Here is a 115,343-nt window from a genome sequence, read left to right as displayed (position 1 = left end):
AGCCGCCGGGCGACGAGCTCCACGTGCGGGCGCATCGCGTCGATCCGCTTCGGGGTCAGCGCCGGCGCCACGAGCTGCCGCAGGCGCTGGTGCTCGCGGCCCTCCGCCGTGGACATGGACTCGACGTCCACCCACGGCGACAGCCACTTGATCTCGCCGGGGGTGTAGCTGGGCACGTTCTTCTTGACGTTGCGGGAGACCCCGGGGTGGGTCAGCAGGCGCCGGACCACGTCGCCGCGGGTGATCGACCAGGCCAACATGCCTTCCGGCAGCTCGACGGCCACTGCGGGGCCGGCCGCACGGAACTCGTCGATCTGCGCGTACAGGCACTTGCCGCCGCGACTGTCGATCTGGGTGGTGGGGGCAGCGCTGAAGTCGACCATAGTGCGCCTCCTACGATGGTGAGGGAACGCAGAGAAAGGTAACTGTCGATCGGGAACTGTCGGGTAACCGCTTTCTCGCACCCGCCACGAATTCGCCTGGACAAAGGCGCAGATCATTGCGTCGTGCCGGCCTACCAACCTATCGTCCTACCACGACACGTGTCAGGGAGCGGCGATCCCGCCCTACTCACCGAATTCTGCGGCAACCCCATTTGTTAACGCGTGTGCGGAGGCACAAACATGGACAGGATTCGCCGGGTCGGCGTCGTCGGGTGCGGGGTCATGGGCGCCGGGATCGCCGAGACGTGCGCGAGGGCCGGCTTGGACGTGCTCGTCGCGGTGTCGCGGCCGGCTTCCCTCGTACCGGGCCGGGCGCGGCTGACCGCGTCGCTGGACCGCGCGGTGGGCCGGGGCAAGCTCAGCGAGGCGGATCGGGACGCGACGCTGGGTCGGGTGTCCTTCACCGCCGACCTGACGGACTTCGCCGACCGGCAGCTGGTGGTCGAGGCCGCCTCGGAGCAGGAGTCGATCAAGCTCGACGTGTTCGCCACCCTCGACAAGGTCGTCGAGGACGAGGACGCGATCCTCGGCTCGAACACGTCCTCACTGCCCATCGTGAAGCTCGGCGGCGTCACCGCCCGGCCCGAGCAGGTGGTGGGCATCCACTTCTTCAACCCCGCGCCGGTGCTCCCCCTCGTGGAGGTCGTCGGCTCGGTGCGTACGGACCCGCGGACCGTCGAGACCGTCGACGCGTTCGTCACCGAGGTGCTCGGCAAGCAGGTCGTCCGCGCCAAGGACCGCGCGGGCTTCGTGGTGAACGCGCTGCTGATCCCGTACCTGCTCTCCGCCGTGCGGATGGTGGAGTCCGGGATGGCGTCGGTGGCCGACATCGACAAGGCGATGACGCTCGGCTGCGCGCACCCGATGGGTCCGCTGCGCCTCGTCGACCTGATCGGGCTCGACATCGTGGCCGCGATCAGCGAGTCGCTGTACCGGGAGTTCCGGGAGCCGCACTACTCGCCGCCGCCGCTGCTCGCCCGCATGGTGGCCGGCGGCATGCTCGGCAAGAAGTGCGGCCGGGGCTTCTACGAGTACGGGCGATGAGCGCGTACGCCGCCGCAACGTCCCCCGCGGAGGTGGGCTGAACCATGGACCTCGTCGACCGTCTGCACCGCGTCGTCGCCGACGCGAAGTACCTGTCCCTGTCCACCGTCTCCCCCGACCGCCGGCCGTGGACGGCGGTGCTCCAGTACGCGTGGCTGCCCGACCCGCTGCGCTTCCTGTTCGGCTCCGCCACCCAGTCCCGGCACAGCAGGCACGTGGCGGCCCGCCCGACGGTGAGCGGGGCCCTCTTCGTCACCGGCGACGGCGGGCTCACCGAGGTCGACGGCGCCCAGTTCACCGGCACCTGCCGGGAGCTGACCGCCGACGAGGTACGCGCACACCACGCGACGTTCTACGACGCCCTGCTGCCGGACGACGCGAGCAGGGCGGAGTACACCCTGCCCGTGTCGGCGCTGCTGCCGCCGGCGGAGCACCGGATCTACCAGATCTCGGTGGACCGCGTGTGGCTCGTCGACACCAGCACCTGGATCGAGGACCGGATCGACCGCCGGATCGAGGTGGACCTGCCCTGAGCGGGGCGGGTCCACCCCGGTCCCGGGGTCACTCGGCCATCGTCGCCCAGAACACCGCCTCGTAGGCGTGCACCATCCGCGCCGCGCGCAGGGCCTCCACCGGGTCGTCGCCCGCCGCGAGGCCGGTCGACACCACCCCGGCCGCCTGCTCCAGCACCTCGTCCGGCGTCTCCGCGAAGTAGCGGAAGTGCGCGACCGCCTCGTCGGAGAACCCGTAGCGCGCCTGGAGGGCATCGGCCATCCGGGCGTAGAAGCCGCCCGACTCCTCGACGTTGACCAGCAGGGCCAGCGGGATCGCCGACCGCGGCCCGAACACGGCGGTCCGGACGATGAAGGAGGGGTACGCCTGGGCCAGCGGTCGCGGCTCGTGCGCCCGCAGCTCCTTCTCCCCCAGGCCCACCGCGGCGGCGAAGGCCGGCAGCAGGCCCAGCGCCTCCTCCTCGGCGCCCGCCATGGCCAGGAACAGCGGCTCGGGGAAGCGGGCCGCCAGGAACGCGAAGCTGCTCCGGTCGCTGGACACCAGGTGGTGCAGCTCGCCGGCCAGGGCGCGCAGCCGGTCGGCCGACACCTCACCGCGCTCCAGCAGCTCCAGGAACCGGTTGGGCGCCAGCTCCAGCGACCGCCGGCCCTGTGCCACCAGCTCTGCCACGTGCTCGTCCACTAGTCACCTCCGAATCGTGCGGTGCAGGTTCGGGCCGCTCGCCGGTCCCGGTACGGGCTCGGCGATCCACGGCCCCTCGATGGACGCGTCGAGCACGCCCTCTTCCAACCAGGTGAAGCTGCCGCCCAGCACCCGCCGGGCGACCGCGACGTCGTCGCCGTCGGTGTCGTCCCGCAGCCGCCGGCGCAGCTCCGCCACCCGCTGGCGGGACTGGCGGCAGAACGCGTCGGCCAGCTCGACCGCCGTGTCGCCGAGCGCCCTGGCGTACACGCAGGCGGCGGTCATCGCGTACAGCTCGGCGGCGATGTCCACGACGCGCCCGAGGAACAGCTGCCGCTCGGCGACCGCCTCGCCCCACCGCTCCCGGCCGTCGGCGAGGTGCCGGGCCATCTCGGCGCTCGTCGCGTCGGCGAACGACAGGTGCCCGGCCAGGTCGCCGAAGCCGGGCGGCGGCGTGAACGGCGTGGACCCCTCGGCCGGGCCCTCCTCGTCCGCCAGCGCGTCGGTCCCGACGAAGACGCGCAGCGCCTCGCTGGAGCCGTCGAAGATCCGGCCGATGCGCAGGTCCCGGAACAGCTGCTCGACGGGGACGCCGCGCTCACCGCGCGCGGCGGCCGACTCGGCGGTCTCGTACCCGCGGCCGCCCCGGATCTGCATCAGCTCGTCGACGATCCGCCACGCCTGCTCCGACGCGAACAGCTTCGCGAGCTCGGCCTCGGTGTGCGTGTCCAGCACGCCGGCGTCGGCGTGCCGGCCGGACACCTCGACCATGGCCTCCAGCGCGAAGGCGGTCGCCGCGATGTAGGCGATCTTGCTCGCCACCGCCTCGTGCTCGCCGATCGGCCGGTCCCACTGCACGCGTACGCCGGACCACTCGCGGGCGATCTTCAGGCTCCACTTGGCGGCGGCGGCGCAGACGGCGGGCATCGACAGCCGGCCGGTGTCCTGCGCGGCGAGCGCCACCTGGAGCCCCTGCCCCTCCGGCCCGATCCGGCGGCTCGCGGGCACCACGACCCGGTGCAGCCGGACGACCCCGTTCTCCAGGCCGCGCAGCCCCAGGAAGGAGCTGCGGTGCTCCACCGTGACCCCCGGCGCGTCGGCCTCCACCACGAACGCGGACATGCCTCCCGGGCCGCTCTCCGTGGGCGGGACCAGGGCCATCACCACGATCAGGTGGGCGATGGTGCCGTTGGTCGTCCACAGCTTCACCCCGTCGAGGCGGTAACCGCCGTCGTCGGTGGGGGTGGCGGTGGTCCGCATCCGGAAGGGGTCGTTGCCGATGTCGGGCTCGGTGAGGGCGAAGGCGGAGATCTCGCGTACGCACCTCGGCAGCAGCTCACGCTTCTGCGCGTCGGTGCCGAACAGCCGCAGCGGCTGGATGAGGCCGATCGCCTGGTGCGCGCCGAGCAGCTCACCGAGCGAGGAGTGCGCCGTGCTGACGATCATCAGCGCCCGGTGGTAGCAGACCCCCGACAGGCCAAGCCCGCCGTACTCCCTGGGGAGCTTGATGGCGAACGCGCCGAGGTCGCGCAGGCCGTCGACCACCTCGTCGGGGATCCGGTCCTCGCGCTCGATGAGCCGGCCGTCCACCTTGTCGGTGCAGAACGCGCGCAGCCGCGCGAGGAACGCCTCGGCGTCGGCGTCGAGCCCGGCGTCGGGCAGCGGGTCGAGCAGGTCGACCCGCAGCCTGCCGCGCAGGAGTTCGCTGCCGAAACTCGGTCTGGTCATCGTTGCCTCCCCGTTGCGCGGGTGGGTCTGGATCGGGACACGGGCCGGGCCACGTTCGACTCGCGTGAGCGGGTGCGCCCGTGGCCCGGTCCTCGACGTGGGTCAGCGCGCCGGCACGGCCTTGATCAGCGAGAGCGGGCCCGCGGCGCCGTGGCCGCAGGACTCGACGGTGAAGCCGGTCTCGGCGAGCAGGGACCGGAACTCGCTCTCGGTCCGCTCCCGGCCGCCGGCGGTCACCAGCATGTTGATGTCCGTGTAGAACATCACCGGGTTGTCGGTGTTCGCGGTGTCCGGCAGCACGGATCCGACGATCAGCAGCGTGGCGTCGGCGGGGATGTGGGCACGCACCGTGGCCAGCAGCTTCCGGGCGTTCTCGTCGTCCCAGTCCTGGAAGACGCTCTTGATGATGTACAGGTCGCCGCCCTCGGGGACCGACGAGAAGAAGTCGCCCGCCACGATCTCGCACCGGTCGGCGACACCGGCGGTGGCGAGCACGCCGGCGGCCTCGGCCACGCCCGCGGCGCTGTCGAAGCACACCCCCCGCAGGTGGGCGTGGGTGCCGAGGATCGCGGCGAGCAGCGTCCCGTCGCCGCCGCCGACATCCACGACGGTACGGACGCCGGAGTAGTCGTACCCGTCGGCGACGAGCTGGGCGGACGCCCTCGACTCCTGCCCCATCGCCACGTTGAACAGCGCGGACAGCTCGGGGTTCTCGGCGAGGTGCACGTAGGCGTTCTTGCCGTGCACGTGGTCGAAGGCGCACTCACCGGTCTCGATGGTGTGCCGCACCTGCTGCCAGGACGCGAACAGCGTGGGGTTGGTGAAGAACCGGGTGAACGCCCACAGCGTGTTCGGCGAGTCGGTGCGCAGCTGCTCGCCCACCTCGGTCAGCCGGAACTCGCCCGGCGCCGGCTCGACCAGCACGCCGATGGCCACGAGGGTCCGCAGCAGCCGGTGCAGCGACGGCGCGTGGGTGCCCGTCGCCTCGGCGAGCTGCGCGCTCGTGACCCGGCCGTCGTGGATGTGGTCGGCGAGCTTCAGCTCGGCGGCGAGCGCGAGCGACTGCGAGGCCATGTAGCCGCCGATGATCTCGATCAGGGCGGCACGGTTGCGGATCTTGGAGGCCAGGGTGGCCGGAACGGTGCTGGTCATGAGGCATGCCTTTCCGCGAGGGGGTGTCGAACCCACACGTTGGGCTCGACGTAGACGGCGTGGTCGTGGTCGACGTTCACCGCGACCGGGGTCAGGGCACCCGGCACGACGACCGGTCCGCTGGTGTCGAAGGGCAACCCGGTCCAGTCGCGCCACTGCGCGAGGCTGCCGGAGATCGTCATGGAGGCCGGGCAGACCTGGAGCACCTGCCCGCCCGCCCGGACGTGCACGCGCAGCCACGGGTCGGCCGGCAGCCCGTCGTCGCGGGTCCGGGCCGCGTACCCCGGCATCGGCTCGTGCGGCTCGGCGTGCTTGCCGCTGGGCCGGACCGGCCCGACGACGTCGCGGTAGCCGTGCCGGCGGGCGTTGTCCTTGACCGCCGCCAGGACGCGCCCCGACATGTTCCGGGCCTGCATGCCGGGCACCACGGCGATCTCCAGCGCGCACAGCGCGGTGAGGTCGCGGCCGGCGGAGGTGTCGAGCATGCTCATCCCCAGCACCGCGTCCCAACCGGTGTCGGGCAGGCTCGCCGGGTCACCGTCCCAGGCGAACGGCACGCCGGCCGCGCGGGCCACCACCTTGTCGTCGGATTCGACGACGACGAGCTGGTGCTCCGGGTACCGGTCGAAGGCCCAGCCGATCACCATCGGCTCGGGCGGGATGTACTCGGGCCACGAGGCCTCCATGTGGAGCATCGCGTCCCGCAGGTCCGGTCGCTCGGCGAGCGTCAACACGCGCACGGGGTCACCTCCCTCGGTCAGGCGGCCAGGCTGCGCGCGGGCAGCGGGTCCGCGGGCATGGCGCAGTGGTCGTCGGCGTGCCTGCGCAGCAGCGCCAGGTATTCGGTACGGGGCACCGCGACCGCGCCGATGAGCTTCGCGTGGTCGCCGTCGTGCTGGACGTCGACCGCCACGCCGCCGCTCTCCGCGACGCGCCGCACCAGGCACGCGACCGCGACCTTCGCGGCGCCGCTGCGCAGCGCGAACTGGGAGTCGGCGCTGAACACGCCACCGACCCGTACGCCGAACGTGCCGCCGACCAGCTCGTCGCCCTCCCACACCTCGACGCTGTGGGCGTGCCCCGCCACGTGCAGCTCGCGCAGCGCCGACACGAGCCGGTCGGTCAGCCACCGGGGCTCGCGGCCCACGCGGCAGTGCTGGACCACCCGGTCGAAGCAGACGTCGAGCGTCGTCGTCCACTCGACCTTGTTGCGCAGCTGCCGCCGCAGGCTGCGCTGGATGCGGGCCTGGTCGACGTGGATCACCGGGCGCGGGTCGGGCGAGCACCAGGCGACGGCGTACGGGTCCGCGCTCCCGGCGAGCACCGCGATCCGGCCGGCGGCGACGTCCGCCTCGTAGGTGAACTCGCTGACGATCTTCCGCTCCTCGGTGTCGGCCGGGAACGGGAACAGCCCGTGCCGGTAGGCGCCGAGGAGCGTCGTCGCGGACAGGTCGTCGCCGAACGCGACCGGGCCCTCGGTGGGGGCGTGGGTGAGGTCGAGCGTCTCCCAGCCCATCACGCGGCCCGCAGGAACTCGGTGCGGGTGAGGTAGCCGATGTAGCGGTCGAGCATCTCCGCGTCCACCGTCGGGATCTCGATGCCGCTGCCGCGCAACGCGTGCTCCACGTTGGTGCGGGAGAAGACGGGGAACGTCGTCTCCAGGTACATCTCCGCGACGCTCATCTGGCCCGTCGCGCAGCGGTCGATGAACAGCGGCGCGAAGGGGGTCATCGGATGGTCGGGCTGTTCGACCGCGACCCGCACCATCTCGTCGAGCCACTCGGCCCAGGTCACCTCGCGGATGTCGTGCCCGTGCGCCCGCAGGCGCTCGACCAGCACCGAGATGTTGACCTTCCCGGGGTTGGTGAGGTGGTAGACCTCGCCGTCGGGCCGGGACGCCCGGGCGATGTGCGCGACCGCGGCGGCGAACACGTCGACCGGCGTGTAGTCCAGCGGCAGCTCCGCGACGGGGGCGGTGCCGGTGTCCACCACGAACTTCTTCATCGCGCACATCTCCGTGGCGATGTTCCACGCGCCGTTGACCCGGTCGCCGGAGATGTCGGCGGCCCGGTAGATCGCCACCGGCAGCCCCTGCTCCGCCGCCCGGTGCAGCAGCGCCTCGGCCACCCACTTGCTCTCCACGTAGCCGACGGAGAGGTGGTCGGCGTACGCCAGCGGGGTGTCCTCGTCGACGTGCCGGACGCCGGCGGTGCCGAAGCCCGCGACGACGGCCATGGTCGACGTGTAGTGGACCGGGACGTTGCGGTGCCGGGCGGCCATCCGGATGATCTCGCGGGTGCCGTCGACGTTCGCCGGCCGCATGTGCGCGTACGGGTAGATGAAGTTGACGGCCCCGCCGGGGTGGTGGATGACGTCGACCGTGCGCGCCAGCTCGTCGAAGGCCGCCTCGGACAGGCCGAGCCCGGGTGCCGCGAGATCGCCGGGGACGGCGACGATCCGGCCCGCCGCCTGGTGACCGGCGAGGTCCTCGCCGAAGTAGTGCCGCGCGTTGGCCTGGATGCGGGCCAGGCCCTGCTTCGGCCCGTCGGCGCGCACGAGGCAGTGCACCACGGCGTCCGTGCTCGTCAGCAGCTCCCGCAGCAGGTAGATGCCCAGGAAGCCGGTGGCGCCGGTGAGGAACACGTGGCGGGGGTCCTGCCAGCGCGGCTCGTCGGACACGTCGCGCCGGACCTGCACGTCCAGCTCCGTCTCGGCGGCGAAGTCCACCCGCTTGCGGGTGTCGTCGCCAGCGAGCGTGCCTTCCCGGGCCTCGCGCACCGCCCGCGCCAGGCCGCGCGGCGTCGCGTCCTCCAGCAGCAGCCGGATCAGCGGACGTACCTGGGTGATGAGCACGCCGAAGGAGCCACGGATCTTCGCGAGCAGCTCGGCGGCGAGGATCGAGTTGCCGCCCTGCGCGAAGAAGTTGTCGTCCGGCAGCACCCGGGGCACGCCGAGCACCTGCCCCCACAGCCGGGTCACGCCGCGCTCCACGAGGTCGACGGGCGTGTCGTCCGCCGCCTCGGCAGCGACCGTCGCGGTGCCCGGCGCGGGCAGCGCGGCCAGGTCGACCTTGCCGTTGGTCTTCAGCGGCAGCTCGTCGAGTGCGACGAACGCCGTCGGCACCATGTAGTCGGGCAGGTGGCGGCTGACGAACTCGCGCAGCTCCGCGACGTCCAGGGGCCGTGGGCCGGTGTGGTACGCGGCCAGGCGCCGCTGGCCGTCGTGCTCGTACGTGGTGACGGCGACCGTGTCGACGCCCTCGTGCGCCGCCAGCGCCGCCTCGATCTCGCCGGGCTCCACCCGGAATCCACGGATCTTGACCTGCCGGTCGATGCGCCCGATCACCTCGAGGTTGCCCTCGGCGGTCCAGGCGCCCAGGTCACCGGTCCGGTACATCCGCGCGCCGGGCTCGGACGCGAACGGGTCCGCGCGGAAGCGGCCGGCGTCGTCCTCGGTCAGGTAGCCGCGCGCCACACCGCGACCGCCGATGTGGATCTCACCGCGCTCGCCGGGGCCGACCGGCCGGCCGTGCTCGTCGAGGACGTACACGACGGTGCCGGGCAGCGGCCGGCCGACGGGAGCCGCGCCGCGGGCGGGCAGCACGTCGGCGGTCAGGTCCATCAGGCAGGAGGTGATCGTGGTCTCGGTGAGCCCGTAGGCGTTGACCAGCCGTACCCCCGGCATCAGGTCCAGCGCCGTGCGGCAGTCCTCCGCGTTGACCGCCTCGCCACCCACGATCACCAGCCGGACCGGCAGGTCACCGGCCCCCGCGCCGGCCTCGGCGAGGAAGCGGCGCCAGTACGCGGGGGTCAGGTCCATCACGGTGACCCCGTGGTGGCGCAGCCGCTCCGGCAGCTCGCTGGGCGCCCAACTCAGCTCGGGCAGCACCAGCGTCGCCCCGCCCAGCAGCGCGACCGTGATCTGCTCGATGGAGGTGTCGAAGGAGAGCGCGCCGAACTGCAGCACCCGGTCGTCGGGGATGACGCCGTAGCGGCCGGCCAGCTCCCCGCACAGGTAGCTCAGCGAGTCGTGGTTGACCACGACGCCCTTCGGCGTACCCGTGGATCCCGACGTGTAGATGATGTAGGCGGCGTCCCCGCCGCCCTCCGCCACGGCCGGGGCGGTCGCGGCGCCGTCCGCGACGCTCGCGGTGAGCGCCCTGACCGGCAGGTCGGCGAAGCGCGCCAGGTCGCGCCCGTGGGTGACGACGGTGGTGCAGTCGGTCTCCTTCACGAACGCCTCGACCCGGCTGTCCGGCAGCCCCGGATCCACCGGCAGGTAGGCCGCGCCCGCCTTCCAGATGGCGAGCAGGCCGACGATGGCGTCGATGGAGCGTTCCAGGTGGACCATGACCACGGAGTCCGCGCCGACGCCCTCGTCGACGAGGTGGCGGGCCAGGCCGTTCGCCCGGCGCTCCAGGTCCGCGTAGCTGATGTGCGCGTCGCCCTGCACGACCGCGGTCCGGTCGGGCTGCGACGCCGCGCGGACGGCGATGAGTTCGTGGACACGCGGTTGCGTACGGATGTTCATGTTTTCCCTCGGGTGTGAGCACGGTCGTACCCGTGGATTTACCTGCCGCTGACCCAACGAAATTCGATACGGGCGACACTACTGCCTGCCGGCGGTTCCCCCGACTACCAGAATGAGCATGGAACCAGAATTGACACTACTCATCAGGGTAGTCCTTTAGGCGCGGTCCACCCTTCGTCGAATTCAACGTGGAGGACGCCGGAAATCGCTATGTGGCAGTGGTGCCCGGAAGGTCCGGACCGCCCGCTACGCCGCGGAGGAGACCGGCACGTGGCGGACGAGTTCCGCCCGCGAGGAGATGCCCAGCCGGCGGAACAGGCTACGCAGGTGGTAGTTGACCGTGTGCGGCGACAGCCGTACCCGGGTCGCGATCTGCCGGTTGGTCATGCCCTCGGCGACGAGCCGCGCGATGGCCCGCTCGACGCCGCTGAACGACTCCCACGCGCCACCGGTGTCCGGGCGGTGCTCGCGGGCGGCGGGCGTGGAGCGCAGCCCGATCCTGCGCCGCAGGTCGGCGGGGGCCACGGGCTCCGCCGACGGGTCGGCGGCGCGGGACGCACCGGTCACGGCCCGGCGCCGGCGCAGGCGGTCGCGGTCGGCGCGGAGCGCCTGCCGCACGGCGGGCGGCAGGGCGTCGAGCACCGCCCACCACACCAGTTCGTGCCGGAAGGCGAGGTCGTCGCCCACCCAGTCGAGCAGACCGGCGTCGAGCAGCGCATCCAGGTCCGGCAGCAGCTGGGCGGTGTTCCGCCGGGTCATCGCCGTCAGCTCCGCGAGCTGGCAGGACCGACCGAGCACGGCGGCCACCCGCAGCAGCTGCCACGCTCCGGTCGGCGCGCCGCGCAACGTGGCACGGACCAGCTCCTGGACCCGCTTCGGCGTCCGCGCCCGGCCGGGCCCGTCGGTGACGCCCTCGACGCGGATCCCCTCGCGCAGCGCGGCCAGCAGCAGCGGGTCCCCCGCCGCGGCGGCGACGAGCAGGCGCATGGCAGGATCCGCCACGACACCGGGCGGATCGGCGACGAGCCGACCCACGGTGTCCCCGGCCAGCGGGCGGCCCGCCTCGGCGAGCGCCCCGCCCCTCTGCGACAACTGCTCGTCCTCGTATGCCACGACGCAATCGTGCACGTGAATGTCTGCCGGTCTCAACATTGCCTTACCACCAGGTACGCCGAGCAATTACCCGCACGTGGGGGAAGCGACACCGCAGCGGCTTGCCGGCGGGTGACCCGGGATTGCTTCGATCAATGTAATGACGTCGCGAGAGAGGCGGGCAGTTGTGGAACCCGTTGTGGTCCAGGATTTCGTACCGGCGATCGACCTGTCGGGCCGCACCACCGCCGAGGGGCGCGCGGCCATCGCGGCAGCCATCGGCAAGGCGTGCGAGGGTTCGGGGTTCTTCACCGTCGTGGGGCACGGCGTGCCCCGGGAACTGGTGAACCGCATGTACACCACCACGAAGACCTTCTTCACCCGACCGGAGGAGGAGAAGGACCGGAGCGCGAACCGCGGCTCCGGGGTGTCGGGCCTGCGCCGCCCGGGCGGCCCGTACGAGGCGTTCGCCGCGCACGTGACGGGCGACCTGAGCGACGAGGAGCGCGCGCGGCTCGGCACGCACCCGGCCACCTGGAAGGCGGCGAACATCTGGCCGGACGACGACTTCAAGGCGGTCTGGTACGAGTACATCGCCGCCATGACCGAGCTGTCGGCGGACATCATGCGACTGTTCGCGCTCGCCCTCGGGCTGCCGGAGGACTTCTTCGACAGCAAGTTCGACGAGCACGTGTCCCTGATCATCGCCAACTACTACTACCCGACGCCCGACGACGGCGTGCTGCGGCGGGAGATGCACACCGACTGGGGCAGCCTGACGGTGCTCTACGTGGAGGACGAGCTGGGCGGGCTCCAGGTGCGGCGCGGCGACGACGACTGGCTGGACGTGCCCGCCATCCCCGGCAGCTTCGTGGTGAACATCGGCGACCTGATGGCGTTCTGGACCGGCGGCCGGTGGGCGTCGACCGTGCACCGGGTGGTCAACCCGGAGGGGACGGACGCGCCGTCGCGCGTCTCCATCCCCTTCTTCTACCTGCCCAACCACGACACCACCATCGAGCCCATGCGCCCGCTGGCCCAGGAGAGCGCCGAGGCCGGGCTCGACCGGGTGACCGTCGGCGAGTGGTTCTCGCACAAGATGCAGTCGACGTACCAGGCTTCCGCGTAGCCGACCCCGCGGCGCCCGCCGGACCGCCCCGCAGACGCGGTCCGTCGGGCGCCGCGCGGTGGGCGGGCCGGCGGGCGCTCCCGACGCGCGGAGCATCGGCGACGGGCGCTCCGCCGGGCGGCGGTCCGGTGTCAGAGGGAACGCACCGCACCCGGCACGGTGAACTCGATGGTCTCGCGGGCGACCTCGCGCTCCACCACCGTCACCGGCCCGCGCGCCCGCAGCGCCTCGACCACGCCCTCGACCAGGCGCGGCGGGGCGGACGCGCCCGCGGTGACCCCGACAGTGGTGACACCCGCCAGCCACTCCGGCAGGATCTCCGCCGCGTCCTCGATGAGGTGGGCCGGTCGACCGGCGCGGCGGGCCAGCTCGACGAGCCGTTGCGTGTTCGCCGAGTTGGTCGAGCCGACCACGAGCACGAGGTCGGACTCCTCGGCGACCGTACGCAACGCCGCCTGCCGGTTGGTCGAGGCGTAGCAGATGTCGGCCGAGGACGGCCCGCGCAGCGCGGGGAACCGCTGGCGCAGCACGTCGAGCACCTCGGCGGTCTCGTCCACGGCGAGCGTGGTCTGGGTCAGGTACGACACCCGGTCCGGGTCGGGCACCTGGACCGTGTGCGCGTCCTCCAGCGACTGCACGAGCAGCATCCGCTCCGGCGCCTCACCCAGGGTGCCCTCGGTCTCCTCGTGCCCCGCGTGCCCCACGAGCAGGACGGTGTCCCCACGGTCGGCGTACCGGCGCGCCTCCGTGTGCACCTTCGCCACCAGCGGACACGTCGCGTCGAACACCTCCAGGCCGAGCCGGTCGGCCTCGGCGCGCACCACGGGCGACACCCCGTGCGCCGAGAACACCACAGTCGCGCCGGCGGGCACCTCGGCGAGTTCCTCGACGAACACGGCGCCGCGCGACTCCAGGTCGGCGACGACGTGCGCGTTGTGGACGATCTGTTTGCGGACGTACACCGGGCTGCCCCGGCTGGCGAGCGCACGCTCGACGATCTCGATCGCACGCTCGACACCGGCGCAGAACGCACGCGGTGCCGCGAGCAGTACCGTTACGGACTCGGCTACGGACATCGCGCACTCCTTCCCACGCATCTCCGCAGTATCGAGCCGTGTCCTCGCAATCCGGTGGGGTTCCGATGGAGCACCAGCAACGACGCCCCGCGCCGGGACGCCCGCTATCCGTGCACCTGGTAGGCGGCGAGGACCGTCTCGGAGATGAGGCGGGGGGCGTCCGCCCGGTCCACCTTCCCGCTGGCCACGTCGGCGGCGGCGCCCTTCATGATGTGGTGCAGCACGCTGGTCAGCCAGCTGGCCGGCAGGTCGACCCGGAACACCCCCTCGTCCTGACCCCGGCGGATCAACTGGTCGACGCGTCGCGCCGGCTCGGCGTGCAGCTCGTGCACGCGTTCGGGCGGCAGCGACGCCTGCGCCGCCTCCAGCACGGCGCTCGACTGGGCGATCAGCAGCCAGCTCGACCGGATCAGCACGCGCAGGGCGTCCCGCGGGTCGCCGGTCAGGTCGAGGCCCGCCAGGAGTTCCTCCCCCTCGGCCAGCACCCGGGTCAGCGCGGCCTCGACCAGGGCGTCCCGGGACGGGAAGTGACCGTAGAGGGTCACCCGGCCCACCCGCGCCGCCTGCGCGATGTCGCTGACGCTGGCGTCGGGGTCGCGACTCAGGCAGCTCACCGCCGCCTCCAGGATCCTCTCCACGTTCTGCTGGGCGTCGGCCCGGCGGGTCGGCTTGGCGAGTGGGCGAGTCATGGAACTTCCCCTAAGTCGAACAGACGTGCATGAGTTAACGTGTCTCCGTAACTTGAACACTACCGTTCAACTTGGCGGAGGAGCCTGGCAGCCATGGCGGAACCTGTGACCGCAACCGAAACTCCCACACCCGCGAGTCCGCATCCGCAGCGCTGGCGGATCCTGGGCCTCGTCGGCATCGCCCAACTGATGCTGATCCTGGACGTCACCGTCGTCGCCATCGCCCTGCCGCACATGGGGTCGGACCTGGGGATGGATCGGGAAGCCCTCACGTGGGTGGTGAGTGGATACACCCTCACCTTCGGCGGCCTGCTGCTGCTCGGCGGGCGCGCCGCGGACCTGTTCGGCGCCCGGCGCCTCGTCCTCGCCGGGCTCCTGCTGTTCAGCGCCGCGTCCCTGACGGCGGGGCTGGCGACCAGCGGCCCCATGCTGCTGGGCGGTCGCGTCGGGCAGGGCCTCGCGGCGGCGCTCCTCTCCCCCGCCGCCCTGTCCCTGGTCGTCACGATCTTCGACGGCGACGAGCGCAACAAGGCGCTCGGCATCTGGTCGGCGCTCGGTGGCGGCGGCGCCGCCCTGGGCGTCCTCCTCGGCGGCCTGCTCACCGCCGGGCCGGGCTGGCCCTGGGTGTTCTTCGTCAACGTGCCGGTCGGGATCATCCTGCTGCTGGCCCTCCGGATGCAGCTCCCGCCCCAGGCGCCCACCGGCGCGACGGCCAAGCTCGACGTGCCCGGCGCGGTGCTGGTGACGGCCGCCACCGGATCGCTGATCTACGCGCTGATCCGCGCCGGCGACGTCGGCTGGGCCAACCCGACGATCCTGGCGCTGCTGCTGGCCGCCGTGCTCCTCTACGCCGCGTTCGTCGTCCGGCAGCGCCGCGCCGCGAGCCCGCTGATGGACGTACGGCTGCTGCTTCGCCGGCCGGTGGCGACCGGGGCGCTGCTGATCCTCGTCGCGACCGCGCTGATGATCACCGTCTTCTTCCTGGGCACGTTCTACCTCCAGAACCACCAGGGCTACGGCGCCCTGCGCACCGGGCTGCTCTTCCTGCCCGTGGCGATCACGACCATGCTCGGCGCGAACGCCGCCGGCCGCGTCATCGGCCGGATCGGGGCGCGCACCCTCGGCGTCCTCGGCCTGCTCGTCGCGGCGGCCGGCATGGCGGTCCCCGCCTTCGTCGACGGGACCCTGGCCCTCGTCGTCGGGGTGGCCGTCGCCGCCTCCGGCACGGGCGTCCTCTTCGTCGTGGCGTCCGCCGTCGCGCTCGGCCAGGTCGCGCCGCACGAGGCCGGCCTGGCGTCCGGCATCGTCAGCACCTTCCACGAGTTCGGCGCCTCGCTCGGCGCCGCCGTCGTGTCGAGCATGGCCGCGGCGAGCATCGCGGGCACCAGCACCGAAGGCTTCTCCTGCGGCTTCACCACCGGCGCCGTCATCGCCGTCGCCGCCGCCGTCCTGGCCTTCGTCATCACCCCCCGGCCGGCCCACTGAGCCCCGACCCGGTGGCCGGTGGGGGCCCGCCCACCGACCACCGGGTCGGACATCCTCCACCACGCCCCCGACAGGCGGGCGCGGGAACGGCCGGTGGGGGCCCGCCCACCGGCCGCCGGGTCGGACACCGGCACGCCCCGGGGACGCGCGGGCGCCGGCCCCACCGTCACGTCGACGGGCCGGCGCTCACCGGCGCACCCGCGGCGCGATAAAGGCGCCGAGGCTGTCGCCGTGGCACTGCTCCACGCTGGTGGTGCTGACCCGCAGCGACACCTGGGTCGAGTCGCTGATGTCCACCTTGACCGGGCGGGTCCTCCCGAGGCCGACCGTGGTGGTGAAGACCTCCTTGCGGTCGGAGAGCACGGTGAACCGCAGCGGCATGCCCTTCGGGGACTCGTCGGCGATGCCCACGGCCGCCTCGAGGACCCGGAACTGCCGGCTCACCACGAACGTGACCATGTAGTTGTCGTTCAACCAGCACGGAGACGCGGTCAGCACCGCCTCGTGCCGCTTGCCGGCGACGGTCAGCGGCTCCTGCTCCCAGCCCTCGAAGTCGTCCACCTCGCGCATCTCCGTCAGCGGAACCACGTCGGCCGAAGGCGACGGCGACGCGGTGACCGTGGGCGACTCGGCTGTCGGGGCGGGGTCGGTGGGCGCCGCCGGCGGGGTCGGCGAGGGCTGCCCGCTGGACGGAGCACCCTGGACCGGCGGCGCGGCACCGCCGCCGCCGGTGTCGCGGGTCAGCTCCAGCGCGACGGGAATGGCCGCCGCGACCACCGTGGCCACGGCCGCGATGACCGCGCCGGCGATCGCGGGATGGGACGAGCGACGCCGTCTCGGGACAGACACGCTTCGATTATGGCAACTCCGCGCACGCGCGCCGGGCCGCCGCCGGTCAGTGCCCGAGCCGGTCGAGGATCCTGGCCGCCACGTCGAGGGTGTTCCCCTCGGGCGCGGCGGAACAGCCGCCGATCGTCCCCCGCCAGCGCTCCTCGTGCGCGACGACGCGGGCGCGCAGGACGTCGACGTCCGGTGCCTGCCCCGTCGTCGCCGCCCGGGCCAGCCAGGTCGCCCACAGCTCCCACCGGGGCAGGTAGTAGTCCCGGACGAGCCCGGCCCAGTGCCGCCCGGAGTAGTCGTGCAGCCCGCTGGTCTGGTAGCCCCACACGGAGACCAGGCTGCGGGCGTCGCGCTCCATGACGTCGGCCTCGGCGGGCGAGCCGCCCCACGCGCGGGCGTCGTCGATCCACCGCCCGACGCGCGATTCGGACCGCGTGCCGGCGAGTTCGTCGAGGTCGAGCAGATCCGCCCGGAACCGGGCGAAGTGGTCCAGGACCCCGTCCCCGTCCCGCTCGGCGAAGGCCGCCAGCATCCCGCGGATGTGGATCCGGGATCCCTGCGCCAGCACGTGACCGACCAGCTCGACCACGTCCCGCTCGACCTGCTCCCGGACCCCCGCCTCCGGCGCCCGCCCGAGCAGCAGCCGGGCGGCCGAGGCGATCCGCGGCAGGGCGCCGAGGACCATCGGGTCGTTCTCGGCGTCGATGTTCGCCGACTGCCGCTGCGGCTCCGCGTCCTGCGGGACGAACTCGCCGGCCAGCCGCTGGGCGGCGAACGGCGCGTCGGCCGACCACGGCCGGGCGATGACGGGGGACGGGATGGACCGGGTACGCCCCGGCCCGTAGAGCGTGTCGGCCAGGAGCCGCCAGGCCCGGGCGAAGTCCTCGTGCCCGGACGCGTAGCGCTGCCGTGCGAACGACCGCAGCCAGTCGTCCAGTCGGGGCACGCCCCAGGTCAGGTCGGTGGCCAGCTCGTAGAAGACGCTGTTGTTCTCGACCGCCTCCGGTGCCAGCCCGACGCCCGCCAGCCGGGCGGGCCGCGTACGCCGCAGCTCGTCGACGTCGCGACGCAGCCCGTCCAGGTCGCCGAAGAGCGCGAAGCGGCCCCCGAAGTTGTGGATGGCGCACCACACCCAGCGCCGCCCGAACATGCCGTCGCGGCGCCACATGGGGGCGTGCTCACCCCACAGGTCCAGCAGGAGGAGCCGCTCGTCGGGCACGTCGGCCAGGAACGCGCGCACGCGTTCGGGCCGCCAGAAGTCGCGCTGGTAGTGGAACGGCCAGCCCTGGAGCACCCAGGTCGCCTCCGGGTCGCCGTCCGCCATCGCCCGGTAGACGGCCCGGCCGACCGACGCCAGGTAGTCGGGTTCCCCGGACGGCGGCACCGACTCGATGAACGGGTCGACGGCGTAGTGGTGGTCGGTGCCGAACAGCTCCCGCTGGATGCCCAGGAACTCCGCCGTCAACGACGCGAACCGCTCGCTGTCGGGGCCGAGGATCGGGGTACGCCAGCCCTGCCACTCGATCTCGCCGGCCGACGGGTCGGCCAGTTCCGGCGGCACGTGGCCCCCGAACATGGGCAGGACCGGCGTCATGCCCAGCGAGCGCTGCCGGTCGAGGATCCGCTGCGCCAGCTCGACGTGGCGGCTGATCCAGCGCGCCGGCAGCGGCCCGCCGAACGAGTTCGTGTTGCCCATGAACGTCCACGGGAAGTGCGCCGCGCTGCCGATCCACGCGTCGATCCGGGCCCGGTCGAGCCCGGCCCGCCGGAACATCTCCGCCAGCACCGCCTCGTGGCCGACCTGCATGAGCGGGTGGGTGACGCCGTGCAGCGCCATCCAGTCGATCTCCCGCTCCCAGCGGTCCCAGTCCCAGAACGCCGCCGAGTAGCCGTAGGTCACGGCGTTGAGGTGGTAGCGGACCGCGAACGGGCTGGTCAGCCGCGTCGGGGGCGCGTCCGGCCAGGGCGTCGGCCGGGGCGCGAGCCGGGGCTGTTCCCAGGTCACCTGACGGCCGGCGTACGCCTTCAGGTACTGCCCGAACGCGGCGGCCGCGGCCACCGGATCCGACCCGCGCAGCGTCAGGACGCCGTCGCGGCACTCGTATCCGGCGACGGCCGCGTCGTCGCCGGCGGGGATCCGCTCCACCCGCACGTCGTCGGCCGTGCCGGCGACGCGGGCCACGAGGGCACGGACCTCGTCCACCGTCACAGCTCCTCGACGGTGCGGTTCAGCCGGGACCGCTCGGCGGCGAAGGCGACGAGGTGGCTCTCCACGCTCTCCTCCAGGGAGCTGGGGGCCGCCTCGACGTCCTCGCCGGACAGCCAGCGCCGGACCCGCCCGGTGAAGTCGAGCATCAGCCCGGCGTCGCCGCCGCCGTGTCCGGAGAACGCCTCGATGACCTCGTCGACGACCCCCTGGCTGCCGGTGCCGACCTGGAACGTCTCGTCGGTCCGCCGTCCCTCCACGGTGGGCGGCGTATCGGTGAAGGTCGCCAGGCTGATCCGGCCCGAACGCATGTCCGCGGTGATCTGTCCGTGGCTGCCCATCAGCGTGAGCGTGCGGGTGTTCCACGCGGTGAACGCCGAGACCACCAGCGACGCCGTGACGCCGTTGCCGAAGCGCAGCGCCGCCGTCTGGTGGTCGACGACGTCGTTGTCCATCCGGTAGACGCACCGGCCGTAGTCGGTCAGCCGCAGGGCCCGCCGCCGGCCGGCCACGCTCGTGTCGTTCGTGACGACCGTGACGGGTGGCCCGTCGACGTCGGCGAGCTGGTCGACGTAGAGGCGCTCGGCGTTGTACGGGCAGGTGTCGGCGACGGCGCAGCCGTCGACGCAGCGCTCGGTCGACCCCTTCGGCGCGTGCTCGGCCCGGAAGTGGCGGCGTTCGCCGAACGAGGCCACCGTCGTGCAGGGCGACCCGACCAGCCACCGGAGGATGTCGATGTCGTGGCACGCCTTCGCCAGCAGCATCGGGCTGGACTGGTCGGTCCGGTGCCAGTTGCCGCGCACGTAGCTGTGCGCGAAGTGCCAGTACGCCACGTTCTCGATGTGCGAGATGCCCTGCAACTCGCCGATCCGGCCCTCGTCGAGCAGGCGGCGCAGGGTCTGGAAGAACGGGGTGTAGCGCAGCACGTGGGCGACGGTGACCGTGCCGGCGCTGCCGCGGGCCGCGACGGTCAGCCGGTGCAGTTCCTCGGCGGTCGGCGCGATGGGCTTCTCGAGCAGGACGTGGTGTCCCAGTTCGAGGGCCCGGAGGGTGGGATCGACGTGGTCCCGGTCCGGGGTGGCGACGATGACCGCGTCCCACGGTCCCCGTGTCGAGAGCGCCTGCTGCCAGCCGGTGAAGCGTCGGTCCGCCGGGACGGCGTGGGCGTCGCCCAGTCCGTCGCGGCGCTCCGCGTCGGGCTCGGCGACCGCGACGACCCGGGCCGCCTCGGGGTGCTCCAGGCACCATTGGGCGTACGCGTGCGCGCCGCGCCCTCCCGCGCCGAGCACGAGCAGTCGTACCGGTCCCGATCCCGGGGACACAGGGCCTGCCACGTCGATCATCCTTTCGGTGTTCACTTGTCCGCCCCGGAGGTCAGTCCGGTGACGATGTAGCGCTGGGCGAGGAAGAAGATGACGATGACCGGTACGGTCACCGCGATGGAGCCGGCCAGGAGCACGGTCACGGGCACCTGGAAGTCGGTGAGCTGGGCGAGGCCGAGCGGAGCCGTCCACCGGGACCGGTCCTGGACCAGGAACAACAGCGCGTAGAAGTACTCGTTCCAGGCGATCATGAAGACGTAGATCGCGGTCGCCACCACGCCGGGCAGCGCGATCGGCAGCACGACCTTGCGCAGCATCGTCGGCAGCGAGCACCCGTCGAGCAGGGCCGCCTCCTCGACGCTCTCCGGCAGGGCGAGGAAGTAGTTGCGCATCATGTAGAGCGCGACCGGGACGGTGGCGGCGACGTAGATGACGAGCAACCCGACGAGCGACCTGGTCAGCCCCAGCCGGCTCAGGATGACGAACTTCGGCACCGCGAGCACGATGCCCGGGAAGAGGTAGACGGCGAGGATGATGCCGCTGGTGAAGCGCCGGCCCCGGTAGCGCAGGCGGGCCACGGCGTACGCGCCGAAGATGCACGCGACGATCGACACCGCGACGGTGGCCAGGGCGACCAGCAGGGAGTTGACCACGAACCGGCCGAGCCCGAAGCCGCCCGCCGACTCGTCCTTCATCGCCGTGACGTAGCTGGACAGGTCGATCTCGGAGAGACCGGGGACGACGTCGAGGGGCTCCATCAGCACCGCGGAGTGGGGGCGCAGCGAGAGCAGCACCCCGTAGAGCACGGGTCCCACGGCGCAGACGAGCGCGACGGTGATGAGCGTCCACCGCAGGACGTTCACCGGGCGCGAGGGCCGCATCGCCGAACTCACAACGTCTCCTTCCGCCGGGAGAGCAGGACGTAGCCGGCCAGCAGCACGCAGAGGATCAGCGACATCAGCAGTCCGTACGCCGCCGCGCTGCCGATGTCGGACCGGGTCACCAGCTCGGTGTAGACCTTGATCGCCATGACCTGGGTGCCGCCGGCGCCCTCGGTCAGCAGGTAGACGTCGTTGAAGTTCTGGAACGACCAGATGAAGCGCAGCAGCATCAGCAGCAGGACCACCCCCCGCAACTGGGGAAGGATGATGTGGCGCAGGTTCTGCCAGCGGGAGGCCCCGTCCAGTGCCGCGGCCTCCTCGATCCCGCCCGGCACGTTCTGCAGCCGCGCGGTGACGAAGAGGAAGGCGAGCGGGAACGACTTCCAGATCTCGAAGGCGACGACGACGAGCAGCGACACCGGTACGGGCAGACCCGCCACTTCGGTCGAGGTGGTGCTGAGGAAGCCGATCGGGCTCTGCCAGCCGAGGTACTCCATGCCGATCGCGTTGACGATGCCGTACTGGGGGTTGAGCATCGTGCGCCAGATCATCGCCGCCGCGATGACCGGCAGCACGTACGGGATCAGCAGCAGCGCGCGGACGAGCCCGCGCCCCCGGAAGGGGCGGCGCAGGGCGAGGGCGAGGGCCATGCCGACGCCGATGGACCCGAGCGTGGTCAGGGTCGCGTAGGCGACGGTGGTCCAGAGCGCGCCCCAGAACGCGTCCGACCGCCAGGCGTCGGCGATGTTCTCGAAGGTCCACTCGATGGTGGACGGTGACAGCCGGGGAATGTCGATCAGCCGCGTGTCGGAGAACCCGAAGATGACGACCAGGACGAACGGGAGCAGGACGACCAGCGCGAGCAGCAGCAGGGTCGGACCGGTGAGGAGCTGGCCGTTGAGGTTCTCCCGCTGGGAGCGGCTGAGCCGCTCCCAGCGGGAGGACCGCACTGTCGGCGTGCTCACAGTTCGGCCTGGACCTTCTTGACCTCTTCGGCCATCGCCTTCGTGATGTCGGCCGGCGACTGCCCGCCGTAGAGCCGCTCGAGGAACTGCGCGAGCACGTTCTCGGCGGTGACCGCGCCGGCCAGCGGGGAGTCCTTCGTGCCCATGCCCCACAGGCTCACGGCGTTGACGCCCTCGCGGATCTGGGTGACCATCTCCGGGCCGTACAGCTCGGCGACGGAGCTCTTGGCCTCCGGGCCGACGCCCAGCTTGCCCCACGCGTCGAGGTACGCGTTCGGCTCGGCCTTGGTGCCGTTGCGCAGCGGGATCCGACCCTCGGTCGCCGAGGCGAGCGTGTCCGAGTAGCCGTCCTCCAGCATGAACTTGATGAACTCCTTCGCCCCGGCGGTGTTGGCGCCCTCGGGGATGCCGTAGCCGAGGGTCGCGCCGTACTGCGCCGGGTGGTTCCGGTCGAGCACGGTGATGAATCCGGAGTTCTTCGACAGGAACGCCGGGTCGGCCTTGCACTGCGGGCAGGTCGGCGGGTTCGCCGAGTCGAGGCCGGCCAGCTCGTCGAGGATGTGGGTCGAGAAGAGCAGCATCGAGGACTTGCCGGCGAGGTAGGCCGCCCGCGCGCTGGTCACGTCGAAGTCACCCTGGGCGCTGGAGTCGCGCAGGACCTTGAACTGCTCGGCCGCCTTGGTGCACTCCGGCGAGTCGATGGTGACCTTGCCGTCCTGCACGAGCTGGCAGCCCGCGCTCTGGAACATCGAGTAGATGGCCTCGGTCCCCGAGGCGGTGCCGGACTGGGTGCCCAGGGCGATTCCGGACACCCCGGTCGCCTTCATCGTGGTGGCGGCCTTCGCCACCTCCTCGAGGTTGGTCGGCACCGCGACGTTCGCCGCCTGGAGGAGGTCCTTGCGGTACACCAGCAGGTGCACCCAGCCGTCGCTCGGCACGGCGCCGACCTTGTCGTCCAGACTGAACGCCTTCAGGGCGTTCGCGTTGAACGTCTCGGCGCCGAGGTCCTTGACGACCTCCTCGGCGGCACCGGTGTTCAGCAGCCCCTGGGAACGCCAGGCGGCCGTGGTCGTGGAGCTGTGCAGCATCACGTCGGGCACGTCCCCGGAGGCGGCGCCCGTCGCCAGGGCCTGCTTCTGGTCGGCCTCGCTGAGCGGCACGACCTTCACGGCGATGCCGGTCTTCTCGGTGAACCGAGCCGCGACCTTCTCCTGCGCCGCGACCCGCTGCGGGGTCGTCTGCGGCGTCCAGAAGGTGATCTCCTTGGCCTTCTCCGCCTCCGACTCGGACCCGCCGCAGGCGGCGAGCATGGTGAGCGCGGTCGCGGCGGCGAGAGCCGCCGCCCACCGGCGCTTCGTCAGGTGGACCATGTGCTGTCTCTCCTCGATCTGCTTGGTGACGACGGTCAGGACCGCTCGACGGCCCCGCGCATGACGTGGCCCTGCGAGTTCGCCGGCGGGCGCACGCCGAGCAGGGCGCTGATGGTGGCGGCCACGTCGACCAGGCCGACGTTGCGCAGCGGGACGCCGCGGCGGATCCCGGCGCCGGAGAGCACCATCGGGACCTGCGCCTCCGGCAGGGCGCCGTGCGAGGCGCGGGGGGCGCCGTCGGCGAGCGTGGAGAGGTGGTACGGCTCGACCGGCTCCACCACGAGGTCGCCGAGCTTGTCGCTGGCCTTCAACCGGCGCAGGTCCTGCTGGTCGCGGACGGCCGCGATGCCCGGGATGCCCCGGATGATCCCGGCGATGCGGCGGGCGTTCTCCGGGGTGTCCGCCCGGCCCCGCAGGGTGATGTCGGCGGTACGCGGGGCGGGCACGACGACGATCTCGCTGGCCGGATCCGGTACGCCGCCCGAGCTGGCGACGACCTGGACCTTGAGGCCGGTCGCGGAGAGCCGGTCGAGCACCTCGGGCAGCAGCGGGACGGTCCACTCCCGGGCGCCGTGGTCGGCCGTGACGACGAACGCCGTCCGGTCCAGGACGCCGGCCTCGCGGGCGGCCTCGCGGACCCGCCCGATCTGGGCGTCCACGCGGGCCAGGGCGGCGGGCAGGTCGGGGTCGGAGAACCCGCCGTCGTGCAGTACGCCGTCGACGTCGTCGCAGTAGACGGTGATCAGGTCCGGGATCGCGGCCGGGTCGACCATGGTGCCGCCGGAGTTGACCGGTTCGCCGCGCAGCAGCGCGATCGCCTGGTCGGCGCGGGTCTCGCAGTTGCCGCCCGGCTGGGTGTACAGCGCGGCGGGGTCGCCGTACGTCGCGCCGTAGTTCTGCACCGCGTACCACTGGAGGTAGGCCGCGGTCCGGTCCTGCCGCTTCAGCGAGTGGGCGATCGTCTCCACGCCGGGCTCGATGTGGCGCTCCTGGGAGACACCGCGGTCGGTCTCCTGGTTGTAGTAGTAGCCGGTGTTGCGGTGCACGGCCGGGTACGCGCCGGTCGCGGTGGTCGTCCGCGACGAGTTGGAGTACGACGAGTACGACCCGTCGGCCACGCCGAAGGTGCCCTCCCCGATGAGCGCCCGGATGTTCGGCAGCTCGGCCAGTCCGGCGTAGCGCCCCATGAGGAAGCGCGGGTCGAACCCGTCGAAGTCGAACATGATCACGTGCTGCGCGGGCCGCGCGCCGTCCGCCGTCGCCGCCGGTGCCGACACCGCCGGGGTCGCCGGCAGTACGGCCGCCGCGAGCAGTACGACCGCGCCGGCCGCACCGGCCCTGACCGCGCTGGAACGCCTGATCGGATGCGCCACCCTTTGCCTCCTCGAACCGTCGGACCCGTGGGCGAGAGTCTGCCGGAGACACGAGGGAGATTGTCAAGATGCCAGTGTGAGATGCAAGATACGCGCATGCAAAACTTCTCGGCTGACGGGAATGGTCGATCCTTGGACGAACTCGACCGGCAGATCGTCGGCGCCCTGCTCGCCCATCCGCGGGCCACCCACGCGCAGATCGGCGAGGCGGTCTTCACCTCGGAGGCCACCGTCTCCCGCCGGGTCCCGCGACTCCTGCGCAGCGGTGCGGTGCGGATCATCGGGGTCATGGACGGCGAGGCGACCCGCCGGGCGCGATCGCTGTTCGTGCGGCTGCGCTGCCGTCCGGACGCCGCCGGCCGCTCCGCCGAACACCTGGCCCGGTGGCAGGAGTGCGGCTCCGTCAAGCTGCTCACGGGCAGCGTCGACTGCGTGGCCGAGGTCTCCTACACCTCCAACGAGCACCTGCTCCAGCTCATGTTCGAGCAACTGCCCGGCCTGGACGGTGTCCTGGCGATATGGAGCAACCAGGTCATCCGGAGGTTCTGCACGCCACACAACTGGAGCCCGAGCCTGCTGCCGGCCGACGTCGTCGACGAGCTACGGGCGCAGCGGACGGACCACTGGAACGAACAGACACCCGTCGAGACGCCGTCCCGGCTCAGCCGACTCGACGAGCTGATCATCGCCAGCCTCGCCACGGACGGTCGCCAGGGCTGGCAGCAGCTCGCCGAGCGGTGCGGCGCGAGCCCCGCCACCGTACGGCGGCGGGCCGAGGCGATGATGGCGGCGGGATTCCTGCGCATGCGGACCGTCGTCGAGCCCAGCCTCGTCGGGCTCGCGGTGAACGCCTTCGTCACCCTCAGCGTCAACCCCACGCAGCTCGGGCAGGCCGGCGAACTGCTCGCCGCACACCCCGCCGTACTCATGATCTCCGCGACGACCGGGGACCGGAACCTGTGCGGCGAGATCGCGCTGGAGAGCGACGCCGCGCTCTACGAGTTCCTGTCCGGCACCATCGGCCAACTCCCCGGCCTCCAGCACGCGGACGTGGCCGTCGCCCTGCGTTCCGTCAAGCGGGCGGGAATGATCCTGCCGCCCGCGCCCCCCGCAGGCGAGACGAACCGTCGCGGTGTGGCCGCCCCACCCAGGTGACCGGCCTGCTCGACCGCGGCGGAGGGTCACAGCTCACCGGGGTCGGCCCGGGCGGATCAGCGAGGTCGCCGGTGGGCCGCCCACAGGGCAGGTCGCCGGTGGCCCGCCCGCAGGGCAGGTCGCCGGTGGCCCGCCCGCAGGGCAGGTCGCCGGTGGCCCGCCCGCAGGGCAGGTCGCCGGTGGCCCGCCCGCAGGGCAGCGGGAACGCCTCGCGTGGGCTACGGGACGATCGGGAGCGCGTCGACGTCGCCTCCGGTCTGGGGCAGCCCGGCGGCCGCGGCGACGATCTGGACGGCGTCCTCCAGCGTGGTGGCCTCCGGGAGGACGAGTTCGTCGGGCCAGCCGAGGACGTCGTGGGCGGCGTACCAGCCGCTCATCTGCGCGGCGGTGAACTCGCCGGCCTGCGGGCGCGTCAGGTGCCGGCGCAGGGTCTCGGGCAGGGACACGTCGAGGTAGACGAACAGCGACCGTCCCCGGTGGCCGTCCCGCAGCGCCGTCAGGACGGCCCGGTGGCGGCTGGTGTGCAGGATGCCCTCCAGCACGACGTGGTAGCCGTGGTCGAGCGCGAACCGTACGGTCTGTTCGATCAACGCCGGGGCCACGCCGCCGGGCTTGTCGCGCTCGCGCAACACGATGCGGCGCAGGTAGTCCTGTTCGACCAGCGCACAGCCCCGGCCGTGCCGACGCCGCAACTCCCGGGCGATGCTGCTCTTGCCCGAGCCGGAGTTGCCCCGGACGCAGACGAGGATCGTCTCCGCGCTGCCGGTCGGGACGGCGTCGGCGTCGGCGTCGGCGTCCATGGTGCCCCCTCGCGGTCAGTCGGTGCGTACGGTCAGGCCCCGGGCGGCGACGACGCATAGAGCCATTGGCGATCTTGACAGTCTCGGCCTCGTTGGGACACCCTCTGGGCCAGATCGCGCCCGAAGGTCCGTGGCTCATGGGTTGCGGCTGCAAGGTCGATATTCCACATAGGTACATGGAGGCTCACTTGCGTCGGAATATCGCAGTCAGCATGGCTGCGCTTGTCGCCGTGCTCGGAATCCTGGTTCCTCAGGGGTCCGCGCTCGCCGGCAGTGGCGCGCCATTCAAGCTGCCCTACCGGGCTGGACACGCGTACACCATCACCCAGACCCCCGGGAGCGGCTACTCCCACAACGACGGCTACAACCGACATGCCGTCGACTTCGCCATGCCGCAGGGCACCCCGATCGTCGCCTCGGCCGCCGGCACCGTCCGCTACGAGGGATGGAGCAGCGGCGGAGGCATAATCGCGCTGATCGACCACGGCAACAATCGATGCTCCCAGTACGCCCACCTCAGCACCACCATCGTCGACAGAGGGCAATGGGTGGCGCAGGGGCAGCACATCGGCGCGTCCGGCGCCACCGGAAATGTGACCGGTCCACACCTGCACTGGAACGTCGTCTACTGCGACTCCCAGCTCAGCCGCGAGATCCCCAACACCGTGGAGAACGGCACCAACTATCCCACCGGCACCGCGCCCGTGAGCCAGAACTCCCTTTCCACCAACCTGCCCGGAGCTGATGGCGAACGGGTGTCCGACTTCAGTGGTGACGGTGCCGCCGATGTCTTGGGAGTCGCCGCCAACGGCGACTTCTGGTACTACCCGCACAACCTTTCCGGTCTCAGCAGCCCGGTGAAGATCGGTATCGGTTGGGCGGCCTTCAAGCACGTCATGGCCGCCGACTGGAGCGGTGACGGCGCCGCCGACGTCCTGGGAGTCGATTCCTCAGGAAGGCTGTTGTACTACCCGAACAACAGCTACAAACTGTCCGGCTACACGCAGATCGGGAATGGCTGGGCGGCCTTCAAGCACGTGATGGCCGCCGACTGGAGCGGCGACGGCGCCGCCGACGTCCTGGGAGTCGACGCCAGCGGAAACCTCTGGTACTACCCCCACAGCGGAGCCGGCCTCGGCAACCCCGTCAAGATCGGATACGGCTGGGCGGCCTTCAAGCACGTCATGGCCGCCGACTGGAGCGGCGACGGCGCCGCCGACGTCCTGGGAGTCGACGCCAGCGGAAACCTCTGGTACTACCCCCACAACGGAGCCGGCCTCGGCAACCCCGTCAAGATCGGATACGGCTGGGCGGCCTTCAAGCACGTCATGGCCGCCGACTGGAGCGGCGACGGCGCCGCCGACGTCCTGGGAGTCGACGCCAGCGGAAACCTCTGGTACTACCCCCACAACGGAGCCGGCCTCGGCAACCCCGTCAAAATCGGGAACGGCTGGGCGACCTTCGTACACGTCATGTGAGTAACGACCCACCAGGGCGGGTCGGCCCAGGCACCAGACCGGGTGCCCCGGCCGACCCGCCGGCCAAGGCGCCGAGCCGGGGACGGGCGAGGCGCAGGCATGGTCGTCGGCTTGGGCTCGTCCTGCGGCCCGTCGGGTCATGCAGGGGTCGACCCCTCTCTTGGCTTTCCTGAGCTGCGGCCCCTGCCTTGCAAAGATCAAAACTTCGGTCGGCCGGCGTTGGTGACTGTCGCTGGCCTGCTCGCCGTGTCGCTCTTCGTCGGCCCCGGACCGTGCTCGTCGGCCGGCTCGGCTGGTTGTACGAAAGGCTGTACAGCTACCGCCCGGCGTCCTCGTCTCGCAGCACTTGGACAGCGGCTATGACGTCCGTGACGGTGCGATCAGGTGGGATGAGTTCCGCCGGCCAGTCCTTCCCTCGGCTGACCCATAGGGTGGCAAGCCCTGCCGCACGGCCACCCTCGACATCAAGCACCGGGCTGTCACCGATCGCCCAGCCCCCGCCCCGCAGATCGAGACCGCACCCACGGGCCGCCGCCTCGAAGATCTCGCGTGCTGGCTTCCGGATGCCCACCTCCCCGGAAACTGCCCAGGCATCGACGCATCGGTCCAGTCCAGTACGCCTGATCTTGCCCAACTGGTTGTCCGCTTGGCCGTTGGTCACGATCGCGAGGGTCCAGCCATCGTCGCGCAGTAGCGTCAGCGCCCCAAGCACTTCCTCGGGGCAACTCACTAGTTCCGGCATCCGGCGTCGGTACTGCCCCCACGTGGTGTCCGCCGATGCCAGACCGAAGCGGTCCGTCACCTCGCCAAAGAACCAGTCGCGGGGCACGGAACCGTCCTGATCCGTAGCGATCAGCCAGGCCAACGCGCCGTCCGGCAGTCCGTGATCGGCGCAGAACTCAACCGCCCAACGCCGGAACGCTTCCGAACGGTCCACGAGCGTGTTGTCGAGATCGAGGAGCGCCAACCGCTGCATGGTCAGCAACCGTACCGGGCGGGTGAAGCCAAGCCTCCTCGTCCCGAATGTCGAGGTGCCGCTCCCCCACCCCGAGCGGTAGGTCGCGCAGGATCCGTGGACCGGGGCGGACTCGACGGAGATCAGCTACCTGTGCCGGACGGACCTCGGCCGGAGCTTCACCCGCGCCTGTCGGCCAGTTTGGCTGTACAGCCAACTTCTGCCCGTCCCGAAGCCCGCACGCAACGGAGTCGTGGCAGTTGCCGCCATAAAGTACCGTCCCAGCGGCAAACTACTGACAGTACGGGGGAACCCTTGACGAATTCCTTCAGTACCCGTCGCATGCTCGCCTGGACCGCTCCCGTGGCGCTGGCGCTGACCGCGCTCGCCCCGGCCCTGCCAGCCCAGGCCGCGCCGAAGCCCACGCCCACCGTCACCACCGGCCCGGTCGACAAGGACCTCAACGGCGACGGGGTGCCCGACCTGGTCGCTGTCGGCGGTCCGGGCACCGGTCTCGGCTCCGGCGTCTGGTCCGGGCTCGGCGTGAAGTCCCGCAAGACCGGCGTCGGCACCGGCCAAGTGCAAACCCCAGCTAGCAACATTGGCCTGCGCGGCACCGGCGTCACCGAATACAACGCCCCGACCGACTTTGACGGTGCCCAGGTCATCACCGGACGCTTCACCGGCGTCGACCGCCAGGACTTCCTGTACTACTTTCCGACCGGAAATTCCGCCGGCGTCGGCGGCGTCATCCGCGGCGCCGGGGACGGCACGATGAACAACCCGGTCAGCGGCAACCAGTTCACAATCGGATACGACAATTTGATCGATGCCAACGGCAACAGCCCTCTGCAGTTGGTGAACGCGTTCCAGGCTGATGGCGTCGACACCGGCATACCGGACCTGCTCGGCATCGCCGGTGACGCCACCAACGGCTACCGGCTCGGCTACCACCCCAACTACTTCGCGCCGGGCCTCTACTACGGCGTCACCGGCCTGACCAACCCCACGCCGACCGGCGGGACCGACTGGCAGAACTGGAGCCTCGCCAGCACCGAGACCGCCTCAGGGATCGCGCTCTTCCTGCGCAACGCCGGCACCGGTGACCTGTACCTGTGGACCGGAGTCACCATGGTCGACAACGGCGACGGCACCGGCACGCTGACCCACACCCAGTACCAGGTGGCGGCGAACTGGAACACCGGCGTCGCAATCACTACGCTGCAGGCCGCCGACATCAACGCCGACGGCACCCCGGACCTGTGGACCGTGCTGCCGAACGGCACCTACCGGGCGTACCTGATCTCCGGCCTGTCCAACAGCGGCACCGCGACGGTCATCGCCACCCGCGCCCAACGGCTTGCCTGACCTCCTGGGCTGCCCATCGGACCTCCCGACTGCAAATCGGAAGGTCGGCGGTTCGGCCCCGCCCCTGGCCACATAGCCTTTCGCCGGGCTAAAGAGATCCCCACCTGCGTTACCGCAGGTGGGGATCTCCTTGTACGCCCTCGCGTCCTATCGGTCGACATTGGCCGTGGTTGACCGCACTTGGCCCGTGATCGTTGCCGCCTATCGCACGTAGATCGCCGCGCTGCTCCAGAGGGCCGGATCGGGAAGGGGTCCTTGGGCGGGCCCGGGCGCTAACGTGCCGCGCAAGGCGCGCGGCCTGTCCGGCCACAGCTCTGGCATCCGAGATTGCGGCGAGGCCGCTCCCGGAAGGAGCGGCCCCGGAGTTCGGCGTTCAACCCGTTCGATCAGTCCAGGCGGCATCGAGGATCACCTGGTACGCGCTGATCCGCACGGGCGACAGCGTCAGTCGCTCGTGGGCGAGCAGCTCACCCGTCTTCGGGTCGAAGATCAGCAGAGACTGCGCGTCGTGTTCACGGTCGTCGAAGGTGACGGCGACCCCGTCCCGACCGGCGCGATCGGTCACCTGTCCCCGCCAGCGGAAGCCGGGCACGTCGGCGAGGACCCGCAGGATCTCCGCTCGGGCCGCACGCGGTATGACGAACTGCGCATAGAGAGTGCTGACTTCCTTGCTCGCGGCGCCCGGCCCGTACTCGACCTTGAGCAGTTCGCGCAGCCGCGACGGGTCGGCCGACGGTGGCGTGAGTTCCATGGGCGGCAGCGGGATCATGGTCGGAGCCGCCGTGGCGCCAACTGCGGGACGCGAGTCCAGGTTGCGTTGCCAGTAGTCGCGGGACTCCTGGTCGGGGTACTGCGGCTCCAACTGTGTGTTGATCTGGCTGCCGGTGCCGTCGGCGGCCTGCCAGACCTTCGTCTCGCCGGCGAAGGCGACCTGGTGACGGCCATCGGCGGAGGTCATCACCGGATCGCCCCACATCTTCGTGTGGTGGTACATGTAGCGCCCGCCGAGGTGGTCGTACTCCGCATCCTTGATCTTGCCCGCCAGCGCGCGCAGTTGCGGGCCAGCCTCCGGCGGGTCCGTATCGAACTGGTACGAGACCGGCACGAGCACCGATCCCGCGGTGCTCCCGGGCCCGCCTGGAACGTCCGGTGAGGGCCTGTCGAACGGCTGGAGAACGGCCACGGCACCGACCGCGACCGCCAGCGTCCCCGCCGTCAGAACCAGCCGGCGGGTCGGGCGTACGCGACGACGCCCGGCGACCATCTCGGTGGTGTCGGCGCGGTCGATCAGCTCGTGTGCCGAGACCAGCGGCGGCGCGACGGCGGCGGTCCGGGCCGGGTCGACCGGGCCGAGGAGGGCACGGGTGCGCTCTGCTCCGAACATCACAGTTCCTCTCGCGTGGTCGCCAACACGGGGCGGCGTCGGGCCTGAGCGTGCCGGTCCGACATCGCTTCGGCGAGGCGGCGGCGGGCGCGATGCAGGCGCACCGCCGCGGTCGCCCGAGTACAGCCAAGAACCTGGGCAGCCTCGGACACCGTCAACTCCTCCCAGCCGATCAGCCGGAGAATCTCCTGATCGAGTTCGCTGAGAAGGGTCAGCGCGGCCCGGACGTCGGCGACCCCGACGGTGGTGTCGGCACCCGACGAGCTGGCGACCCGTGCCAGGTCGGCACCAGTGATGGGCAGGACATCGGGGGCGCCCCGCCGCGACCGCCAGTGGTTCGCAAGGAGCCGCCGGGCCACCCCGTACAGCCAGGGCAGGCTGCGGTCCGGCACCTCGTTGCGACGACGCCAGGCGACGACGAAGACCTCCTGGGCGAGCTCCGCCGACGCGTCGGAGTCCGCGAGTCGGCGCAGGCCATACCTCACGACGTTCGCGTACTCGGCGACGTAGAGGCCGGTGAACCAGCCCTCGTCCCTCTTCTTCGGTGGACCCACCCGAACCCCCATTGCCTCGGCGACTCTCACCCTGGCTTGTGTCACGACAGGCCCGACGATTACCGGCGAGCTTCTCCCAGTCGTTACAAGGAACCCCGGTGACCACGATCGGACGCGGCGGCGTCTACCTCGATAGAGGACAAAGCCGCGCCGCTCCCGACCAGGAGGACGGCCGGACGGGCTGTGAGCGGTGTATGCGACGTACCGGTTTACTGCCCGCCCGGCCACGGGGACGTCGCGTCGCACGGTGAGACCGGTGCTCCGGAGGGCGAGGTGCAATCGAGCGCCTGGCCCGGTCACTGTAATCGTCGCCCGCTGGCAGGTCCCCTACTCCTGTATGGAGCACGGGTTAATCCGATGTGGAGTTTTGTACTAGCCTTCATGCCTGCGTTCGAGCGCCACATTCACGCGGAGCGCTCGATGAGTTACGGGCGACGTCCACGGGCTGAAGGAGCACACCGATGGTTCGAGCCAGATGACTATGGCGATCGGCGATCCTCCGGCTCCGGGCCAGCTCGTCACGGTACGCAACCGGCGGTGGATCGTCGCCGACGTGATCCGTAGCGACGTGACCAGCGGTGATCCGCATGTCTTCACCGGTCTGACGCCACACCTGGCCACCCTGGTCAGCATCGAGGACGACGCCCGCGACGAGGAGTTGCGGGTGGTCTGGGAGCTGGAGCCGGGCCGGCGGGTGCATGACAGCGCGACGCTGCCGGACCCTCGGCACGGGTTCGACGACCCCGGGCAGTTGGACGCGTTCCTGGACGCCGTGCGCTGGGGTGCCATCGCCTCGGCCGACCGGACCGCGTTGCAGGCTCCCTTCCGCTCCGGCATCGAAATCGAGGACTACCAGCTCGACCCGGTGGTCCGGGCGCTGTCGATGCCACGGACAAACTTGTTGATCGCCGATGACGTCGGTCTCGGCAAGACCATCGAGGCCGGGCTGGTGATGCAGGAGCTGATGCTCCGCCACCGGGCCCGCACCATGATGATCGTCTGCCCAGCCGGCCTGACACGGCAGTGGCGCGACGAGATGCGCGACAAGTTCGGCCTCGACTTCCGGATCGTCGACACGGCCCTGCTGCGGGAGTTGCGCCGCACCCGGGGCCTCTACACCAACCCGTGGACGCACTACCCACGGTTGATCGTCAGCGTGGACTGGTTGAAGCGGGAACGGCCGCTGCGGTTGCTCCGCGAGGTGCTGCCGGCGACGCCGCGCTATCCGCGCGCCTTCGACCTGCTGGTGGTGGACGAGGTGCACACCTGCGCGCCGTCCGGCCGGGGGCGGTACGCGGTGGATTCGCACCGCACGAAGGCGATCCGCGCCCTCGCCCCGCACTGCGAGCACCGGCTCTTCCTCTCCGCCACCCCGCACAACGGTTTCACCGAGTCGTTCACGGCGCTGCTGGAGCTCCTCGACGACCAGCGGTTCGCCCGCGGCGTCAAGCCGACCGACGAGCAGTTGGCCCGGGTGATGGTGCGACGGCTCAAGAGCGAGCTGCCGCCCAGGTGGGACGGCTCTCCCCGCTTCCCGGCACGGCACCTGGCCTATCTGGAGGTCGACTACCCGGATGCCGAGAGCCACGCCCACGAGCTGCTCAGCCGGTACGCGGCGAGCCGCCGGGCGAACGCCGACGGTCGGGCCGGCGAGATCGCTGCCGACTTCGTCACCACTCTGCTCAAGCGCCGGCTCTTCTCGTCGCCGAAGGCGTTCGCCGAGACCGTGGAGACCCACCTGGCGACGATGACCGCCCGGGAGCACGCCGCCTCCGGCGAGCCGGCGCGCGGGGCGGAACGGCTGGCCGGCGAGAAGGTCCTGCAACCGGTGATCGACCGGCTGGCCGAGACCGCCGAGGACGATGCCACCTACGGCAGCGCCGAGGCCGACGCCCTGACCGCCGTCCGGCACTACGCGGCCCCGCTGTCGGCCGAGGAGCGAGCGCTCCTCGGTGAGCTGCGCACCTGGGCCCGCTCGGCGCAGGACCGGCCGGACGCCAAACTCGCCGCGTTGCACCGCTGGCTGGATCCGATCGTGCGGCCCGACGGCGAGTGGCAGCCCGAGCGGGTGATCATCTTCACCGAGTACCGCGACACCCAGCGCTGGCTGCACGAGCGGCTCCTCAGCGCCGGCTACCCGCCGGAACGGATCGCCCTGCTCTACGGCGGCCAGGATCCCGACGAGCGCGAGCACGTCAAGAACGTCTTCACGGAGCACCCCGACCTCGACGACGTCCGGGTCCTACTCGCCACCGACGCCGCCAGCGAGGGCATCAACCTGCAACGGCACTGCCACCGGCTGCTGCACTGGGAGATCCCGTGGAACCCCAACCGCCTGGAGCAGCGCAACGGCCGGATCGACCGGCACGGCCAGCGCGCCGCCCGGGTGGAGGTGCTGCACTTCGTGCCCGCCGGCTGGCAGCACGTCGACTACACCACCGGTTCGCTGGAGGACGAGCTGGCGTTCCTGCGGCTGGCGGTGGAGAAGGTCGAGGCCATCCGCACCGATCTGGGCAGCGCGGGTGAGGTGATCGCCGCCCAGGTCGAGCAGAAGATGACCGGCAAGCGGACCGACTGGCAGGTCACCGACGTCGAGATCGACCGGCGGGCGAGCCGCGCCCGGCTTCGGGTGGAACGCGACCTGGCGCGGGACCTGCACCGGCTCACCGAGACGCTGAAGGGCAGCCGGGCGGAGCTGAACCTCACCCCGGGCACCGTGGAACGGGTGGTCCGCACCGGGCTGCGGCTGGCCCACCGCCGCGACCTGATCGACGCGGCGACCCCAGCGGACGCGTCGGGCCCCTGGTTCCGGCTGCCCGAGCTGCCCGGCGCGTGGGCGTCCGCCCGCAACGACGGGCTGCTGCATCCGGTCACTGGCCGGGAACGGCCGATCACCTTCGATCCGGACGCGGCGGCGGGGCGCACGGACGTGGTGCTGCTGCACCTCGGGCACCAACTGGTGCAGATGTGCCTGCGCCTGCTGCGGGCCGAGCTGTGGGCACAGGCCCGGGGTGAGGGCGGGTCCGCCGGCGCGAAGCTCAGCCGGGTCACCGCCCGAGTGGTGCCCGGCGACCTGCTGCGCACTCCGGCGCTCGTCGCGCACGGCCGCGTGGTGGTCACCGGCGCGGAGGGCACCCGGCTGCACGAGGAGATCGTCACCGCCGGTGGCCCGATCGAGGGCGGGAAACTCACCCGGGCCCGCCAGGAGGAACTGGAGGCCCTGCTGGCCGCCGCGACCGACCAGATCCCCGCCGAGCAGGTCCGGCAGAGCCTGACCGAGCTGTGGCCGGCGCTGGCCGGGCCGCTGGGTCGTGCCCTCGGCACCCGCGCCGACCAGCGCGCCCGCAGCCTGCACGGGCTGCTCGCCCGGCGCTGCGAGGAGGAGGTCACCGCGATCGGCGCCGTCCTGACCGAGCTGGAGACCTCGATCCGCAGCAAGCTCGCCGACGAGCCGCACTGGGAGCAGCCGACACTGTTCACCGTCGAGCGCGAGCAGTTGCACGCCGACCGGGACGCGCTGCGCACCCGGCTGCGCGACATCCCGGCGCAGCGCGAACGGGAGAGCGACGCGCTGCGCCGCCGCTACGCCGACCCGACGGCCCGCTGGTTCCCGGCCGCCGTCACCTTCCTGGTCCCCGCCTCCCTGGCCCGAGGTGCCCACTGATGCCCGCCATCCCCCGTCAAATGCGAGGCGCGTCCGGCCGTGCCGGCGCGAGCCGCCGCGCACCTCGGCCGCCCGTGCAGAAGGTCGACGAGCAGCACGCCGAGTGGCTGGGCCTGCTGCGCCCGGAAGGCCCGTTCCTGACGGTGCCGGTGCTCGTCGAGGCGCTGCCGCACGGGCTGGACACCGTGCCGGACGACGCGCGGAACCGGATCCGCCGGGGCTGGGCGGAGGTGCAGGAGGCACCGGACCTGCTCGGCCCGGCCTGGGTCGAGCTGATCCTCGGCGAGCTGCTGGGCTATCCGGCGAGCGCGCGTACCGATGACACGTTCGGGGTCGCCGGCAGCGGCGACTTCCGGCCGGACGCGGTGCTGTCCGGCCCGCAACCCGGCGGCGGCCGGGCCGCCCGGCTGCACGTGCACCGCCTGCCCTTCGACGCTTCGCCCACCGCCGCCCGGGGTGGCCGGCCGTCCCCGGTCGAGCAGGCCGCCCAGGTGTGCCGGGACACCGGCGTGCCGCTGGCGCTGGTGACCAACGGGCAGCACTGGGCGCTGGTACACGCCCGCCGGGGCGAGCCAACGGGGGTGGGTGTCTTCGACGCCGACCTCTGGCTGGAGGAACCGACGCTGCTGCGCGCCTTCGCGACGCTGCTCACCGCGTCCCGGGTGCTCATCCCACCGGCCGGCGCCGACGGGCGCCCGTCGGCCAGCCTCGCTGGCCTGTTCGCGCGCAGCGCGGAGGCGCTCACCCAGATCACCACCACCCTGGGCGACCAGGTCCGCCGGGCGGTGGAGCTCTTCGTCGGCGAGCTGGCCCGGCTGGACCGGGAGTCCGAGGGGCAACTGCTCGGCAAGGTCAGCGACCGGGAGATCTACCAGGGCGCGCTGACCGTGCTGATGCGCCTGGTCTTCCTGCTCTACGCCGAGGAGCAGCGGCTGCTGCCGGTGGCCGACCCGCTCTACGCGCAGGCGTACGCGGCGTCCACGCTGCACGGCCAGCTCGGCGCGGTCCGGGACCTGCATGGCGACGAGGTCGGCGACCGGCGCACCGCCGCCTGGCCCCGGCTGCTCGCCCTCTTCGCCGCCGTGTACGGCGGCTCCGAGCACCCCGACCTGCGCATCCCCGCCCATGGCGGGACCCTGTTCGATCCCGAACGGTTCCCCTGGCTGGTCGACGCGGCGGTCACCGACCGGGTGGTGCACGAGATGCTGGACGCCCTGCTGGTGCTGCGGCACCGCGGCAAAGCCGCCGAGCAGCTCAGCTACTCCAGCCTCGGCGTCGAGCAGCTCGGCCACGTCTACGAGGGTCTGCTGGAGTTCTCCTGCGCCCGGGTGCGGGAGCCGTACGTCGGGCTGCTCGGTAAGCGCGAGCCGGAGCTGCCGCTGGCCGAGCTGGAGGCGGCGGCCGCCCAGGGCGAGGCGGAGCTGCGGGTCTGGCTGGTCGCCCGCTGCGACCTCACCGCCCGGCAGGTGGAGAAGGCCAGGGCCGCGACGCCCGCGCCGCATCAGCTTGCCGCGCTGCATGCGGCCTGCGACAACGACGCCGACCTGACCGATCGGGTACGCCCGTACTGGGGGCTGCTCCGCGCCGACCTGCGCGACCTGCCCACGGTCTTCCCCGCCGGCTCGGTGCTCTTCACCCAGTTCGGCGACCGGCGCAACACCGGCACCCACTACACCCCCCGGGAGCTGGCCGAGGAGGTCGTCCGGCACACCCTCGCGCCGCTCTGCTTCTCCCCCGGCCCCGCCCAGGGCGTCGCCGACGAGGGGGTGTGGCGGGCGAAGAGCGCCGACGAGCTGCTGCGGCTGAAGGTGCTCGACCCGGCGATGGGCTCCGGCGCGTTCCTGGTGGCGGCCTGCCGCTACCTCGCCGAGGTGGTGGTGCGGGCCTGGCAACGCGACGGGCTTCCCGCCGAGCTGTCCGACCTGGCCAACGGCAACCCGGACCAGGAGGACCTGCTGCTCGCCGCCCGCCGCCTCGTCGCCGCCCGCTGCCTCTACGGGGTGGACCGCGACGACATGGCCGTGGAGCTGGCGAAACTCTCGCTGTGGCTGGTGACCCTGGCCAAAGGCAAGCCGTTCGGCTTCCTCGACCACGCGCTGCGCTGCGGCGACTCGCTGGTCGGGATCACCTCCCTCGACCAGCTCACCGCCTTCCACCTCGACCCGGAGGCGGGGCGCTTCCAGCACAGCCGCTTCTTCGGCGACCTGGTCGGCCGGCTGCACCGGACCGTCGACGAGATGACCGCCCTGCGCGAGTCGATCGGCGCGACGGTGGTCGAGGACACCCGGGACGCCGCCGACAAGAACGCCAAGCTCACCGAGGTCGAGCACCTGGGCCGGGACCTGCGGTTGGCCGCCGACGCGGTGGTCGGCGCGGCGCTCTCCACGGCCGTCCGCGTCCAGCGCCGCCCGTGGGACCCGGAGGACGACACCGACGACACCGAGCGGAAGTACGACGACCGCCTGCTCGACATCAGCGACGACGTGCACCGCCTGCTCGACGGGCCGTACGACGCGGAACTGGAGCAGCGAATCGAGATCACCGTCGCCGGCTGGCTACGCGGCTCCCGGCCGGAGCCGATCCGGCCGCTGCACTGGCCGCTGGAGTTCCCCGAGGTGGTCAACCGGGCCGGCTTCGACGCCGTCATCGGCAACCCACCGTTTATTCGCGGTACACGAATCGGGGAAGCCGTCGGGCCAGACGTTCGGGAATACCTGGTCGAGCGAGTCGGCCGGGGCCAGCGAGGCAGCGCTGACATCTGCTCCTATTTCCTATTGCGCAAGTTGAGCATTACCAACAAGGGCCGGGTTGGCATCATTGCCACCAACACGATCGCCCAAGGAAACACTCGCAGAGTCGGCCTTGATCAGGCCGTAGACATGGGCTGGACTATTTATCGGGCGAATAAGTCGCAACCGTGGCCGGGCACCGCCTCACTGGAGGTATCAATGCTCTGGGTCGGCCACACCACCGAGGGAGAAAAGTCGATCCTCGATGGGCAATCAGTAGCGGGCATCACTCCATCGCTAGATCCCCGCACCCGGGTCACCGGCAACCCATACCGCCTGACAGCTAACGCCAGACAAGCATTCCAGGGATCCAACATCCTAGGCAAGGGATTCTTTCTGCGACCGGAACAGGCTCAGGCATTAATCGCCAAAGACCCCCGCAATAAGGATGTCCTCTTTCCGTACCTCAATGGTGACGATCTCAACACATGGCCAGACTGCGCTGCACGTCGATGGGTAATAAATTTCCACAACTGGCCGTTGGAGCGTGCGCAAGAGTACCCCGATTGCTTCACCATCGTCGAACGGGAAGTCAAGCCTTTTCGGGAAAACAACAAGGATCGCAGACGTCGGGAGATTTGGTGGAGATTCACCAGGTCTGCCCCGGAACTGTACTCAGCCATCGAAGGACTCAACCAAGTCCTAGTTATTGCACAAACCAGCCGGACCCAAATTCCCGCACTTGTTGACAGTGGGCAGGTTTACGACCAAAAACTGGTCGTTTTTGCGAAAAACACGCCCGGGGACCTCGCCGTCCGAGCAAGCATCTTCCAGCACGCTTGGACTTTGCGCAACAGCTCAACAATGAAAGCCGATGCAGTGTATACAATCGCTGACTCGTGCGAGAAATTAGCTCTTCCATTTACAATCTCATCCCTCCATAAAGTCGGCGCAGAACTCGATTCATATCGCCGATCAGTCATGCTGGAGCAAGGAGTGGGCTTAACAGCGCTCTATGACTTAATCCACGACAAGCACGTGACTCACACGCACATCCAACGCTTGCGGGATATACACGTCGAGATCGACGAGGAGGTAGCTAAGGCGTACGGCTTCAACCTTGCGCTCAGACACGGGTTCCACAAGACTCGGCAGGGTATCCGGTTCACCATCGAACCCAGCACCCGAGTCGACATGCTGGACTTCCTTCTCCATCTTAATCACCAGCGCCACGAGGAGGAAAAAGCCCGAGGGCTGCATCCTGCCACTGGACACAAGGCGCGGAAGAAGACCAGAACCACCCCGCGCCCCAGATCCGCTAGAGCAGCTGATTCCGTGCCGCCTGCCTTGGACGGTGGCCTGTTCCCCCTTCCAGACGCCCTGTTCTGAACGGTGTCGGATGCCTGACATCGACCCCAGCCGTTCAGATGAATCTAGTTCGGGTTGCCGAGGCGATACCTTGCGTCGGTGACCCGAACATTTGATCTGTGGGGCCAGCGCGGCTGGTGTGCGCAGGAAGTCGCTGGCGAATCGCATTACGCCAAGAACATCCGCGCCCTGTTCGGGCGGGCGTTCGATCCGGACGGCGACAACGAGCTGACCGTGCCAGCTCAGCTCATTCCGGAGCCGACCAACCGATACGATCCGCACGCCGTGAAGGTGCACTGCTCCGGTAAACAGGTCGGCCATCTTCCGAAGGAGCAGGCCCGGGAGTTCTCGCCGGTTCTCACCGCACTGATCGATCAGGGCTGGACGCCTCAGGTGCAGGCCCGGGTCTGGGCACAGGAACGCGAGGACTGGGACGATCCACGTAAGCGGACGTTCTTTGCCTCCGTGCGGATCGACCTCGCCGAGCCGCACATGATCGTGCCGACGAACATGCCACCGTCGGAGCTACACACCGTGCTTCCCGCCGGCCGCTTCATCCAGGTGACCGCGAGGAGAAGCACATGTCGCACCTCGCGTCCCTGATCAGCCCGAGCGGGGAATCCTGGGTGTACGTGACCCTGCACGAGATCGAGGTGCAGCGGGCCCGGTCCACCCGCACCCTCGTCGAGGTCCGGATCAACGGCCTGGCCGCCGGCACCCTGAGCCCGGCCATGTCCACGGAGAATCTGCCGGTGATCGGTCACCTGAGGGACAAGGGTCTGACCACCGCTGCCCGTGCGGTATTGAAGGGCAACCGGGTCAAGGCCGATATCGCGGTCAACCTGGCCAAGGCGAGCGAACTGTCGGACGCCTGGCTGGATTCGCCACCCACCGCCCGGGGCACCAATCCTGCCGAGCGGGCGGAATCGTCAACGAGCCAGGAGATGGCGACGGCAGCGCGGTGGAGGTTCGTCGTGCCCCCGGAGTGGCCGCCGCCTCCGACGGGTTGGGTCCCGCCGCAGGGCTGGCGGCCCGATCCGTCGTGGCCCCCCGCACCGCAGGGGTGGCAGTTCTGGGTCCAGGAGTAAGGCGGGCGGCCGGCTCGCCGCGTCGGCCTTGAGGCCGGCCACGTCGCCTCAGCTCAGGAGCGACCGCCGTCCGTCTTGATGCCGCTGACGAAAGCGTCCCAGGCAGCAGCGTCGAAGCTCAGCACGCCGGCTGCGGGGGCCTTGGAGTCGCGTACGTCGACCTGCGGCCCCCGGTCGCGTACCTCGACGCACTGGCCGTTGCTGCCGGACCGGCTCGACTTGCGCCAGACGTTACGCTCCATGCTCGCTCAGCTCCCTGATGAACTTCATCGATTCGGCCGGCGACATGGCCAGCGTCCTCAGATTGTCGTACGCCGCCGACAGTCGCGCCAGGTCGCGGTTCGACTCAAGGAACAGCTCGCCGGCCAGGGTCTCGATGTAGCCCAGCGGCGGCTCGTCCTGTTCGAAGGTGAGCAGGGCGAAGCCGCTGCTGTCCGCCAGGTGTGCCCCGGCCTCGAAACGCAGCACCTGGATCGTGACGTTGGGCAGCCGGCTCAGCCCGACCAGATGGCCGAGCTGCTCGCGCAGGACGTCGGGGCCGCCGACCTCCGTCCGCACGGACGCCTCGGACAGGATGGCGTGCATCCGCAGCGGTGTCGGCTGCCGGCGCAGCACCTCCTGCCGGGTCATCCGGGCGTCGACCCGCTGCTTGATGCCGTCCGGGTCGGTCTCCCGGCCGATGACGTTGACCTCACGGGCGTACGTCTCGGTCTGAAGTAGACCGGGCACCAGCATCGGCTCGAAGTTCTTGAGCTCCACGGCCTCGGTCTCGTAGGCGATGTAGGTGGCGTACTTGCCGCCGATGCGCTGCCACCACCCGTCCTCGCGCAGGCCACGTGCCTGCTCCAGCAACGACTCCCCCGGCTCCTCGTCGATCTTGAGGCCGTACGCGACCAGCAGCTCCATCACGTCACCGACGCGGGGCCTGATCTCGCCGGACTCGATCCGGCTGATCCGTGACGACGAGCAGCGGACGAGGTCGGCCGCCCCTTCACCGGTCAGCCCTGCGGCTTCCCGGAGCTTGCGCAGCTCCCGACCGAGCCGGCGGGAGCGGGGAGTGGCGGGCATGAATCGAGGCATGTCCTGATTCTGCGCCAACATCACTTGATCGTTTGCCTTCGACTCACATGCGGCGTGTCGACAATCCACGCGTCGAATCTTGCTTCGCATCACTTGATGCGCAACTCTAGTTACTGCAAGCTACTGAACATCACCACACCGTGCACGGCTGGTCCGACCCAAGGTCACTACCGCCAGATCTACTGCGCTGCCCGAAAGCGAGGATCCTCGTGATGTCCGAAGTCGTGTCGATCGTGTTCGGTGGGCTGGTGCCGGGCTTCCTGCTCGGGTTGCTCGCCTTCCGGGTCAAGTCGCGGTGGTGTCCCCGCTGCGGAGAGACCACCGACGCCATCCCACCGGCGGGCCGGGGCCGGTGACCGGGCCAGTTCGACACCGCCGCGACGAGCTGCCGATCGGGCGGCGGATGGCCGAGCTGCGGGCCCGGCGGGGCATGAGTCAGCAGGTCTTCGCCGACCGGATCGGCAAGTCGAAGAGCTGGGTCGACAAGGTCGAACGAGGCGTACGCACCCTCGACCGGCTCTCCGTCATCCAGACCGTCGCCACGGCCCTCGGCGTCACCCCGGCCATCCTGCTCACCGGCAAGACCCACCGCGAACCTGTCACCGACACCGACGCCGCCGTGGAACGCATCCAGGCAGCGCTGGCCCGCCACGACCCACCCGATCCCGATCCCGATCCCGACGCCGACTGCCCGACGACGCGGCAACTCGACGACCAGGCCGGATACGCCTGGACCGCCTACCGCAACGGCAACCACCCGCAGGTCCTACGGACCCTGCCCGACCTGCTCGCCGCCACCCGGCGCACCCGGACGACGGAGGCGGCCACCGTGGACCTGCCCGTCCGCGTCTACCGACTCACCGCCCAGACGCTGGTCAAGCTCGGCAAGCCCCACCTCGCCTGGCTCGCCGCCGACCGCGCCATGACCGCCGCCGCTGGCGACCCGTACCGCACCGGTCTCGCCGCCATCTCCCTCGCCCAGGCACTGCGCGCCCTGCGCCGGGGGCGACTCGCCACGACCGCCGCGCTCACCGCCGTAAACCAGCTCGACCTGACGCCGTCGCGCGCCTTCCTGCCCGACGAACCCGGGCTGACCGGGACCCTGCTCCTCGAAGCCGCCCTCGCCGCCGCCACCCACCGGGACGCCACCGCAGCCCGCGGCCTCACCGAACGCGCCGCCCACCTCGCAGGCGCCCACGACGAGCGACACCACGACCGCGAGGGCAACGCCTTCGGCCCCACCGCCGTCGAACTGGCCCGCGCCCTCGCCGCAACTCGCCTCGGCGACCACCACCATGCCGTCACCATCCATCGGCGGGTCGTCGCCACCCCCGGCTGGCAGCTACTTCCCGCCGAACACCGCGCCGCCCACCTCATCGACATCACCCACACCCACCTCGACCTCGGCGATCCCGCAGCCGCCGGCCGGGCTCTGATCGCCGCCGACCGCATCGCTCCCGCCGAGATCCGCACCCGCCCCGCCGCCAGAGCCGCGCTGACCGCCATCCTCCGCACCGGCCCCGCCCAGGCCGACATCACCCGCCTCGCCACCAGCGTCGGCCTGACCCACCAATGACCCCACGCCGAAGCACCCGGCTCGTCCACGGTCAGTCGCGCCTTGACCCCACCTCGGATCGAACATACGTTCGACACGTGCCGGCCGTCGAGAATCGTCATCAACAAGACCGGCCGGGATGGCCGAGCCAGGACGGCAGGCCAGGGCCTACGATCGTGTCCATGGACACGGCGATGATCGAGCGGGCCGCCCTGGTCGCCCTCCTTCGCCGCCCGCACACGAGTTGGTCCGAGACGGGCCTGGACATCCAGGAGAACGGCAGCGCCAGAGCGGTCCTCGACCGTGCAGTCGGCCGCTCCGACACGCTCTTCCCCGACGCGGAATCGGTCTCCGATCTGATCGACGCCGCCGCCGCCGAGATCGCCGGCTGGCAGGCGGAGGGGATCGGCGTCAACGCCTTCTTCGACGCCACCTACCCGGCTCAACTGCTCGGCGTCCGGGAGATGCCACCGCTGCTGTTCAGCCGAGGCGACCTACGGGTGCGCGACCGGGCGGTGGCCGTCGTCGGCAGCCGCCGGGCAAGCGACGACGGGCTACGGATCGCCAGGGCGGTTGCCACGACCCTGGCGGGGCGCGGGGTGACCGTGGTCAGCGGGCTCGCCAGCGGCATCGACACGGCAGCTCACCTCGCCGCGCTGGAGGCAGGCGGGCGCACCGTGGCGGTTATCGGCACCGGCATCCGCCGGTACTACCCGGCAGAGAACCGACGCCTGCAAGACCATATTGCCGACGTCGGCCTGCTGATCTCCCAGTTCTGGCCCGACGCCCCGCCGAGCCGGCAGAGCTTTCCCATGCGCAACGCCATCATGAGCGGATACGCGGTCGCGACTGTCGTCGTCGAGGCAGGCGAGACCAGCGGCGCACGGATCCAGGCCAGGCTCGCGCTCCAGCACGGGCGCCCCGTCGTCCTCACCAGTCAGGTCATGCGGTGCGGCTGGGCCAGAACCTTCGCCGACAATCCCGGCGTCTACGTCGTCCATGGGACAGCGCAACTGGTGGAAGCCGTCGACGACATCCTCAGCTACCAGCCCACCGATGCCGGCCTGGAGACCTTCCCTGACTTCGCCCTCCACTGACCAGCGCTGGACCATCATCCGCAGGTACGTCGAGGTCCAGCGCGGCTACCTGCGCAACCCGCTACCGGCGCACGCCTGGATCTGTCCCACGTGCCGTGGGGTGCGCGGCGAGGGCTATTCGCTCTGTTTCCGCTGCCAGTCCCACCTGACCCGCTCGAAGGGCCTACTCGCGGACCTGGTGCTACCGATCTCCTACTCTCCGCGCACCGGGCAGCACCATCACAACCTCCGGACGTACAAGGGAACGGCCCGGTCCGAGCAGGCACAGCGGAGCCTGCTCGCCCTCCTGCTGCTCTTCCTGCGCGACCACCTTGACTGCGTGGCGGCCCGCGCCGGCGCGTCGCCGACTCATGTCATCACCGTCCCCAGCACCCGCAACAGCCTCGGCCCACACCCGCTCACCGACCTTGTCGGCGGTCGGCTTCGCCTGCCCTGGATCGTCAGCGCGGTCAATCCCAGCTACGGGTCGGACGACCACGACTTTCACGCCGACTGGTTCTCTCCGGCCCTGCCGCCGTCACCTGAGCCGGTACACGCACTGATCCTCGAAGACACCTGGACGACCGGTGCCCGCGTGCAGTCACTGGCCTACGCCTTGAAAGCCGCAGGTGCCACCACGGTGGCCGCGGTCGTCCTCGGCCGCCATGTGGATCCGACCTACCCTCCGGCAAGGCGGCTGATGGACGCAATCACCAGCCCAGTCTTCGATACCGCTCGCTGCGTCCTTGAAGCCGACTAACGGGCAGCCGTAGACCGTCGAGATCGCCTTGAAGGGCGACACCGAGCGCCCCCACGATGTCATGGGAAAACGCTACGGTCGCTGTCATGACTGGGGAGAGCGTGCTCGCCGTACCGGATGAGCGGGTGATCCGCGACAAGCTGCAACAGATGGTCATCGCCGACCTGCACGGGCCGCTCGGTGGGCCGGCGGAGCAGTTCTCAGCCAGGGAAAATCCGCTGGACCGCTACATTCTCGGGCGGCTCGCCCCCAACGGCGTGTCCGTCGACCCGGCCACTGAGGACACCTTCACCGAGGCCACCGCGTCGGACGCCGCGGAGGGAGGCCCCGAGCCGACCGCGCCGAGCGTGCCCAGCCTGGCGCCGTCCGCGCTCGGCTTCACCACCAGCGTGCCGCCGTCGGTCCCCGCGCTGCGGGTCACCGCCGCCTGGGGCAGTTACGACACCGGGATCGACGAGCGAGCGGAGCACGCCGGCAGCAGGGTCTGGCGGCGGCACCAGCGCGGCGGCACGGTCACCGTGCCCCTGCGCGAAGGGCTGATCGACCCACTGCCGGTCGACGCGGCACAGCCGAAGGTCGTGGTGCGGGGTCGGGTGCGTCGGCTGGACGACGTCTGGCTGGTCTCGCTGTTCCTGGAGAACAGGGAGCACAGCGATTCGCCGCGCCAGGCGACGCAGTGGATCTTCCAGGTCGAGTTGACCGCGACCGGCCCGACGGACGACGAGCCGGTTTTCGTGCCCCGTCCGGAGCAGGTCACCGGCGGCGACGACGCCGACCAGGCGGAGCGGCGCCGGCTGGCGATGGCCTACCGTTTCCACCCCGAGTTCGCGGTGGGGCACGGCACGGCCGTCCACGCCGAGCCGGCCTCCGCCGATCCGTTGCGGGCCCATGAGGTACGCACCACGACCGTCCCCGCGCACGAGCTGCCGTTCACCGACGTGCCCAGCAGCGAGCAGGACGACGACCTGCCCAAGTTGGCCGACGTGGAGCTGGACATGCGGCGGCTCGCCGAGTTGGCAGCCGGCCCGGTCGAGTCCCTCACGGCGGCGTTACAGCCCCTCGTCGCCGGCTACCGGGCGTGGATCGACCGCAACGAGGCGACCGCCGCCGACCCGCAGCGGCGACTCGACGAGTACGGCCCGCAGGTACGCGAGGCGCTGCGCGACGCCCGGGAGGCGGCCGACCGGATCACCGCCGGCATCAGGCTGCTCGCCGCGTCTGACCCGACGGCCCGCGAGGCGTTCGGCTTCGCCAACCGGGCGATGTACCTGCAACGTGTGCACAGTGTGGTCGCCGCCCGGCGACGGGAACACCCGAACATCCCGCTGGAGCAGGCCGTCCTCGACGCCGATCAGCCGAAGAACCGCCGGTGGCGCCCGTTCCAGCTGGCCTTCGTCCTGATCAACCTGCCGGCCCTGGCCGACCCCCGGCATCCGGAACGGGGCGACGACGTCGAGCGCGCCGTCACCGACCTGCTCTGGTTTCCCACCGGTGGCGGCAAGACCGAGGCGTACCTCGGTCTCACCGCCTTCACCATCGGGGTACGCCGCCGCCAGCCGGACTTCGGCGGGTTGACCGGCCAGGCCGGGCTCGCGGTGCTGATGCGGTACACCCTGCGGCTGCTCACCATCCAGCAGTTCGAGCGCGCCGCGACCCTGATCTGCGCGGCGGAGTCGCTGCGCCGCGCCGACCCGCAGACCTGGGGCGAGACGCCGATCCGGATCGGGCTGTGGGTCGGCGGCCGGGTCACCCCGAACCGCACCCAGGACGCGAAGGAGTGGCTGGACGAGCGGCGGCGGGGCCGGTCGCACCGGGGCATCGGCTCACCCCACCAGCTCACCAGTTGCCCGTGGTGCGGCAGCAGGATCAACCCGGGCCAGGACATCGTGGTGGAGCGGGAGCCCTGGCGGACCCTGGTGCTCTGCCCCGATGTGGAGTGCCCGTTCAGCAGGGTGGGCAGCTACCCGCTGGCTGATGAGCAGGTCGGTCTGCCGGTGATCCTGGTCGACGAGGAGCTCTACCGGCACCCGCCCGCGCTGGTGATCGCCACCGTCGACAAGTTCGCCCAGCTGCCCTGGAAGGGCGAGACCGCCGCCCTCTTCGGCCGGGTCAGCAAGCGCTGCGACCAACACGGCTATCTCACCGAGGACCTCGAATCGACCGACTGGGAGCGCAAAAGACACCGGCCGGGCAATCGGGTCGTCCCCTGCGCAGGGTTGCGTCCGCCCGACCTCATCATTCAGGACGAGCTGCACCTGATCTCCGGGCCGCTCGGTTCGCTGGTCGGGCTTTACGAAACCGCGGTGGACCGGCTGGCCAGTTGGGAACCGGTCCGCGGGCACTGGTCCCGGCCGAAGGTGATCGCGTCCACCGCCACCGTGCGTCGCGCCGAGCAGCAGATCGGCGCGCTGTTCAACCGGCGTACCCGGGTCTTTCCGCCGTCGGGGTTGGACGCCTCCGACAGCTTCTTCGCCCGCCAGCGCGAGACCGAGGAGCACCCGGGACGCCGTTACATCGGCATCTGCGCGCACGGCAACCGGCTCCGGTCGACCCTGATCCGGGTCTACGTCTCCGTGCTCGGCGCGGCGCAGAAGCTCCACGAGACGTACGGCCGCAACCGGGTCACCGACCCCTACATGACGCTGGTCGGCTACTTCAACAGCCTGCGCGACCTCGGCGGCATGCGCCGCCTGGTCGAGGACGACGTGTCCAGCCGCCTCATCCGCGCCGACGAGCGCGGGCTCGCCCGGCGGTACGACCCGTACCTGGAGGAGCTGACCTCCCGAATGCCGTCGGACGCCATCCGGCCGCTGCTGGACCGGCTCGCGGTGCGCTTCGACGGCACCCGGGCCAAGGGTGCACCCCGGCCGATCGACGTGCTCCTGGCCACCAGCATGATCGCCGTCGGCGTCGACATCGAGCGGCTTGGCGTGATGGTGGTGGCCAACCAGCCGAAGTCCGCCGCCGAATACATCCAGGCGACAAGCCGGGTCGGGCGGAAGGCACCGGGCCTGGTGTTCACCGTCTTCAACTGGGCCCGGCCGCGCGACCTGTCCCACTTCGAGCGCTTCGACCACTTCCACGCCACCGTCTACCGGCAGGTCGAGGCTCTGTCGGTGACCCCGTTCGCCGAGCGGGCCATCGACCGGGGGTTGACCGGGGTCCTGGTGGCCCTGGTCCGGAATCTGGACGGCACCTACAACGGCAATCTGCGGGCGCGCGAGTTCGACCGGCACGGTCGACTCGCCGACCACGTGGTGCGATACCTCAAGCGCCGTAGCGAGGTGGCCGCCGACAACACCGTCCGTCAACGGGTGGAGGACGAGCTCGAAGCCCGCCTCGACCTGTGGGCGCGGGAACGGGCCCGGCCCGCCCGGCGGCTGGCCTACGACAAGCCGTACCACAGCGACGACATCGCCGGGCTGCTGCATCGACCGGATGAGGGCCGGTGGGTGCAGACGACCTGTCCCACCTCGCTACGGGACGTGGAGCCCGGCATTCAGCTCCAACTGCAACTCGGTGTCACCGGTGACGACTCACCACCATTCGTTCCGCCCAGCGGGGGCGGCGCCGCAGGGGCGTCCTCATGAGCCGGCCACAGCAACGCAGCCTGCGGGTCGGCGCGTTGCGCCCCAACCAGCTGCTGCACACCTACGGCGTCGGCTCGGTCGCCGATCTGCCCAGCCTGTCGGTGCTGACCCTCGGGTTGGCCCACTGGGATCTCACCCACTCGCTGCCGGTCACCGAGGACCGGCTGTTGACGGCGCTCCGGCGCAGGCTCGGTGGCCAACTGGAAAGCCTTCGGCTTCCCCCGCACCTGCCGGAGACGTCCGACCTGTTCGCCGACTGGACCCGGGTGGGGGTGCCGGTGGCACTCTTCCCCACCTGGCTCCGCTGCTCGGACACCCGGTGCAACCGGCTAGCGCCGGCGGATTCCGGGCTGTTCGAACTTCTGTCGTCTCCCTACCAGCCGGACCGGGCCCGCTACGTGCACAGCTGCCGAGGCAACGGAAACTCCCGGCCCACCGCCGTACCGGCCCGTTTCGTGCTGGCCTGCGACAACGGTCACCTGGACGACTTTCCCTGGTCGTACGTCGCGCACGGTGGCACGGACCCAGGCGCCGGTCACTCGCTCACGCTCGCCGAGCGCGGCAGCACCGGTGAGGCGGCCAACATCTTCATCTCCTGCGAGTGCAAGGCCTCCCGACCGATGTCGGTGGCGCTCGGCCTGCTTGCCGAACGGACCCTACCCGCCTGCCGCGGACGCCACCCCCACCTCAACACCTACGAGCCCTGCGACGCGCCCGCGCGGACACTCGCCCTCGGCGCCACCAACAGCTGGTTCGCCATGCAGCTACGGGTGTTCAGCATTCCCCGGGCCGAGCATCCGGTCGACCAGGTGGTCGACGACCTCTGGCGGGACCTGAGCATGCTCGCCGGACTGGACGCGGCCACCGCCAAAATGATCATGCAGACTCAGAGTTGCTGGTCCGAGCTGAAGCCCTACGGCGTCGACCGGGTCTGGGCAGCAATCCAGCGCCGCAGCAAGGCCGAGCCCGACGACACGCCGGACGACAGCGACGACCTGCGCAAACCCGAGTGGCTGGCGTTCACCTCCGGCACCCGCATCGAGCTTCCCGACTTCACCATCCGCCCGGAGCCGGTTCCGCTTGAGCACCGGCACTGGCTCCGGGAGGTGATCCTCGCCCCTCGGCTGCGGGAAGTCTCTGCCCTCTACGGCTTCACCCGAATTGACGCACCCGAATGGGATGTGCTCGACACACCGGATGTGCGGCGGGCGCCGCTGACCATCGGCAAGCCGACCTGGCTGCCCTGCGCCGAGATGCGGGGCGAAGGGATCTTCCTGCGCCTTGACGAGGAACGCCTCGTCGAGTGGGAACACCGACCGGACGTCAAGCGACGCGAACAGCTACTAGTCCGCGCCCACGACCGCTGGCGGGCCCAACGCGGGCTGGATCAGGCACCGTGGCCGGGCCTCCGGTACGTCCTGCTGCACACCCTCGCCCACGTGCTCATCCGTGAGCTGGCCCTGGAATGCGGATACAGTGCCGCCGGGATCGGCGAGCGCATCTACGCCGGGACGGACGAGGCTCCCGCCGCCGGAATCCTTCTCTACACCTCGGCACCCGACAGCGAGGGCACCCTCGGCGGCCTGGTCTCCCTGGGGCGAAAGGACAGACTGGGATCGCTCGTCAGGCGTGCCCTGGAAGCCGCCCGGCTGTGCAGCTCGGACCCGCTCTGCGCGGAACACGACCCGACCGTGCACGCCCGCCTCTCTGCGGCCGCCTGCCACGCCTGCCTCTTCGCCGCCGAGACCTCCTGCGAGCGCGGCAATCACTACCTCGACCGGGCCCTGCTGGTCGACACCCTCAACGATCCCGGCTCCGGGTTCTTCGCCCGATGAGCTACGAGCGGTTCGTGGCGGTGATAGCCGACATCGCCACCAACATCCCCGCCGATCATGTCGCCGCCTGGGCCAGTGCGCTGATGAACGTGGACACGCCCGGCGACAGCGCCGTAGCCGCCAAACTGGTCGGCGCCCGGCCCGGATTCTCGGTCGGCACCCACGTGGAACGACTGATGAGAAGCTGGCGGACGGAGGCGCCCGACCTTCCCGGTTCAGCGGTCGGTCTCGCTCTGCGCAGCGCCGCTCTCATGCAAGGGCGCGCGGATGCGAGGCGCACCGAGCTGGCGGTCAGCGGGCCGACCAGCGCAGCCGTGCCGGTACGGCTCACCAGCTCCGTGGTCGTCGAGGTCATCCGGGCGGCCCGGAGCAGGCTGCTCGTGGCGAGCTTCGCCGCGTACGGGGTCGCCGAGGTGGTTGCCGAATTGCGGTCCGCAGCCCTCCGAGGCGTACACATCGACCTGATCCTGGAAAGCTCAGCCGAAGACGGCGGTGCCCTACGGGGATCCGCCGGGGCCGCCCTCACCTTCGCGGCTCTCCGTCACCAGGCAACGTTCTGGCACTGGCCGGCCGCACGACGAGCCGCCAGTGGAAACTCACACGCTGCGTTGCACGCGAAGCTCATCGCCGCCGACAGCAGGGTCGCGTTGATCAGCAGCGCCAACCTCACCGACCGGGCGCTGTCTCACAACATCGAGGTCGGCGTGGTGCTCCACGATCCGGAGGTGGCGCGAAAACTCGTCGCGCACTTTCAGGCCCTCACCGATCCCCGTACCGGCGTGTTGCAGCAACTCATTTGATACCCACGCGTTCAGTTAGGGCGGCTGCTGGCCGGTCAAGGTGTGTTGGTGATGACGTCGATGCTGCCGGTGGCCCTGTAGGTGCGGCGGGCCGATGTTCGGCCCGCGCGTTTGATCATGCGGTCAAGCCAGGGGCCTCGCTACCTCTCGACCACCGGAACTGCAAGATCGTCGAACCATCAGCCTCAAGCCTTGGCGCCCGCTCTCGACACAGGCCCGGCAACACGAAGCAAATTTCCCGCCGCAGGTACTTCTTGTCGATCTGACAAGAAGGTAGCGTGAGCGGCATGCGAGATCGATGGCAGTCATCAAGCGTGCTGCTCACGGTGGACCTGGTGATCTTGACCCTGCGCGAGGACCGTCTCCATGTTCTGCTGGTGGAGCGTGGTCACGAGCCGTACCAGGGGGCGTTTGCCCTGCCCGGCGGCTTTCTCCGCGACCGCTCGGAGGACATCCTGGCCGCGGCGGCGAGGGAGTTGTCCGAGGAGGCCGGTCTCGACGCTGGGACGTTGCACCTCGAGCAGCTCGGGATTTACGGCGACCCGGGCCGTGACCCCCGTGGTCGGGTTGTCTCCGTAGCCCACCTGGCGATCGCTCCCCGGCTTCCGGAACCGGTGGCGGGCACAGATGCCGCAGACGCCCGCTGGACACCTGTCGACCAGGTGCTCGACACATCAGTTCCCCTCGCCTTCGACCACCTGCGGATCGTGAGCGACGGGGTGGACCGCGCCCGCGCCAAGTTGGAGAGCACCGCCCTCGCCACCGCTTTCTGCGGGCCGACCTTCACCCTTTCCGAGCTGCAACAGGTCTACGAAGCCGTGTGGGACACCCGCCTCGACGCCCGCAATTTCTACCGCAAGGTGCAGGGCGTACCCGGTTTCGTGAATCCGGCGGGACCCGTCAGGAAGACAGAAGGCGGGCGGCCTGCCCGCCTCTTCCATGCCGGCCCGACCACTGTCCTGTATCCGCCCATGGTCCGCCCGGACCGTACTGAAGGAGGAGAAGACCTGTGACAGACGCCGTCGTGGTGATCCTGACCGCACTTGACCTGGAATACCAGGCGGTCCGCGAGAAACTGACCGACCCACAGTTGCACCGGCACCGGGCGGGAACCCGGTTCGAGATCGGCTGGCTGGCCGATCGTCGTTGCCGGGTGGCCCTCGGCCTCGTTGGCAAGGGCAACCATCCGGCGGCCGTGCTGGCCGAACGGGCGATCGCCGAGTTCGATCCGGTCGCGGTGCTGTTCGTCGGTGTGGCGGGTGCGCTGCGACCGAAACTCGCGCTCGGCGACGTCGTCGTCGCCACGCACGTCTACGCCTACCACGGTGGCACGAGCGAGGACGACGGTCTCAAGGCACGGCCGCGGGTGTGGGAGATCCCCCACGGCCCGGACCAGATCGCGCGGCACTTGAAACGGACCGGCACCTGGACCTCGCAACTGGCCTCGGATGGTACGGCTCCCCAGGTGCACTTCGGGCCGATCGCCGCCGGTGAGGTGGTGCAGGACTCCACGGTGTCCGACCACGCCCGGTGGGTGCGGCAGCACTACAACGACGCGATGGCCATCGAGATGGAAGCGGCCGGCGTCGCCCAGGCCGGCCACCTCAACGGCTCGCCGGTCGTCGTGGTGCGCGGCATTAGCGACCGCGCCGACGGCACGAAGACCAAGACCGACGGCGCCAGCTGGCAGCCGAAGGCAGTGGCCAACGCCGCCGCTTTCGCCACCACCCTCGCCGTCGAACTGGCGCGGGAGGCACGTTGCAGCTCAACCCGAACCCAGGCCGAGCCGAGGAGGAACCCGACGATGAGCCCGACGGTGAACAATACCGCCAGCGGTGCGGCGCAGGTGGGCGTACAGGCGGGTCACATTCACGGCAACGTCTGGGTGGGTAGCGCGCCGTCATCGGCACCCTCGGATCTGCCCACCCAGCTCGCCGAGCTGCGGGACGAGCTGTGGCGGGCGCACCGGTTGGGGCACCTGGATCAGCCGACCTACGAGGCGGCCGAAACCGAACTCACCGCCGCCGACAAAGCGCTCGACGACCCGCGCGACGGTAGCAAACTGGTGGTGGCACTCAAACGGCTTCGCGGGCTGGTCGGGGACGTGGCCGAACTGGCCGCGAAGGTCGCCGCCGTCATTGCGATAAGCCAGGGCGCGCTGTGACGGCGCGGCACGTCACCATGCCCGTCCACGACAACGCCCCGAACGTGGGCGTCCAGGCGGAATCGGTGCACGGCAACATCGCCGTCTACTTCCTCCCACCTGGCGCGGGACCGGAGGAGAAGCTGCGGGTCGGCGTGAACTACCTCAACGGCGGAATGCCCCACAAGGCGGGAGAACTCATCTACGACGTTCTGATGAGCGGACACACCAGCAGTGAGGCGTGGTTCCACTGGCTGCTGGCCATAATGAGCGGCCGAACCCTGCGTCAATTGTCCGAGGAGGACATCACCAAACTGGGCGCGGCCCGAGGCCGGCTCCCGCTGCACAGGCAGGACGTCTGGGCGGACGGACTACGGGTCATCAGCCGGCTACTGGATGCCCTGGACTCTCAGCAACCGGAGCTGCGCCGGCTCGTCCGCAAGGAGCTCGCCAGTCTGGACCCGCTGCTCCGGGAAAAGATCGTGCGGCATCTCCAGCTGTTCCTCAGCGGCCCGGTCGAGGACGAGATGTGGACGATCAGCGTGGCCGACGCCAAGAACGCGCAACGCGCCAACGGTCGCTCTGAGCGGGTGTGGCGCTTCTTCTACCCGGCGCCCGCGAACCCACGCGCCCGGCAGCCCGTCCCCCCGGCCACGAGCGGCCGGGACGTCGCCCTGGCGGTCGTTACGACAGCGGTGGCCGCCGCGGCGGCTGGCTGGCTGTGTTGGGTCGTTCTCACATCCGGCCGGGTCGGACCGATACTGGCTCTGCTGCTGTCGATCGGAGCCGGCTACCTCTGCGCGGTCCATGGTGTCGCGTGGCGCTCCAACGTGGAACGGCGCCGGGCCAAGGACTCCGTGCACCGGCCTCCCCAGCAGCGGAAGGCCGCCCCGTCCGGTGGCTTCGCCAACCGGGTCGACCGGCTCTTCAAGCAGTACGCCGGACGGTACGTCCCCGAGGGAATCGACCGGGCCGAGTGGTTGAATCTGACCGCCGGCATTCGCCGCCACCTCAGGGACGAGATCGTCGAGGTCTACCGGGAGACCCGGGTCAGTGACAAGGAGATCGCCTGGCTGATCCGCCACCGCGTCGGCGACCTCAAGACTCGGTGGACCAACGGCACCCTGTGGGCCTACCGCGAGCAGCTGCGCACCCCGGTCCGTATCCGTGCACTCGTCGTCCTCGGCGGCCTCGTCGCGGCGGCCTGCTCGCTGCTGGTGATCGCCACCGCGCTGCCGCAGAAGCCTCTCACCGGTGCGGCCGCCACGGTCATGCTGCTCGTCGCCGCTTGGCCCGCGGTGCGGGGCTGGTCCCGGATCGTGCTCGAAAGGCGACGTTTCGCCGCTGACCAGACGGAGCACGACCAGCGGATGGCCGACAGTTGGGCGGCCCACGAGCGGTGGACGCGCAAACTTGCCAGTAAGCCCGAGGACGCGGAGATGGCGGCCTGGCTGGACTGCGACTGCCGACTCCTGATCGACAAGGCGATGGCGCACTACAAGCTCCGCCCAACCGACGTGATCGCCTACGCGGTCATCGAGGCACCCGCCAAGCCCTACATGAAACGAGGACGGGTCCGTAACGGCCCCTGGCGGTACGGCCGGTACGAACTGCTGGTGTTCCTGCTCACCCCTGACGGCGTGCGGCAGATGAGTGCCCAGCTCGACTTCGAGCAGGCGACCTTCCATAACCTGCGCCGGGCCAACTACCGGTTCGAGGCCGTGGCCGCCGTACGGGTGGCCGAGTCGGACAAACAAGCCCGGACCTTCGAGTTGGCGCTGGTCAACGGCGAACTCACCACGGTCAACGTGACCGAGGCCAGCACGGACAAGCTGCAGGACGGTGAGAACCCGCTGACCCTGTCGGAAGCAGCCCTGGACGCCAGCGGCCTCACGACCACCCTGCACGTCCTGGAGGGTGTCGCCGCTGAGGGCAAGGAATGGATCCAGCGGGAACGGCAACGCGGCCGGAAGCGGGAAGAAAGGTTCATCTCCGTCATGCGGGACTTGTTCGACTGACCGAAAATGACGCCCGCCGACCACACCGACGGGGCCGGAGCCCGGGGTGCCGCTTAAGCCCCTTCGACGATCAGCCGCCGATGTCTCCGGCCCTCCGAGTCGAACGGTTCCCTGCCCGGCGGAGCATCCGCCGTACCGGGGCCCGCCCGGCTCAAGACAGCCGACGATGTGCCGGCTGGACCACGTCCAACCGACGCCGAGCAGGTCAACGGCTCCCGAGCACCCACCCACCACCGATGTACACGAAAAAGGCCCTGGCCTGGTGTGAACCACCAGGCCAAGGCCTTTATTGCTGGTGCGCCGCCAGGGACTCGAACCCCGAACCCGCGGATTAAGAGTCCGCTGCTCTGCCAGTTGAGCTAGCGGCGCTCGTTGGCAACGGGGAGAAGATTAGCATGCCTCCCGAGGGGGGTTCCAATCCGATCCCCGGCTCCCCCCTTCGGCCGAGCTTACCGGGCAATCGTGGACGAAACGGCCGGGCGGACGAGGACAGGGGGCGGACAAGCGGCGACCATGCGGCACGATGTGCGCCAGGTACGCGAGAACAGAGGTGGGGATGGGCATGTTCGCGCGGGCCGGGGCGATGGTGGGCGCCCTCGGCCTGGTGGCGTCGCTGGCTCTGACGGGCTGCGGCGCGGAGCAGAAGAAGCAGGCGGAGTTCGTCGGCGGCACCGCGCCGGCCACGTCCGCCACCCCGGGTGCGGCGGGTACGGCGGCCGAGCCGGGCACCCCGGCCGCGCCGAGCGGTCCGCCGCTGACGGTCAGCCCGGCCGACGGGGGGAAGAACCGGCCGGTCAGCTCCGAGATCAGCGCTGAGGTGCCCGGCGGCGGGAAGGTGTCCAGCGTCACGCTGGCCGCCGCCAACGGCGGCCAGGTCGAGGGGCGCCTGCGCGCCGACGGCTCGTCCTGGGTGCCGTCGAAGCCGCTGAAGTACGGCACCCGTTACACGGCCACGGTCACCGCCACCGGCTCCGACGGGACGACCAGCCAGGGCAAGAGCACCTTCACGACGATGGCGAAGCCCAAGTCGGTGATCAGCTCCGGCCTCTACCTCTTCGACGACAAGACCTACGGCGTGGCGATGCCGGTGGTCACCGAGTTCCACCCGGGGATCCCGAAGAAGGACCGGGCGGCGGTGCAGAAGCGCATGTTCGTGCAGACCGATCCGCCGCAGCCGGGCGCCTGGCACTGGGTGGAGAACGGCACCCAGGCCTACTACCGCGCACCGGAGTACTGGAAGGCCGGCACCACGCTCACCGTCCGGATCGCACTGGCCGGTATCCCGCTGAGCAACGGCCGCTACGGCAACGTCGACCGTGCGGCGACCGCCAAGATCGGCCGGGCGTTCGAGATGCAGGTGGACAACGCCACCAAGAAGATGACGGTGTACGAGGACGGCCAGGTGGTCCGCACCCTGCCGGTGAGCCTGGGCAAGAAGAAGACCCCCTCCTCCAGCGGCACGATGGTCGTGATGGAGAAGAAGGAGTCCACGGTCTTCGACACCCGCGACGATCCGGACCCGGCGAACCGCTACGTGACGGAGATCGACTTCGCCCAGCGGCTCACCTGGGGCGGCGAGTACATCCACGCGGCGCCCTGGTCGGAGCACGTGCAGGGCCGGCAGAACGTCTCGCACGGCTGCGTCAACGTCTCCATGGCGAACGCCCGCTGGCTGTTCGGGAAGACCAAGGTGGGCGACCCGATCACCATCAAGGGCACCGAGCGCAAGCTGGCGCCGGGCAACGGCTGGACGGCGTGGAGCCAGAGCTGGTCCGAGTTCGTCAAGGGCAGCGCGGTGCCGGTGCCGGAGGCCGGCGAGGGATCGGCCTTCTGAGGCACGCCCACCGACGATCCGGCGACCGGCCCGCACCCGCGGGCCGGTCGCCGTCTTCGTGGCCCTGCCGCGCCGCCGTTCCGGGCCCGCGACGCCGGCGACGCCCCGGGAGCCCGCTGCCGGCACGTACTACGGCGGGCCGGGAGAGGCGAGCGAGCCTCGGTAAAGCCTCGGATCTTATCAACATTCGGACATCTCGTACCGCGTGTTTCGGTTCACCTTGCGGAACGGGTACCTGCCCCGGTGCGTCAGTGAGGGACGATGGGCAACCGGGGACCACGACTGTGAGGGAATCATGCGAGCTGTCCAGGACCAGCTGATCCGGCACGGGGACGACCGGCGGGGTCGACGACGCCGTGGATTCGCGGCGGCGGTGCTCGCCGTGACGCTCGCGCTGGCCTCCGCCTGCACCGACGGCGGCGGGGGCAAGCCCTCGGGCGGCTGGCAGAACGGCGACGACCAGCCCGCCGCGCCGAAGGCTGCGGCCACCATCGTCGAACCCAAGGCCGACGCGAAGGACGTACCCGCGTCCACCGGCATCACCTTCACGGCGACGGAGGCGGAGCAGACCAGCGTCGAGCTGAAGGACTCCGCCGGTGGGGCCGTCGAGGGCGAGCTGGCAACCGACGGCAAGAGTTGGCTGCCCGCCGGCGCGCTGAAGTACGGCGAGACGTACACCGCGACGGTGACCGCGACCGGCGACGACGGCCGACCGGCGACGGCGACGGCGACCAGCACCTTCACCACCATGGCGAAGCCCGGCAAGCAGGTCCGGATCAGCAGCTTCCTGGGTGACGACCAGGTCGTCGGCGTCGGCATGCCGCTGATCGTGAAGTTCAGCCGGGCCGTCCCGGAGGACTACCGCGACGACGTGCAGAGCCGGATGACGGTCACCTCCGTACCGGCGCAGGAGGGCATCTGGCACTGGGTCAGCCCGACCGAGATCCGCTACCGCCCGAAGGAGTTCTGGAAGACGAACAGCACGGTCTCCTACCGGGTCCAGGCTGGCGGCCTGCCGCTGGGCGGCGGCTGGTACGGCCGGGCGGACCTCAGCGTCGGCATCAAGGTCGGCCCGGCGGTGGTCATGACGGTGGACAACAAGACCAAGCGGATGACCGTCACGAAGGACGGCTCCGTGATCAAGACCATCCCGGTCAGCCTCGGCAAGAAGAGCACCCCGTCCTCCAGCGGCACGATGGTGGTCATCGAGAAGCTGCGCAAGACGGTCTTTGACACCTTCGAGGAGCTGGGCCCCGAGGAGGGCTACCGCACCAAGATCGACTACGCCCAGCGGCTGACCTGGGGCGGCGAGTTCATCCACGCCGCGCCCTGGTCGGAGGGGCAGCAGGGCCGGGTGAACGTCTCGCACGGCTGCGTGAACGTCTCGATGGCCAACGGCGCCTGGCTGTTCGCCAACACCCGCGTCGGCGACCCGATCACCGTCAAGGGCACGGAACGGAAGCTCCAGAACGGCAACGGCTGGACCGACTGGAACATGAGCTGGGAGCAGTACGTCAAGGGCAGCGCCCTGCCGTACGAGCCGCCGACCGAGGCCGCCCCGGAGGAGAGCGGCGCGCCCACGGCCACCCCGACCGCCTGAGCCGGAAACGCCGAAGGCCCCCTCCGCGAGGAGGGGGCCTTCGGTCACCGGGTGACTGATGGGAATTGAACCCACGACAACCGGGACCACAACCCGGTGCTCTGCCAACTGAGCTACAGCCACCATGCCGTTCACACCCGATGGATCCACGCCCGGTCGATCGCCCCGGGCGGGGTGCGGACCAATAATAGCCCTACCCCCGCCCGCCGCGTCCAGCGGGTTCCGCCGAGCGGGTTGTGCCCGGCGGCTCAGAGTCCGGCTGCTATTGCCTTGGCGGTCTCCACGTCCGGCCCGGGCAGGGGCACGAAGAGGGTCCGCCGGTAGTACTCCAGCTCCCGGATGCTCTCCCGGATGTCGGCCAGGGCCCGGTGCGCGAGCCCCTTCTGGGGCTGGCCGAAGTACACCCGCGGGTACCAGCGGCGGCACAGCTCCTTGATCGACGACACGTCGATCATCCGGTAGTGCAGGTGCGCGTCGAGGCGGGGCATGTCCCGGGTGATGAAGCCCCGGTCGGTGGCGATCGAGTTGCCGCACAGCGGTGCCGTACGCGGATCCTTCACATGGCTGGACACGTAGTCCAGGACCATGTCCTCGGCCTCGGCGAGGGTCACCGTCGAGCGCCGGACCTCCTCGGTCAGCCCCGACTTGGCGTGCATCGTCGTTACGATCTCGGGCATCGCCTCCAGCGCCGCCTCGTCGGCGTGGATCACCACGTCGACGCCATCCCCGAGCACGTTGAGGTCGGGATCCGTGACGAGCGCGGCGACCTCGATCAGCTTGTCCCTGCCGAGGTCCAACCCGGTCATCTCACAGTCGATCCAGACGAGAAGATCAGCCACCGGGACAGCCTACGCGCAGCCCACCCGGCCGCGCGCCCGCGCACCGGGGCACGCGGTGACCGCTAGGGTTTCCTCCGTGCCAGCCGAACCCGCCGCACCGCCCGCCGTCACCGACGACGATCCCGGTGGCCGTACGGTCCGTCGGCTCGTCACCCTGCTGGCGCTGGCCGCCGTGCTGCCGGCGCTCTACCTGCCCGGCATGGTGCACGACTTCTTCGACCTGAAGATCTACATGCGCGCGATGGACTGGTGGGCGGCCGGGAACCCGCTCTACGACTACGTGCAGCCCGACCGGGTGCAGGGCGAGCTCTACTTCACCTACCCACCGTTCAGCGCGCTGCTGCTGCGCCCGTTCGCGCTGCTGCCGCTGGGCGCCACCGTGGCGATCTTCACGGTCCTGACGGGACTGGCGGTGGTGGTCACGACCCGGTGGCTGCTCGCGCCGGTGATCGCCCGGCACGGGCTGCCCCGTGTGTTCAGCCTCACCGTGGCGGTCCTGCTGGTGCTGGCCGTCGAGAGCACCCGCGAGACGATCACCTTCGGTCAGATCAACATGCTGCTGGTCGTGCTGATCCTGGCGGACCTGCTCTTCGCCGTACCCCGGGCGAGCCGGTGGGCCGGCGTGGGCGTCGGGCTGGCGACGGCGCTCAAGCTCTTCCCGGGCATCTTCATCGTCTACCTGCTGGCCACCCGGCGGTGGCGGGCGGCGGCGATGGCGAGCGCGACGGCCGCCGCCGCGACCCTGCTCGCCGCCGCGGTCGCGCCGCGCGACTCGTGGCGGTTCTGGACCCACGAGCTGTGGGCGACCGACCGGGTCGGCCGCACCGACTACACCGGCAACCAGTCGCTGTTCGGCCTGCTCAGCCGCATCACCGCACCGGAGAAGCCCCACCAGCTGCTCTGGCTGCTGCTGGTGGCGGCCATCGCCGGGTACGGGCTGTGGCGCGCCGCGCGGGCCGCCCGCGCCGGGGACACGCTCACCGGCCTCGCCCTGACCGGCCTGGTCGGCTCGCTGGTCAGCCCCATCACCTGGACCCACCACATCTACTGGTTCATCCCGGCGGTGGTCGTGCTGACGGACGCGGCGCTGAGCGCCGACGCCACGACCGGCGAGGGCGCCCGTCGGCGACGTCTGCTGGCGGCACTCGCCGTCGGCACCTCCGCCCTCATCGTGTACGGGGTGGTGACCTTCCACGACTGGGGCATCGCCCCGGTGCGTACGGACTCGCCGGGCGAGTTCCTGGTGCGCAACACGTACGTGCTGCTGAGCCTGCTGCTGCTGGTGACCCTCCCGGTGCGGCGGGAGGGCCGCAGGTCGCGGGAAATGGACAGTCTTCCCAAGTAGCGCCCTTCATGGCTAATCTGGTCGTAACTACCTCAGACGTCTCTCGGGTAGCACCGATCCCCCGGTGAGGGCGGCCCTCCGCGTCGGCAGCGCGGAGGGCCGCTCGCCGTCCGTGCCCGCGTGGGTGCCGACGCGGGGCAGGGGCCGGACGCGGCTCAGCGCGGATCGTCGGGCGACTGCCGGCCGGCGTCGGCAGCGCCAGCCTCGGAAGCGCCAGCCTCGGAAGCGCCGGTGTTTGAAGCGGCGGCGGCGTCAGGAGCGCCGGCGCCGGTTCTGGCGGCGCCGGGAGTGCCGGCATCGGAAGCGGCGGCGGCGAGAGCGGCGGGGCGGGGGCGGTCCGCTACGGCGACCGGGTCGGCCGTCTCCTCGGGGGCGGCGGGCGGCCAGGCCAGGGTGAGGTTCACCTCGGGCGGCCGGAGCGCCGGGTCGCCTCCCGCGAGGTCGGCGAGCGTCGCGGGGCGGCGGGCGGGCACCGGCCCGATCGCCGGCCGGGATCCCGTGGGAGCGGCGCCGACCGAGGCGAGCTGACGCCCGGCGACGCGCGACCGGTCGCTGTCCCGGGTCGGCTGCGCGCCGAGGCCGGCGAGCGAGGTCACCCCGAGGCGGCCGGCGAGCACCGGCACCTGGTCCGGCTCGACCACGAAGACCACCTCGCGGGGCCGCACCGGGCGCAGCAGGAGCAGGGCCAGCGCCACCGCCAGCACCCCACCGGCCAGCAGTCCGGCAGTCGCTGGGGCGGTCCAGCCGGCGCGCAGCCCCGCGCGCAGTTCCAGGCTCAGGTCGGCCCGCCCGTCGGGACGCATCACCACCAGGCTCAGCCGCCGGTCGGCCAGTTCCGCCGGGGTCCACTCCAGCGCGCCGATCCCCTCGCGTACCCAGAAGGGCTGGCCGATCGGCGCGACCGACGGCGCGGGACCGGCGGACGGCGCGGGACCGGCGGGCTGCAACCGGACCGGCAGCGGCCCCCGGGCCAGCGCCACCCGGCGCACCTCGGCATGCGGCACCGGGTCGAGCCAACGCCGCACCTCGTCGGCGGGCGCCAGCCCGACGAAGGCCGGGCCGTCGGGCGTCCGCGCGTCCAGCCGGAGCCGGGCCTGCCCGGCGCGGGTGAACGGCGCCTCGGCCCGCAGCAGCTCGTCCACGTCCCGGACGACCATCGCGTGACCCGGGGTCTGCACGGTCTCGAACCGGGCGCTGAAGGCGCCACCCGGGTCGGCCTGCCGGGCGAGCAGCGTGAGCGCCCCACCGGCGAGCAGCGCCGTGATCCCGACCGTCAGCAGCAGCATGGCGGCGAGCACCCGCACGATCCGCATTCGCCTCGTCCCCCTCCGTAGCCGGATACCCGGCCGACCTTACCGACGTGGGGCGAGCCAGCAGCGGATATCCACGGCACGGGGCCGGGAAAGCAGCCGGCCCGCCGGATGATCCGACGGGCCGGCGAGTGGTACGACGGGTCACTCCTGCGACGTCGGCGTCCGCCGCGTACGCGAGAACGCGAGCCCGCCCAGCAGCAGGCCACCCACGCCGGCGACCAGGCCGGCGACCGCGAGCCCGGTGGCCACGTCGTCGCTCCCGGCGTCGTCATCGTCGTCGTCGCCGGCGGCCTGCGGCGCGGCGGCGCCGGTGGGGGCGGTCGACGGCGAGGCCGCCGTGAGGGTGAGCACCGGGGCGGGGTTCTCCGGCTCCTCGCCGCCGGGGAGCGGCTCCTCGATCCACCGCTGCACGTTGCCGTCGGAGTAGGTCTGCAAGGTCTTGAAGACCATCGTCTCGACCTGCGGCAGCGGCCCCATCGACACCGGGAACTCCTGGAACTGGCCGGGCTTGACCGCCGCGCTCCCGGTGGCCGTCCAGGTGAGCTTGGAAACGACCTCGCTGAGCTGGCTGCCGTGCACCTCGACCGGCGGGTCCACCTTGCGCTTCTCCACCGCCACCGTCCAGCCGGGCACCGGCATGGTCGACACGGAACCGATGGGCGCGTTCTCCGGCAGCACGACCTCCAGCTTCGTGGTGGAGGCCGTGTCGCTCTCGTTCGGCACCCGGAAGGCGAACCGGCTGTAGCCGCCCTGGGTGGCCTCCTGCGGGTTGACCGTGACATGGGCCGAGGCGGGCGCCGCGAAGCCGAGGACGGCGGTGGCGACGGCGCCGAGCGCCAGGGCGGCGGCGGCGCTTGCGGTACGCCGGTGACGGATCATGGTGCGAGCCTTCCTGTTACCTGATCGGCACGGTGGTGGTCACCGTGGCCTGGTCGATGTCCGAGGTGCGGGCCGTGATGCGCAACTGCCACTCCCCCGCAGCCGGGAAGTTGATCTCGCCGGTGGCGTGGTTGTCGGTCAGCGGCAGCAGCGGGACCTGGATCGCTTCGATCCCCGCCGCCGGCAGGGCGACCGTGGCCCGCCACTCCACCACCGGCTGGGGCCGGTTGTCCTTCGTGTACGCGTAGAAGTGCACGGTGTTGTTGCCCCGCTCGGCCGGGTCCAGCTCGATCTGGAGGTCGTAGTTCGGGCTGGACAGCGTCGTGGAGAAGAAGCGGCCCGGCGCGCCGGCCACGTCGGCGCCGGCGGTGCGGGCCGGGGTGGTCTGCACCAGGACGGCGGACAGGCCGAGGACCACCGCCGTGATCGCCAACTCCGCCCAGACCGCCCGCCGCATCGACGTCGGCCGGCCGGCCGCGGTGCGCCGGCGCACCAGCTGCCGGGAGTACGCGGCCACCGCGATCACCAGCGCGAAGAGCCCGATCTTGCCCAGCACCAGCCGGCCGTAGGTGGTGTCGACAAGCGCGCGGGGGGTGGCCACCTCGATCAGCGCCTGGACGGTGCCGGCGAGCAGCAGCGCCGAGACGGCCAGCGCCGCCCAGCGCGACCAGATCGGCAGGATCGCGCCCAGCTCCCGCTCGTCGGCCCGGGTCAGCAGGAAGACGGCGAGCATCACCAGCCCGCCCATCCAGACCGCCATGCCGCCCAGGTGGACGGCGTCGACGACCACGGAGACCGCCGGGGCGGGCGAGGCCGCCGGGTGCCCGGCCAGCGGCCAGGTCACCAGCGCCGCCGCCCCGAGCACGCCGAGGATGACCAGATCGCTCCGCTCGACCGGCCCCGCCATCAGGGGTCGGAGCAGGAACGCCGCCGCGGCCAACAGGCCCAGCCGGACCAGGTGCGCGGCGCCGAAGGAGCTGCCCAGCACGTCGCTCAGCCCCTCGCCGGTGACGTCGAACACGCCGCCGCCGGCGGTGTAGGGCACCTGGAGCAGGAGGTTCGCCACCGTGGAGACCGCCAGCAGGCCGAGACCGGCCCAGGCCAGGCGGGCCGGTCCGCGCCGGGGCAGCCGTCGGGGCCAGAGGGCGGCGAGCACCAGCGTCGGTCCGACGAGCAGCAGCAGGCCGGCGTAGCCGGCGTACTTGGCGACCTTGACCGCGTTGCCGACGACCGGGTCGGCCCGGCTGTCGTCCCCGCTGTCGACCGGGGGCGTCGAGGGCGCGCCGACGGAGTAGGTGAACGCGCCCGAGACGGGGTGGCTGTCGGAGGAGATGACCCGGTAGCTGACCAGGTAGGTGCCGCGCGCCCCAGCGGGGTCGACCGGCACGGTGACCACGGTGCCCTCGAAGGTCGGTTCGCCGCGGTCGGCGCGGGAGCCGTCCGGTGCGATCACCCGGATCTTGCCGGACACCTTGCGGACGGACTCGCTGAACGTGAGTACGACCTCCGCCGGCGCGTTCGACACCACGGCCGAGGCGATGGGGCTGCTGCTCACCAGCACCGCGTGGGCGCTGGCGGGGCCGGCGGGGGCGATCAGCAGGGCGACGACGGTGACCAGCAGGCCGGCGACGGCGAGCAGCCGGGCGATCGGGCGGCGGTTGGCGACACTCATGCCGGCAATGCTCTCGAATCCGACCGGCCCGGCGCGACTCCGACCATGCCCCGCGCCGCCGGAACCCACCCGCCCGGGGCGACTACGAGGATGGTCCGCGCCGCCGGGACCGGCCGGGCCGGCCCGCCCGGGGCGGCGTCAGCCATGACGGGCCAGGAGTGCGGTCGACGGCCGGCGGTCCGGCTCGTCGCTGACCCGTCCCAGCGCCCACAGCAGCCCCGCCTGCACCACTGCGGCCAGGTGCCCGACCTCGTGCACCAGCGCGGTCGTCGAGTTGGCGATGTCCACCGCACTGGTGCCGGCCAGGCAGACCGCCAGCACCAGCGCCACCGGCACGAAGGCCCGGGCGCGCTCGGGTCGCCACGCGGCCAGCGCGAACCCGACGGCCAGCGCCACGTCGAAGGAGGCCATCTCGCGGCTGGTGTGCGGGTCGAGGGTCACGCCCAGCCCGGCCAGCAGGACGGGCAGGGCGATCGCCAGTTGGGCGACCGCGGCCACCGCGACCGCCACCCGCAGCACCTGACGGCGGGCCGCCCTGGCCGCCGCCCGGGTGCGTCCGGCGGCCAGCGAATCGGCGGCGACCGCCGCCAGCACCGACGCGGTCAGGTCGGGCACCGCCACGGCCTGCACCCGGACCAGCCGGGTGACCTGCTCGGCGCGGGTCAGCCAGGCCCGGCAGCCGGGGCAGCTCTCCGCGTGCGCGTCCAGCACCGCCGGCGCCGCCAGCGGGTCCTCGCCGTCCAGCCGCGCCGACAACGCCGCGCGTACGTCGTCGCATGTCATGTGGGGATAGTCGTGCGACGCACCGGTTTAGTTCCCAGGGTGGCGCAGGCCATGGAAGGGTCGAAGGACCCTCCCCGGCCCGGCCCCGCCGCGTAACCTGGACTGTCGTGATCCCCGCCCCGCGCGAGACCTCCGCCGCCAGTCCGACCGGTGACGCGGGCGTCGCTGCGCGGGAGTCGGCGACCGAGTGGGCGCTGGCCGCCCGTGACGGGGACCCCGTCGCCCAGGCCGCCTTCGTCCGGCTGACCCAGGCCGAGGTGTGGCGCTTCACCGCCGCGCTTGTCGATCCGGACAGCGCCGACGACCTGACCCAGGACACCTACCTGCGGGCGTTCCGGGCGCTGCCGGCGTTCGAGGGCCGCTCCAGCGCGCGCACCTGGCTGCTGGGCATCGCCCGCCGGGCCTGTGCCGACCACCTGCGCACGGTCGTGCGTCGCCGCCGGCTCGGTGAACGGCTCGCCGCCGACGCCTGGACCGACCGGCCGCACCCGGATCCCGCCGGCCAACTCGGCGCCGCCGACCTGGTCCGCCGGCTGTCGGCGGAGCGCCGCGCGGCGTTCGTGCTCACCCAACTGCTCGGCCTGTCGTACGCCGAGGCCGCCGCCGTGGAGGGGGTGCCCGTGGGCACCATCCGCTCGCGGGTGGCCCGGGCCCGCAACGACCTCGTCGAGGCGGTCGGCGACGCCCTCGCCGGATGACCGGGAACTTCCGCCGGGGACGGGACGACCAATGATCGTGACCGCACCGCACACCCGGGTCGCCCGCTGGCCCGCCGTCCGCCCCTGGATCGGGGTCGCCGTCCGGCTGGGCCTGGCCGCCGTGTGGCTCGTCGCCGGCGGCAGCAAGGTCGGTGACCTGGCCGCCTCCGGCCGCGCCGTCAACGCGTACCAGGTCATGCCGTACGACCTCGCCACGGTGATCGGCGCGGCGCTGCCCTTCGTCGAGCTGGCGCTGGGCCTGCTGCTGCTCCTCGGCCTGGCCACCCGGCTCTCCGCCGGGGTGTCCGCGGCGCTGCTGGTGGTCTTCATCGTCGGCATCGTCTCGGCCTGGAGCCGGGGCCTCGCCATCGACTGCGGCTGCTTCGGCGCCGGCGGGGAGCTCGCCGAGGGCCAGACCCCGAGCTACCTCCCGGAGATCCTCCGGGACCTGGGATTCCTGGCGCTGGCCGGGTTCCTGCTGATCTGGCCCCGCACCCCCGTCTCGGTGGACGGCTGGCTGGCGGGGGACGCATCCGTGGAGGACGAGGATGAGTAGTCGCAAGGGGCAGAAGGGCTCCGCCCGGATGGTCCGCGAGCAGCTGGCCCGGGAGCGGCGGCGCAAGCGGACGCTCTGGGTCTCCGTGGCCGCCGTGGCCGTCCTGGTCGTCGCCGGCCTGATCGGCTGGAGCGTCTACTCCAGCCAGCGCTCCGACGACTTCACCGCGCCGACCGGCTCGACCGAGGACGGCACCGGGGTCGTCGCCGGCTCGGGCCCGGTCACCATCGACATCTACGAGGACTTCCTCTGCCCAGCCTGCAAGCAGTTCGAGCAGGCCAGCGGCCCGACCATCGACCAGCTCATCAGCGAGGGCAAGGTGCGTGTCGTCTACCACCCGGTCGCGTACCTGAACCGCTTCTCCAGCACCCAGTACTCGACCCGCTCCTCGGCCGCCTCCGGCTGCGCGGCGGAGGGCGGCCGCTACCGGGAGTACGCCAAGGCGCTGTTCGACCGGCAGCCGCCGGAGGGCGGCGCGGGGCTCAGCGACGGTGAGCTGGCCGACATCGCGGCGGGCACCGGCATCGACCGGGACGGCTTCGCCTCCTGCCTGCGGGAGGGCACCTTCAAGCCGTGGACCGAGCACGTGACGCAGGAGGCCAGCAAGGCCAACATCACCGGCACCCCGACGATCCTGGTCGACGGCGAGCAGATCGCCGACCGCAGCCCGGAGGGGATCAAGTCGGCGGTGGAGGCGGCCGGCAGGTGATCCGCGACCTGGTGACCCGCGCCGGCCTGGTGCTCGCCGGCACGCTGACGGCGACGGCCGCGTTCGCCGCCCCGGCCGCCGCGCACGGCGCGGACGCGCCCGACGGCACCGACTACCGCACCGAGGTGACCGCCGTCGCCCCGGCCGGCCCCGGGCTGAGCGTACGGGTGATCGAGGCGGGCGCGCGGCTGGAGCTGACCAACACCGGCGACCGCGCCGTCGAGGTGCTCGGCTACTCCGGCGAGCCCTACCTGCGGGTCGGCCCCGACGGCGTGTACGAGAACGTCCGCTCTCCCGCGACCTACCTGAACCGGACCATCGCCGGGGACACGCGGCTGCCCGCCGAGGCGAACCCCGCCGCCGCACCGGACTGGCGACGCGTCGACGACTCCGCCACGGCGCGCTGGCACGACCAGCGGGCACTCTGGCGGGAGTCGGCACCGCCGCCGCAGGTGCGCGCCGCCCCGGACCGGGAGCACCGGGTGCGGGACTGGACGGTGCCGCTGCGCACCGACACCGGGACGGGGGAGATCCGCGGCACCCTCGACTGGGTGCCGCCGCCGGACGCGTACGTCTGGTGGGTGGTCGCCACGGTCGGGCTGCTGGCCGTGGGGGCTCTCGGGCTGTTGCCGGCCCGCTCCGGGCCGGGCGCGCGGGCGCTGGCCGGGCTCGGCGGGCTGCTGGTCGTCGGCGGGGTGGCCGCGGTGGTGTTCACCGTGGGCCGGGAGGTGGACGCCGGTGCGCGGGGCGTGGGCGCGGTGCTGACCGGCCTGCTCGGCGGGCAGGTCTGGGCGCTGCTGACCGGGCTCGGCGCCGTCGCCGCGGGCGTCTTCGCGCTGGCCCGCCGGCCGGCCGCCGACTTCGCGCTGGCGCTGGCCGGGGCCTGCCTGGCGCTCTTCGCCGGGGTGGCCAACGCCGCCGTCTTCGCCCGCGCCGTCGCCCCCGTGCCCTGGCCGGCGACGACGGCCCGGATCCTGGTCGCCCTGATCCTCGTCGCCGGCGCGGGCGCCACGGCAGCCGGTGCCCTCCGCCTCCACGCCGCCCGCCCCACCCCCTCTCCCCCTCCCCCTCCCACCCCCACTCCCCCCACCCCGCCCTCCACCCCCGCCCCGCGCGTCGATCATGGAGTTGTGGCAGGGGACGAACCGGAGCAGAAGAGGTCTGATCGGGCACCATGAGTGCATGATCGACGCCTCGGGGTGGGGCGCGGGGGCGTCAGTGGGGGGTGGGGGTGGGGGTGAAGCCTCGGGGGAGTTCGAGGCGGTGGCTAGCGAGGCGGTCGGCGTCCGCCAGGAGGTCGGCCGTGGGGGCGTCGGCGACGATGCGGCCGGCGTCCAGGATGACCGAGCGGTCGCAGAGCTCCAGGGCGTACGGCAGGTCGTGGGTGACCATCAGCAGTGTCACCGGCAGGGCGCGCAGGATCCCGGCCAGCTCGCGGCGGGCCGCCGGGTCGAGGTTGGACGACGGTTCGTCGAGGACCAGGATCTCCGGGTGCATGGCGAGCACGGTGGCCACCGCCACGCGGCGCCGCTGCCCGAAGGAGAGGTGGTGCGGCGCGCGGTCCCGGTGCTCGCCCATCCCGACCGCGGCGAGGGCCTCGTCCACCCGGGCGGACAGCTCCGCCCCGCGCAGGCCCAGGTTGGCCGGCCCGAATGCCACGTCCTCGGCGACCGTGGGCAGGAAGAGCTGGTCGTCCGGATCCTGGAAGACGATGCCCACCCGGCGGCGTACCTCGGCGAGCGTGGCCCGGTCCTGGCTGACGGTCAGCCCGCCGACGCTCACGCTCCCCTCAGCCGGGGTGAGGATGCCGTTGAGGTGCAGCACCAGCGTGGTCTTCCCGGCGCCGTTGGGGCCGAGCAGCGCCACCCGGTCGCCGCGCGGCACGGTCAGGTCCACCCCGTGCAGGGCGACGTGCCCGTCCGGGTACGCGTAGCGGACACCACGAACGTCCAGGGAGAGGGCGGTCTGCACGGCACCGATCATGTCAGCACGACGGCCGTGGCGGCGATGCCGGCCGCCAGGACCGGCACGGTGGCCGCGACCAGCCACTGCCCGGCGGTCGCCGCACCCGCGCCCTGCCACACCGCCGGCATCCGCCCGGTGTAGCCGCGCGACAGCATCGCCAGGTAGACCCGCTCGCCGCGTTCGAACGCGCGCAGGAAGAGCGCGCCGACGCCGGTCGCGAAGCCGCGCAACTGCCACAGGAAGCGCGGATCGTCGCCCCGGGACATCCGCGCCACCCGCATCCGGCGGGCCTCGCCGACCAGCACGTCCAGGTAGCGCAGCATGAACGTGGCGATCTGGGTGAGGATCTGCGGGCAGCGCAGCCGGTCCAGGCCGACGATCAGGTCCCGGGTCGTGGTCGTCGCGGCGAGCAGCAGCGAGGCGAGCACGCCCAGGGTGCCCTTGGCGACGATGTTCCACGCCCCGAGCAGCCCGTCGACCGACAGGCTCAGGCCGAGCACGTCGGCCCGCTCGCCGGCGCCGAGGAACGGCAGCGCCACCGCGAACAACACGAACGGCAGCTCGATCAGCGACCGGCGCAGCAGCCAGCCGGGCCCCACCCGGGCCAGCGCCGCCACCACCGCGACCAGCAGGGCGTACGCGCCGAAGGCCCAGAACGCCTCGCGTGGGGTGCCGACCACGGCGAGGGTGAACGCCACCATCGCCGCGATCTTGACCTCGGGCGGGAGCCGGTGCACCGGTGACGCGGCGTCCCGGTACAGCACGTGCGCGTGCCCGGCGCCCATCCGGTCGCTACTCCCGGCCCGACGCCCCGACGGGGGTACGGGCGCCCCCGGCCGACTCCTCGTCCCGGGGACCGCGGCGGCGGACCAGCCAGAACGCCCCGCCGGCCACCGCGAAGGTGAGCAGCACGCCGAGGACGCCGGACAGGCCGGTGGAGAGGAACTCGTTGTCGATCCCCGCCACCCCGTAGTCGGCCAGCGGCCCGCCGACCTCGTGTTCGCGCTCCCGCTGGGCGGGGCAGTTGCCGCCGGTGATGTTGTCGTCGGCGTCGAAGGTGCAGCCCTCGCGCAGCGACGAGTCCAGCCCGTCGGGGTGGGACGAGGCGAAGTTGCTGACCACCCCGGCGAGGAGCAGGGCCACCAGCAGCCCGCCGACGACGAATCCCCAGGAACGCTTCCTCACCGGACACCTCCGACGGCCGGGACGGCGGGCGTGGACGCCGCGCGCAGCCCGCGCAGCGCGTAGACGAGATCGGGCCGTACCTTCGCGACGGTGACCACCGTGGTCGCGGTGATCAGGCCCTCGCCGATGCCGATCAGCAGGTGCACGCCGGCCATCGTGCCGGCCAGACCGCCCAGGTTGCCGCCGAGGTCGGTGGTGCCGCCGAGCTGGTACTGGAGCACGAAGCCCATCGACGCGACCACCACGCTGACCAGCGCGGAGACGAAGGCGGTCACGCCCAGGCCGGCCGGGGTGCGCGGCAGCACCCGGAGCAGCAGCGCGATCAGCAGGTACGCTGCGGCGGTGCCGAGCACGGCCATGTTGGTGATGTTGAGCCCGAGCATGGCCACGCCGCCGTCGCCGAAGACGAGCGCCTGCACGACCAGCACCACGGCCACGCAGAGTGCGCCGACCCACGGTCCCACCAGCATCGCGGCGAGCGCCCCGCCGAGCAGGTGACCGCTGACGCCGGCGGTGAAGATCGGGAAGTTGAGCATCTGCACGGCGAAGATGAAGGCCGCGACGAGCCCGGCCATCGGGGCCAACCGGTCGTCCAGGTCACGCCTGCCGCGCAGGACGCAGAACGTCATCGCGAGCAGCGCCACCGCCGCGAACACCGCCGCGACGGGACCGTCGACGATCCCGTTCGAGATGTGCATCGCCAGGTTCTCCACGCGGCCTCCCACGCGTCGCCCGGCCAGGCCTGGCCGTTGACGTCAGCCTATTTCCCGAGCTTGGCTGTTGCCAAGAGTTGGCAACTGGCGTACGCCCGATTGCGTGTCCGCCGCCCGACCCGACATGCCGGCCGGGGCGGCGTCCCGGCCGGCTCGTTGCGCCGTCCCGGAGGCGGCCGGGACGCGCTCCCGTCGGGGTCGGCGTGCCGTCCGGGGACGGCCGGGGCCGGCGGTAGGGTCGTGCCATGACCGCGCCCGACCGCCTCTCCCCCGGTGACCCCGCGCCCGAGTTCAGCCTTCCCACCGACACCGGCGAGACGCTCTCGCTTACCGACCTGCGCGGCCGCAAGGTCGTGCTGTACGCCTACCCGGCGGCCATGACGCCCGGCTGCACCAAGCAGGCCTGCGACTTCCGCGACTCGCTCGCCTCGCTCCAGGCCGCCGGCTACGAGGTCGTCGGGATCTCGCCCGACAAGCCGGAGAAGCTGGCGAAGTTCCGCGAGCGCGACGCCATCACCTTCCCGCTGGTCGCCGACACCGACAGGTCCGTGCTGACCGCCTACGGCGCGTACGGCGAGAAGCAGTCGTACGGCAGGACGGTGACCGGCGTGATCCGCTCGACCTTCGTCATCGACGCGGACGGCAAGATCGAGCGCGCGCTCTACAACGTGAAGGCCACCGGCCACGTCGCCAAGCTGCGCCGGGACCTCGGGCTGGACTGAGGTCGCCGCCCGCGCCGGGACCGAGCCCACCACCGGATCGGCGCGACACTCTAGACTCAGCGGGTCGGCGGGAGTGGCGTAACGGCAGCCGCGGTAGGTTTAGGTCCTATTGTCCGAAAGGACGTGGGGGTTCGAATCCCCCCTCCCGCACCGAACGCCCTGTCGCGCGCGTCACGATCGCGGGTCGGCGCGGGGCCCGCGCGGTCAGGATTACCGGGTGAGCCTGCGCTTCGTCCTCGATCCCGAGCTGACCCCCGAGTTGCGGGAACGGATCGTCGCCCTCTGGGTCGACGTCACCAACGCCGGCGGGGCGGTCGGCTTCGTGCCGCCGGTCACCGTCGCCGACGTACGGCACACGGCGGATCCCACCTTCGCCGGCATCGCGGAGGGCCCGGACCGCCTCCTCGTGGGGTACTCGGGTGAGCGGCCCGTCGCCGCGCTGATCTTCTGCGACAACCGGTTCGACCTGAAGGCGCACTGGTGCGTGCTGAAGCGGGTGATGGTCCACCCGGACACCCAGGGCAACGGGTACGGCGCCGCGCTGATGCGCGAGGCCGAGCGCCTCGGCCGCGGGATGGGATGGGAGGCGCTGCACGTGACCGTCCGGGACGGGCTGGGACTGGACCGGTTCTACCGGGGGCTCGGTTACCGGGAGATCGGGCGGCTGCCCGGCGCGCTGCGGGTCGCCCCCGGCGACGACCGCGACGAGATCCTCATGTGGCTGGACCTGACCGCCCCGCCGGCACCCGGGCGCTGAGCCGGGCCCGCCCTCAGCCCCCGCAGGCGCGCGGCGACGTGGACGCGAGCGCGGAAGGCTCGACCGCCGCGTCCGCCACCGGCCGGCCGGGGGACTGCACCGCCGACGGGGTCGCCGGGGCCGTGGCGGTCGGATCGGGCCGGGCCGAGGGGGGCCGCGTGGGCGACGGTGGGCGGGTCGCGGCGGCGCCACCCCGGCCGTACATCCGGACCGTGCCGCGTTGAACCTGCCCCGGCGCCATCCGGACGCCGGTGGCGGTGACCCGGTGACCCCGGGTGTCGGTGACCCGGATCTCGTACGGGCCGGGCCCGGCGCCGGACGGGACGAGCCAGTAGTTGTAGTCCTCCCGCGCCGCCGAGCGCCAGCCACCGGCGCCTACCGGCCGCACCTCGACGGCGCGCAGCGGGTTGCCGTGGCCGGCGACCAGGACGGCGAACCACCACCGCGACGAGCCCTCCTTCATCCGGAAGGTGAGCGGGCCGGTCAGCGGCGGGTCGACCACCGCGCGGTAGCTGACCCGCACGACCCCCTCCGCGGGGTTGGCGATCCGGGCGAACGCCTCCCGGGAGAGGTCGAGGTGCCCGTCGGCGCACTCCGGGCACTGGTCCATGACGAGTACGCGCACGGTGCCCTGCGGGCCGGTCACGTCGAGGTAGCCGCCGCAGGCCGCGCCAGCCGCGTACGCGTCAGGGCCCAACGCGACGTAGAGCCGGTTCGCGGGCGCGGCCGGGTAGGAGCAGTTCCCGCCGGCGCCCTCCGAGTCGTAGAAGGTGGCCTGTCCCTTGTGGACGACGCCGGCGGCGGGCGGCGCGGCGAGGGCCGGCGGCGCGGCGCAGGCGGGGGTGGGCCCGGAGCGCAGGGCCAGGCTGAGGCCGAGCACCGCCGCGAGCACCGCGACACCGCCGACGGCGAGCCGGCGGGGAGCCCGGGAGCGTGGCGCGCGGCGGCGCCCGGGGGCGCGCAGGTCTGCCGTGGGAGCGGTACCGTCGGTCACGCCGGTCGATGCTGCCGTACCGCCGCCGGGGCGGACAAGTCCGCCGGGCCGCCGCGCCGCGCCGAGGGCCGCCACGCGCGAGGGTCCGCCCGCCGGCGCGCGAAGCGAGCCGGCGGGCCGCCGGTCAGTCCTCCACCACCAGTTCGTCGCCGAGCGCGACGCTGCCCGGGGCCGCGGGAACGAGGTGGAGTCCGAACAGGAGCTTCTGCCGGACCTTGCGGTGCCGGGCGAGGGTGCGCAACGGCTCCTTCCCGCGTACCCCCGTCTCCTGGTCGGTGGTGGTGACCACGCAGCGGTCGCACGGCCCGGCGGCGCGGAAGCGGGCGGCGCCGATGCGCAGCCGGCGGCCGACCCAGTCGTCCTCGGCCCAGGCCGGCGCGCCCTCCACCACCAGGTTGGGGCGGAACCGCGCCATCGGCACGGGCTCCTCGCCGGCCTCGGCGAGCCACCCGTTGAGCGCGTCGAGCGAGGCGGCGGTGGCCAGCAGCAGCGGGTAGGCGTCGGCGAAGCTGACCTGCTCACCGGTGTCGTGCTCCCGGTCGCCCGGCGGGATGTGCCGGGTCGGTCGGGCGAGCCAGACCAGCCGGACGGCGCGGCCCAGCAGCGCGCCGATCCAGGCGTCGGCCGCCGGACCGGCGGGGAGCGCGGGGACGGGCAACTTGCGGTTGCGGAAGGTCCGCACCGCGACGGGTTCGCCGCCGACCGGCTCGGGCACGGCCAGGTCGTCGTGCCCCTCGGCGCGCAGCAGCAGGCCACCGTCGTGGGGCGTGGCGTGCAGGCCGACCAGGCGGGTCGTCTCCCGCTGGGTGACGCCGACGCCGTCCGCGTCGACGATCATCCAGCGCCGGTCGCCGGCCAGGCCCCACGGCTCGACGCCCGCGACGTCGTGGTCGAGCCGGCGACAACCCTTGACGGGGTACGTGTGGATGGCGCTCAACCGCATCCGCCCACCCTGCCACGGCCCGCGCGCGACCGTCGCCCCGCCTGCTCCCGTGCCGGCGTCGTCGCGTGGGACGCCCGTTCAGCGTGCCCCGGCTGGTCGAGGGCCTCCGGCACCTCGCGCCGACCCGGCCCGCACGACCGCGATCACCAGGCGACGCCGATGCCGTCGCCCGGGTACCAGTGGTTGGCGGGGGTCTCCCGGTAGGCGAGGAACCGCCGGCCGGTGCGCTCGGCGTGCTCGGCGAGGACGTTGGTAGCGGTGACGTTGTCGGTGAGCAGGATCGCGCCCGGCGCCAACTTGGTCTCGACGGCCTCGAACTCGCGCTTCTCGTGGGCCCGGCTGTGGTCGCTGTCGTGCAGGAAGAGGTCGACCGGCCGGTCCAGCGCGGCGATGGAGGCGATCGAGTCCCCGATCACCAGGTCGACCACCTCCGACCAGGGCGCGGTGCGGGCGAGGTAGCCGGCCTCCGGGTTGATGTCCAGCGAGGTGACCCGGCCGGGCTGCCCGTCGGCGGCGTTGCGCAACAGCGCGGCGGCGAGCACGCAACTGCCGAGCCCCTTGTCGACGCCGGTCTCGACCACGTGCGTCGGCTTCGTGGCGCGCACGATGGCGTACCACCCGATGCGGCGGGCGTAGCGGACCTGCCGGTCGGCCAGGCCCCGGCGGGCGGCGCCGGCGGTGGCGGACTCGATGTGCCGGCGCAGCGCGTCGTCCGACTCGATCTCGGCGAAGTACGCGCGTACCTGCTTGACGGGCACGTCGCAGACCACGCTGACGAACCAGGCGAGGTGGTGCCGGCTCAGCTTGGTCAGCTCGTACGTGTAGTTGTGGTGCTCCCGCGAGGTGACCAGCCAGCGGGCCGAGGTGCGCAGCACCTTGGCGTCGTGGCGGACGACGCGGGCCAGGCGCTTGGGGAAGGCCGCGACGGGGGCGAGGGGGGTGCGGGCGATGGCCCGTCGGAGCTTCGTTGCGTCCACGCAAGGGTTCTACCAGCCGCAGGCGGTCAGGTGTAGTGGAAGCTGGCGCCGGCGCCGGTGAAGTGGGCGAGCGGAAGGCGGGGCGGGATGCGCCCGAGCGGGAGCGCCTCGAACCAGAGGCACTCCCGCTCGGGAGGTTCACCATCACAGACGCCCAGCGATCGGTTCAGCGGGTCACATCACCCAGGCCGTCCGAACTCGTACGTCCGCTCGGAGGAGACAGGTATCAGCGATCACTTCAGTGGAGTGCGGATCTCCGCCCGAAGTTCAGCCAGGCCCTCGTCGCCACCCTTCGCCTCGGCCCAGGCAATGATCTTCAGGACGTCGGGCAGGGGCAGGCCGAACTCCTCTCGCGCCGCGCGTCCCGCCTGGATGTACCGGCCTTCGCCGTGATCTCTGATGGCACGCGCCACGTCGCCGATGTCGCCGCCCTCGTTCACGATCCGGCGAAGGAACGGATGCCACTCGTCCCATACGATCACTTATGGCCTCCCGAAGGTGATCCGCACCGGCTTGTCCGGAAGAACCTCCTGATCGACGTGGAGAATCTTCGTGTAGCCGTGCTCACGCGCCATCTTTCCGGTCCAGGTCGCCCATGCCGCCTCTGTAGGAGTCTTTCCGGCGGCAAGCGCGGCGGCGAAGGAATCCTTGTTGGAGTCCACGAGGTTACCTTCAACCGTCTTCACGCGGCTCCCGAACAGCGACATGATCCGAATGAAGATGTCTCTGCCTCGGACGGGGGACCCCTCTGTGACCTCGACCAGCATCCAGAGACCGCCCTTGTCGTCGAGATAGGCGTCGAACAGGCTCCTGCTCTCCGGATGCCGCCACTCGTATTCGGCCTCCCGTACCGTTTCGACGCCACACCCTGGCGCGGATTGCGGTGCCGCCAGAGAGATCTGCCGTGCGTCGTGAACGACCGACGGGGCAGGGGCGGTGGCCGTGGAGGCACCGACTGGGGCGAGAAGCGCGACACCTGCGAGGGTGACGGCACTGCCACGCCACAGGCAGGAGGTGACCTCCACCATCTTCAGCCGGATGGCGTTCACCGCCTTCAGCTCCGCCTGCGCCTTCTTGGCGTTCTGGTTGGCGATGTAGAGAGCACGGGCGCTCTGGAAGCCAGCGCTGATGAGCTTCGCGGCACCGAGGAACACCAGGGTTTCGAGCGCTGTCTGGCCGAGTTTGAGCAGGGTCTGCGCGAGGGTCTGATCCCCGTTGATCAGCTTGTAGACGTTGAGCCCGACCTCGCCGACGGTGAGCAGAGTCCCCGCGACGGCTCCGCAGACGACGGTGGCGACGCAGAGCACGATGGCGAGCGCCCCGACCGGAGCGAGAGTGGCGACGAGCCCCTTCACCAACTCGACGAAGAAGATCAGCGGCTGCATCCCCTTGAACTCGGGGTCGAGGGTGGAGTGGATGCAGTTCTGGTAGAGCTGGCTGCCCTGGGGATAGATGTCGCACAGGGCGGCGTTGGTGTAGGCCCGGTTGGCCAGCTCCGCCGGGTCGGGAACGACGTTGGCGACGCAGTTGCGGTACCACTCGTGCTGCGTGCCGCTCAGAATCCTCTCGAGCTCGACGATGGGATCGGCCGCATACTCCGTGTGGCACTTCGCGATCTCGAGGCCCTGGGCGTGGGAGTACGTGTCGTACGCCTGCTTGGCGGCGGCGACGGCGGCGTTGGCGTCCTCCCCGGCGGCCCTGGCCGAGTCGTACGCACGCTTGGCGGCGGCGTTGGCCTCGGCAGCAGCCTTGATCGCCTTCTTGTGCGAGGCGACCGCCCAGGCGGCGGACCGGATGGCGCTGCGGGCCGAGGCGTTGGCCCGGGTGGACGCGTCCTTGGCGGTCGCGACAGCGGCTGCGGCCTTCTGCACCGACTGAGCGGCCTGGCTCGCGTAGCCCCTCGCCTTGTTCGCGTAACCCTCCGCCTTGTCCGCCGAGAGAAGCGCGTCCCGGGCGTGCTGCTCGGCCAGAGCGGCGTCGTTACGCGCCCGTGCCGCGACGGCCTGCGCCTCGAACGAGTTCGTCACGGCGGTCTCTGCGACCTCGTTGATCCGCTCGAGGAGGCTGCCGACGACCGTGAGGTGAATGGCGTTGTCGTAGTCCCGCTCGGCGGCGATGTACCGGCCGCTCTCGAGGAATTCCCGCAGGCCGGGCGCGGGCCCGTCCAGAGCGATCTGGGCTGCGGCCTTGAGCTCCGGTCCACTGGCCGGGTCGGCGATGACCTGGTTGACCCGCACACGCTCACCGATGGCGGCAGCCGTGTACTGGCCGGTGTCCAGGAAGTCGCGCAGAGCCTGCAGGGTGTCGGCGTCCAGCGCCTCCTGTGCCTTCTGCTCGAGCACGACATCACCAGCGGTGCGGGCGGCAGCGAGGATCTGGTTGACCTTCAGCCGATCCTGCGTGTAGCGCCCCGGGTAGTTCTGGGTGCGCAGGAACTGCGCGACCACCGCGTCGCTGCCGGCCAGCGCGGCCAGCGCCGCGTCCCGCAGTGCGGTGTTCTCGGTGATCGCCAGGTCCATGACCGCCTGGCGGTTGTCCCGGGCCTCGGTGGCGGCGAGCCCCGTCCGGACGAACGCGACCGCCTGCTCATCGCTGCCTGCCAGGGCCGCCATGGCAGCCTGCTGCGTCCAGGCACCCCGCGACGACGTGAGGTTCAGCGCAACCTGGCGGCTGGCGGCGACGGCCCTGGCCGGCGCAGTGGCGGGGTTCTGGACCTCGGCGATCAGGCTCCTGGTCTCCGCATCCCGCTTCGCCGCCTGCTCGACGTCCCAGTCGCCCGCGCGCTGCTGGGACTCGTACTCGGTGTTCGCCGCCTGCGCGGCCTCCAGCCCCTGGTCCCGGGAGACCGCCAGCCGCTCCACGTCGGCCTCGCGGGCCGCCTCGTAGACCGCCGCCGCCTGCACGCCGGCGTTCACCGCGTCCGTGGCAGCCTGCGTCGCCGCGTTGGCGTACTCGGTGGCGCGCTTCGCCGCCTCTGCCGCCTCTCCGGCATGGTCGGCCGCGAAGATCGCGGCCTGCGCCGCAGCCCGGGCGTTCACCGCCGCGCGCTTCGCGGCGTCGCGGGCCGCGTAGGCGGCATTGATCGCCACCTGGAGGTACTTCTCCGCGGCGGCTGCCGCCCTGGTGGCCCGGTCGGCGTTGGCCCGGGCCTGGTTGGCTGCGGCCACCGCCTCCCGGGCGTCCGCGCCGGCGCTGTTGGCGTGCCTGGCGGCGTCGTCGTTCGCGGCCGCGGCCGACCTCGCGTGGGCGGCGGCCGATTTTGCCGCTGCCACGGCGTCCCGGCCCGCCTCGATCGCCTTACCGGCCGCGTCGGCCTTCTTGGCGAATTCCTCCGCGTCCCGGGCCGCCGCGTTGGCCTGCTCCGCCTTCGCGCGGGCGTCCGCCGCCTTCGTCCTGTCCGTCGCCGCGTCGGCGGCTGCCTTGTATGCCTTGGTCGCCGCCTGACCGGCCTTCGAGGCCGCGGACGCCGCTCGCGCGGCGGCGGTCGAGGCGGCCCGTGCCGCACGGCTCGCGGCGGCGGCCGCCTGCACGGCGACCTTCGCCGCCTGCGCCGCCTTCTGCGCCGCGACTGCGGCTCGCCTGGCCTGTGCGGCAGCCTCCTTCATGTTCGACCTCGCGGCCTCGGTGGCCCGCGCAGCGTCCGCTGCGGCCCGCCGGGCGGCATCGGACGCGGCCTTCGCCCGGTCCGCCTCCTGCGTGGCGTGCTTCGTCTCCCGGGCGGCCACCTCGCCCGCGGCCTGCGCCTGGGCCAGCAGACCGGTAAGGGTGGCGACCTCCTCGTCCTGGGCCGCCGCCACCGACCAGCCGTACGCCAGGAAGGTCTCGAGCGCCTCCGGCGTCCCGGCGTCGAGCGCCTTCTGCCCGGCCGCGCGGACCTGCGGTCCTCCCGTGGCCATCGCCTGGTTGATCCGCAGCCGCTGATCGGTCTGCCACTGCAACTGCCAGCCGGAGTCGAGGAACGCCCGCATCACCGCCGGGTTCTCGGAGTCGAGGGCCTGCTGCGCCGCCTCGCGGACCTGATCGCCCCCGACAGCCATCACCTGGTTGACCGACAGCCGAGTGTCGATGTCGGAAGGCCCCTGCCAGCCATGCGAGAGGAACGCCGAGACCGCCTCCAGGTCGCCGGCGTCGGCGGCGTCCAGTGCCTGTTTGGCGGCGGCCCGCACGGAGGGCCCGCCTTCGCCGACCACGCCGGCCACCGCGTCGAGTTCGTCGAATCGCTGGGCCTTCTCCAGACCACCGTTGAGGAACTCACTGACCTGCGCGTCGGTGCCGAGCAGCGCGATCTCGGCCGCCGCCCGGACCTGCATTCCCCCCGACTTCCAGGCGTTGACGACCAGCGCGCGGTCCGGGGGGACCGCCGGGTCCTCGGCCCGAGCGGGCGTGGCTCGCAGGAAGCCGGTGAGCAGTGCCAGCACCATGAGCGCTGCGACGAGCGCTCGGCGTCGGACCGCGCCCGGAAGAGGAGGTTTGGATAGGAAAACACCAGGTGACGTACTCACGGTCACTCCGATCCCCGTTGGATGATGCGCAGGACTGGCCCGTGCCGCAGTGGGACGAGCCGAGGAGCACCTCGACGGTTCGGACCGTCGAGGTGCTCGTGTTCAAGGAAGACGCGACCGGCTGACGTCAGCCGGTCACCGTGAGCCGAAGGAGCATCGTGGGCGAAGCGGTCGGGTCGGCGCCCAGACCCACCTGGGTGCTGCCGTCCGGGTCCACGTCGACGGTGATCTCCTCGCCCTCGTCGCTCTCGAGCTCGGCGGTCACCTCGTGGCCCGTGCCCGTGCGCTGACCGTCACCGCGGATCTCGTACACCCCGGGAACCTCGAGCTCGAGCCACCCGGACGGAGAAGTCACCTTGAAACAGACGCGTCCGATGCCGTCGGCGCCGATCTGCTCGTCGGTGGTCCGGACCTTCAACAGGCCGATGTCGCCGACCGGCGGCGTGGCGCAGTCGACCAGGAGGATGTGCCCGTCGCCACGGATCAACTTGACGTTCTGCGTCGCGAGGATCTCGGCGGCGTTCGGGTACTTGAAGTCCTCGACGATCGATCCGCCGTTGGTCTCGGTCGGTACGTCGGTGGGATCCGCCGCGAGGGCGCCTCCCACCCCGACCGCACCGCCCGCGAGGACCACGACTGCCGTCGCGGCGCCGATCAGCACGCCTCTCGACCGGATGGACAGTTTCATGCATGCGCTCCTGTCTGGAAGTGGAGTGCCCGAAACCATCCAGTCGCCCGAAATAGCCACACCCGACAGCCCTGACCGTCGGTGCCCCCGTCGGCCAACGAGACGATCGCGAAGCGCCGTAACCGTAGAGTCACCCGACCCCCGACCGCAGCCCCAGCAGACAATAAGGACAATGAGCGTCAATGCCGGGTGCCTCATCAGTGCTGTCGGGACCCGTCGTCGCGCTGATCGTGAGCCAATCCGCTGCCATACCCGCGCTCGGATTCACAGGACGAGGTGGACGGGTCGGCACGGACGGGGGCCGTCACCAGCCGGAGGAGGGTACCCGGGCGAACGGACGGATCAGTAGCATCGCCGGCATGCCAACCCCACAGTCCGTCGAGCCGGAGCCGACAACCGCCAGCCCCGAGCCCCAGGAGCTGCGGACGGCGGGAAAGCCCCGTCGCCGCTGGCGGCGGATCGTCCTGGTGAGCGTGCTGGTGGTCGCGTTGCTCGGGGTGGGCGGCGTGGTGGCCGGCGGGCTCTACCTGCGCTCCGTTGAGTCGGACATCGAGCGGGTCGACGCCTTCACCGGCGTGCCGGAGGAGTCCCGCCCGCAGGCGGTGACCAAGGGCGCGATGAACATCCTGATCCTGGGCAGCGACACCCGGGACCCGGAGAGCACGTCGGGGTCACGTACCGACACGATTATCCTGGCCCACCTGCCGAAGGACCGGTCGAGCGCGCAGCTCATCTCGATCCCACGGGACACCTGGGTCCCCGTGCCCCGGTCCCGGGACGGCGGCCACGGCGGCCGGGACGCCAAGGTCAACGCGGCCTACGCGTGGGGCGGCGTGCCGCTGATGGTGCAGACCGTAGAGAAGTTCACCGGGGTCCGCGTCGACCATGTGGCGATGGTCGACTTCGCCGGATTCAAGGAGATCATCGACGCGCTGGGTGGGGTCCGGATCACCTCGGAGAAGACCTTCACCTCGATCCACCCGCCGTTCCGGACCTTCGCGCAGGGCCCGCAGGAGATGGACGGCGAGGCCGCGCTCGACTACGCCCGTCAGCGAAAGCAGTTCGCGGACGGGGACTTCGCCCGGATCCGCCACCAGCAGCAGGTGATCAAGGCGATCCTGGACAAGGTCTCGTCGGGCGGCGTCCTGACCAACCCGGGGAAGTTGAACTCCTTCCTCCAGGCCACCTCGGACTCCGTCTCGGTGGACAAGGACCTGTCCCTGTTGGACATGGCCACCGAGCTGCGCGGCCTGCGCAGCGGGAACCTGTTCTTCCTGACCAGCCCGACGAAGGGCACCGGGCGGGTCGGCACCGAGAGCGTCGTCTTCGCCGACGCGAATCGGGTGAAGTCGTTCTACGACTCGGTCCGCCGGGACGCGGTTAAGGAGATCATCAGCGGGGGCAAGCGATAGTGGGCGGGCCGCCACCCGCCCGGTGCGTGGCCCGGAGTCAGTAGGCGCCGCGCCGCGCGAGCACCACGCTGACCGTCTTCCACAGGATGCCCAGGTCGTAGACGAGCGACCAGTTGTCGACGTAGTGCAGGTCGAGCCGGACCGCGTCCTCCCACGTCAGGTCGGAGCGGCCGGAGATCTGCCAGAGCCCGGTGATGCCGGGCCGGACGAGCAGGCGCCGCCGAACGTCGCCACGGTAGTCGTCGTCCTCGGTGGGCAGCGGACGCGGGCCGACCAGCGACATCTGCCCCATCAGCACGTTCGCCAGTTGGGGCAGTTCGTCCAGCGACAGCCCGCGCAGATGCCGGCCGATGGGCGTGACGCGAGGATCATCCTTGATCTTGAAGAGCAGCCCGTCGCTCTCGTTCCGATCGCGCAACGCCTCCAGCCGTTGCTCGGCGTCGGTGTACATGGTGCGGAACTTCCAGACCTTGAAGGCACGCCCCTCCTGGCCGATCCGCGTCTGCCGGAACAGCACCGGTCCACGGTCGGTCAGCTTGATGGCCAGTGCGATCCCGGCCAGCAGCGGGCTCAGCAGCAGCAGCCCGACCAACGCGGCGGCCCGATCGAGCATGCTCTTGACCAGCAGCGAGAGGCCCGAGATCGTCGGCTCCTCGACGTTGAGCAGGGGCAGGCCCTCGATCGGACGGACGTGGATGCGCGGGCCGGTGACGTCGGTGACCTGCGGCACCACCACGAGATCAAGCCCCGTCCCCTCCAACTGCCAGGCCAGCTTGCGCAGCTCGTACGACTCGAGGCTGGCCGGACCGCAGACGGCGATGGTGTCCGCGCCCAACTGCTGCACCAGCGGCACCAGGTCCCAACCGACGTAGACCGGCACCGGCGCCGTGACGCGCTCCCCCGGCCGCGGATGGTGCGGCAGGTGGATGGCGATCGGGCGCAGCCCGGCACCCGGGTTGCGGGTCACCACCTCGTGCACGGCCAAGGCGTCGGAGAGCCTCCCGACCAGCAGCACCCGCTGTGACGCCCGCTGGCTGACCCGGCGGATCCGCCGGAGCACGACGCGGGCGCCCGCCCGGGACACCAGGGCGTAGAAGAGCAGGCAGAGGATGATGGCGGCGACCGTCGCCCGGGACAGGTCCTTCTTGAAGCCGAGCGCCAGGAACGACACGGTGGCGGCCATCGCGACGTTGGCCCGCACCACCCGCTTGAGTTCCTCGGTGCCGCGCCCGAGCGCCCGCCGGTCGTACGCGCCGGCGGCGGCCAGGACCGTCATCCACATCAACGGCACGCCGAGGTTCGCCACCAGGGCGAACGCGCTGACCGTACCGCCGAACACCCGCTGGTCCCAGAAGCCCGCGTCGGCCTCGTCGAGCAGAGCCACCACGGTCCGGCTCGCCGCCAGGGCGGCGACGAAGTCGATCAGGACGAGGCAGGCCACGTACCGCCGGCGCCACCTGACCCGTGGGGCGACGGGCCGACCGAACGCCGACCGCGGCATGCCGTTGGAAGGGGGTGTGATCACCCCGAGTTCGGGATCGAACCTCGGTGCCTGGTGCGGCGCCACAGTCGAGAGGAACTGAGTCTGCCCGGACACGACCTTCCTTTCACCGTGCTAATCGTCGTCACCAGAGGGGCGGCGGGCCCCGGGCCGGACGCCCGCGGCCTCGTCCCGGTCAGCCGGGGCGCGGCGCCATCCCGGTGCGGGGTGGTTGCCGGCGTAGCTCGTCCAGCAACGCGGCATGCGCGGGTTTCGGGACCAGGTTGCTGTCGAAGAGGCACGCCGCCCCGTAACCGCGGTGGTAACCCGAAATCCAGCTGTGCGCGTCCGTGAAGCCCCAGACGGTGAGCGACACGCAGGCGGGTACCGCGAGGCAGGCGCGGAGCACCTGCCGGTAGAGCGCGGCCTGCTGTTCCAGCTTCGACGGGGTGCTCGGCAGCGCGACCCGCACGTCCAGTTCGGTGATGGCCACCGAGACCCCCAGTTGCGCGAACCGGCGCAGGTTCCCGACGAGGTCGCGAGGTGGCTGGTCCCACCTGAGGTGGCTCTGGAATCCGACGCCGTCCACCGGGACGCCGGCTCGGCGCAGCTCGCGGACGAGCTTCAACAGCGCGTCCGCCTTCCGGGTCTGGCCCTCGACGCCGTAGTCGTTGATGAACAGACGCGCGCCCGGATCGGCCGCGTGGGCCCAGCGGAAGGCGTCGGCGACGTATCCGGGACCGAGCTTGCGCAGCCAGAGGGTGTCGCGCAGGGTCCCGTCCTCGTCCAGCACCTCGTTGACCACGTCCCAGGCCCAGACGCGTCCCCGGTACCGGGAGACCACCGTCGTCACGTGTTCCCGGAGGACGGCACGGATCCGTTCCGCCGGCCAGTCCGGGGAGACCCATTTGGGCACGTCGCTGTGCCACACCAGGGTGTGGCCGTACACCGCCTGGCCGTGCTGTTGAGCGAACTCGACGAGTTGATCGGCGCCGGCCCAGGCATGCACCCCTGGCAACGGTTCCAGGCTGCGCCATTTCATGGCGTTCTCGGCCGTTATGCCGTTGAACTCGGTGCCGAGGAGGCTCCGATAGGCGGGATCCAGGCTGAGCCCCCGACCGTCCACCGCCGAGCCGATCCGCACCTCGGGCGGCATCAGGTCACGCAACGCCTGCCGGCCGGGCGCGATGGCGGCCGAGGGCCCGCCAGCCGGTCCCGAGTCGCCACCCACCGGCGGACGCTCCGAGCCGTGCCGCACCAGCACCAGGCCGACGGCGACCAGCGCGGCAACGATCAGCACGATCGACACCAGCAGGACCGGCACGCGGAGGAGGCGGGACCGGGAAACGGCCGCGGGGCGTCGAGGGACCGGCCCGTGGGCCAGGCCGTCGAGGGCCCCCGCGGACGGCGCCGCAGGGTCGCCGCCCCGGGTGGAAAGATCGACGATCACCGTACGGGCTGGCCCCGTGCGTCACGGAGGGCCCATGGCGCCCGGGTGAAGTTCCACCGGGCGCGTTCGGCGAACTCCTCGCGCGGCAGGCGTGGCACCGCCTCGGCGGTCAGCAGGTCCGCGAGCACCCGGGTCACCTCCACGGGGCCCTCGGGCACGCGCCCGAGGCGCGCGGACTCCGGCTGGCCGATCTCGGCGAGGAAGTCGTCGCACTTCTTCTGATAGGGCACCAGTGTGAACGGAACACCCGCCAGGTACGCGAAGACCGCACCGTGCAACCGCATGTGCAGGCCGATGTCGCAGCGCTTCATCTCGTCCCAGCAGGCCCGCACCCCGTCCCGGGCGGTCACCACACGGACGTCGCAGAGCCCGTCCAGGGCCGCCCCGAGGCGGTCGCTCACCCGCTCGTCGCCGTGCACGGGATGGGTGTTGAACACGAAGACGGTGACGTCCACGGGCTCCTTCAGAACCAGCCGGCGGACGCCCTCGATCAGCGCGTCCTCCCGCTGCCGCGTCTGCGGGGCCTCGGCCTCGTAGTCGACCCCGAGCAGAGTCACCCCGAGCCGGGCCCGGCCTCCCGACGAGGGCCTCGGCCGGCGCTCGGGAATCGGCTCACCCAGCGCCTCCGGCAGCAGCCCGGCGAGGTCTCCGGCGGACACCAGCACCCCCGGATATCCGGCGCGTTCGAGGATCTCGGCCGAAGCGAGGTCGCGTACACCGATGAAGTCGATCCGACGCAGCACCTCGACGAGCCGCCGCTCGGCCGCTGCGGACAGGAACGGGCCGATGGAGACGCCGACAGCGGCCATCGGGTGGCCGGAGGCACGGGAGAACAGCGAGAAGAGCTTCTTCTCGCTCAGCGGGCCCATGTCACGGAAGACCGAACCGCCGCCGAAGACCAGCATCGAGGAGCGGCCCAGCAACGCCGCCTTGTTCAGCACCCAGCCGACACGGTCGGGCAGACTGCGTGAGCGGTACCAGCGGGGATTCATGCCGACGCTCTCGGCCGGCAGGTCGACCATCGGCGGCGCCGCGAAGACGGGTTCCCGGGTCCCCCAGTAGGTGCGGGTGGCCCAGTCCATGACGACGCAGAAGGCGTTGTCCCCGACGTTCTCCATGCCGTAGTAGCCGACGACCAGTGGGCGGCGGGCGGCGGGACTCGGTTCAGGATGCACGAGGGGTCTCCCTAGTCAGGCGCCGCCGCAGATCGTGCCACGACGGCAGAGGAGCATCGCCGACCACCCGTGCGCGTACCGCGATCCAGAACAGCGCACACAGGATGATCTCGGCGACGACGACAGCCCCGGCCGTGCCCGTGACGCCCCACAGCGGCGTGGCCACCGCCAGGGCCACGAGGAACACCAGGGCGCCCACGCCCTGGTAGGTCACCTTCAGGCGGAGCAGGCCGCCGCTGGTGAGCAGCGAGGCGACGGCCGCGCCGGCGAACCGGAACGGAATGGCCAGGGCCAGCAGTGCCATGACGGTCGCCGACTCACCGTACTCGGAGCCGAGCAGGAAGGGCAGCACCGGCAGGCCACCCAGCGCGACCAGCGCCGCGACGACCACGCCGAGCGCGAGCATCCCGAGACCGCCCCAGCGGTAGGCGATCAGGACGGCGTCGCGGTCGGTGCCCGACCAGCGGTGCAGCCTGGCCAGGAAATACTGCTGGTAGACGACCCGGGGGACGAGGTAGACCGCGGTCAGCACGGACATCGGGACGGCCAGGACGGCCGCCGACGCCGGGCCAAGGAATTCGGCGGCGACCACCGTGCCGAGGTACATGCCGATCAGGTAGAAGATGTTGCCCAGCACGAAAGGCGTCGCGGCGCCGGCCACCCGCGCCACGCCGACCCCGGTGGCCGAAGATCCCGGTGGCACGACGTGAGCATGTCCCTCCAGCGGCACGCCGCCCCGGAGGAAGGGCCGCATCACCGCTACACAGCCGGCAACGGTGAGCAGCGCCACGATGGCGTACCCGGCGGCCGTGGCCAGCACGGAGAGCCCGCACACCCACACCACGAGCACCACGAGCACGCGGGCCAGGTGCGGTGCGACCTGGAGCGCGGAGAGGCCTCGGTAGTCGCCCCGCAACTGCTGCACCGAGCCGACCAGCGCCAGCCCGGCCTGGGCGACGACGACGGTCGCCAGCAGCGCCCGCACCCCGGCCCCGACCGGATCGGACCACTCGGCGAGGCTCCAGGCCAGGACTCCCGCGACGGTCAGGGCGCTGCCGGCCGCCATCACCCGCAGCGACGGGCCGACCCACCGGCGGGCCCGTTCGCCCTCACGCCCGAACCGCTGCAACCACAATTCGGGCACACCGAAGACCGCCAGCGGTGCGGTCAGCGACACCACCGCCAGGGCAGCGGTGAACGTGCCGAAGGCCTCCTGGGGAAGAGTGCGGGCGAGGAGGATCTGCGTCCCGAAGGCGGCCAGGGTGACGCCGACCTGGCTCAACCCCAGCATGCCGAGATGGATGAGGGCTGTCACGGCCCGGCCGCGGGCCGCCTTCGGTGGCGTCGCGCCGCTCGCGCCGGTCTGGCTGCCATCGGCGGCGTGGAGGTCAGCGGCCGAGGGTGACAAGCCACTTGCCCGTCTCGCTCAGGGTCCGCAAGGCCTTGATGGCCGTCGCCACCCCCGGCCACTTCGACGGGCGGTACATGTCGATCAGCCGGAACCAGAAGACCAGCCCGCCTAGCCGTCCCCGGGTGACGTTCCCGTCGTGCCGCTGGAACAGCACGATCGGATGGGCCAGGTGGCACGGGTGTACGCCGGCACGCAGCGCACGCAGCATCAGTTCCACGTCCTCGAAGAGACGGAAGCTCTCGTCGTATCCGCCGATCCGGTCCAGCACCGCACGGTCGATCGTGGTGCCGGAATGCTTGAAGGGCAGGCGGGGACGCGTCAACACCCCCAGCGACATGCGTCCCGCCGAGGCGTACTCGGGCAGTCGGATGCAGCGGGACGTCCCCCGGCGGATCTCCGTGTAGTCGGCGTACACCCACGAGCCACCGGAGTTCGACAGCAGGTCGTGCAGCCGAGCCAGCGCGTCGGCGGTGAGCTCGTCGTCGGAGTCCAGGACGGTGACGTACCTGCCCATGACCGACCGCAGGCCCCGGTTGCGTGCCTCGGCGATGCCGGTGGGCGGCTGCGTGACCACCCGCACCCGGCGGTCCGCCGAAAGGCGCGCTTCCGCGATCACCTGCGCGACCGGGATCCGTGACCCGTCGTCGACGATCACCACCTCGAAGTCGCCGAAGGTGTTCGCCAGGACGCTGCGCACCGCGTTGACGAGCAGGGCCGGACGGTCGCGCACCACGATGCAGACCGAGAACGTCGGCCGGACGAGCGGTGTCGTGGGTGCGTCGGCGGCCGTGGTCTCGGTCGTCCCGGGAGGTCGGCCGCCCTGCCTGGGCAGGCCGTACGTCGACGACGGCAGCGACGGGTTCACCGTGTCGTCCCGCTCTCGACGGATCGGTCCTCTTGCCCCGTGTCCTTCCCGTGGACGGCGAGGACCACCAGCTGGCCGAAGAAGAAGAGCCAGAGGAAGTACGGGTAGGCCAGCGGCTTCTGGGTGAGACCGAAGACGACGAGCGTCAGGAAGAGCAGCGCCAGGGCGAGCCGGCCCGGCCGGTCGACCCGTCCCCTGACGAACCGGTAAAGCCCCACCAGGGCGGCGGCGGTCACGACGACGCCGACGATCCCCCACACGACCAGCACCCGGAGCATGTCGTTGTGCATGTCCCAGGGCTCGTAGCCGAACCCGAGGAGCCGGACGTCCCACGGGGAACGACCGAGGATCTCCGCCAGGTCGTTCCAGATGGCGCCCCGGCCGTGCATGAAGGTGTCGGACCGCACGTCCAGCGACCCCACCTCGGTGAGGGTGACCTCGGCCCGCCGCCAGATCGCACCGCCCCAGAGCGTCCCGGCGACCGCGCCGACGGCCGCCACCGCGCCGCCGACCGCCAGAACGGCCCGGCGGTTCGTCCTCCCGGTGCGGCGGGCCCTGACCATGCCGAAGAGACGCCGCACCTCGAACACGGCCACGATCATGCCCAGGCACAGGATCGTGAAGCGGTGCAGGGAGACGACGCCGGTGGCGACGAAGAGGCCGATCAGCGCGTACCGGACGGCAACCGGCACCTTCAGCCGGTCACCCAGGACGTAGACCAGGAACACCGAGAACATCAACAACCGGCCGAGCGACATCGGGTGGTAGTAGCCGCCGGAGGCCCGCCCGATCTTCTCCCAGTTGGCCAGTTCGAAGTAGAACGAGTACGGGATGACCCCGGCCACCTGGAGCCAGGCGAGCACGCAGTGCACGACCGCGCCGGCCACCACGACGCCGGCGACGAGGGCGAGCCGGCGCACCGGGAACCAGTCGCGCCGCATGAGCATCAGCCCGAGCAGTGCGATCGGGGCGAACCCGACGACCAGCCGCACCGCCTCGGCCGGGATGGCGCTGGTGGGCACCTGCGGCGGTCCGTAGATGGAGTAGCGACGGACGTCGAAGAGGTCCAGCAGCTCCTCGCGGGCGGGGACGGCCAGGTAGCTGACCGCGGAGAGCACGAGCAACAACGTCAGCCCACCCGCGATGAGCAGGAGGGGCCGGGGCGGCAGGCGCCGAGCGCCGAGCGCCACGACACCGAGCGCGGTGACCATGCACAGCGCGCCGAGCGTGGTGAGCAGCACCCCCAGGTCGAAGCCACCACCGGCGTCCTTCTCACCGATGTCGAGCAGCGGCTTCACCGCGACCAGTACCAGCGCGACGGTGGCCAGGTGACGCGCCGCCTGTTCGTGGCGGGGCACGGGCGCGGCCCGGTGCCCCCGAGGAAGAGGCGGTCGCCGCTCCGGTGTGGTCAGCATCTCCATCGCGGGTGCGCCTCTCCCATCAGTGTCAGCCGCGGCAGCAGCCGACAACGCGGGCAGGTCAGCTGACGGGCCCCCGTTGCCCAGTCCCTCGCCGATCCACCATCGGCAGTCGTGCCCTGCGGCGGGGGGAGGTCGCGGATGCTCCGCTGCTCTGCCTGGCCCCGCCTCAGAAACACGAGGACGATACCAGCGACCGGCGACACGGAGGTGTCGGGTTTCCGCACGGTAGGAACGGCCGGAACCGGTGTTGCGGCATGCCCCTGACGTCCGGCAAGCTTTACCGCCGTGCCTGGGCCCGGTTCGAGGCGGGTACGTGACGTGGACCGCCCGTCCGACGGCCGTGGAGCAGGCTTCCCGACCATCGCGGAAGTGTGGAACTGATGTGACTACCCCCGGTGATCTGTCGACGATCAGCGTGGTGATGGCCGCGCACAACGAGGCCCGGGTCATCGGGGACTGCCTCGACGCGCTTCTCGCCGACGCCGCGCTTGGCGAACTCGACATCGTCGTGGTTGCCAACGGCTGCACCGACGACACCGCCTCGGTCGCCGCCAGTCGGCCGGGCGTCCGGGTCGTCGAGGTCGCCCGAGCCGGCAAGTCCAACGCGCTGAACGTGGGCGACTCCGTGGCGCGCGGCTTCCCCCGGATCTACCTCGACGCCGACGTGGTGTTGAGCCCGGGCGCGCTGCGCGAGATGGCCGCCGTGCTTCCCGCCGACGGCACGCCGCCGCTGGCCGTGATGCCCCGCCGCCACATGGTGACCAAGGGCCGGTCGTTGGCGGTGCGGGCCTACTACGCGATCAACACGCGGCTGCCCATCTTCGCGGACGCGCTCTTCGGCCGCGGCGCGATGGGCGTCTCCGCCGCCGGCCGGAAGCGGTTCGACCGCTTCCCGGAGCAGATCGCCGACGACCTCTTCCTGGATTCGCAGTTCTCCTCGGAGGAAAAGCGTGAGGTGACCGGCGCCACGTCCTACGTGCAGGCCCCCCGGCGCACCCGGGACCTGGTCCGGACCCTGGCCCGGGTACGTGCCGGCAACACCATGCTGCGGACCAGTCACACCGGCATCCGTGCCTCCGCGCCGTCCTCCTGGCTTCGCGACGTGGTCCTTCCCCGGCCGTGGCTCGCGCCGGCGGCGGTGGTGTACGTGGCCATCACGGTGGCCGCCGTGCTCAGGTCACGACGTCATCCGCGGGATGCCTGGGGGCGCGACGACTCCACCCGCTGACCCGCGGGCCGGACGCGGAGCGTCAGCGACCGGACCGGCGGCGCGACAGCACCACCACGGCGACGACGAGTCCGGCCAGCAGCGCGGCCGCCAGGCCCGCGAGCAGCGCGGCCGGCAGTCGCGAGGACTCGGGCTCCTCCCCCGCCAGCCGGGCCCGGTCGACAGCGTTCTGCCGGTACGCCTGAGCGAGCAGGTTGGTGGGCGACGACTTCGTCACGGTGTCGAACCGGCTGATCGCCTCCGCGTCCCGGCCGGCGAAGAAGGCATCCAAGCCGCTGCGGTACACCCGGTCCGGATCCGCGAGTCCGCCCTGGACGCCGGCCTCGCCGAGCAGGCCGGTCACCACTTGGATCGGCACCAGGGCGCGGTTGGCTCCGCCGTTGGCAGCCCGGTCGTTGTCGAGCACCCCGACGACCCGACCGCTGGTGTCGACGGCGATGCCCCCGTGTGAGTAGATGCCGACGTCGCCGTTGATCCGGGCGACGGCGACCGCGCCCTGGTTGGCGGTGCCGGCCACCTGCACGGACTTGGACTGGAGGGTGTAGGTCGCGGCCCGGAAGTCGGTGTCGGTGGTGCTGTACCCGAGCACGAGCAGCGACGTGCCGGAGCCGAGGGTGGCCTCCGTGTTCAGTTCAACCGCGGGAACGTTGGTCTGGGTGAGCTTCACGAGCGCCAGGTTGCCGTTGTCGACGGGAAGGACGCGTACCACCTCGACCGGCGCCGCCGGGTCGGCCGTCAGGTCGCCGCGCGCCACGTTGAGCTGCCCGAACACCTCGTTGGTGGGCTCGGTCCCGGGTTCGTTGCCGGTGAAGCTGGTGGTGGCCATCCTCGTGCGGACGTACTGGTCCAGGCCCGACGCCGTGAGCTTCTTCTGCTCGATGAGGATCCGACCCAGGGTGTAGAGCGCCCGCTCCCGGGTGGCGTCCTCCGCCGGCCGTACGCACTGACCGTTGGTGAGCGCCTGGCCGCTCGCATTGACCACGAATCCGGTGCACCGCCGCTTGAAGGTGATGGGGGTGGCGCTGAGCGGGACGTTGGACTTCGTCTCCCGCAGCACCCCGGTGAAGACCGCCTCGATGAAGACCATGGCGGGCGCCGCGATGGCCAACGCCCGTTCCTCCGGGCTGTACGGCGCCGCCTGCGCCCAGGGCTTCAGGCCCGGGTTGACCGCGGCCCCGTTGGGGAACGCCGAAGGACCCACGGTCGGGGTCGGCCCGGGCTGGGCGGACTCGCCCGGGGCGAGCACCCAGACCGCGGCACCCGTGCCGAGGGCGACCACCAGGATGAGGGCCGCGACGCCCATCCAGACGCCGGCACGTCGTTTGGGCGGCTCCGACGGCCTGATCCGGGGAGCCTGCGCGGAGAACGGGTCGTACGGCGCAGCGGCCGGCTGGGCTGCCGGCGACAGGGGTGCGCTGGCGACCGGCTGCGCGGGTGTCACGGTGGTCGGCGCGTCCCAGGAGGGCGCGGCGGAGACCGGATTCGGGGTCGACGCCTCCCTCTGCTCGGGCATCGGTCCGGCCTGCACCGCCCACGGGGCGTGTGGCGGAGCGGACGTCGGATGCGGCGCGCCGGACACCGGATGCGGGGGCGTGGAGGCAGGCTGGGAGGACACCGGTCGGGATGGTGCAGACACCGGTGCCGGGGCGTCCGGCCCGGGCGACACCGGGTGGTATTCGACGCCCAACGCGCGCAGGAGCTTCTCCGCGCCGGGGCCGGCCTCGGCGGGATAGGCGACCCAGGGGGCGGGGGCCGAGAAGTCCGCGTACGTGTAGGCCTGGCCACCGGGCCCCTGGGCCAGCACGTTCGCCATGGCCGAGTAGGCCTCCCGCCAGCGTGGGTCGTTCGCCACGACAGCGTCGAGCACGGCCACCGTGACGAATCGGCCCTGCGCGTCGATGGCCGCCCATGCCTTCCCGACCTGGCAGGTGCCCAGGATGTGGGTGAACCTGTACGGGCCATCCGGCTGCATGCCAACTCCTCCGCTCGACCGCCGTGCGGATCCTACAGAGGCGATGCTCGCGCGGGCCTCGGCCGGTCGTCGGGCGGACAGCGCCCGCACCGGTTCCGTCGCGACTCGAACACGGTCCGAAGTCAGCGCATTTGTCCACATTAGAAGTAACGCCACGGACTGGCGTCGCCGCATTGCTTGTGAAAGTTTTCATGCATAGAGTCGCGGCATGAATGAGGGAGCTGTCGTGGCGCCCACCGAGCGGGTGCTGGACCTGTTCCAGGGGGTCCGGCTCACCCCCACCCAGCGCCGCATCGCGCACTGCCTCGTGCAGCACGCGCCGGCCGCCGCGTACCTGTCGGCGGCCGAGGTCGCCGAGCTGGCGGGGGTCAGCCAGCCGTCGGTCACCCGGTTCGCGGTCGCGCTAGGCCATGACGGCTACCCCGCGCTGCGCCGCCGGCTGCGCGAGCTGTCCGCCGGCGCCCCGGGCGACGCGACCGGCGCCGACAACGAGCTCCAGCAGGCGGTACGCGCCGAGATCGGCAACCTCGACCGCCTCGCCGGGCAGCTCGCCGACCGGGACCGGATCGCCGAGACCGGGAGGCTGCTGGCCGCCAGCCGCCCCCTGCCGGTGCTGGGCCTGCGCGCCGCCGCCCCGCTGGCCGCCTACTTCGCCTACTTCGCCGCGAAGGTGCACCCCGACGTACGGGTGCTCGACGACGGCGGCAGCCTGCTCACCGACCGCCTCGAACAGGCCGCCGAGGCCGGGGCGGGCGCCCTGCTCGCCTTCGTCCTGCCCCGCTATCCCCGGGAGACCCTGGACGCGCTGCGCGAGGCGCGGGCTGCCGGCCTCACCGTGGTGGCCATCACCGACTCGCCGGTCAGCCCGGCCACCGAGCACGCCGACGTGGTGCTGCCCGCCGCGGTCGGCGCGCAGCTCGTCTTCGACCTGCACACCGCGCCGATGACCCTGGCCATGGTGCTGCTCCAGGCCATCTGCGACGCCACCCCGACCGACACCCAGCGCCGGCTGGAGGCCTTCGAAGCCTCCGCCGCCCGCCGCCAGTTGTTCCTCGGATGACCCGGAGGAGAGCCGAGATGACCCAGCCCGTCCGCGCCGCACGCGGCACCGAACGCACCGCCCGTGGGTGGCCCCAGGAGGCCGCGCTGCGGATGCTGATGAACAACCTCGACCCGCAGGTGGCCGAGCGCCCCGACGACCTGGTGGTCTACGGCGGCACCGGGAAGGCGGCGCGGGACTGGCCGTCGTACCACGCGCTGGTGCGTACCCTGACCGACCTGCGCGACGACGAGACCATGCTGGTGCAGTCGGGCCGGCCGGTGGGCGTCATGCGTACGCACGAGTGGGCGCCCCGGGTGCTGCTGGCCAACTCGAACCTGGTGGGCGACTGGGCCACCTGGCCGGAGTTCCGCCGCCTCGAACAGCTCGGCCTCACCATGTACGGGCAGATGACCGCCGGCTCGTGGATCTACATCGGCACCCAGGGCATCCTCCAGGGCACCTACGAGACGTTCGCCGCCGTCGCCGCGAAACGGTTCGGGGGAACCCTGGCGGGCACGCTGACGCTGACCGCCGGCTGCGGCGGGATGGGCGGGGCGCAGCCCCTCGCGGTCACCATGAACGGCGGCGTCTGCCTGATCGTCGACGTGGACCGGACCCGCCTGGACCGGCGGGTGCACGACCGCTACCTCGACGAGGTCGCCGACTCCCTGGACGACGCCGTCGAGCGGGTGCTCGCCGCGAAGCGGGACCGGCGGGCGCTGAGTGTCGGCGTGGTCGGCAACGCGGCCACGGTCTTCCCGGAACTGCTGCGCCGGGGTGCCGACATCGACATCGTCACCGACCAGACCAGCGCGCACGACCCGCTGTCGTACGTGCCGGAGGGGGTGAAGTTGACCGACGCGCCGGACCTCGCGAAGGCGAAGCCGGCCGAGTTCACCGACCGGGCGCGGGCGTCGATGGCGAAGCACGTCGAGGCGATGGTCGGGTTCCTGGACGCCGGCGCGGAGGTCTTCGACTACGGCAACTCGATCCGGGGCGAGGCGAAGCTCGGCGGCTTCGAGCGGGCCTTCGACTTCCCCGGCTTCGTGCCCGCGTACATCCGGCCGCTGTTCTGCGAGGGCAAGGGCCCGTTCCGGTGGGCGGCGCTCTCCGGGGACCCGGCCGACATCGCCGCGACCGACCGCGCGATCCTGGAGCTGTTCCCGGAGAACGAGTCCCTCGCGCGGTGGATCCGGATGGCCGGCGAGCGGGTCGCGTTCCAGGGCCTGCCGGCGCGGATCTGCTGGCTCGGCTACGGCGAGCGGGACAAGGCGGGCGTGCGGTTCAACGAGATGGTCGCCTCCGGCGAGCTCTCCGCGCCGGTGGTGATCGGCCGGGACCACCTGGACTGCGGCAGCGTGGCGAGTCCCTACCGGGAGACCGAGGCGATGGCCGACGGCTCCGACGCGGTCGCCGACTGGCCGCTGCTCAACGCGCTGGTCAACACCGCCAGCGGGGCGTCCTGGGTGTCGATCCACCACGGCGGCGGGGTCGGCATCGGCCGGTCCATCCACGCCGGGCAGGTCTGCGTGGCCGACGGCACGGCGCTGGCCGGGCAGAAGATCGAGCGGGTGCTGACCAACGACCCGGCGATGGGCGTCATCCGGCACGTCGACGCCGGCTACGACGCCGCCCGCGAGGTCGCGGAGGCCACCGGCGTGCGGGTGCCGATGGCGGAGGGGGACAACCCGTGAGCGCGAGGAGTGCAGCGCAGCGGAGCCCCGCAGTCGCGAACAACGGAGGTACCGCATGAGCGGCCTCGCCGCCCGGTTCCGGGCGCTGTGGGACGAGATCGCGCCGGTCGGGCGCGACGAGGGCAGCGGCGGCTACCTGCGGTACGCGCTGACCGGGCCGGAGCTGCGGCTGCGGGAGTGGTTCCGCGCGCAGGCCGACCGCCGGGGCATGCCGGTCACCGACGACGGCAACGGCAACCTGTTCGCCCGGTGGGGTGACCCGGAGGCCGGCGACGCGGTGCTGACGGGCAGTCACTTCGACTCGGTGCCGCACGGCGGGGCGTACGACGGGCCGCTCGGCATCGTCAGCGCGTTCCTCGCCGTCGACGAGCTGCGCGCGGCCGGCGTCGCGCCGGCCCGACCCGTGGTGGTCGGCGCGTTCGTGGAGGAGGAGGGCGCGCGGTTCGGCGTACCGTGCCTGGGGTCGCGGCTGCTCGCCGGGGAGATCGCGGTGGAGCGCGCGGCCGGGTTGCGCGACGCCGGCGGGGTGAGCTTCGCCGAGGCGCTGGGCGCCCGGCCGGCGGGCGCCCGGCCCGAGCTGCTCGGCGGCTTCGCCGCCTTCGTCGAGCTGCACGTCGAGCAGGGCCGCGCGATGGTGGACGCCGGCGCGCCGGTCGGGGTGGCCAGCGCGATCTGGCCGCACGGCCGCTGGCGCTTCGAGTTCACCGGCGAGGGCAACCACGCCGGTACGACCCGGATGGCCGACCGCCGCGACCCCATGCTGACGTACGCCTTCACGGTGCTGGCGGCCAACAAGGAGGCGCGGCTGCGCGGCGCCCACGCCACCGTCGGCCGGGTGGCGGTCGAGCCGAACGCCACCAACGCGATCCCGTCGAGGGTGACCGGCTGGCTGGACGCCCGGGCCGCCGAGCCGGAGACGCTGACGGGGCTGGTCGACGCGGTACGCGCGAAGGCCGCCGAGCGGGCCCGCCGCGACGGTACGGAGCTGGCGCTTACGGAGGAGTCGGCCACTCCGCTGGTCTCCTTCGACGGCGGCCTGGCCGACCGGCTGGCGACCCTGCTCGACGCGCCGGTGCTGCCGACCGGAGCCGGGCACGACGCCGGGGTGCTCGCCGCGCACCTGCCCACGGCGATGCTCTTCGTGCGCAACCCGACGGGGGTGTCGCACTCGCCGGCGGAGTCGGCCAGCGACGCCGACTGCGCGGCCGGGGCCACCGCCCTGGCCCGGGTGCTGGAGGAGCTGGCATGCCGCCGCTGACCACGATCGGGCGACGTTCTCCTTCCCGTCTGCGGGGCCGGGGTCGCTGTTGCGGCCCTTTCGAGCTGATGTCGCAGACGACTCAGCCCGGCGGCGATCGGCCGGCACCACAGCCGACCCGGCCCCACCGTGATCGACTGATGTCGCAGACGATTCAGCTCGACAGGGGGCACACGACATGACCGGGACCCGCTGGCTGGCCGAGTACGCCTGGCTGCCCGACCACACCGAGCCGACCGCCGACGTGCTGATCGAGACGACCGACGGGCGGATCACCGGGGTGACGCCGCTGACGGCCGGGAGCACGCCGCCCGCCGGGGTCGAGGTCATGACCGATGCCGAGCGGCTGCCCGGGCTGACCCTGCCCGGGCTCGCCAACGCGCACTCGCACGCGTTCCACCGGGCACTGCGCGGGCGCACCCACGGCGGGCGCGGCGACTTCTGGACCTGGCGCGACCGGATGTACGCGGTGGCGCAGCGGCTGGACCCGGACTCGTACCTGGCCCTGGCCCGGGCGGTCTACGCCGAGATGGCGCTGGCCGGCATCACCTGTGTCGGCGAGTTCCACTACGTGCACCACGACCCGGACGGCACCCCGTACGCGGACCCGAACGCGATGGGTGCGGCGCTGGTCGAGGCCGCCGCCCACGCCGGGATCCGGATCACCCTGCTGGACACCTGCTACCTGACCGCCACCGTCGACGGGGAGCCGCTCGCCGGGCCGCAGCGACGCTTCGGCGACGGCGACGCGCTGCGCTGGGCGGAACGGGTCGACGCGTTCCGGCCCGCCGACGACCACGCCCGGGTCGGCGCGGCGATCCACTCGGTGCGCGCGGTGCCCGCCGGACAGCTCGCCACCGTGGCCGGCTGGGCGGACCGGCGCGGCGCACCCCTGCACGTGCACCTCTCCGAGCAGCCCGCCGAGAACGACGCCTGCCGGGCCGCGCACGGCTGCACCCCGGCCCGGCTGCTCGCCGACCGGGGGGCGCTCGGCCCGAACACCACGGCCGTGCACGCCACCCACCTGACCGGCGGCGACCTCACGCTGCTCGGGGACGCCGGCACGGGCGTCTGCCTCTGCCCGACCACCGAGCGGGACCTGGCCGACGGGATCGGCCCGGCCCGGCGGATGGCCGACGTCGGCCTGCCGCTCAGCCTGGGCAGCGACAGCCACGCCGTGATCGACCTCTTCGAGGAGGCGCGCGCGGTCGAACTGGACGAGCGGCTGCGCACCCGCCGGCGCGGGCACTTCGGCCCCGCCGAACTACGCGACGCGGCCACCGTCGGCGGTCACGCCGCGCTGGGCTGGCGCGACGCCGGGCGGATCGCCGTGGGGGCGCGCGCCGACCTGGTGACCGTACGGCTGGACAGCCCGCGCACGGCCGGCGTACCGCCGGTGGGGGTCTGGTTCGCGGCCGGCGCGGCCGACGTCACGCACGTCGTGGTGGACGGCCGGCCGGTGGTGCGCGACGGCCGGCACCTCACGGTCGACGTGCCGGCCGAACTGACCGCGACGATCGAGGAGGTGACCTCGTGAGCAGTCTGCTGGTCGACGACATCGGCGAGCTGGTGACCAACGACCCGCCCGGCGACGAGGGCGGCCCGCTGGGCATCCGGCGCGACGCCGCCCTGCTGGTCGAGGAGGGGCGGGTGGCCTGGATCGGGCCGTCCCGCGACGCGCCGGCCGCCGACCGGCGACTGGACGCCCGGGGCGCCGCCGTGCTCCCCGGCTTCGTGGACAGCCACGCCCACCTGGTCTTCGCCGGGGACCGGGCCGCCGAGTTCGCCGCCCGGATGGCCGGGCAGCCGTACACCGGCGGCGGCATCCGGACCACCGTCGGCGCGACCCGGGCGGCCACCGACGACGAGCTGCGGGCCACCGTGCGCCGGCTGCGCGGCGAGGCGATGCGGCAGGGCACCACCACCATGGAGATCAAGAGCGGGTACGGCCTCACCGTCGCCGACGAGGCCCGCTCGTTGGCGATCGCCGCCGAGGTCAGCGAGGAGACCACCTTCCTCGGCGCGCACGTGGTCCCCGCCGAGTACGCCGACCGCCCCGACGACTACGTGGGCCTGGTCTGCGGGCCGATGCTGGCCGCCGCCGCGCCGCACGCCCGCTGGATCGACGTCTTCTGCGAGCGGGGCGCGTTCGACGTCGACCACGCCCGCGCCATCCTCGCCTGCGGGCAGGCCGTCGGGCTGGGCGTGCGGGTGCACGCCAACCAGCTCGGCCCCGGGCCGGGCGTCCAGCTCGGCGTCGAGCTGGGCGCGGCGAGCGTCGACCACTGCACCCACCTGACCGACGCCGACGTCGACGCGCTGGCCTCGGCCGGCGAGACGTGGGTCTCCGGATTCGAGCCGACCACCGTCGCGACCCTGCTGCCCGGCGCCGAGTTCTCCACCCGCTCGCCCTACCCGGACGCCCGCCGACTGCTGGACGCCGGCGTGATCGTGGCGCTGGCGACCGACTGCAACCCCGGTTCGTCGTACACCTCGTCGATGCCGTTCTGCGTCGCGCTCGCCGTACGCGAGATGCGGATGACCCCGGCGGAGGCCGTCTGGGCCGCGACCGCCGGCGGCGCCCGGGCGCTGCGCCGCGACGACGTCGGGGTGCTGCGGCCCGGGGCCCGGGCCGACCTGATGATCCTCGACGCCCCGTCCCACCTGCACCTGGCCTACCGGCCCGGTGTGCCACTGATCCGCCAGGTTCTGCGCAACGGAGTGCCCCAATGACCGTCACCGTCCTGCCCACCGGGATCTCCCCCGCCGACGTGCTCGCCGTCGCGCGCGGCACCGCCAAGGTCGTCCTCGACCCGGCCACCGTCGACGCCATGACCGTCAGCCGGTCCATCGTCGACGGCATCGAGGCCGCCGGCCGGCCGGTCTACGGCGTCTCCACCGGCTTCGGCGCGCTGGCGAACACCTTCGTCGCGCCCGAGCGGCGGGCCGAGCTCCAGCACGCGCTGATCCGCTCCCATGCGGCCGGGGTGGGCGCGCCGATGCCGCGCGAGGTGGTCCGGGCCATGATGCTGCTGCGGGTCCGCTCGCTGGCGCTCGGCCGCTCCGGGGTCCGGCCCCTGCTCGCCGAGGCGCTTGTCGACCTGCTCAACCACGACGTGACGCCGTGGGTGCCGGAGCACGGCTCGCTGGGCGCCTCCGGCGACCTGGCGCCGCTGGCGCACTGCGCGCTGGTGCTGCTCGGCGAGGGCTGGGTGCTCGGCCCGGCCGGCGAGCGGCTGCCCGCCGCCGACGCGCTGCGCCGGGCCGGGCTGTCGCCGGTCGGGCTGGCCGCCAAGGAGGGGCTGGCGCTGATCAACGGCACCGACGGCATGCTCGGCATGCTGCTGCTGGCGATCCACGACGCCGCGCACCTGTTCACGATGGCCGACGTCACCGCCGCCCTCGCCATCGAGGCGATGCTCGGCTCGGAGCGGCCGTTCCTGCCGGAGCTGCACGCCATCCGGCCGCACCCCGGGCAGTCGGCCTCGGCGGCGAACATCCACCGGCTGCTCCAGGACTCCCGGGTGATGGACTCGCACCGCGACGACCTCGCGCACGCGGTGCAGGACGCGTACTCGATGCGGTGCGCGCCGCAGGTCGCCGGGGCGGCCCGGGACACCCTGGACTTCGTCCGAACGGTGGCCGGGCGGGAGCTGGTCTCGGTGGTGGACAACCCGGTGGTGCTGCCCGACGGCCGCGTCGAGTCGACCGGCAACTTCCACGGCGCGCCGCTCGGCTTCGCCGCGGACTTCCTGGCCATCGCCGCCGCCGAGGTGGGCGCGATCGCCGAGCGCCGGGTGGACCGGCTGCTCGACGTCACCCGGTCCCGGGAGCTGCCGGCGTTCCTCTCCCCCGACGCCGGAGTCAACTCCGGGCTGATGATCGCCCAGTACACGGCGGCCGGGATCGTCGCGGAGAACCGGCGGCTCGCCGCGCCGGCGTCGGTCGACTCGCTGCCCACCAGCGGCATGCAGGAAGACCACGTCTCCATGGGCTGGGCGGCGGCCAAGAAGCTACGCACCGTGCTGGACAACCTGACCAGCCTGCTCGCCGTCGAACTGCTCGCCGGGGTACGCGGGCTCCAGCTGCGCGCCCCGCTCACCCCGTCGCCGGCCGGGCGGGCGGCCGTCGCGGCGCTCGGCGGGATCGCCGGGGAACCCGGGCCGGACGTCTTCCTGGCCCCGCTGATGGAGGCCGCCCGGGCCGTGCTGGCCGGGCCCGAGCTGCGCGCCGCCATCGAGCGCGAGATCGGCCCCCTCGACTGACGGCCCGCGCCGGGCCGCCGTGGCGCCACGGTGGCCCGGGCGCCGGCCGGGTGTCAGCCCGCCAGCACCGCCACCCCGATCAGCACGGGCACGGCGGCCACCGTCGACAGCAGGATCGAGTCGCGCGCCAGGACCGTGCCCCGGCCGTAGCGGATCGCGTAGACGAAGACGTTCTGCGCCGTCGGCAGTGCGGCGGTGACCGTGCAGGCCAGCACGAGGTTGGGCGGCAGCCCCATCGCGAAGCGGGCGACGAGGTAGGCGACGGCCGGCTGGACCACCGTCTTGAGGACGACCGCGAGCCGGACGTCGCGTCCGGTGTCGCCGGAGCCGGGCCGCGGTGCGCCGTGCAGGGAGAGGCCGTACGCGATCAGCGTGGCGGGCACCGCCATCGCCGCGACGAGCTCGATCGGCCGCAGGACCGGCTCCGGCGGCAGCCAGCCGGTCAGGCTGGCCGCGACGCCCAGCGCGCACGCGATGGTGACCGGGTTGGTCAGCGGCTGGAGCACCACCGTGCCGAGCGACGGCCTGCTTCCCGCCGTGGCCGCCTCGAGGAAGGCGAACGCGACGGGCGTCATGACGACCAGTTGGAACATCAGCACGGGCGCGACGAACGAGGCGTCCCCGAGGACGTAGACCGCGACGGGGATGCCGATGTTCGCCGCGTTGACGTACGACGAGGCCAGCGCGCCGATCGTCGCGTCCGCGACGGAGCGACGCCAGCAGAGCCGCGCGACGGCGACGAACACCGACGCCACGGCGGTGGTGCTGACCACCGTGACGACGAGGGCGGACGAGACGACCGCGGGCACGTCCGCCCGGGCCACCGTCTCGAACAGCAGCGCCGGAGTCGCGACGAAGAACGCGACACGGGAGAGGACGGTGGCCGCCTCCGGCCCCAGCACCCCGCCGCGGCCGAGCGCGTAGCCGACGGCGATGACGGTGACGATGACGGCGAACCCCGTCAGCACCCCTCCCACCGGGGCGGGTCCGTCAGCTCGCGGGCGGCAGCACCTTGGCGACCAGCTTGGCCAGCTCGCGCAGCGCCTTGCCCCGGTGGCTGACCGCGTCCTTCTCCTGCGGCGTCAGCTCCGCGTTGGTGCGGTCCTGACCGTCGCCGAGGAAGATCGGGTCGTAGCCGAACCCGCCGTCGCCGCGCGGCGACCGGAGCAGCCGGCCGCTCTGCCGGCCATCGACCAGGTGCTCCTTGCCGCCGGGCAGCACCAGGGCCACCGTGCAGACGAAGGACGCGGCCCGGTTCTCGTCGGGCAGGTCCGCGATCTGGTCCAGCACGAGCTGGAGGTTGGCCTGGTCGTTGCCGTGCCGGCCGGCCCAGCGGGCGCTGAACACCCCCGGCATGCCGTTGAGGGCCTCGACGGCCAGCCCGGAGTCGTCGGCGATCGTCGGCAGGCCGGTGCGCCGGCAGCCCTCCCGCGCCTTGATCAGCGCGTTCTCGCCGAAGGTCAGGCCGCTCTCGGGCAGCTCCGGGTATTCCTCGACGTCGTCCAGCCCGATCAGGGCGACGCGGTGCGCGCCGAGCGCGCCGTCGAGGATCCGCTGGAGCTCGACGAGCTTCTTGCGGTTACGGGTGGCGAGCAGCACCTTGTTCATCAGAATCCACCTTTGTTCGCGACTGCGGGGCTCGCAAGCTCACTCCTCGCGCTCACGGGAGGGAGAGCGCCTTCCGCTGGGCTTCGGCCAGTTCCACGCAGCCGGCGACGGCCAGGTCGAGCAGGGCGTCGAGCTGCTCGCGGGCGAACACGCCCGCCTCCCCGGTGCCCTGCACCTCGACGAACTCGCCGGTGCCGGTGCACACCACGTTCATGTCGACCTCGGCGGCGACGTCCTCGGTGTAGTCGAGGTCCAGCCGGGGCTCGCCGTCGATGATCCCGACGCTGATCGCGGCCACCGAGCGGTGCATCACCTTCTCCGGCTTGCCGGCCAGCGACTTGCGCCCGGCCAGCCAGGTCACCGCGTCGTGCAGCGCCACGTACGCGCCGGTGATCGCGGCGGTGCGGGTGCCGCCGTCGGCCTGGAGCACGTCGCAGTCGAGCACGATCGAGTTCTCGCCGAGGGCCTTCAGGTCGATGGACGCCCGCAGGCTCCGCCCGATCAGCCGGGAGATCTCGTGCGTACGCCCACCGACGCGGCCCTTCACACTCTCCCGGTCGGAGCGGGTGTTGGTGGCCCGTGGCAGCATCGCGTACTCGGCGGTGACCCAGCCGAGCCCGGAGCCCTTGCGCCAGCGGGGCACGCCCTCGGTCACGCTGGCGGTGCAGAGCACCCGGGTGCCGCCGAACTCCACGAGCACCGAGCCCTCCGGATGGGTGCTCCAGCCCCGGGTCAACGTCACAGGTCGGAGTTCGTCGGGTCGCCGCCCGTCAGGTCGCGCCATCCCTGCACCCTATGCGGTGCGGTGGTCGTGCCGTTCCGGGGTGCCCCGGCCCGGTCGACGGCGCGTCCGCCGCCCGGATCAGTCGCACTCACGGATGCGGACGTTGAGCACGAGCGGCCGGTCCCAGCCACTCGGCACCTTGTCCAGGCCCGTCGTCGTCACGGTCGCCCGGCAACCGTTCGCCCGCCACGTCCAGGTGCAGGTGGGGCCGCCGTACTGGAAGCCGTGGGCCACGCAACGCGTCACGTCCTCGATCCTGGCGTCCTGCGCTCCGGCGGTGACGAGCCAGTCGTGCACCCGTTCGCCGAGGTCCACCGGGCACCGCCCCTGCGGGCAGGTGAACCGGTACACCTGCGACGACGCGTCGTCGCCCTCGACGAGCCCGTCGGAGGTGAAGCTGTGCGGCCGCCCCCAGTCCGCGAAGATCGCGCGCCGCTCGGCCATGTCCTGCCGGGGCTCCCACCAACCCAGGTAGCCCGCGATGCCGCCACCGGCGCAGAGCCCGGTCGCGAGCAGCCCGGCGAGCAGCACGAAAAGCACCCGCAGCCCGGTGGACCGGCGCGGCGGTGCCGAGCCGGACCCGGCCGGCGGAAGGCCGGCCACCGGCGGGTACGCGACACGTTGTCCGGGCGGCGGGTAGGGCCCGGCGGCCGACGGCGGGTGCGGCGGCGGGTGGCCTGGCCAGGTCCCGGCCGGGGCCGGCGGGAACAGCGGACCAGTCGGGCCGGGCGGGCCCGTGGGAGGAGTTGGCGGGTGGGGCTGCCAGCCGGCCGACCCGGAGGGGGAGTCGCTCACCGGCGAGATATTAGGCGGACGACCCGGTTTTCGAGGCCCCGCGCGAGGCACGGAGCGGCCGGACGTCGGATTGCCCGGTCAGATCTCGTAGCTGGCGCCGGGCCGGACCACCTCGAGCGGCCCGTCGAAGGCGGCGCCGGCCGACGCCACGGTGTGCGCCTCGCTGCCCCAGGCGGGCACGAGGTGGGTGAGCAGCAGCCGGCCCACCCCCGCCTTGGTCGCCACCTCGCCGGCTTCCCCGCCGGTCAGGTGCAGGTCCGGCGGGTTCTCCACGCCGTCGAGGTAGCTCGCCTCGCAGAGGAACGTGTCGGCGTCCTGGGCCAGCCGCAACAGGGCGTCGCAGGGCGCGGTGTCCGAGGAGTAGCAGAGCACCCGGCCGCCGTGCTCCAGCCGGACGCCGTACGTCTCGACGGGGTGGTTCACCCGGTCGACGGTGACCGCGAACGGGCCGATCGGGAAGGTGCCGGGTTCGAGGGCGTAGAACTGGTAGACGTCCTCGACCGTGCCGTCCTCCTGCCCGTACGCGGCGGCCAACCGGTCGGGTGCGCCGGCGGGGGCGTAGACGGGCAGCGACGGGTAGGGGCCGTCCGGGGCGTAGCGGCGGACCACCACGTACGTCACCGCGTCGAGGATGTGGTCGCAGTGCAGGTGGGTGAGGATGATGGCGTCGGGGGCGTGCAGCCCCGCGTAGCGCTGGAGGTTGGACAGCGACCCGGAGCCGAAGTCGACGAGCAGCCGGAAGCCGTCCGCCTCGACGAGGTAGGCCGAGCAGGGGGACTCGGGACCGGGGAAACTGCCCGCGCAGCCCAGGACGGTCAGTCGCATCGAGTCTTCTCACTGTAACTATGCGTAGTTTCCGCGTCGACGGTCCCGCTGTGGATGATCTCTACCGGCGCGTACACCACGCAGGGCAGCCTACGCGCGCCCGCGCGACGACAAGAGTCATCCACAGGAAGTTGTCACCAACGTGACACCCGTCCGGGCCGCCCGCCCGGATCCCGTGACGAGACGGCGTCCGACGGTAGCGCTGGGTGAGCGGGCCGGCCACGTCGCGGGGGCCGTGACGGGCGGCCGGGCCACCGACGTGGGTCGGCCGCCCGGCCACGGGACGTCACGCCCAGAGCTGGCCCTCCAGGGCTTCCTCCGCGTCGGCGAGGGTGCCGCCGTACGCCCCGGTGGAGAGGTACTTCCAGCCGCCGTCGCAGACCACGAAGGCCACGTCGGCCCGCTGGCCGGCGCGGACGGCCTCGTGCGCCACCGCCAGGGCGGCGTGCAGGATCGCGCCCGTGGAGAAGCCGGCGAAGATGCCCTCCACCTCGACGAGCTGCCGGGTCCGCAGCACCGCGTCGCGGGTGCCGACGGAGAAGCGCCGGGACAGCACCGACGCGTCGTAGAGCTCGGGGACGTAGCCCTCGTCGATGTTGCGCAGCCCGTAGACCAGCTCGCCGTAGCGCGGCTCGGCCGCGACGACCTGGATGCCGTCGACCTTCTCGCGCAGGTAGCGCCCGGTGCCCATCAGCGTCCCGGTGGTGCCGAGGCCCGCCACGAAGTGCGTGATCGTGGGCAGGTCGTGCAGCAGCTCCGGGCCGGTGGTCTCGTAGTGCGCCCGGGCGTTCCCCTCGTTGCCGTACTGGTAGAGCATGACCCAGTCGGGGTGCTCGGCCGAGATCTGCTTGGCGGTGGCGACCGCCTGGTTGGAGCCGCCCGCCGCCGGCGAGAAGATGATCTCCGCGCCGTACATCCGGAGCAGCTGCACCCGCTCGGTCGAGACGTTCTCCGGCATCACGCAGACCAGCCGGTAGCCGCGCAGCTTGGCCACCATCGCCAGCGAGATGCCGGTGTTGCCGCTGGTCGGTTCGAGGATCGTGTCGCCCGGCCGGAGCCGGCCGGACTCCTCGGCCGCCCGGACCATGAACGTGGCCGCCCGGTCCTTGATGCTGCCGGTCGGGTTCCGGTCCTCCAGCTTCGCCCAGAGCCGCACCGGCGGCGCCCCGTCGGGCACCGTCGGCGAGAGCCGGGGCAGCCCGACCAGGGGAGTTCCTCCGCAGGCGTCGAGAAGGCTGTCGTACCGCGCCATGGCGACCGCCCCCGTCAGCGGGCGGCGGCGGCCGACCGCACGGCGACCGCGGCGCCGTGCTGGGCGATCGCGGCAGCCGCGGCGAAGCCGAACGCGCCACCGGCGACGGCCGGCAGGATGGTCACGCTGTCGCCGTCGTTGAGCTTGGCGTCCAGCGCGCCGAGGAAACGGACGTCCTCGTCGTTGACGTAGACGTTGACGAAGCGGTGCAGCGCACCGGCGTCGGTGACCAGCCGGGCCTTCAGGCCGGCGTGCCGGGAGTCCAGGTCGGCGAGCAGGTCGCCCAGCGTGTCGCCGGCGCCCTCGACGACCTTCGCGCCGCCGGTGTAGCTGCGCAGGATGGTGGGGATGCGAACCTCGATGGCCATGGTGTCGTGCTCCTCGATGATGGTCGGGCGTGCCGAAGGGTGACGGGACGTAAACGGGTGTGACGGCGCTGGATCAGCGGCCGGAACACTCGTAGTCGACCGTCGCCGGGCTCTGCCCGAACATGTAGGACTGCACGGCGTGCGGGTCCACCCCCGCGTCCACGATCCGGACCGGCTCCTCGGTCACCACGCCGTCGACGATCCGGAAGGAGCGGATCTCCTCCGTGTCGGCGTCGCGGGTGGAGACCAGCAGGTAGTGCGCGCCGGGCTCACCGGCGAACGAGATGTCCGTGCGGGACGGGTAGGCCTCCGTGGCGGTGTGCGAGTGGTAGATGACGACGGGCTCCTCGTCCCGGTCGTCCATCTCGCGCCACACCCGCAGCTGCTCCATCGAGTCGAACTCGTAGAACGTCATGGAACGGGCGGCGTTGTCCATCGGAATGTGCCGGGTGGGGGTGTCGCTGCCGGCGGGACCGGCGACCACGCCGCACGCCTCGTCGGGGTGGTCCCGCCGGGCGTGGGCGACGATCGCGTCGATGATCGACCGGTCGATGCTCAGCACGTGGTCCAGCCTAACGCGTACCTGCCGCGACGTTGAGGTGGTGCCGGTCACGCCTAGTCGATCAAGGCGTTGAGCAGGGATTCCTGGAGATAGCCGAGGTACGCGTAGACCGACAGTTGGAACACCCGGCTGGAGGTCGGGTCCTCGGCGACCGCGTCGTCGAGCTCCTCGCCGAGATCGGTGCCGTCCTTGATCTCCAGCCGGACGCCCATCGCCAGCCGGGCGTCGTTGAGCGCCCGCAGCCACGCCTCGGCCGCCTCCGCGTCGAGACGCACCTCGCCGCCGGCCTCGTCGGGCAGCGACGCGAGGATCGCGCCAGCCTGGTCGATCTTGGCGGTCTTGAGGTCGCCCTCGGTGTAGCGGCGGAACTCGGCCGTGCCGGACGGGTCCTCCGGGTAGACCTCGGGGAAGAGCCGGCCCACCACCGGGTCGGTGTGGTCGAAGCCGTCGGTGAGCAGCCCGACCACCTCGGATGCCACCTTCCGCAGCACCCGCACCTCGTCGACGGCGAAGGTGACGACGTAGCGGTCGCCCTGGCGACGGAACATGCTCACGACCGGTCCACCGTCGCCCACAGCCCGTACGCGTGCAGCTGCGACGCGTCGTGCTCCATCCGCTCCCGGGCGCCGCTGGAGACCACGGCGCGGCCCTTGTGGTGCACGTCGAGCATGAGCTCTTCCGCCTTTTCCCGGCTGTAGCCGAAGAGCTTCTGAAAGACCCAGGTCACGTACGTCATGAGGTTGACCGGGTCGTCCCACACGATCGTCACCCACGGCCGGTCGGACGCCGGCACCTCATCGGTGTCCGGCGTCTCGACAGGTGCAACCTGCGGAGCCGCCATGCCCCCCATCGTGCCACCGGAGTCGGCGAACCGAGGAACCGGAACGCCGGCCCGGCGCGGATCGCCGCGTCCTGCCTGGTCAAGGGCGTGGGCGGCAGCGGGCGACGGCCGCCCGGCACCGACGCCGCAGGCGACCAGATCGCCCTCAGGCGAGCAGGATGCCGTGGTCGACAGCATCGGAGAGCACCCCGTCCAGCGAGAGGCGGACCACCTCGAACCGCCGGGACACCTCCCGGCACAGTTCCAGTTCGACCTCCCGCAGCGCGCGCTGCGCCCAGGCCCGGGCGGCGTTGGGGTCGTGGTTGCCGGGGCTGCGCCAGTGCTGCCAGCAGCCGCCCGAGAGGGCCACGGCCACCGGCGGGAGCACCTCCACGCGCGCCACGCCCGGGTAGCTCGCCAGCGTGTCGGTCGCGCCGGTCCCGGCCAGTCCCGCCACGCCGCCGGTGCTGGTGACGAGCAGCACGCGGTCCAGCTCGTGCTCGCCCCGGTGCTCCGTCAGGCCCCAGCGCAGCGGGGCGTCGAGGCGCCGCCGGACACCCGCCGGCAGCGGCGCGCCGAAGACCCGACCGGCGGCCTCCTCGACGAGCCCGCGCACCGCCTCGTCGCACTGGGCGGTGGCCAGCAGCGACAGCGCCTCCATCTCGCGGTCGAGCAGCTGCGGCAGGCCGGCGCAACCGACCCCGAAGACGATCTCCTGCACCACGCGGAGGTGGATGTTCGCCACCTCCAGGGCGAGGTGCTGGCGGATGCGCCGGGAGGAGGACCGGGCCTGCCGGTCGAGCTGCTCCGACCAGCCACCCGGGTCGGCCACCACCGGCACCCGGCCCTGCGACCCCGGCAGCACCGGCGGCTCGGCGCTCGCCCGTCGCAGCCCCTCGTCGGCGGCCCAGCCGACCAGCGCCCGGCGCAGGTCCGCCCCGTCAGCCGCGGCGTCGATCGGGAACCAGCGGGCGTCGGCGAGCCCGGGCACGGCGGCCAGCAGGGCCGCCCGGTGCGCCTCGACGGTGACCGCGACCGGGTCCACCGGTGCGGGGGCCGACCCGACGGACGCCCCCGTGCCCTCCGTCGTGGCCGCGCCCTCCGGCACCGGGGCCCAGCCGCCGGCGCCCGGGGTGACCGCGAAGACGACCCCGACGCCGGCACGGGCCAGGTCGGCGAGCAGGTGGAGTTCGACCGCGGTGAAGGCCTGGTCGGCGGCGATCACGAAGAGCACCGCCCCGGACCGGCCCGCCGCGTCGAGCAGCAGCCGGCCGCCGGCCGCCCCGAGGGCACCCGTGTCCGGCGTGTCGACGAGGCTGAAGTGCCGCAGCAGGGGCTCGGGCAGGCTCAGCTCGACCCGGCGCGGCGGGCGCGCGAGCGCCGGCCCGGCGGCCAGCCGGTCGGCGCCGTAGGAGTGGGGCTGGCGGTAGCCGGGCACGTACGCGGCCCGCGTCGGCACCTGGGAGTGGCGCACCACGAGCCAACTGCCGGCGGGCACGGCGAGCATGGCGGGATCGAGCTGGAGCAGGTGGGCGAGCACCTCGCGCCGCCCCGCGGCGGCCGGGCCGACGCCGATCACGGCCAGCGGCTCCTCCGGGCGGGGCTCGGTCACCCCCAGCCGGACGGGCAGCCGGTCCCGACGGGGCAGTTCGGCTCCGGCCATGTCGTCGGGCCTGTCGACGGCGGGGAGAGGACCGGGCTTCATCGAAAGCGGCCTCCCGTGGCAGGCGACCGGCAGCGGCCGGCCGCATGGAATCGTCCGGTGACGGCACCCGGATGCCGGAAGAGTACGGGCGGCCAGGTCCCGGGACCGAACACTTCGAATACTCAGAGGTAATCACGAGACTACTCAACTTCGGTGCGTGACGATGTGCACGCGGACGGATTCCGATCGATATGCTGCCCCGATGAGTCGGTGGGGGTTCGTCGGCCGAACGGATGAGCTCAACCGTCTGCTGTCGGCGGTGACCGGCGCGGAGCGGCGGGGCATCTTCTTCAGCGGCAACGCGGGCATCGGCAAGAGCCGCCTGCTGCGCGAGGGGATGGCGGCCCTCCCCCGCGACGGGTACGCCGTCTGGACGATCGCGGCCAGCGCCACCACGGCCGCGCTCCCCTTCGGCGGTCTCGTCCAGGTGCTCCCGACGGAGCAGCCGCAGGGCCTCTCCCCCGCCGGCATCCTGCGCTGGGCGGTGGACGTGCTGCAGCAGCAGGCGGCCGGCCGCCGGATCGTGCTCGCGGTCGACGACGCGCACCTGCTCGACCCGCCGTCGGCGGCGCTGGTGCACCTGGTGGCCCGCTCCGACAACGCCACGGTCGTCGGCACGTCACGCGACGGCGAGCAGCTCCCGCTGCCGATCCGCGCCCTGTGGACCGACGGCCTGGTCGACCACGTCGAGCTGAAGCCGCTGCCGCCGGCCGAGACCACGCGGCTGCTCTCCGCGATCCTGGAGGGACCGGTCGACGCCACCTCCGCCGACCGGCTCGGCCGGCTCTCCGAGGGCAACCCGCTGCTGCTGCGCGAGCTGGTGTTCGCCGCCGACCGCGGGGAGCTGACCCGCACGTACGGGATCTGGAAGTGGACCGGCCGGCTGGAGCTGGCGCCCAACCTGACCGACCTGATCGACGTGCGGATCGGCCAGCTCACCTCGGGCGTACGCGGGGTGGTGGAGCTGGTCGCCTTCGGTGAACCGCTCGGCCTGCACCTGCTCAACCAGGCCGCCGACCCGGTGGACGTGGAGACCGCCGAGGAACGCGGGCTGATCGCCGTGGAACACGACGACCGCCGGGCGAACGTGCGGCTGGCCCACCCGCTCTACGGCGAGGTGATGCGCCGCCGCTGCCCCGTCAGCCGGACGCGACGGTTGCAGGCCCGCCTCGCCGAGCTGCTGGAGCTGGTCGGCAAGCGACGCCGCGACGACCTGCTCCGGGTGGCCGTGTGGCGGCTCGACTCGGGCACCGCGCAGGATCCGGCCCTGCTGCTCGACGCGGCCCGACAGGCGTTCGCCCGCTACGACGTACCGCTGGCGACCCGGCTGGCCCGCGCGGCGCTCGACGCGGGCGGCGGCTTCGACGCGGCGGAGCTGCTGGCCACCATCCTGATGTTCGCCGACCGGCCGGACGAGGCGATCGGGGTGCTGGACGCGGTCGCCACCGACATCGAGGGCGACCGGCGGCTGAGCCGCTGGCTGACCGTGCGGGGCATGGTCAGCTACTGGGGGCTGAGCCGGGAGTCCACGGTGGAGGAGATCGCCGCCCGCCGGTCGACCCTGACCGACTCCGCCGACCAGGCCCGGGTGCTGGCCTTCGAGGGCATCATGCGGCTGCACCGGCTGGACACCGGCATCGCGCTGCGGCTCGGGCAGACGGTGCTGGACCGGCCGGCCGCGAGCGTCGCCGCCCGGGAGCTGGCGCGCAGCACGATCGCCCACCTCCAGGCCGCGCAGGGGCAGCTGCACCGCAGCGCCACCGCGATCAACCGGGTGCAGGCCGAGGCGGGCCGGTGGCGGGCGGACATGCCGTACCTGCAACTGGCCCTGGAGCTGGCCCGGGGCACCCGGCTGGCGCTCGCGGGCGACCTGGCCGGCATCGACGCGATCGTGGCCGACGAGTTCGCCGACCTGGCCGGGGCCGGCGACTTCCGGCTCGGCACCGGCTACCTGGCCATCCTCCAGGCGTACGCGGCCCGGCTGCGCGGCCAGAGCGACGCGGCGCTGCGGACCAGCCTCGGCGCCTGCGCGGTGCTCGCCACCAGCCGGGTCTACGCGGGACTGGCCCAGGCCGAGCGGGCCCAGGCGGCGGCGCTGCGGGGCGACGCCGCGCAGGCGGCCGAGGCGATGGCGGAGGCCGACCGCACCCACGCCCCGGGCATGATCGTGCTGTACCCGTGGCTGGAGCAGGCCCGGGGCGCGGTGCTCGCCGCCGGTGGCGACGTATCCGGCGCCGTCAAGCACCTGAGCGGGCTGGCCGACCGGCTGCGCGCGGACGGCTTCGCCGGCCACGAGGTGCACGTGCTGCACGACCTGGTCCGGCTGGGCCAGGCGACCGCGCCGCTCGGCCCGACCTGCTCCGACGGCGGCCGGCGCACCGTCGCGCAGCGGCTCGCCGAGCTCTCCGAGCGGGTCGACGGGCTGCTGCCCCCGCTGCTCGCCCGGCACGCCCGGGCCACCGCGGGCGGCTCCGCCGACGAACTGCTGGCGGTCGCCGACGGCTTCGACGCGCTCGAGCTGACCGTCTACGCGGCGGAGGCCACCGCCACCGCCCTGGACCGGCTGCGCCGGCAGCGGTCCCCGGCGACGGCCGCGGCCCGGGAACACCTCGCCGCCCTGCTCGGCCGCTGCGACCTGGTCCGTACCCCGGCGTTGCAGGCCGGCCTCCCGGCGCTGAGCGAACGCGAGTGGCAGGTGGCCCGGCTCGCCGCCGACGGGGTGACCAGCCGGGTCATCGCCGAGCGGCTCTACCTCTCGGCCCGCACGGTGGAGAACCACCTCCAGCGGATCTACGGCAAGCTCGGCGTCGCCGGCCGGGCCGAGCTGCGGGCCGCCCTGCGGGCGATCCCGGGCCACGACGGCGGCGATGGCGGGTGAACCCTAGGCTGGGGCGGTGAGCACCCTTCGCCCCGCGCTGCTGACCGACCACTACGAGCTGACCATGGTCAGTGCCGCCCTCCGCGACGGCTCCGCCGACCGCCGCTGCGTCTTCGAGGTGTTCAGCCGCCGGCTGCCCGCAGGTCGTCGCTACGGGGTGGTGGCCGGCACCGGCCGGCTGATCGAGCTGATCCGCGACTTCCGCTTCGACGCCGACGAGGTCGACTTCCTGCGGCGTACCGGGGTGGTCGACGAGCAGGCCGCCGCCTGGCTGCGCGACTACCGCTTCACTGGCGACATCGAGGGCTACGCCGAGGGCGAGCTGTTCTTCCCCAGCTCGCCGATCCTCACCGTCTCCGGCGGCTTCGCCGAGTGCGTGGTGCTGGAGACGCTCATCCTCTCCGTGCTCAACCACGACAGCGCCGTGGCCGCAGCCGCAGCGCGGATGGTCACCGCGGCACGCGGGCGGACGCTCATCGAGATGGGCTCCCGGCGCGCGCACGAGGAGGCGGCGGTGGCCGCGGCGCGGGCCGCGTACCTGGCCGGTTTCCGGTTCACCTCGAACCTCGCCGCCGGGCTGCGCTACGGCATCCCGACCGCCGGCACGGCCGCGCACGCGTTCACCCTGCTGCACTCCGACGAGCGGGCCGCGTTCGCCTCGCAGGTCGCCACGCTGGGCAAGGACACCACGCTGCTGGTCGACACGTACGACATCAGCCAGGGCATCCGCAACGCGATCGCGGTGGCCGGGCCCGACCTGCGGGCGGTGCGGATCGACTCGGGCGACCTGGCGGTGATCGCGCAGCAGTCCCGCGAGCTGCTCGACTCCCTGGGCGCCACCGAAACCAAGATCATCGTCTCCGGTGACCTCGACGAGCACGCCATCGCCTCGCTCGCCGCCGAGCCTGTCGACATGTACGGCGCAGGCACCGCCGTGGTCACCGGCTCCGGCGCGCCCACCGCCGGGCTGGTCTACAAGCTCGTCGAGGTCGAGGGCCGCCCGGTGGTCAAGCGCTCCGAGCACAAGGCCACCATCGGCGGCCGGAAGGTGGCCGTACGCCGGCACAAGCCGACCGGCACCGCCACCGAGGAGATCGTCGTGCCGCAGGGCGTGCCGGACCCCCGGCCCAACGACCGGCTGCTCCAGCACTCGTTCCTGGCCGGCGGCGAACCGGTTGACCGGCCAACCCTGGACGAGTCGCGGGAACACCTGCGACAGTGCCTGATCTCCATCCCCTGGGAGGGCCTCAAGCTCTCCGCCGGCGACCCGGCCATCCCGGTCACGGTCGTCCCGGCCGACTGACGAAGGAGCAGCAGGTGAGCAACGCGCTGATCATCGTGGACGTGCAGAACGACTTCTGCGAGGGCGGCTCGCTGGCCGTGGGCGGCGGGGCCGGCGTGGCGGCCGGGATCACCCGGCTCCTCGCCGCCGAGCCGGACCGCTGGGACCACGTCGTCGCGACGAAGGACCACCACGTCG

96 protein-coding genes, 3 tRNA genes and 1 pseudogene (2 of these 100 cut by a window edge) are annotated in these 115,343 nt (G+C 72.2%); 42 read left to right on the top strand and 58 right to left on the bottom strand.

Features of this window, described 5'->3' with window-relative positions:
• Window positions 1-383, bottom strand: partial view of a cytochrome P450 gene (locus ABZ573_RS06150; RefSeq protein WP_151453516.1) — the beginning only. 850 nt of this gene lie to the left of the window's left edge; the window shows 383 of its 1,233 coding nt (coding positions 1-383); its start codon is at window positions 381-383; its stop codon lies beyond the left edge, outside the window.
• A gap of 240 nt (window positions 384-623) precedes the next feature.
• Between ABZ573_RS06150 and ABZ573_RS06145 the strand changes: the two genes are divergently transcribed.
• Together ABZ573_RS06145 and ABZ573_RS06140 are read left to right on the top strand one after the other, a co-directional pair.
• Window positions 624-1,487, top strand: a complete 864-nt coding sequence (locus ABZ573_RS06145; protein WP_151453515.1) for a 3-hydroxybutyryl-CoA dehydrogenase — start codon at window positions 624-626, stop codon at window positions 1,485-1,487.
• 44 nt (window positions 1,488-1,531) lie between these two features.
• A complete protein-coding gene (locus ABZ573_RS06140; protein ID WP_151453514.1) occupies window positions 1,532-2,020 on the top strand; it encodes a pyridoxamine 5'-phosphate oxidase family protein in 489 nt (162 codons plus the stop codon).
• Between the two features lie 28 nt (window positions 2,021-2,048).
• Here ABZ573_RS06140 and ABZ573_RS06135 read toward each other — a convergent pair whose 3' ends face one another.
• The 7 genes from ABZ573_RS06135 to ABZ573_RS06105 all read right to left on the bottom strand — a co-directional run bounded on the left by ABZ573_RS06135 (window position 2,049) and on the right by ABZ573_RS06105 (window position 11,204).
• A complete protein-coding gene (locus tag ABZ573_RS06135; RefSeq protein ID WP_151453513.1) occupies window positions 2,049-2,681 on the bottom strand; it encodes a hypothetical protein in 633 nt (210 codons plus the stop codon).
• Window positions 2,682-2,684: 3 nt separating this feature from the next.
• Complete coding sequence (locus tag ABZ573_RS06130; protein ID WP_151453512.1) at window positions 2,685-4,409, bottom strand: acyl-CoA dehydrogenase family protein; 1,725 nt, start codon at window positions 4,407-4,409, stop codon at window positions 2,685-2,687.
• Between the two features lie 102 nt (window positions 4,410-4,511).
• A complete protein-coding gene (locus ABZ573_RS06125) occupies window positions 4,512-5,561 on the bottom strand; it encodes a methyltransferase (protein ID WP_151453511.1) in 1,050 nt (349 codons plus the stop codon).
• Window positions 5,558-6,301 (bottom strand): N-acetyltransferase, encoded by a 744-nt coding sequence (locus ABZ573_RS06120; RefSeq protein WP_225852040.1) that lies wholly within the window; start codon window positions 6,299-6,301, stop codon window positions 5,558-5,560. Before ABZ573_RS06120 ends, ABZ573_RS06125 begins: the two co-directional genes overlap by 4 nt.
• A 17-nt stretch (window positions 6,302-6,318) precedes the next feature.
• A complete protein-coding gene (locus ABZ573_RS06115; RefSeq protein ID WP_151453510.1) occupies window positions 6,319-7,077 on the bottom strand; it encodes a leucyl/phenylalanyl-tRNA--protein transferase in 759 nt (252 codons plus the stop codon).
• On the bottom strand, window positions 7,077-10,091 hold the full coding sequence (locus tag ABZ573_RS06110) for a non-ribosomal peptide synthetase (protein ID WP_151453509.1): 3,015 nt from the start codon (window positions 10,089-10,091) through the stop codon (window positions 7,077-7,079). The genes ABZ573_RS06115 and ABZ573_RS06110 overlap by 1 nt, the downstream gene beginning before the upstream one ends.
• 246 nt (window positions 10,092-10,337) lie before the next feature.
• Window positions 10,338-11,204, bottom strand: coding sequence for a helix-turn-helix transcriptional regulator (locus tag ABZ573_RS06105; protein WP_225852039.1), 867 nt, complete (start codon window positions 11,202-11,204; stop codon window positions 10,338-10,340).
• A 178-nt stretch (window positions 11,205-11,382) separates the two neighbouring features.
• Here ABZ573_RS06105 and ABZ573_RS06100 point away from each other — a divergent pair, with 178 nt between their 5' ends.
• Window positions 11,383-12,312 (top strand): 2OG-Fe(II) oxygenase family protein, encoded by a 930-nt coding sequence (locus ABZ573_RS06100; RefSeq protein ID WP_357580784.1) that lies wholly within the window; start codon window positions 11,383-11,385, stop codon window positions 12,310-12,312.
• A 131-nt stretch (window positions 12,313-12,443) separates the two neighbouring features.
• On the opposite strand, the gene ispH is transcribed toward ABZ573_RS06100, so the two are convergent.
• Together ispH and ABZ573_RS06090 are read right to left on the bottom strand one after the other, a co-directional pair.
• Window positions 12,444-13,388 (bottom strand): 4-hydroxy-3-methylbut-2-enyl diphosphate reductase, encoded by a 945-nt coding sequence (gene ispH, locus ABZ573_RS06095; protein WP_327030679.1) that lies wholly within the window; start codon window positions 13,386-13,388, stop codon window positions 12,444-12,446.
• A 104-nt stretch (window positions 13,389-13,492) separates the two neighbouring features.
• On the bottom strand, window positions 13,493-14,077 hold the full coding sequence (locus tag ABZ573_RS06090) for a TetR/AcrR family transcriptional regulator (protein WP_151453505.1): 585 nt from the start codon (window positions 14,075-14,077) through the stop codon (window positions 13,493-13,495).
• A gap of 105 nt (window positions 14,078-14,182) precedes the next feature.
• On the opposite strand from ABZ573_RS06090, the gene ABZ573_RS06085 reads away from it, so the two are divergent.
• Window positions 14,183-15,562, top strand: a complete 1,380-nt coding sequence (locus tag ABZ573_RS06085) for an MFS transporter (RefSeq protein WP_358116030.1) — start codon at window positions 14,183-14,185, stop codon at window positions 15,560-15,562.
• A 186-nt stretch (window positions 15,563-15,748) separates the two neighbouring features.
• On the opposite strand, the gene ABZ573_RS06080 is transcribed toward ABZ573_RS06085, so the two are convergent.
• The 7 genes from ABZ573_RS06080 to ABZ573_RS06050 are packed head-to-tail and all read right to left on the bottom strand — an operon-like array spanning window position 15,749 to window position 24,519.
• Complete coding sequence (locus ABZ573_RS06080; RefSeq protein WP_358116027.1) at window positions 15,749-16,411, bottom strand: NPCBM/NEW2 domain-containing protein; 663 nt, start codon at window positions 16,409-16,411, stop codon at window positions 15,749-15,751.
• Window positions 16,412-16,457: 46 nt separating this feature from the next.
• Complete coding sequence (locus ABZ573_RS06075) at window positions 16,458-18,605, bottom strand: alpha-N-acetylglucosaminidase TIM-barrel domain-containing protein (protein ID WP_358116023.1); 2,148 nt, start codon at window positions 18,603-18,605, stop codon at window positions 16,458-16,460.
• A gap of 2 nt (window positions 18,606-18,607) precedes the next feature.
• The gene (locus ABZ573_RS06070) at window positions 18,608-19,942 is read right to left on the bottom strand and encodes a Gfo/Idh/MocA family oxidoreductase (RefSeq protein ID WP_225852035.1); all 1,335 of its coding nucleotides are present in this window, start codon (window positions 19,940-19,942) and stop codon (window positions 18,608-18,610) included.
• A 20-nt stretch (window positions 19,943-19,962) separates the two neighbouring features.
• Window positions 19,963-20,823 carry a carbohydrate ABC transporter permease gene (locus tag ABZ573_RS06065; protein WP_225852034.1) on the bottom strand — a complete coding sequence of 287 codons (861 nt, stop codon included), beginning with the start codon at window positions 20,821-20,823 and terminating at the stop codon, window positions 19,963-19,965.
• Window positions 20,820-21,776, bottom strand: a complete 957-nt coding sequence (locus ABZ573_RS06060) for a sugar ABC transporter permease (RefSeq protein WP_358116018.1) — start codon at window positions 21,774-21,776, stop codon at window positions 20,820-20,822. The genes ABZ573_RS06065 and ABZ573_RS06060 overlap by 4 nt, the downstream gene beginning before the upstream one ends.
• On the bottom strand, window positions 21,773-23,146 hold the full coding sequence (locus ABZ573_RS06055; RefSeq protein ID WP_358116015.1) for an extracellular solute-binding protein: 1,374 nt from the start codon (window positions 23,144-23,146) through the stop codon (window positions 21,773-21,775). Before ABZ573_RS06055 ends, ABZ573_RS06060 begins: the two co-directional genes overlap by 4 nt.
• Before the next feature lie 35 nt (window positions 23,147-23,181).
• Window positions 23,182-24,519: an alkaline phosphatase family protein gene (locus ABZ573_RS06050; protein WP_358116012.1), complete on the bottom strand. Its 1,338-nt coding sequence runs from the start codon at window positions 24,517-24,519 to the stop codon at window positions 23,182-23,184.
• Between the two features lie 132 nt (window positions 24,520-24,651).
• Between ABZ573_RS06050 and ABZ573_RS06045 the strand changes: the two genes are divergently transcribed.
• Complete coding sequence (locus ABZ573_RS06045; RefSeq protein ID WP_192581308.1) at window positions 24,652-25,674, top strand: Lrp/AsnC family transcriptional regulator; 1,023 nt, start codon at window positions 24,652-24,654, stop codon at window positions 25,672-25,674.
• A gap of 218 nt (window positions 25,675-25,892) precedes the next feature.
• Here ABZ573_RS06045 and ABZ573_RS06040 read toward each other — a convergent pair whose 3' ends face one another.
• Window positions 25,893-26,474 (bottom strand): kinase, encoded by a 582-nt coding sequence (locus ABZ573_RS06040; protein ID WP_358116008.1) that lies wholly within the window; start codon window positions 26,472-26,474, stop codon window positions 25,893-25,895.
• Between the two features lie 212 nt (window positions 26,475-26,686).
• Between ABZ573_RS06040 and ABZ573_RS06035 the strand changes: the two genes are divergently transcribed.
• Complete coding sequence (locus tag ABZ573_RS06035; RefSeq protein ID WP_358116005.1) at window positions 26,687-27,952, top strand: peptidoglycan DD-metalloendopeptidase family protein; 1,266 nt, start codon at window positions 26,687-26,689, stop codon at window positions 27,950-27,952.
• Window positions 27,953-28,268: 316 nt separating this feature from the next.
• On the opposite strand, the gene ABZ573_RS06030 is transcribed toward ABZ573_RS06035, so the two are convergent.
• Window positions 28,269-28,928, bottom strand: coding sequence for an HAD family hydrolase (locus ABZ573_RS06030; protein ID WP_358116002.1), 660 nt, complete (start codon window positions 28,926-28,928; stop codon window positions 28,269-28,271).
• A 342-nt stretch (window positions 28,929-29,270) separates the two neighbouring features.
• On the opposite strand from ABZ573_RS06030, the gene ABZ573_RS06025 reads away from it, so the two are divergent.
• Window positions 29,271-30,275 (top strand): hypothetical protein, encoded by a 1,005-nt coding sequence (locus tag ABZ573_RS06025; RefSeq protein ID WP_358115999.1) that lies wholly within the window; start codon window positions 29,271-29,273, stop codon window positions 30,273-30,275.
• A gap of 373 nt (window positions 30,276-30,648) precedes the next feature.
• Here ABZ573_RS06025 and ABZ573_RS06020 read toward each other — a convergent pair whose 3' ends face one another.
• Window positions 30,649-31,659: a CU044_5270 family protein gene (locus ABZ573_RS06020; protein ID WP_358115996.1), complete on the bottom strand. Its 1,011-nt coding sequence runs from the start codon at window positions 31,657-31,659 to the stop codon at window positions 30,649-30,651.
• Window positions 31,659-32,213 (bottom strand): sigma-70 family RNA polymerase sigma factor, encoded by a 555-nt coding sequence (locus tag ABZ573_RS06015; RefSeq protein ID WP_358115993.1) that lies wholly within the window; start codon window positions 32,211-32,213, stop codon window positions 31,659-31,661. The genes ABZ573_RS06020 and ABZ573_RS06015 overlap by 1 nt, the downstream gene beginning before the upstream one ends.
• A 475-nt stretch (window positions 32,214-32,688) precedes the next feature.
• On the opposite strand from ABZ573_RS06015, the gene drmD reads away from it, so the two are divergent.
• From drmD to ABZ573_RS05995, 4 genes are all read left to right on the top strand, one after another.
• Window positions 32,689-35,877 carry a DISARM system SNF2-like helicase DrmD gene (gene drmD / locus ABZ573_RS06010; protein WP_358115990.1) on the top strand — a complete coding sequence of 1,063 codons (3,189 nt, stop codon included), beginning with the start codon at window positions 32,689-32,691 and terminating at the stop codon, window positions 35,875-35,877.
• A 74-nt stretch (window positions 35,878-35,951) separates the two neighbouring features.
• On the top strand, window positions 35,952-39,995 hold the full coding sequence (locus tag ABZ573_RS06005) for a DNA methyltransferase (RefSeq protein WP_358115987.1): 4,044 nt from the start codon (window positions 35,952-35,954) through the stop codon (window positions 39,993-39,995).
• A 78-nt stretch (window positions 39,996-40,073) separates the two neighbouring features.
• Complete coding sequence (locus ABZ573_RS06000; protein WP_358115984.1) at window positions 40,074-40,577, top strand: HIRAN domain-containing protein; 504 nt, start codon at window positions 40,074-40,076, stop codon at window positions 40,575-40,577.
• Entirely contained in the window at window positions 40,556-41,062 is a 507-nt protein-coding gene (locus ABZ573_RS05995) for a hypothetical protein (RefSeq protein WP_358115981.1), read from the top strand. The genes ABZ573_RS06000 and ABZ573_RS05995 overlap by 22 nt, the downstream gene beginning before the upstream one ends.
• Window positions 41,063-41,115: 53 nt before the next feature.
• Here the strand turns inward: ABZ573_RS05995 and ABZ573_RS05990 are convergent, their stop codons facing one another.
• Both ABZ573_RS05990 and ABZ573_RS05985 read right to left on the bottom strand, forming a co-directional pair.
• Window positions 41,116-41,304 carry a DUF397 domain-containing protein gene (locus ABZ573_RS05990; protein ID WP_358115978.1) on the bottom strand — a complete coding sequence of 63 codons (189 nt, stop codon included), beginning with the start codon at window positions 41,302-41,304 and terminating at the stop codon, window positions 41,116-41,118.
• Window positions 41,294-42,142, bottom strand: coding sequence for a helix-turn-helix transcriptional regulator (locus ABZ573_RS05985; RefSeq protein WP_358115975.1), 849 nt, complete (start codon window positions 42,140-42,142; stop codon window positions 41,294-41,296). The genes ABZ573_RS05990 and ABZ573_RS05985 overlap by 11 nt, the downstream gene beginning before the upstream one ends.
• Window positions 42,143-42,354: 212 nt before the next feature.
• Here ABZ573_RS05985 and ABZ573_RS05980 point away from each other — a divergent pair, with 212 nt between their 5' ends.
• The 10 genes from ABZ573_RS05980 (at window position 42,355) to ABZ573_RS05935 (ending at window position 55,919) form a co-directional block, all read left to right on the top strand.
• Window positions 42,355-42,498: a hypothetical protein gene (locus tag ABZ573_RS05980; protein ID WP_250101589.1), complete on the top strand. Its 144-nt coding sequence runs from the start codon at window positions 42,355-42,357 to the stop codon at window positions 42,496-42,498.
• The gene (locus ABZ573_RS05975; RefSeq protein ID WP_358115971.1) at window positions 42,495-43,718 is read left to right on the top strand and encodes a helix-turn-helix domain-containing protein; all 1,224 of its coding nucleotides are present in this window, start codon (window positions 42,495-42,497) and stop codon (window positions 43,716-43,718) included. Before ABZ573_RS05980 ends, ABZ573_RS05975 begins: the two co-directional genes overlap by 4 nt.
• A 77-nt stretch (window positions 43,719-43,795) precedes the next feature.
• Window positions 43,796-44,794 (top strand): DNA-processing protein DprA, encoded by a 999-nt coding sequence (locus ABZ573_RS05970; RefSeq protein WP_358115968.1) that lies wholly within the window; start codon window positions 43,796-43,798, stop codon window positions 44,792-44,794.
• Window positions 44,754-45,533 (top strand): hypothetical protein, encoded by a 780-nt coding sequence (locus tag ABZ573_RS05965; protein ID WP_358115965.1) that lies wholly within the window; start codon window positions 44,754-44,756, stop codon window positions 45,531-45,533. Before ABZ573_RS05970 ends, ABZ573_RS05965 begins: the two co-directional genes overlap by 41 nt.
• Before the next feature lie 86 nt (window positions 45,534-45,619).
• Window positions 45,620-49,123: a DISARM system helicase DrmA gene (gene drmA / locus ABZ573_RS05960; RefSeq protein WP_358115962.1), complete on the top strand. Its 3,504-nt coding sequence runs from the start codon at window positions 45,620-45,622 to the stop codon at window positions 49,121-49,123.
• Window positions 49,120-50,958: a DUF1998 domain-containing protein gene (locus ABZ573_RS05955; protein ID WP_358115959.1), complete on the top strand. Its 1,839-nt coding sequence runs from the start codon at window positions 49,120-49,122 to the stop codon at window positions 50,956-50,958. The genes drmA and ABZ573_RS05955 overlap by 4 nt, the downstream gene beginning before the upstream one ends.
• Entirely contained in the window at window positions 50,955-51,758 is an 804-nt protein-coding gene (drmC, locus tag ABZ573_RS05950) for a DISARM system phospholipase D-like protein DrmC (protein WP_358115956.1), read from the top strand. The genes ABZ573_RS05955 and drmC overlap by 4 nt, the downstream gene beginning before the upstream one ends.
• Before the next feature lie 287 nt (window positions 51,759-52,045).
• Complete coding sequence (locus ABZ573_RS05945; protein WP_358116158.1) at window positions 52,046-52,771, top strand: NUDIX domain-containing protein; 726 nt, start codon at window positions 52,046-52,048, stop codon at window positions 52,769-52,771.
• On the top strand, window positions 52,768-53,922 hold the full coding sequence (locus ABZ573_RS05940; RefSeq protein ID WP_358115953.1) for a 5'-methylthioadenosine/S-adenosylhomocysteine nucleosidase: 1,155 nt from the start codon (window positions 52,768-52,770) through the stop codon (window positions 53,920-53,922). Before ABZ573_RS05945 ends, ABZ573_RS05940 begins: the two co-directional genes overlap by 4 nt.
• Window positions 53,919-55,919 carry a hypothetical protein gene (locus ABZ573_RS05935; protein ID WP_358115950.1) on the top strand — a complete coding sequence of 667 codons (2,001 nt, stop codon included), beginning with the start codon at window positions 53,919-53,921 and terminating at the stop codon, window positions 55,917-55,919. Before ABZ573_RS05940 ends, ABZ573_RS05935 begins: the two co-directional genes overlap by 4 nt.
• A gap of 293 nt (window positions 55,920-56,212) precedes the next feature.
• Here the strand turns inward: ABZ573_RS05935 and ABZ573_RS05930 are convergent.
• A tRNA-Lys gene (locus ABZ573_RS05930) sits at window positions 56,213-56,288 on the bottom strand.
• A 187-nt stretch (window positions 56,289-56,475) separates the two neighbouring features.
• Between ABZ573_RS05930 and ABZ573_RS05925 the strand changes: the two genes are divergently transcribed.
• Together ABZ573_RS05925 and ABZ573_RS05920 are read left to right on the top strand one after the other, a co-directional pair.
• Window positions 56,476-57,753 (top strand): Ig-like domain-containing protein, encoded by a 1,278-nt coding sequence (locus ABZ573_RS05925; protein ID WP_358115947.1) that lies wholly within the window; start codon window positions 56,476-56,478, stop codon window positions 57,751-57,753.
• A 295-nt stretch (window positions 57,754-58,048) separates the two neighbouring features.
• A complete protein-coding gene (locus tag ABZ573_RS05920) occupies window positions 58,049-59,353 on the top strand; it encodes an Ig-like domain-containing protein (protein ID WP_358115944.1) in 1,305 nt (434 codons plus the stop codon).
• A 50-nt stretch (window positions 59,354-59,403) separates the two neighbouring features.
• Here the strand turns inward: ABZ573_RS05920 and ABZ573_RS05915 are convergent.
• Together ABZ573_RS05915 and orn are read right to left on the bottom strand one after the other, a co-directional pair.
• Window positions 59,404-59,476: transfer RNA gene (locus ABZ573_RS05915), tRNA-His, on the bottom strand.
• 125 nt (window positions 59,477-59,601) lie between these two features.
• Window positions 59,602-60,192 (bottom strand): oligoribonuclease, encoded by a 591-nt coding sequence (orn, locus tag ABZ573_RS05910; protein WP_151454865.1) that lies wholly within the window; start codon window positions 60,190-60,192, stop codon window positions 59,602-59,604.
• A gap of 76 nt (window positions 60,193-60,268) precedes the next feature.
• Between orn and ABZ573_RS05905 the strand changes: the two genes are divergently transcribed.
• A complete protein-coding gene (locus ABZ573_RS05905; protein ID WP_358115940.1) occupies window positions 60,269-61,537 on the top strand; it encodes a glycosyltransferase family 87 protein in 1,269 nt (422 codons plus the stop codon).
• A 340-nt stretch (window positions 61,538-61,877) separates the two neighbouring features.
• On the opposite strand, the pseudogene ABZ573_RS05900 reads toward ABZ573_RS05905, so the two are convergent.
• The 4 genes and pseudogenes from ABZ573_RS05900 to ABZ573_RS05885 all read right to left on the bottom strand — a co-directional run.
• Window positions 61,878-62,322, bottom strand: a pseudogene (locus tag ABZ573_RS05900) (hypothetical protein); the annotation flags it as partial.
• Between the two features lie 669 nt (window positions 62,323-62,991).
• A complete protein-coding gene (locus ABZ573_RS05895) occupies window positions 62,992-63,729 on the bottom strand; it encodes a YcnI family protein (RefSeq protein ID WP_151457154.1) in 738 nt (245 codons plus the stop codon).
• Between the two features lie 16 nt (window positions 63,730-63,745).
• Entirely contained in the window at window positions 63,746-65,410 is a 1,665-nt protein-coding gene (locus ABZ573_RS05890; RefSeq protein WP_192581573.1) for a copper resistance protein CopC, read from the bottom strand.
• Between the two features lie 129 nt (window positions 65,411-65,539).
• Window positions 65,540-66,184: a zf-HC2 domain-containing protein gene (locus ABZ573_RS05885; protein ID WP_358115936.1), complete on the bottom strand. Its 645-nt coding sequence runs from the start codon at window positions 66,182-66,184 to the stop codon at window positions 65,540-65,542.
• A 107-nt stretch (window positions 66,185-66,291) separates the two neighbouring features.
• On the opposite strand from ABZ573_RS05885, the gene ABZ573_RS05880 reads away from it, so the two are divergent.
• Genes ABZ573_RS05880 through ABZ573_RS05865 form a run of 4 tightly spaced genes read left to right on the top strand, consistent with a single transcriptional unit; the run spans window position 66,292 to window position 69,325 of the window.
• Window positions 66,292-66,882, top strand: a complete 591-nt coding sequence (locus tag ABZ573_RS05880; RefSeq protein ID WP_358115933.1) for a sigma-70 family RNA polymerase sigma factor — start codon at window positions 66,292-66,294, stop codon at window positions 66,880-66,882.
• A gap of 31 nt (window positions 66,883-66,913) precedes the next feature.
• A complete protein-coding gene (locus tag ABZ573_RS05875; RefSeq protein ID WP_132233914.1) occupies window positions 66,914-67,438 on the top strand; it encodes a MauE/DoxX family redox-associated membrane protein in 525 nt (174 codons plus the stop codon).
• The gene (locus ABZ573_RS05870; RefSeq protein WP_358115929.1) at window positions 67,431-68,147 is read left to right on the top strand and encodes a thioredoxin domain-containing protein; all 717 of its coding nucleotides are present in this window, start codon (window positions 67,431-67,433) and stop codon (window positions 68,145-68,147) included. Before ABZ573_RS05875 ends, ABZ573_RS05870 begins: the two co-directional genes overlap by 8 nt.
• Window positions 68,144-69,325 (top strand): hypothetical protein, encoded by a 1,182-nt coding sequence (locus ABZ573_RS05865; protein WP_358115926.1) that lies wholly within the window; start codon window positions 68,144-68,146, stop codon window positions 69,323-69,325. Before ABZ573_RS05870 ends, ABZ573_RS05865 begins: the two co-directional genes overlap by 4 nt.
• A gap of 37 nt (window positions 69,326-69,362) precedes the next feature.
• Here ABZ573_RS05865 and ABZ573_RS05860 read toward each other — a convergent pair whose 3' ends face one another.
• Genes ABZ573_RS05860 through ABZ573_RS05845 form a run of 4 tightly spaced genes read right to left on the bottom strand, consistent with a single transcriptional unit; the run spans window position 69,363 to window position 72,010 of the window.
• Complete coding sequence (locus tag ABZ573_RS05860; protein ID WP_358115923.1) at window positions 69,363-70,130, bottom strand: ABC transporter ATP-binding protein; 768 nt, start codon at window positions 70,128-70,130, stop codon at window positions 69,363-69,365.
• Window positions 70,127-70,897 (bottom strand): cobalt ECF transporter T component CbiQ, encoded by a 771-nt coding sequence (cbiQ, locus tag ABZ573_RS05855; RefSeq protein ID WP_358115920.1) that lies wholly within the window; start codon window positions 70,895-70,897, stop codon window positions 70,127-70,129. Before cbiQ ends, ABZ573_RS05860 begins: the two co-directional genes overlap by 4 nt.
• A gap of 7 nt (window positions 70,898-70,904) precedes the next feature.
• A complete protein-coding gene (locus ABZ573_RS05850; RefSeq protein WP_358115917.1) occupies window positions 70,905-71,297 on the bottom strand; it encodes a PDGLE domain-containing protein in 393 nt (130 codons plus the stop codon).
• On the bottom strand, window positions 71,294-72,010 hold the full coding sequence (locus ABZ573_RS05845; protein ID WP_151456738.1) for an energy-coupling factor ABC transporter permease: 717 nt from the start codon (window positions 72,008-72,010) through the stop codon (window positions 71,294-71,296). The genes ABZ573_RS05850 and ABZ573_RS05845 overlap by 4 nt, the downstream gene beginning before the upstream one ends.
• 245 nt (window positions 72,011-72,255) lie before the next feature.
• On the opposite strand from ABZ573_RS05845, the gene bcp reads away from it, so the two are divergent.
• The 3 genes from bcp (at window position 72,256) to ABZ573_RS05830 (ending at window position 73,489) form a co-directional block, all read left to right on the top strand.
• Window positions 72,256-72,732, top strand: a complete 477-nt coding sequence (bcp, locus tag ABZ573_RS05840; RefSeq protein ID WP_151456739.1) for a thioredoxin-dependent thiol peroxidase — start codon at window positions 72,256-72,258, stop codon at window positions 72,730-72,732.
• A gap of 67 nt (window positions 72,733-72,799) precedes the next feature.
• A tRNA-Leu gene (locus ABZ573_RS05835) sits at window positions 72,800-72,882 on the top strand.
• A gap of 67 nt (window positions 72,883-72,949) precedes the next feature.
• A complete protein-coding gene (locus ABZ573_RS05830) occupies window positions 72,950-73,489 on the top strand; it encodes a GNAT family N-acetyltransferase (RefSeq protein WP_151456740.1) in 540 nt (179 codons plus the stop codon).
• A gap of 13 nt (window positions 73,490-73,502) precedes the next feature.
• On the opposite strand, the gene ABZ573_RS05825 is transcribed toward ABZ573_RS05830, so the two are convergent.
• The 6 genes from ABZ573_RS05825 to ABZ573_RS05800 form a co-directional block, all read right to left on the bottom strand.
• Window positions 73,503-74,483: an expansin EXLX1 family cellulose-binding protein gene (locus tag ABZ573_RS05825; protein WP_358115913.1), complete on the bottom strand. Its 981-nt coding sequence runs from the start codon at window positions 74,481-74,483 to the stop codon at window positions 73,503-73,505.
• Between the two features lie 124 nt (window positions 74,484-74,607).
• Entirely contained in the window at window positions 74,608-75,426 is an 819-nt protein-coding gene (locus tag ABZ573_RS05820) for an MOSC N-terminal beta barrel domain-containing protein (RefSeq protein WP_358115910.1), read from the bottom strand.
• A gap of 143 nt (window positions 75,427-75,569) precedes the next feature.
• Window positions 75,570-76,403 (bottom strand): class I SAM-dependent methyltransferase, encoded by an 834-nt coding sequence (locus ABZ573_RS05815; RefSeq protein ID WP_327030655.1) that lies wholly within the window; start codon window positions 76,401-76,403, stop codon window positions 75,570-75,572.
• A gap of 233 nt (window positions 76,404-76,636) precedes the next feature.
• Entirely contained in the window at window positions 76,637-76,885 is a 249-nt protein-coding gene (locus tag ABZ573_RS05810; protein ID WP_151454407.1) for a hypothetical protein, read from the bottom strand.
• A complete protein-coding gene (locus tag ABZ573_RS05805) occupies window positions 76,886-80,824 on the bottom strand; it encodes an ALF repeat-containing protein (RefSeq protein ID WP_358115906.1) in 3,939 nt (1,312 codons plus the stop codon).
• A 208-nt stretch (window positions 80,825-81,032) separates the two neighbouring features.
• Window positions 81,033-81,593, bottom strand: a complete 561-nt coding sequence (locus ABZ573_RS05800; RefSeq protein WP_151454405.1) for a hypothetical protein — start codon at window positions 81,591-81,593, stop codon at window positions 81,033-81,035.
• Window positions 81,594-81,952: 359 nt separating this feature from the next.
• Here ABZ573_RS05800 and ABZ573_RS05795 point away from each other — a divergent pair, with 359 nt between their 5' ends.
• Window positions 81,953-83,005 carry an LCP family protein gene (locus ABZ573_RS05795; RefSeq protein ID WP_151454404.1) on the top strand — a complete coding sequence of 351 codons (1,053 nt, stop codon included), beginning with the start codon at window positions 81,953-81,955 and terminating at the stop codon, window positions 83,003-83,005.
• Window positions 83,006-83,042: 37 nt separating this feature from the next.
• On the opposite strand, the gene ABZ573_RS05790 is transcribed toward ABZ573_RS05795, so the two are convergent.
• The 6 genes from ABZ573_RS05790 to ABZ573_RS05765 form a co-directional block, all read right to left on the bottom strand.
• Window positions 83,043-84,506, bottom strand: a complete 1,464-nt coding sequence (locus ABZ573_RS05790) for a sugar transferase (RefSeq protein WP_151454413.1) — start codon at window positions 84,504-84,506, stop codon at window positions 83,043-83,045.
• Window positions 84,507-84,681: 175 nt separating this feature from the next.
• Window positions 84,682-85,809: an endo-1,4-beta-xylanase gene (locus ABZ573_RS05785; protein WP_225852164.1), complete on the bottom strand. Its 1,128-nt coding sequence runs from the start codon at window positions 85,807-85,809 to the stop codon at window positions 84,682-84,684.
• A 122-nt stretch (window positions 85,810-85,931) separates the two neighbouring features.
• Window positions 85,932-87,110 (bottom strand): polysaccharide pyruvyl transferase family protein, encoded by a 1,179-nt coding sequence (locus ABZ573_RS05780; RefSeq protein WP_358115901.1) that lies wholly within the window; start codon window positions 87,108-87,110, stop codon window positions 85,932-85,934.
• A complete protein-coding gene (locus ABZ573_RS05775; protein WP_151454402.1) occupies window positions 87,100-88,401 on the bottom strand; it encodes an oligosaccharide flippase family protein in 1,302 nt (433 codons plus the stop codon). The genes ABZ573_RS05780 and ABZ573_RS05775 overlap by 11 nt, the downstream gene beginning before the upstream one ends.
• Window positions 88,402-88,498: 97 nt before the next feature.
• On the bottom strand, window positions 88,499-89,386 hold the full coding sequence (locus ABZ573_RS05770) for a glycosyltransferase (RefSeq protein ID WP_192581383.1): 888 nt from the start codon (window positions 89,384-89,386) through the stop codon (window positions 88,499-88,501).
• Window positions 89,383-90,807 carry a hypothetical protein gene (locus ABZ573_RS05765; protein ID WP_192581382.1) on the bottom strand — a complete coding sequence of 475 codons (1,425 nt, stop codon included), beginning with the start codon at window positions 90,805-90,807 and terminating at the stop codon, window positions 89,383-89,385. The genes ABZ573_RS05770 and ABZ573_RS05765 overlap by 4 nt, the downstream gene beginning before the upstream one ends.
• Before the next feature lie 382 nt (window positions 90,808-91,189).
• Between ABZ573_RS05765 and ABZ573_RS05760 the strand changes: the two genes are divergently transcribed.
• Window positions 91,190-92,035 carry a glycosyltransferase gene (locus tag ABZ573_RS05760; protein WP_225852163.1) on the top strand — a complete coding sequence of 282 codons (846 nt, stop codon included), beginning with the start codon at window positions 91,190-91,192 and terminating at the stop codon, window positions 92,033-92,035.
• A gap of 22 nt (window positions 92,036-92,057) precedes the next feature.
• Here ABZ573_RS05760 and ABZ573_RS05755 read toward each other — a convergent pair whose 3' ends face one another.
• On the bottom strand, window positions 92,058-94,007 hold the full coding sequence (locus ABZ573_RS05755; protein ID WP_192581381.1) for a trypsin-like peptidase domain-containing protein: 1,950 nt from the start codon (window positions 94,005-94,007) through the stop codon (window positions 92,058-92,060).
• A gap of 208 nt (window positions 94,008-94,215) precedes the next feature.
• On the opposite strand from ABZ573_RS05755, the gene ABZ573_RS05750 reads away from it, so the two are divergent.
• From ABZ573_RS05750 to hutH, 6 genes are all read left to right on the top strand, one after another.
• On the top strand, window positions 94,216-95,067 hold the full coding sequence (locus ABZ573_RS05750) for a MurR/RpiR family transcriptional regulator (RefSeq protein WP_151454400.1): 852 nt from the start codon (window positions 94,216-94,218) through the stop codon (window positions 95,065-95,067).
• 17 nt (window positions 95,068-95,084) lie between these two features.
• On the top strand, window positions 95,085-96,743 hold the full coding sequence (gene hutU, locus ABZ573_RS05745) for a urocanate hydratase (protein ID WP_358115895.1): 1,659 nt from the start codon (window positions 95,085-95,087) through the stop codon (window positions 96,741-96,743).
• A 55-nt stretch (window positions 96,744-96,798) separates the two neighbouring features.
• Window positions 96,799-98,001 carry an allantoate amidohydrolase gene (locus tag ABZ573_RS05740; RefSeq protein WP_358115892.1) on the top strand — a complete coding sequence of 401 codons (1,203 nt, stop codon included), beginning with the start codon at window positions 96,799-96,801 and terminating at the stop codon, window positions 97,999-98,001.
• Window positions 98,002-98,179: 178 nt separating this feature from the next.
• The gene (locus ABZ573_RS05735; RefSeq protein ID WP_358115889.1) at window positions 98,180-99,538 is read left to right on the top strand and encodes a formimidoylglutamate deiminase; all 1,359 of its coding nucleotides are present in this window, start codon (window positions 98,180-98,182) and stop codon (window positions 99,536-99,538) included.
• On the top strand, window positions 99,535-100,734 hold the full coding sequence (gene hutI, locus ABZ573_RS05730) for an imidazolonepropionase (protein WP_151454396.1): 1,200 nt from the start codon (window positions 99,535-99,537) through the stop codon (window positions 100,732-100,734). The genes ABZ573_RS05735 and hutI overlap by 4 nt, the downstream gene beginning before the upstream one ends.
• A complete protein-coding gene (hutH, locus tag ABZ573_RS05725) occupies window positions 100,731-102,266 on the top strand; it encodes a histidine ammonia-lyase (protein WP_151454395.1) in 1,536 nt (511 codons plus the stop codon). The genes hutI and hutH overlap by 4 nt, the downstream gene beginning before the upstream one ends.
• 53 nt (window positions 102,267-102,319) lie before the next feature.
• Here the strand turns inward: hutH and ABZ573_RS05720 are convergent, their stop codons facing one another.
• The 11 genes from ABZ573_RS05720 to ABZ573_RS05670 all read right to left on the bottom strand — a co-directional run bounded on the left by ABZ573_RS05720 (window position 102,320) and on the right by ABZ573_RS05670 (window position 110,985).
• A complete protein-coding gene (locus tag ABZ573_RS05720; protein WP_225852162.1) occupies window positions 102,320-103,234 on the bottom strand; it encodes an AEC family transporter in 915 nt (304 codons plus the stop codon).
• 22 nt (window positions 103,235-103,256) lie between these two features.
• Complete coding sequence (gene rdgB / locus ABZ573_RS05715; protein WP_151454393.1) at window positions 103,257-103,874, bottom strand: RdgB/HAM1 family non-canonical purine NTP pyrophosphatase; 618 nt, start codon at window positions 103,872-103,874, stop codon at window positions 103,257-103,259.
• A gap of 52 nt (window positions 103,875-103,926) precedes the next feature.
• Window positions 103,927-104,658: a ribonuclease PH gene (gene rph / locus ABZ573_RS05710; protein ID WP_132233860.1), complete on the bottom strand. Its 732-nt coding sequence runs from the start codon at window positions 104,656-104,658 to the stop codon at window positions 103,927-103,929.
• A 78-nt stretch (window positions 104,659-104,736) separates the two neighbouring features.
• On the bottom strand, window positions 104,737-105,261 hold the full coding sequence (locus ABZ573_RS05705) for a hypothetical protein (RefSeq protein ID WP_358115883.1): 525 nt from the start codon (window positions 105,259-105,261) through the stop codon (window positions 104,737-104,739).
• A 270-nt stretch (window positions 105,262-105,531) separates the two neighbouring features.
• Window positions 105,532-106,278, bottom strand: a complete 747-nt coding sequence (locus ABZ573_RS05700; RefSeq protein WP_132233858.1) for an MBL fold metallo-hydrolase — start codon at window positions 106,276-106,278, stop codon at window positions 105,532-105,534.
• Between the two features lie 286 nt (window positions 106,279-106,564).
• Window positions 106,565-107,530: a pyridoxal-phosphate dependent enzyme gene (locus ABZ573_RS05695; protein ID WP_151453620.1), complete on the bottom strand. Its 966-nt coding sequence runs from the start codon at window positions 107,528-107,530 to the stop codon at window positions 106,565-106,567.
• A gap of 14 nt (window positions 107,531-107,544) precedes the next feature.
• Window positions 107,545-107,898, bottom strand: coding sequence for a MoaD family protein (locus ABZ573_RS05690; RefSeq protein WP_358115879.1), 354 nt, complete (start codon window positions 107,896-107,898; stop codon window positions 107,545-107,547).
• Between the two features lie 73 nt (window positions 107,899-107,971).
• Window positions 107,972-108,460, bottom strand: coding sequence for a M67 family metallopeptidase (locus tag ABZ573_RS05685; protein WP_132233852.1), 489 nt, complete (start codon window positions 108,458-108,460; stop codon window positions 107,972-107,974).
• Window positions 108,461-108,513: 53 nt separating this feature from the next.
• Complete coding sequence (locus ABZ573_RS05680) at window positions 108,514-109,008, bottom strand: DUF2017 domain-containing protein (protein ID WP_192581321.1); 495 nt, start codon at window positions 109,006-109,008, stop codon at window positions 108,514-108,516.
• A gap of 2 nt (window positions 109,009-109,010) precedes the next feature.
• Entirely contained in the window at window positions 109,011-109,301 is a 291-nt protein-coding gene (gene clpS / locus ABZ573_RS05675) for an ATP-dependent Clp protease adapter ClpS (protein WP_101414370.1), read from the bottom strand.
• Window positions 109,302-109,446: 145 nt separating this feature from the next.
• Window positions 109,447-110,985 (bottom strand): hypothetical protein, encoded by a 1,539-nt coding sequence (locus tag ABZ573_RS05670; RefSeq protein WP_358115876.1) that lies wholly within the window; start codon window positions 110,983-110,985, stop codon window positions 109,447-109,449.
• A gap of 202 nt (window positions 110,986-111,187) precedes the next feature.
• Here ABZ573_RS05670 and ABZ573_RS05665 point away from each other — a divergent pair, with 202 nt between their 5' ends.
• The 3 genes in view from ABZ573_RS05665 to ABZ573_RS05655 are tightly spaced (at most 16 nt apart) and all read left to right on the top strand, a layout consistent with a single transcriptional unit that may run on beyond the window.
• Entirely contained in the window at window positions 111,188-113,863 is a 2,676-nt protein-coding gene (locus tag ABZ573_RS05665; RefSeq protein WP_358115873.1) for a LuxR C-terminal-related transcriptional regulator, read from the top strand.
• A 16-nt stretch (window positions 113,864-113,879) separates the two neighbouring features.
• The gene (locus tag ABZ573_RS05660) at window positions 113,880-115,166 is read left to right on the top strand and encodes a nicotinate phosphoribosyltransferase (RefSeq protein ID WP_311412452.1); all 1,287 of its coding nucleotides are present in this window, start codon (window positions 113,880-113,882) and stop codon (window positions 115,164-115,166) included.
• A gap of 14 nt (window positions 115,167-115,180) precedes the next feature.
• Window positions 115,181-115,343: the 5' portion of an isochorismatase family protein gene (locus tag ABZ573_RS05655; RefSeq protein ID WP_151453616.1), read on the top strand. It continues 419 nt past the right edge of the window; the window shows 163 of its 582 coding nt (coding positions 1-163); it begins with the start codon at window positions 115,181-115,183; the stop codon falls past the right edge of the window.

The organism is Micromonospora sp. NPDC007220, from assembly GCF_040634035.1.
Taxonomy (GTDB): Bacteria; Actinomycetota; Actinomycetes; order Mycobacteriales; family Micromonosporaceae; genus Micromonospora; species Micromonospora reichwaldensis.
The sequence above is the reverse complement of the archived record's forward strand: the minus strand, read 5'-3'. Positions and strand labels throughout refer to the sequence as shown.

Bases quoted from the DNA above. Each gene is read 5' to 3' on its own strand.
- ABZ573_RS05925 (WP_358115947.1), top strand. From the start codon at position 56,476: ATGGGCATGTTCGCGCGGGCCGGGGCGATGGTGGGCGCCCTCGGCCTG.
- ABZ573_RS05665 (WP_358115873.1), top strand. From the start codon at position 111,188: ATGAGTCGGTGGGGGTTCGTCGGCCGAACGGATGAGCTCAACCGTCTG.
- ABZ573_RS06145 (WP_151453515.1), top strand. From the start codon at position 624: ATGGACAGGATTCGCCGGGTCGGCGTCGTCGGGTGCGGGGTCATGGGC.
- drmA (WP_358115962.1), top strand. From the start codon at position 45,620: ATGACTGGGGAGAGCGTGCTCGCCGTACCGGATGAGCGGGTGATCCGC.
- ABZ573_RS06035 (WP_358116005.1), top strand. From the start codon at position 26,687: ATGGCTGCGCTTGTCGCCGTGCTCGGAATCCTGGTTCCTCAGGGGTCC.
- ABZ573_RS06125 (WP_151453511.1), bottom strand. From the start codon at position 5,561: ATGACCAGCACCGTTCCGGCCACCCTGGCCTCCAAGATCCGCAACCGT.
- ABZ573_RS05690 (WP_358115879.1), bottom strand. From the start codon at position 107,898: ATGGCCATCGAGGTTCGCATCCCCACCATCCTGCGCAGCTACACCGGC.
- hutU (WP_358115895.1), top strand. From the start codon at position 95,085: ATGACCCAGCCCGTCCGCGCCGCACGCGGCACCGAACGCACCGCCCGT.
- ABZ573_RS05920 (WP_358115944.1), top strand. From the start codon at position 58,049: ATGCGAGCTGTCCAGGACCAGCTGATCCGGCACGGGGACGACCGGCGG.
- ABZ573_RS05860 (WP_358115923.1), bottom strand. From the start codon at position 70,130: ATGATCGGTGCCGTGCAGACCGCCCTCTCCCTGGACGTTCGTGGTGTC.
- ABZ573_RS05870 (WP_358115929.1), top strand. From the start codon at position 67,431: ATGAGTAGTCGCAAGGGGCAGAAGGGCTCCGCCCGGATGGTCCGCGAG.
- ispH (WP_327030679.1), bottom strand. From the start codon at position 13,388: ATGTCCGTAGCCGAGTCCGTAACGGTACTGCTCGCGGCACCGCGTGCG.
- ABZ573_RS05755 (WP_192581381.1), bottom strand. From the start codon at position 94,007: ATGCAGCCGGATGGCCCGTACAGGTTCACCCACATCCTGGGCACCTGC.
- ABZ573_RS05795 (WP_151454404.1), top strand. From the start codon at position 81,953: ATGCCAACCCCACAGTCCGTCGAGCCGGAGCCGACAACCGCCAGCCCC.
- drmC (WP_358115956.1), top strand. From the start codon at position 50,955: ATGAGCTACGAGCGGTTCGTGGCGGTGATAGCCGACATCGCCACCAAC.
- ABZ573_RS06020 (WP_358115996.1), bottom strand. From the start codon at position 31,659: ATGTTCGGAGCAGAGCGCACCCGTGCCCTCCTCGGCCCGGTCGACCCG.
- ABZ573_RS05990 (WP_358115978.1), bottom strand. From the start codon at position 41,304: ATGGAGCGTAACGTCTGGCGCAAGTCGAGCCGGTCCGGCAGCAACGGC.
- drmD (WP_358115990.1), top strand. From the start codon at position 32,689: ATGACTATGGCGATCGGCGATCCTCCGGCTCCGGGCCAGCTCGTCACG.
- ABZ573_RS06090 (WP_151453505.1), bottom strand. From the start codon at position 14,077: ATGACTCGCCCACTCGCCAAGCCGACCCGCCGGGCCGACGCCCAGCAG.
- ABZ573_RS05875 (WP_132233914.1), top strand. From the start codon at position 66,914: ATGATCGTGACCGCACCGCACACCCGGGTCGCCCGCTGGCCCGCCGTC.
- ABZ573_RS05945 (WP_358116158.1), top strand. From the start codon at position 52,046: ATGCGAGATCGATGGCAGTCATCAAGCGTGCTGCTCACGGTGGACCTG.
- ABZ573_RS05790 (WP_151454413.1), bottom strand. From the start codon at position 84,506: ATGCCGCGGTCGGCGTTCGGTCGGCCCGTCGCCCCACGGGTCAGGTGG.
- ABZ573_RS05965 (WP_358115965.1), top strand. From the start codon at position 44,754: ATGCCGGCCTGGAGACCTTCCCTGACTTCGCCCTCCACTGACCAGCGC.
- ABZ573_RS06055 (WP_358116015.1), bottom strand. From the start codon at position 23,146: ATGGTCCACCTGACGAAGCGCCGGTGGGCGGCGGCTCTCGCCGCCGCG.
- ABZ573_RS06115 (WP_151453510.1), bottom strand. From the start codon at position 7,077: ATGGGCTGGGAGACGCTCGACCTCACCCACGCCCCCACCGAGGGCCCG.
- ABZ573_RS05680 (WP_192581321.1), bottom strand. From the start codon at position 109,008: ATGTTCCGTCGCCAGGGCGACCGCTACGTCGTCACCTTCGCCGTCGAC.
- ABZ573_RS05695 (WP_151453620.1), bottom strand. From the start codon at position 107,530: ATGGCGCGGTACGACAGCCTTCTCGACGCCTGCGGAGGAACTCCCCTG.
- ABZ573_RS05775 (WP_151454402.1), bottom strand. From the start codon at position 88,401: ATGCTGGGGTTGAGCCAGGTCGGCGTCACCCTGGCCGCCTTCGGGACG.
- ABZ573_RS05700 (WP_132233858.1), bottom strand. From the start codon at position 106,278: ATGCGACTGACCGTCCTGGGCTGCGCGGGCAGTTTCCCCGGTCCCGAG.
- ABZ573_RS06030 (WP_358116002.1), bottom strand. From the start codon at position 28,928: ATGCAGCGGTTGGCGCTCCTCGATCTCGACAACACGCTCGTGGACCGT.
- hutH (WP_151454395.1), top strand. From the start codon at position 100,731: ATGACCGTCACCGTCCTGCCCACCGGGATCTCCCCCGCCGACGTGCTC.
- ABZ573_RS05765 (WP_192581382.1), bottom strand. From the start codon at position 90,807: ATGGAGATGCTGACCACACCGGAGCGGCGACCGCCTCTTCCTCGGGGG.
- ABZ573_RS06110 (WP_151453509.1), bottom strand. From the start codon at position 10,091: ATGAACATCCGTACGCAACCGCGTGTCCACGAACTCATCGCCGTCCGC.
- ABZ573_RS05985 (WP_358115975.1), bottom strand. From the start codon at position 42,142: ATGCCTCGATTCATGCCCGCCACTCCCCGCTCCCGCCGGCTCGGTCGG.
- ABZ573_RS05670 (WP_358115876.1), bottom strand. From the start codon at position 110,985: ATGAAGCCCGGTCCTCTCCCCGCCGTCGACAGGCCCGACGACATGGCC.
- ABZ573_RS05740 (WP_358115892.1), top strand. From the start codon at position 96,799: ATGAGCGGCCTCGCCGCCCGGTTCCGGGCGCTGTGGGACGAGATCGCG.
- ABZ573_RS05885 (WP_358115936.1), bottom strand. From the start codon at position 66,184: ATGACATGCGACGACGTACGCGCGGCGTTGTCGGCGCGGCTGGACGGC.
- bcp (WP_151456739.1), top strand. From the start codon at position 72,256: ATGACCGCGCCCGACCGCCTCTCCCCCGGTGACCCCGCGCCCGAGTTC.
- ABZ573_RS06040 (WP_358116008.1), bottom strand. From the start codon at position 26,474: ATGGACGCCGACGCCGACGCCGACGCCGTCCCGACCGGCAGCGCGGAG.
- ABZ573_RS06130 (WP_151453512.1), bottom strand. From the start codon at position 4,409: ATGACCAGACCGAGTTTCGGCAGCGAACTCCTGCGCGGCAGGCTGCGG.
- ABZ573_RS05735 (WP_358115889.1), top strand. From the start codon at position 98,180: ATGACCGGGACCCGCTGGCTGGCCGAGTACGCCTGGCTGCCCGACCAC.
- ABZ573_RS05895 (WP_151457154.1), bottom strand. From the start codon at position 63,729: ATGATCCGTCACCGGCGTACCGCAAGCGCCGCCGCCGCCCTGGCGCTC.
- ABZ573_RS05805 (WP_358115906.1), bottom strand. From the start codon at position 80,824: ATGGTGCTGGCACTGCTCACCGGCTTCCTGCGAGCCACGCCCGCTCGG.
- ABZ573_RS05820 (WP_358115910.1), bottom strand. From the start codon at position 75,426: ATGCGGTTGAGCGCCATCCACACGTACCCCGTCAAGGGTTGTCGCCGG.
- rdgB (WP_151454393.1), bottom strand. From the start codon at position 103,874: ATGAACAAGGTGCTGCTCGCCACCCGTAACCGCAAGAAGCTCGTCGAG.
- ABZ573_RS06140 (WP_151453514.1), top strand. From the start codon at position 1,532: ATGGACCTCGTCGACCGTCTGCACCGCGTCGTCGCCGACGCGAAGTAC.
- ABZ573_RS05980 (WP_250101589.1), top strand. From the start codon at position 42,355: ATGTCCGAAGTCGTGTCGATCGTGTTCGGTGGGCTGGTGCCGGGCTTC.
- ABZ573_RS05955 (WP_358115959.1), top strand. From the start codon at position 49,120: ATGAGCCGGCCACAGCAACGCAGCCTGCGGGTCGGCGCGTTGCGCCCC.
- clpS (WP_101414370.1), bottom strand. From the start codon at position 109,301: ATGGCGGCTCCGCAGGTTGCACCTGTCGAGACGCCGGACACCGATGAG.
- cbiQ (WP_358115920.1), bottom strand. From the start codon at position 70,897: ATGGGCGCCGGGCACGCGCACGTGCTGTACCGGGACGCCGCGTCACCG.
- ABZ573_RS05800 (WP_151454405.1), bottom strand. From the start codon at position 81,593: ATGAAACTGTCCATCCGGTCGAGAGGCGTGCTGATCGGCGCCGCGACG.
- ABZ573_RS05995 (WP_358115981.1), top strand. From the start codon at position 40,556: ATGTCGCACCTCGCGTCCCTGATCAGCCCGAGCGGGGAATCCTGGGTG.
- rph (WP_132233860.1), bottom strand. From the start codon at position 104,658: ATGGCGCGACCTGACGGGCGGCGACCCGACGAACTCCGACCTGTGACG.
- ABZ573_RS05750 (WP_151454400.1), top strand. From the start codon at position 94,216: ATGAATGAGGGAGCTGTCGTGGCGCCCACCGAGCGGGTGCTGGACCTG.